The following is a 113603-nucleotide window of genomic DNA, read 5'->3' on the forward strand; positions in this document are numbered from 1 at the left end:
GCCGCCGGCGCCGACATCAAGGAGATGGCCGGCTTCTCCTACATGGACGTCTACAACTCCAACTTCATCACCGCGAAGTGGGAACGGCTGGCCAAATGCCGCAAGCCGACCATCGCCGCGGTCGCCGGCTTCGCGCTGGGCGGCGGCTGCGAACTGGCGATGATGGCCGACTTCATCCTGGCCGCCGACACCGCCAAGTTCGGCCAGCCCGAGGTCACCATCGGCACCATCCCCGGCGCCGGCGGCACCCAGCGCCTGACCCGCTTCGTCGGCAAGTCCAAGGCGATGGAGATGGTCCTGACCGGCCGCATGATCGACGCCGCCGAGGCAGAGCGCTGCGGCCTCGTTTCCCGCGTCGTGCCGGCCGCCGAGCTGGTCGAGGAGGCGGTGAAGGTCGCCACCAAGATCGCCTCGCTGTCGCAGCCGGTCATCGCCATGGCGAAGGAGGCGGTCAACGTCGCCTATGAAACGACGCTGGCCGAAGGCATCCGCTTCGAACGCCGCCTGTTCCATTCGACCTTCGCCACCGAAGACCAGAAGGAAGGCATGGCCGCCTTCGCCGAGAAGCGCCAGGCCGGCTGGAAGAATCGCTGAGTCGTCACGGTCGCTTCGACTCTGCCGCCTGAACCGTCCCCTGCATCTTGCGGGGGACGGTTCAGATCCCACCAAGATGTCGTTTAAGTACGATTAGTCAAAATCATCGGGCGTCCACGCCTTGACTCGGGGTGCGCTGCCGCGTATAAGGCGCGCTCGCATCACGACAGCCGTGTCGTTCGGAGTAGGGTTTCCATGGCCAATCATAAGTCCGCTGAAAAGCGCATTCGTCAGACCGAGCGTCGCACGGAAGTCAACCGTGCCCGCGTCAGCCGCATCCGTTCCTTCGTGAAGAAGGTCGAGGGTGCCATCGAGAGCGGCGACAAGTCCGCCGCCGCCGAGGCGTTCAAGTCCGCTCAGCCGGAGCTGATGCGCGGCGTGTCGAAGGGCGTGCTGCACAAGAACACCGTGTCGCGCAAACTGTCGCGTCTGTCGGCTGCGATCAAGGCTCTCTGATAGAGTCTTCATCCGCTCGTTTCAAAAAGCCGCGCCCGTGACTCGGGGCGCGGCTTTTTGCGTTTAAAGTAAATGTGTGGATGCTCGACAATTGTCTTAGATTGTTCTTAGGATCGCATATGAGATTCCGGATCGATCATGCGGTCAACGCGAACGTTTTTAACTTTTTAGCCCGTTCGCCATCTGTCCCATTGCCAGATTTCCGCAGTATGGTTAGACTTTTGATCCATTCGGTCGGGCAATTTGGGGTGATGCAACACTCTGTGTCCGTCTGAACACAGCAGCGAAATACTGAAGGTCTTACGCCGGATCAGGGCTTGTTGAGTCCCGGTCATTCGCACGATCTTCTTTTACTTACAAGCTGTCGCGCCCGGGGCGGGATTTACAATCCCGTCGACTCTGGCGTGTGCTTTTCGGATATAGTGTTCCGTTCGGTTTTTCCGTGTCCGGAGTCTTCCGGGCAGGACCAGACGGGCGGCCATTCCGGTTTCGGGGCCGGCCGGCGGAAGGAGCGGGAGTAAGGGAGCATGTCGGTCGGCGTGTCGTTGGATCAGCAGTGGGCGCGCATTCGCGGACGCCTGAAGGAAGAGGTCGGCGAGATCGCCTACCGGAGCTGGCTTCAGCCGCTGTCCGTCGCCAGCCTGATCGGCGGCGAGGTGTGCATCGTCGTGCCCACGCGGTTCATGCGCGACTGGGTGCTGACCCACTATGCCGACCGTATCCGCGCCCTGTGGTCCGGTGAGAATCCGGAAGTCCAGTCCATCGACGTTATCGTCGCCTCCACCAATCCGCCGGCGGCGCTCGTCGCCGACAATGACGACAGCGACGACGACCGCTCCGCTCCGGCGCCCCGTGGGTTCGACCAGCGTGGGTTCGACCAGCGTGCCGTGGACCCGCGCCCGGCTCCCCGTCCGGTTTCGCCGCCGGGTGCTTCCCCGCGACAGTTCGAGTCCGGCCTGTCCGCAGACGCCGCGCCGTCCACCGTCTACACCTCGGCCTCCTATGGCGGGGCGTCGGACGAATCGCCGACCGCGGTGCCGGCGATCCTGGAGGACCGGTCCGACCTGTCGGCCGCCCTCGACCCGCGATTCACCTTCGAGAATTTCGTCGTCGGCAAGCCGAACGAGCTGGCCCACGCCGCCGCAAGGCGCGTCGCCGACGCCACCGCCGTGACCTTCAACCCGCTGTTCCTCTATGGCGGGGTCGGGCTGGGCAAGACCCACCTGATGCACGCGCTGGCCTGGCAGATCCGCAAGAACGACCCGAACCGCAAGGTGCTCTACCTGTCGGCCGAGAAGTTCATGTACCAGTTCATCCGGGCGCTGCGCTTCAAGGACACGATGGCCTTCAAGCAGCAGTTCCGCTCGGTCGACGTGCTGATGATCGACGACGTGCAGTTCATCAGCGGCAAGGACTCCACGCAGGAGGAGTTCTTCCACACCTTCAACGCGCTGGTCGACCAGAACCGGCAGGTCATCATCTCTGCCGACAAGAGCCCGTCCGACCTGGAAGGGATGGAGGAGCGTCTGCGCTCCCGCCTCGGCTGGGGGCTGGTCGCCGACATCCACCCGACCACCTACGAGCTGCGGCTCGGCATCCTCCAGGCCAAGGCCGACGCGCTCCAGGCCAGCATCCCGCTGAAGGTGCTGGAGTTCCTCGCCCACAAGATCACGTCCAACGTGCGCGAGCTGGAAGGGGCGCTGAACCGCATCGTCGCCCATGCCGAGCTGGTCGGCCGTTCCATCTCGCTGGAGACGACGCAGGAGGTGCTGCACGACCTGCTGCGCGCCAACGACCGCCGCGTCACCATCGACGAGATCCAGAAGCGGGTGGCGGAGCATTACAACATCCGCGTCGCCGACATGCATTCCGCCCGCCGCGCCCGCGCGGTGGCCCGCCCGCGCCAGATCGCCATGTATCTGGCCAAGCAGCTTACCGCCCGCTCCCTGCCGGAGATCGGCCGCAAGTTCGGCGGCCGCGACCACACGACCGTCATGCATGCGGTCAAGAAGGTGGATGAGTTGCGCGCAACCGATCCGTCCTTCGCCGAGGATGTGGAACTGCTGCGGCGCATGCTCGAAAGCTGACGGTCCTTTGGTTTGCCAAGCAACCGCGACGTGTCGCCACGCCGCTATCCCATCGCGACGGGAAGTTTGCTAAGGTCCGCAAGCACGGAATCTTTGCGGACGGCAGGGTGTCGCGGTGGAAACGAATATCCTTGTCGCCGACGATTCCGAATACTTCCGCGACCTGATACGGACCGATCTGGAAAGCAACGGCTTCCGTGTGCTGCTGGCGGAGGATGGGGAGCAGGCGCTGTCGATCTATCGCAGCCACGACATCCACATCATCATCACCGATCTGGAAATGCCGGTGATGACCGGCCTGGAGCTGTGCTGGCATGTCCGGGCGGAGGACGACCAGCACCGCACCTTCACCATCCTGATGACCGGCGACACCGAGACAGCCCGGCGGATCGAGGCCTTCGATTCCGGTGCCGACGAATTCCTGGCCAAGCCCATCGACCTGTCGATGCTGCGCGCCCGCGTGCGGGCCGGCGAGCGCATCACCCGCATGCACCGGGTGATGGTGGAGATGCTGCACACCGATTACCTGACCGGGGTTCTGAACCGCCGCTATTTCATGGAAAAGCTGGAACGGGCCTGCCGCGCCGCGAAGGAAGCGGGGGGGCCGCTGGCGGTGGCCATGTTCGACATCGACCATTTCAAGGCGATCAACGACACCCATGGCCACAGCAACGGCGACCTTGCGCTGAAGCGATTCGCCGATCATTGCGCAGCCCAGGTGCCCGACGGCGGCTTCCTCGGCCGGCTGGGCGGGGAGGAGTTCTGCCTGTGCCTGCCCGCCGGCGATCTGGAATCGGCTCTGGCGCGGGTCGAGGCGATCCGCCGCTCCACCGCCGAACTCGTGGTGGAGACCGGCAGCGGCACCAGCTTCGGCTTCACCATCAGCATCGGCATGTGCCTGGACCGCGACACCGACTCGGTCAACGACCTGATGACTCAGGCCGATGAAGCGCTCTATTTCGCCAAGCGCAGCGGCCGCAACCGCACCGTCCTGCGCGGCGCCGAAGGCGTGACGGTGAAGGCGCGCTTCTATGTGATGTGATTCCGTGATGTAACCGGGCGATATGACGGCTCTATGAAGTTTGGCGGAGCTTCATCTTCCCCCATGGACGGACGGCTTTTGTCTCAGGCACACTTTATGCCTTAAGCGGGGGTAGCCTTTCGCATGGCCGCCGCCCGTTCAAACGCCATCCAAGAGCCACCCTTCAAGAGCCAGGGAGACAGGACGTCATGTCCAAGATCGATCAGGTCGAGATCGTTCACGCCCAGACCGAATCGCAGCGGTCCAGCGCCGAGACCCAGCGCGCCGCCAAGAGCTTCACCCGCCGCGTGCTGCTGCAAAGCGCTGCGGCGGCGGCCGGTGTCGCCTCGGTCGGTCCCTTCGTCCTGCGCGAAGGCCGGGCGGCATCGGGCACGGTGAAGATCTTCTCCTGGGCCGGCTACATCAGCCCGGACATGCTGGCCGACTTCGAGAAGAAGACCGGCGTCAAGGCGACCCTGACCGAATACGGCACCAACGACGAGCTGCTGAACCAGCTGAAGGCCACCGGCGGCGCCGGCTTCGACATCATCCACCCCACCGTCGACCGCGTGCCGAACTATGTCGAGTTCGAGCTGGTGCAGCCGATCGACGAGTCGAAGGTGAAGTGGGACGGCTGTCTGAAGTCGTCGGTCGAGGGCTCCGCCGGAATGGGCGGCGTCGTCGGCGGCAAGCGCTATTTCGCCCCGGCCGACTGGGGGACCGAAGCGCTGGCCTATGACATGAGGAAGGCGCCGCTCGCCTACGGCACCGCCAGCTATGGCGATCTGTGGGCGCCGGCCAACGCCGGCAAGGTGACGGTGCGCGGCCATTCCTCGCTGATCGGCATCGCGCTGTGGCTGGAAAGCCAGGGCAAGCTGCCGCACCCCGTCCGCGACCAGTTCAAGGACGAAGCGAAGGCGCGCGCCAACTTCGACGCCATCCTGAAGGTGGCCGCCGCCAACAAGAAGTCGGTCGCCCAGTTCTGGACCAACGAGAACGAGGCCCAGGGCGCCTTCCGCACCAACGGCTGCGTCATCGGCCAGACCTGGGACAGCAGCGCCGTGGCGCTCCGCAAGGAAGGCCTGCCGATCCGCTTCATCGCGCCGAAGGAGGGTGCGCTCGCCTGGATGGAGGGCTTCGCCATTCCGAAGAAGGCGGAGAACCTCGAGAACGCCTATGCCTGGATCAACTGGTTCTACACGCCGCAGGCCGGCGCGCTCTACACCAACCATTCCGGCATCTCCAGCACCGCGGTCGGCGCCGAAGCCCACCTGACCGACCTGAACAAGCAGTTCTTCGCCGACGCCTATCCGGGCGATGCCTTGCAGAAGCTGTGGTGGTGGCCGATCCAGGAGGCGTGGTACGTCTCCATCCGCAACGAGTACCAGGATCGCTTCCTGGCGGCGTGATCCGCACACAGCAGGGACCATGAGCCAAGACGTCCAACTCGACCATGTCACCATGCGGTTCGGCGACACCGTCGCCGTCCGCGACGTGTCGCTGACCATCGGGGCGGGGGAGTTCTTCAGCTTCCTCGGCCCGTCGGGCTGCGGCAAGACCACCATCCTGCGCATGATCTCCGGCTTCATGGAGCCGACGGACGGCGTTATCCGCATCGGCGGCCGGGACATGCGCGGGATCGGTCCGAACAAGCGGCCGACCGCGCTGATCTTCCAGAATCTGGCCCTGTTCCCGCTGATGACGGTGGCGGACAACATCGGCTTCGGGCTGGAGGTGCGCGGCGTGCCGTCGGCAGACCGCAAGCGCCGGGTGCGCGAGCTGCTGGAACTGGTGGCTCTGCCCGATACGGCGGAAAAACGGGTGACCGACCTGTCCGGCGGCCAGCGCCAGCGCATCGCCATCGCCCGCGCCCTGGCGGTGGAGCCGGCGGTGCTGCTGCTCGACGAACCGCTGTCGGCGCTCGACCTCAAGCTGCGCCAGCATATGCGCGCCGAGCTGCGCGAATTGCAGAAGCGCACCGGCGTGACCTTCATCTACATCACCCACGACCAGGGCGAGGCGCTCACCATGTCCGACCGCATCGGCGTGATGTCGCGCGGCGTGCTGGAACAGGTGGGTGACGGCAAGACCATCTACGACCACCCGCAGACCGCCTTCGTCGCCTCCTTTGTCGGCGAATCGAACCGCTTCGCCGGACAGGTGACGCAGGCGGCGGATGGCTGGGCGGTGCTCGACAGCGCCTTCGGCCCGCTGCGGGGGCGCAACCCGCGGGGATTGTCGGCGGGCGATCATGCCATCCTCTATGTTCGGCCGGAACGCCTGGCGCCGGAACGTCCTGGGGGGAACGAGAGCGACAACAGCCTGAGCGCCCGGGTCAGCCACAGCGACTTCGAGGGCGCCTTCGTCAACGCCTTCCTCGATGGCGGCCTGACCGTGCAGATGCCCCATCTGGGCCAGGAGCCGGCCTTCGTCCCCGGCGAGACCGTCCGCCTCGGCTTCCGTGCCACCGACGCCGTGGTGTTGCCGACCGCGTGATCCGGCTTGTCCGGAACGAGAGAGGGCACGAACCGCGCAAACGAAAACGCCCCGGCCGATTGGCCGGGGCGTTTCGCATTTCCAAATCCGCGGGCGTCTCCGCAAGCGTCAGTGCGTCTGCTGGATCGCCGACAGCTGCCACTGTCCGCCGCGCGGGCGGACGAAGGTCCACAGCTCCGTCGCTTCGGTCGGCTGCGAGGCGTTGCCCTCGATCACCCGGCCGCTGGCGCGGTCCACCGTGACGTCGACCAGCGAGAAGCGCATGGCGACGGTGGCGTATTCCTGCGCCCCTTCGCGCCAGCCCTCGGCCAGATCACCTTGCAGCAGCCGGATATCGCTGACCTTGTTGACCACGCCGCGGCTGCGGTTCTCCGCCAGATCCTCGCTGAAGTAGGAGAACATCTCCGGTGTCGTTACGGCGCGCAGAGTGTCGGCATCCTCCCGCCCGTAGGCGGTCTGGACGGTGCCGAGCAGCCGCTCGAACGCCTCGAAGTCGGCCGGCTGGATGCCGATCTCGTCGGCCGCCTGACGGCGCGGGGCCGGACCGGCGTTGCCGCCGCCAATACCGCCAACCGGGTTATAGCCGACATCGGCCGCATCGCGGTTCATCTGGTCGGCCTGCGGACCGCCGGCATAGGCCGGCCGGTTCCCGCCCAGCGGGCCGCCGACCGCCGCGGTGTTGGCGGTTTGCGAGCGGTTGCGGAAGAAGCGCACGGCCAGCCGGACCAGGAAGACGACCAGCAGGATCTGCAGGATGAAGCCCAGGATGCCGGCGAAGCTGCCCAGCCCCTCGAAGAAGCCGCCGCCGAACAGCATCGCACCGATGCCGGCGCCGATCAGGCCGCCCATCAGGCCGGACATGAAGCCGCCGCCGAAGAAGCCGCGCGAGGGGGCCGCCGCCGGGGCGGTGGCAGCGGCGCCGGGGCGCTGCATACCCGGCGATGCCGCCGGTGCGGTGGAGCGCTCCATCGGCGACACCGCGTTGGGCGCGGTGCTGGTGGCGGCCGGCGCCTCGGTGGTGCGGCTGCCGCGGCTGCCGGACGAGCTGCTCTTGCCGGCGCGGGCGTCGGCGGTGCCGGCGGCCAGCGCCATCACCAGCGCAACCGCCACGGCGGTCGCAGCGCGGGCGCCGCGCTTCGCTGAAGAGGGGGCGGAAAGGCTCGAAGGTCGGGTCTTCTCGCTCATGATTATGCTCGCTTGTCGCATCTGGTCGGTTATCCAGCCTTCCCAGATGGGGGTGGTGGCCGTCCTGTTTAAGAGGCGGTCTCACTTTTTTCGAGCAACAATCAGTGCCGCCGCCTAATCGGTCTCACTTTGCAGACTTCCGTCACCGTGCAGAGCGTCGATCGCCCGACGGTCGCGCTTGGTCGGTCGTCCGGCGCCCGGCTGCTGGAACGGTGCGCGATAGGGGTCCTGAAGCCGTTCCTCCGGCACCGGCGGGGCGAGATCCTCGTACAGCGCCTGGGCTTCCGGCGCCGGACCGCGCCGGCTTCCCAGCGCCACCACCTTGATGACGCGGATGTGCCGCCCCTGTGCGAAGGTCAGCACGTCGCCCGGCTTCACCGCCGCATGCGCCTTGGTCACCACCGCCCCCGACAGCCGCACGCCCCCGTCGTTGCACAGCTTGGCGGCAAGGCTGCGGGTCTTGAAGAAGCGCGCATACCAAAGCCACTTGTCGATCCGCAGCCGGCCGGGGGGTGAGTCGTCGGTGTCGGTGTTGTTCATGGGCGTTTCCGTTTGGTGCTTCAGGTTGTTCGGTCCGCTGCGTTGGCCCCGACCCCGACCCGGATGATTGGCAGAGCTGAAACCGAGGCGGCAGGTGCGGGGGCGCGCCGGTGAAGTCATGTATAATTCTGGTGCTGAGGAAGCGGTCTCACCATGGATCAAAGGAGTTCACTCCCGCCACGGCCTGTCGGCTGCTCCCTTCATCGCTCCTCCTCGGCATTCTCCCAGCCCCAGCGGGTCCAGGCGCCGTCGAGGAAGGCGGTCGGGCGGGGCGGGGCGGGGAGGCCGGTACAGGACAGCAGAGATGGCGCGACGCGGCCGGCGCCCCGGGTCCACCACAGGCTGGCATCCCCACCCAAGGGGCCGGACAGCCGGTCGAGCAGGGCGCGGGTGGAGGGGCTGACGCGCTCCGGTTCCGGACGGCCGAGGATGGCGAGGCGGGCCGGCAATCCCTCCACGTCGGCAGCGGCACGGCAGGCGTCCGCCGCCAGCGCCTCGGCACGGGACAGCCACGCGGCGCAGGAGGCGGGCGCGTCGGCGATGTCGAAGCCGACAGGAAGGCCGGCGGCGATGGTGAAGGGATAGGGACGGCCCACCCGGTCGGCGCTGGGCATCCAGACCCCGACCAGCGGGGTGGCGCCGCAAAGGCCGGGCGACAGGGCGAAGCGCCAGACCGGGGCCTGGGCGAACAGAGGCTCCCACTCCGCCCCCAGCCGGCGCCCCGCCTCGCCCAAAGCCGCCGACAGCCAGCGATCCCAGGGGCCGAGGACCGCCCCGGGCAGGCCGTGGCCGACGAAGTCGCCGCGCGCCGGCACCTTGCCGTGGAAGCCCACCACGGGATCGGCAGCGCCCCCCAAGCCGCCGCCCAAACCGCTGCCGAACCCGCCGCCAATCCCCGGCGCCCGCAACAGAACGGCACCGGCAGCGGCCAACATCCCCCGTGGTGTCGCGAAACCGGCGGTCATGGCAGGGCGGCCCGGCTGCGCTGTGTGGATGTCGATTGCGCCAGCACCTCCAACACGCGGGCGACCAGAACCTCGTCGGGCGGAACCGGGGCGAAACCGACGGTGAACAGGGCGGCCAGATGGTCGCCAAGGGCACGGCGGCGCGGTTCGTTGGCCGGGCCGGGCAGCATGCGCTGCCAGTCGAGCGCCAGCCATTCCGCCATGGCGCCGGCATCCATCGGCTCCGCCCCGCCGACCATGCGGTAAATGCGCAGGGTCTGGCGCAGCTGGTCGGGCAAGGCCCAGTCGGCGCGCAGCCGTTCCTCCAGACGCAGGGCGATGCGCGCCAGGAACTGGCTGCGCAGGGCGCGGCGGTAGGCTTCCTGCGCCGGGGCGGCGATGCGCGCGCCCTGGTACAAACCACCGGCCAGCGCCGGGGCGGCCCAATCCTGTCCTGCCCAATTCTGCGCATTGTCAAAGGCCAGCGGCAGGGCGCGCAGGGCGTCCAGCGCCGGCAGGATCGCCGCGGGATCAGCATCGTCCACCCGGGCCAGGGCGCGCGGTGGGGCGTCGAGCGGGCGCAGCGCCACCTCCACCGCCGCGGCGCCGGTGTCGGCGCGCTCCAGCAGGGCGGCGTTGCCGCGGGCGCTGACCAGCCACCAGCCCCCAACCGCCAACCCGAGCGCCAGCGCGGCGGTGGCGGACAGCAGGGCGCGGCGGCGGCGGTCGCGCTCCACCGCAAGGTCGACCCGGGCGAGGTTGGCCTCCGGAAAGACCAGATCGGGCAGCAGCCGTTCGAGGAAATAGGTCGAGGCCGGGCGGCTGTTGTCGGGGGCGAGCAGGGCGAGCGAGGCGTCGGTCTGGGTGGCGCTGGTCAGGTAGAGGCCGCGCAGGCGCGGCGTCTCCTCGCCATGTTCGGAGCCGAAGACGGTGTCGACGATGTCGGCCAGCGCCGGCTCCAGTTCCGCCACCCGCAGCGGCAGGGCGAAGGCATCGCCGCGGCGGCGGATGTCCGGTTCCTGGTGCAGCCGATCGAGCAGCCGCTCGTCCAGCCGCCGCACCAGACCGGCATAGAGGTCGCGGAAGACGGGCAGCGGACCGCCGGCACGGTCTGCGGCGGCCTCGTCGGCCGGCAGGGTCAGGCCCCAGATCTGGCTGCGCGCCTCGCGGTCCAGCGGGTCGAAGAAGGTGGCGAAGCCGTCCAGCAGGTCGGCCTTGGTCAGCAGCAGATAGACCGGCAGGCGGACGCCCAATTGCACCCGCAGCTCGTTCAGGCGTTGGCGGATCAGGATGGCGTGGTTGCGCCGATCCGCGTCGCTCCAGTTGGTCAGCTCGGGGATGCTGATGGTCAGCAGGACACCGTTGGCGGGCTGGCGTGGGCGGTGCTCCTTCAGCAGGTCGAGCAGGCCCGACCACACCCGGCCGTCCACCGCGCGCCGGCTGTCCTGGGTGGTGTAGCGGCCGGCGGTGTCGATCAGAACGGCCCGGTCGGTGAACCACCAGTCGCAATTGCGGGTGCCGCCCAGCCCCATGAACGGGCCCGCCAGCGGTTCTGTCACGCTGCCGCCGGGCGTATGGGCGGGCGTGCGGGCGGCGAGGCCGGTGTTGGCCAGCGCCGTGGTCTTGCCCGAACCGGGGGCGCCGATCACCAGATACCAGGGCAGCTGATAAAGGTAACGACCACCCCGGCGCTTGCGCAGTTGGGCCAGCACGCCGTCGAGCCGCTTGCGCACCGCGCCGATCTCTTCCAGCGAGGCCTTCAGCTCGGGATCGCTGCCGGCGGCCAGCGCCTCCAGCAGGCGGGCGTTGGCTGCGCGCTCGCGGGTGTCGATGCGGCGGTTGACGGTGATCCAGGCGACCAGCGCCAGGACCAGCGGCAGCAGGCGGATGCTCCAGTCCGGCTGGATGGTCGGCAGCAGATGCGGGGCGAAGGACGCTGCCAGACGGGGCAGCAGCAGCCAGCCGGCCAGACCCAACGCCAGCGCGCCCGGCAGCGACATCGCCCAGCGGCCGCGGGCGGAGCGGTGTGGCGAGGGGGCGGCGGGCTTGCGCCTGTTTCGGGGGCGACGTTTGACGGTCTGCTTCGCCGGAGCGGCGCCAGCCTTCTTGGGTCGGGGATCGGCCATGGCGGGCGCCCTAATGCGGATAGAGGCGGATGTCGATCCGCCGGTTGGCGTCGCGCCCGGCCGCCGTGTCGTTCAACGCGACAGGTTCCTGGTCGCCATGGCCCTCGGCCGACAGGCGGGCGGGCGGCAGCGAACGCTCCAGCAGCTTGCGCACCGCTTCGGCGCGGGCGTCGGTCAAAACCTGCGCGGTGGGAAGGCGGCCTCCGGGCGGGGGCTGGTCGTCGGTGTGGGCGACCACCAGGACGCTTCCGTGCTCCGCCGCCAGGGTCTGGCCGACCCGCTCGACGATGGCGCGGTGGCGGGCCCTCACGGCGTCGCTGCCGGTGGCGAACATCGCCGCCGCCGGGATGCGGATGACCAGCGCACCATCCTCTCCCGCCAGCACCTCGACGGCGCCGGTGCGGATTTCCGGTGCGAGCTGGCCGGTGATGCGGGCGATCAAAGCCGGGCCGGCGGTGGGCGGCGGCGGCGGGACCAGCCGGGCGATTTCGATCGTGCGGTCGGGCAGCAGGGCCGCTATGCGGGCGATCACCGGTTCCGCCTGCCGGTCGAGGGCGCCGGCGAGATGGACGTAGAGGCCGGACAGGCCGAGCACCACCACCGCCCAGACGATCCAGCCCGACCCATTGCCGATCAGGGTGCTGCCCAACGAGGTGCCGAGCGGCCGGAACGGTTCCGACACCCCTGCCCAGGCCGGCGACAGCTCCACCGCCACGTCGCCGCGGGCGCGGCGCAGGACGCGGTACAGCTCGTCGCGCAGGCGGGCGAGGTCGTGGGCGCCGCCGGGCTTGTCGCGGAAACGGCCCTCGAAGCCCAGCGACAGGCAGGCGTAGAACAGCTCCAGCGCCTGGCGGTGGCGGCGCGGATCGCCCAGCATGCCGTCGAGCAGGTCGAAGAAACGCACGCCGGCACCCGGCTCAGCCGCCGCCCCACCATGACCGGCGGCACGGGCGACATCGTCCAAGGTGGCGGAAAGCGCGATGCGGGCGGAGCGGATTTCGTCCGGGTCGAGGCCGGCGGCGGATGCGGCGTGGTCGAAGCGCTCCAATGCGGCGGTGACGGCGGCGCGCGGCTGGTCGGTCAGGCTGCGGTCGCGCAGCGCACCGGCCAGCGCCAGCACCGGGGCGGCGAGGCTGAGCAGCGGGTTGAGGGGGGACGGGCCCGGGGCGTCCGACCGGCCGGCGCCCGAAAGCGGAGCGGCGGGCAGAGCGGCGGGCTGAGCGGGATCGGCGGGGGCGTCGGTGGCCAGGGCGGCGAGAACGGCGGCGAGCGGACGCTCGTCCGTCTCCGCCATGTCCGTCTCCGCCATGTCCAATCCGTCCAGTCGCTCGTCCGCCTGCATCTGTCGTCCGCTGTGGGGAAATCCGGGGGAGGTATAGCAGGGTCGGGGCGCCGGGGGGAACTGACGCCTCCTACCGCCCCCCGCTGTGGCTGTAGTCGTACTGCACCCGCGGTGCCGTTCCGGAACCGCCGGCGATCTTTTCGATCAGCGAGCCGATGCCGCCACCGGACCGCGCATCCGCCGACGCCATCGGCACGCCGCCGGGGGGCACGACGCCCGGCTGCAGGCTTCCCGGCGGCGGGCTCCAGGCGGGGGCGCCGTCCAGGCCGGGGAGCGGGCGGGCGGGCTTGCCGGCATGGGCGTCCAGCATGAACTCGCGCCACAGCTTGGCCGGCAGCGTGCCGCCGGTGACCTTCTTCATCGCCTCGTTGTTGTCGTTGCCCAGCCAGACGCCGGCGACCAGATCGGCGGTGAAGCCGACGAACCAGGCGTCGTGATAGTCCTGGGTGGTGCCGGACTTGGCCGCCGCCGGCCGGTTCAGCTTCGCGCTGCGGCCGGTGCCGTACTCCAGCACGCCGGTCATCATCTGCGACAGCTGCACCGCATGGGAGGGATCGACCACCGCCGCACCGCCGCCGCCCTGGCGCCGGTAGAGCACGGCGCCGTCGCGCCCCTTGATCTCGGTGATGGCATAGGCCCAGACCGGGACGCCGCGGTTGGCGATGCCGGCATAGGCGCGCACCAGCTCCAGCGGTGTCACCTCGCTGGTGCCGAGGCCCAGCGACAGGTCGCGGGTCAGTGGCGACGAGATGCCGAGGTTCGACGCGATGCGCCGCACCCGGTCGGTGCCGACCTTGTCGATCAGCCGTGCCGTCGCGGTGTTGGAGGAATGGGCGAGCGCCGCGGCCAGCGTGATGCTGCCGCGATACTTACCGTCATAGTTGCCGGGGCTCCAGTTGCCAAGCTGGACCGGGGCGTCGTCGATCATGCTGTCGGGGCTCCAGCCGGCCTCGAGCGCGGCCAGATAGACGAAGGGCTTGAAGGCCGATCCGGGCTGACGCAACGCCTGGGTGGCGCGGTTGAACTCGCTGCTGTCGTAATCGCGGCCGCCGACCAGGGCGCGCACCGCCCCGTCGGGGCTCATTGCGACCAGCGCCCCCTGGCGGACATTGGCGGCGACGCCGGGGCCGGCAAGCAGGGCCTCCAGCCGTTGTTCGGCGGCGCGCTGCATCTTCAGGTCCAGCGTGGTGCGGACGATCACGTCGCCATGGTCGGGACCGGCGAAGCCCGGCACCAGATCGGTCACCCAGTCGGCGAAATAGCGGCCGTCGCCGCCGGGCTTGCGCTTGGGCGACGGCTTGGCGGTGCGGGCTGCGTCATACTGCGCCTGGGTGAGGTAGCCGGCGTCCAGCATCGCCGCCATCACCACCCGTGCCCGCTCCGCCGATTCGTCGGGGTTGGAGCTGGGGGCGTAGCGCGACGGCGCCTTCAGCAGGCCGGCCAGCACGGCCGATTCGCGGACGTCGACCTCGGTCGCCGGCTTGCCGAAATAGGTGCGCGCGGCTGCGTCCACCCCGAAGGTGCCGGCGCCGAGATAGACGCGGTTCAGATAGGCGGTGAGGATCTGGTCCTTGGTGAAGCGGCTCTCCAGCCAGAGCGCCAGCATGGCTTCCTGAATCTTGCGCTTCAGCGATTTCTCGGGCGTCAGAAACAGGTTCTTGGCGAGCTGCTGGGTGATGGTGGAGCCACCCTGCACCGCCCGGCCGGAGCGCCAGTTGACGTAGACCGCGCGGGCGAGACCCAGCGGGTCGATGCCGAAATGGCTGTAGAAGCGGCGGTCCTCGATCGCCAGCACCGCCCCCACCAGATGCGGCGGCAGGTCGCGCACGCTGAGCGTCGTGCCGTGCAGGTCGCCGAAGCGGGCGAACTCGCTGCCGTCGGCGGCAAGCACCGTGATCGAGGCGCGCCGCTCGAACTGCGCCACCTTGGAGATGTCCGGCAGGTCGAGCGCGAACCAGGCCAGCACCGCCCCGAGAGCGATGCCGCACCAGATGGCGGCGACGAGGCCCCATTGCACCAGCCGTTTCATCCAGCCACTGCCTTTGCCCCCATTGTTGCGGGGCGGCTGCGGCGCCCGGCCGGGGCGCCCGCTCGGCGGGGACGGTGGTTGCGGCGGCTGGTTACCACCGGACCGGCGGGCAGGCGGCTTCGGTTTCGGCAAGGAGATCCTTGGAAGCGAAATGGACGGCAAGCCGAAGGACGGCAGCTTGAAGGCTGGCAGACCGCGGGACCGGCGGGGCTGCTGCTTGTACGGCGTGGCCGGCGGTGCGGCAGAGGGCGGAAACTTGCGGCGCGGCTTGTTCCGGCCAAGCTTGGACAGCCGGTCGCGGGCAAGATCGGCCGCCTTGGCGGCCAGCGCGCGGGTGACCTCGCCAGCCGTCAGACGGTCGAGCGCTGACGGATCTTCGCGGGTGCGGATCGGACGGGGGCCGGCGTAGAGCTGGCTGGCCCTGCGCTGGTCCGGGCCCATGGGATGGTCCGGTCGGTCGGCGGTCACGGCGCGCTCGCTTAGCCCCGTCAGGTCTGTGTGATGAGTGCGGGAAGCGTTCCCGCTTCGATCCTCATACGCCCACTGCCGCTTCCCCGGAAGGCCGGTCGGAAGCCGGCGATTATTTGTCTCCCGACCGTGGCGAAAGGATGACGCTATCCGAAATTTCGGGGGTGGGGAATCTACAGCGGCAGCGTCACCGTCGCGCGCAACCCGCCCTCGCTGCGGTTCGACAGGGTCACGTCGCCACCATGGCCGCGGATGATGCTGCGGGCGGTCGACAGGCCCAGCCCGACGCCGCCGGTGTCGCGGGACCGGGAGCGCTCCAGCCGGTAGAAGGGGGCGAAGACCTTCTCGAACTCCGCCTCCGGGATGCCGGGGCCGTCGTCGTCGATGTGGATCAGGGCGTTGCGATGCTGGCTTGCACCATCGGCGCCGGTCTCCAGCCGCACGGTGAAGCCGCCGCCATACTTGATGGCGTTGTCCATCAGGTTGGCGAGCGCGCGGCGCAGCGCCACCGGTCGGCCCTCCGCCACCACATGGGCCGGGCCGTCGTACAGCGCGCGGTGGCCGGCATCGACGCGGTCGTCGCACAGGCTTTGCAGAAGGTCGGCGAGGTCGAAGCGGCCGCGCGGCTCGCGCTGGGCATCGTCGCGGGCGAAGGCCAGCGTGGCGGAGATCATCGCCTCCATCTCGTCGAGGTCGGCCAGCATCCGCCGCTGCATCTCGGGATCGTCGACCAGCTCGGCGCGCAGGCGAAGCCGGGTGATCGGCGTGCGCAGGTCATGGCCGATCGCCGCCAGCATCTGGGTGCGGTCGGTCACGAAGCGGGCGAGCCGCGCCTGCATCCGGTTGAAGGCGCGGATGGCGGAGCGCAGCTCGCGCGGGCCTTCCTCCCGCAGGGGATCGGCCTGCCCGTCGACGCTGAGCCGTTCGGCAGCGGCGGCGAAACCGGCGAGCGGCGCCGCCGCCTTGCGGGCGGCCAGCAGCGAAACCACCAGGATCACCGCCGCCACCCCTCCCATCCACAGCACGAAGCGGACGACGCGGAACGGTCCGGGCAGCGGATCGCCGCCGGTGAAGCTGAGCCAGGAGCCGTCGCCGAGCCGCACCGACAGCCGGACATGGGGGCCCCAGCGCCGGGCATCGTCGCCGATGAAGGGCGGGCGGGGAGCAGCACGGTCGCGCAGCTCGCTCTCGCTGGGAAGCTGCACCTCCACCACGATGTTGTGTTCGGCGGTATCCAGCGAGTCGCGCAGCCGGTGCTTCAGCCCCTCGAACCGGCCGCTGGGAAAGGCATCGGGCCCGAGAGGAGGCGGACGGTCGGGGTGCCATTCGACGCGCAGCACCGGATCGTCGATGGCGCGCACCACGCGGTCGCGGCCGGGCGGCGGCGTGCTTTCCACCAGCTGGACGATGGCGGTGACGCGCTGGACCAGAATGTTGGGGCCGTGGATCGGCGGCCCCTCGCTGCGGTCGGTCAGATAGACCAGCGCGCTGATCGCCTGCGTCAGCAGCAGCGCCAGCACCAGCGTCATGGCGATCCGCGAGGCAAGGCTGTTGGGCAGGCGCAGGCGCGGACGGCGGACCGGGCGATGAGGGGTCGGGCCGGATTGGGCTGTTTCCGGCTGGACCGTTTTGGGCTGGGCCGTCACGGCGCGAGCCCGCCGCCCGAAAGGGACGGGCCGGCGACGGCCGGGGTGAACAGATAGCCGCCGCCGCGCACCGTCTTGATCAGCGTCGGGTCGGCCGGGTCGGGTTCGATCTTGCGGCGCAGCCGGCTGACCTGCACGTCGATGGAACGGTCGAAGGGAACCGCCGAGCGGCCGCGCGCCAGATCGAGAAGCTGGTCGCGGGTCAGCACCCGCTGCGGATGCTCGACGAAGGCGACCAGCAGGTCGTACTCGCCGGCCGACAACTGGACCAGCACCCCGTCGGGCGAGCGCAGCTCGCGCTTGGTGACGTCGAGCGACCAGCCCTCGAAGCGCAGCACCGTGCCGGCCGCCGCCGGGGCGCCGGCCACCGGCGGGGCGGAGGCGCGGCGCAGCACCGCCTTGATGCGGGCCAGCAGCTCGCGCGGGCTGAAGGGCTTCGCCAGATAATCGTCGGCGCCCATCTCCAGCCCGACGATGCGGTCGGTCTCCTCGCCCATCGCGGTCAGCATGATGACGGGGGTCTGCGCCGTCTGCGGCGAGGCGCGCAGCCGTCGGCAGAGCGACAGCCCGTCCTCCCCCGGCAGCATGAGGTCGAGCACGATCAGGTCGACGCGGGCGCCGTCGAGCGTGCGCATCATCTCCGCCCCGTCCCGGACCCCGGTGACCCGGAAGCCGTGCTTGGTCAGGAACTGGGCGACGAGGGAGCGGATTTCGCGGTCGTCGTCGACGACGAGAAGGTGGGGTGTGCGGTCCATGGAACCCATGATCGGGCGAGGCGCGTCGGCCGTGAAGGGGAAATGTGTAACGCCCGGTTACGGGGGCAGCCGTGGTTACACTCTGTTACCAAATGACCGGTTTGCGGACATTCGACCGCAACGTTCGGCGCCCAATCTCTGCTCATCGGAACAACGACGGGGAACGCCCCCTTGAACGTTCCAACGGAATAAGCCCCCTCCATCCGGGGTTTAGAGAGCAGACATACACTGAGGAGTCGACACCATGAAACGCGCCCTTCTGACGTCCGCCCTGCTGGTCGCCGGTCTTGGCGTGGCCGTTCCGGTCTTCGCCCAGGGCGGGCCGCAGCCGGGCGGTCCCGGCCCGGGCATGGGTCCCGGGGGACCCGACCACCATTTCGCCCGCATGTGCGAGGACCAGGAGGCCCGTCTGGCCGGCAAGCTGGCCTATGCGGAGAAGAAGCTGAAGATCACCGAGCAGCAGCGCGCCGCCTGGACCAAGTTCGCCGACGCCGCCCGCTCCAGCCTGAAGCCGACGCAGGATCTGTGCGTCAAGTTCAAGGACACCCCGCCGCCGGCAGCATTGCCGCAGCGCCTTGAGCGGGTCGAACAGATGATGCAGGCTCACCTGCAACAGCTCCAGACCGTCCGCCCGGCCCTGACCGACCTCTATGCCCAGCTGACCCCCGACCAGCAGAAGCAGGCCGACCATATGCTGAACCCGGGTCCGGGTGGCATGGGCGGCCATCATATGGGGCCGCACCATGGCGGCCCCATGGGTGACCATGACGGCCCGCGGCACGGCATGGGGCCGGGCAAGGGCCCCGGCCCGGGGCCGGTGCCGGCACCGCAGGAGCCGCCCAAGGGCTGACGTAACAGAAAGGCAAACGCAACAGGGACAGACAGGCTCCCGGCGGCAACCCCCAAGCCCCCCAACGCTGCCGCCGTGAGACTAAGGGCCGCCGAACCCCCATTCGGCGGCCCTAGTCATCTTGATGCACGCCGTCACCCTTCATCCTCCTCGTCTCGAAATCCGGGATGATCCCCATGAGTGCGCTCGATCTTTCTCCGCTGTTCTTCAGCCTGTCGGTCATGAAGCAGGATTACCAGCTGATCCTGGGTATCGCCCGGAGCGGGCTGAAGTCGCTCAGGATCCGCCGCGCGCCGGCACCGCAACGCTGACCGGCCTCAACCGGCAACACTCCTCCGACGCGGGCTTCCGGCGCAATCGCCAGACATCGCCAAGCCGCCGCTTGCATTGCGGCTTCCCGCACCCCAAAGCTTACCTCCATGATTTCGTCGACGGCTTCGGCCTCTCACGCTTCGGCGGCCGGCGGTCTCGGGCGGGGGGGCCGTGTGGTCGCCGTGCTCGGGCCGACCAACACCGGCAAGACCTATCTGGCGATCGAGCGCATGCTCGGTCACCGGTCCGGCATGATCGGCTTTCCCCTGCGCCTGCTGGCGCGGGAGAATTACGACCGCATCGTCGGGATCAAGGGGAAGAACGCGGTCGCGCTTGTCACGGGGGAGGAGAAGATCCTGCCCCCCAACCCGTCCTACTGGGTCTGCACCGTCGAATCGATGCCGCTGGACCGCGCCGTCGATTTCCTGGCGGTGGACGAGATCCAGCTCTGCGCCGATCCCGAGCGCGGCCACATCTTCACCGACCGGCTGCTGAACGCCCGCGGCATGGTCGAGACCATGGTGCTGGGATCCGATTCGATGCAGCCGATGATCCGCCGGCTCGTGCCGAAGGCGGAGTTCATCAGCCGGCCGCGCTTCTCCCAGCTGACCTATGCCGGCTACAGGAAGCTGACGCGGCTGCCGCCGCGCTCGGCGGTCGTCGCCTTTTCCGCCACCGACGTCTATTCCATCGCCGAGATGATCCGGCGCCAGCGCGGCGGCACCGCCGTGGTGCTGGGTGCGCTCAGCCCGCGCACCCGCAACGCGCAGGTGGGTCTCTATCAGGCGGGCGAGGTCGATTATCTGGTGGCGACCGACGCCATCGGCATGGGGCTGAACATGGATGTCGACCATGTCGCCTTCGCCCGCATCGTCAAGTTCGACGGCTTCGCCCCGCGCCGCCTGCGTCCCGCCGAAGTGGCGCAGATCGCCGGCCGCGCCGGGCGCCACATGCGCGACGGCACCTTCGGCACCACCGACGAGGTGGGGGAACTGGACGCCGATCTGGTCAATCGCGTCGAAAATCACGAGTTCGAGACGGTCAAGGCGCTGTCCTGGCGCAACAGCGACCTGCGCTTCGACACGCCGGGCTTCCTGCTGAAATCGCTGGAGGAGCGGGCGCCGATCCAGGAACTGTCGCGCGTCCGCGAGGCCGACGACCATCTGGCGCTCCAGGCGCTGGTGCGCGATCCGGAGATCATGGATCTCGCCCGCGGCCGCGATGCCGTGAAGCTGCTGTGGGAGGTCTGTCAGGTCCCCGACTTCCGCAAGGTGCTGTCGGACGCCCACACCAAGCTGCTGGCCCAGGTGTTCCGCAGCCTGCGCGGGCCCCTGCGACGGCTGGACGACGACTGGGTCGCCAAGCAGATCGCCCGGCTCGACCGGACCGAGGGCGACATCGACGCGCTGGTCGCCCGCATCGCCCATATCCGCACCTGGACCTACATCTCCAACCGGCCGACCTGGCTGAAGGACCCGCTGCACTGGCAGGAGCGCACCCGCTCCATCGAGGACCGGCTGTCCGACGCCCTGCACGAGCGGCTGACCCAACGCTTCATCGACCGCCGCTCCGCCACGCTGGCGCGGACGCTGAAGGACGGGCGCTCGCTGCTGGGCGGCGTGCGCGCCGACGGCGAGGTGGTGGTGGAGGGGCATGTCGTCGGCAAGCTGGAGGGCTTCCGCTTCGTTCCCGACGCCCCCGACCGCTCCGACGAAGCGAAATCGCTGCTGACGGCGGCTCGGCGGGCGCTGCGGGATGAACTCGCCAAGCGGCTGCGCGCCTTCGAGGCGGAGCCGGACGACGCCTTCGCGCTCGGAGCCGATGGGGTGCTGAGCGCCGACAATCTGCCGGTGGCGCGGCTGGCTGCCGGGCCGTCGGTGCTGGCGCCGCTGGTGGTGCCCTTCGACGAGGGCATGCTGGATCAGGCCCAGCGCGAGCGGGTGCGGGCGCGGCTGGAGCGCTGGCTGAAAGACCACATCGCTGCCCGGTTGAAGCCGTTGTTCGCGCTGTCCGCCGCCGAAGGATTTTCCGGCGCCGGCCGCGGGCTGGCCTTCCAGCTGGTCGAGGGGCTGGGCGTGCTGCCGCGCGCGCCGGTCGCCGACATGGTCGAACGGCTGGAGCGTGAGGACCGCAAGGCCCTGACGAAGCTCGGCGTCCGGCTGGGGGTGTCGCACCTCTATCTGACGGCGTTGGCCAAACCGGCGGCGGTGACCCTGCGCGGGCTGCTGTGGGCGGTGTCGACGGGGCATCCGCTGCCGGTACCGGTCCCGCCGCCCGGCCGCGTCTCGGTCGAGACGCCACCGGTAAAGCAGGGGCCGGTGAAGGAAGGCGGAGCGCCGCCGGCCTTCTGGGAGGCCATCGGCTATCCGCTGGCGGGCGGGCGGGCGCTGCGCGTCGACATGCTCGACCGGCTGGAGACGGAACTGCTGACCGCGTCCAAGGCGAACGCGCCGATCCGCGAGGTTGCGCTCGGCCAGCGCGTCGGCCTGTCGGCGGACGAGCTGGGGGCTGTGCTGACCGGCCTCGGCTATGTCCGCGCGGTGGGCGAGGACGGAGCGGTGACCTGGAAGCGGAAACGGCCGCAGCGGAGTCAGCAGGGGAACCGCCAGCGGCGGGAGAAGCCGACGAATGAGGACCACCCGTTCGCGAAGCTGCGGCAGCTTTCGGGGATGTGAGGGGACCGCTTCTGGCAGCGTCGGCCCCCCACCTCCCGCTTCCGGCGGCTACGGGATGGTCTGTCGGCAGCTTCCCAGCACGGCGGGCCTCAGGCCCAAGCGTTACGGCGTCCCAGCCATCTCGCGGTCGAAGCGGGCCAGCGCCTCTTCCAGACCCCACTGGACGCGCGCCTTCTCGCTGCGCGCGGTCAGCGGGCGGCAGGCGTCCTCGCGCATTTTCTCGCTCGCCGCCGGGGTGCAGCCGGGGGCGGACCACAGGCTGTCGCCGGGAAGGAAGCTGTGCTCCAGGCTGGCGCGTGCCAGTCCGACGAGGTCGGCATAGCCGAAGCCGAACTCCTCCACCGCGCGTTGCAGCTCGTTGGTCAGGTCGATCCGGCTCACGCCTTCATCGTCGGTCGACAGCACCACCGGCACCCCGGCGGCGCGATAGACCGGCAGGGGATGGGCCTTCCCGCTGACGCCCAGGATCTTGTCGTTGCTGGTCAGGTTGACCTCCACCGCCACCTTGCGCTCGGCCATCATGCGCAGCAGGCCCCGGGGATCGTCCTCATACATCACGTCGACGCCATGGCCGATGCGCTTGGCCCCGGCGATCTCGACCGCCTTGCGGATGTGGTCGCGCAGCCGTTCCGGCGGGACGAGGCCCAGCGTCAGTTCGCCGGCATGCAGGGCAATATTGGTGCCGGGCTGGCGCCGCTTCGCCTCCGCCACCATCCGCATGTGGAGGTCGTAATCCTCCAGCGCCACCGGGTTGTCCTCCGGCGCCACGAAGTTCAGGCCGACGACCCGCGGCTCCTGCGCTTCCAGCAGGGCGTTGAACAGGGTGGTGGCATAGACCGGGCCGGGGCTTTGCGTGCGCGACACCTGCTGGAGGTAGCGCACCGACACCGCACAGCCCGGCCGCGCCGTCGGCGTGCCGCAGCCAAGGACGCTGCGCATCCGCGCTTCCGCCGCGTCGATCTCCTGCCGGGCCGGGGCGATCAGCGCCGGCAGGCCGGCGGCGATCAGCTTGTCCGCGGTGCCCGACAGGTCGGCCGCCGCCTGCGGGGTCCAGGCGAAGGACTTGCCGATGGCGGCGGCCGGGCCGGTGCCGAAGGACACCATCAGCTCGACATGGCGCTCGCCCTGGCGGCCGGCGCGGTCCACCACCTCGGCCAGCAGGTCGCCGGTGGAATTGGCGGCGGCGCGGAAGCGGCCGAAGGTGGCGAAGAACTGGTCATGCAGGCTGTAGCCGGAGACCGGCAGCGCATCGCGCGTCGACAGCGCGTCCAGCGCCATCGGATACAGCACGCTGTCGGCGATCACCGCCGTTGCGCTCGGCCGGGCCGACTTGGCGTCGCCGCAGGGCGCCTGCGCCGTCGGAGCCACCAGCGTCAAGGCCTTGACGTCGAAGCAGAGGCCGGCGGCGGATGCCATCCGCATGTAAGTCTCGGCATAGACCGCACCGGTCAGGTGGTTGTGCAGGTCCGCACCCTTGGGCATGCGGTAGAGGAAGGCGCGCAGCTCCGGCGGGCTGCTCCGCACCGCCTCGAAGCGCCGTGCCGCCGCCAACCCAGCGACGTCGGCACCACCTATACCGGCGCCGGTGCCGCCCATTTCCGCCGTGGCACAGCCCGCCAGCAGCAGCGTCGCCGCCAGCGCGCCGATCACGCCGCCCTTCATGCGTCCCGTCATTCGTACATCTACCATGCACCCGACTCCTTCTTCTCCTTTTGCGAGTATGAATGCCGTGATAATCGCCTGTGTGCAATGACGGTGACGGGATCGAAAGGCTGTAGCGGTGCGGCAATTCCCGGTATGGTGCGGCGATCTTTTCGTGTTCCCGCCCATCCTGGAGCCCGCCGCGATGACCGACACCGCCGCCCCGACCCTGCTCGACGCCGCCAAGCGTTTCCGCAGCAACGATCTGGCGGGGGCGGAGCAGGTCTGCCGGGCGATCCTGGCGACCGACCCGCACAACGCCGGCGCCCTGCATCTGCTGGGACTGGTCGCCGCCCATACCGACCACCCGGAAAACGCGCTGGCCCTGTTCGCCCAGGCCATCGCGGAGGACGGCAACGACCCGTCCTTCCACAACAGCCGCGGCAGTCTGCTTTTCCAGCAGGGCCGCCCGGCGGAGGCGGAGGAGGCGTTCCGCGCCGGTCTCGCCATCAACCCCCGCCTGCCCGAACTGCACGGCAACCTCGGCAACGCGCTGAAGGCGCAAAGCCGGGTGGAGGAGGCGGCGGACTGCTTCCGCGCCGCGCTCGACCTCCGGCCCGAGGCGCCGGAGATGCACCATTTCCTAGCCGCCACCCTGCGCGAGCTGGGTGAGTTGGAGACGGCGGAGGAGCATTTCCGCACCGCGCTGGCCCAGGCGCCCGACTATCTCGACGTGCATTACAGCCTGGCCGAACTGCTCTCCACCCGCGGCCGGCTGGCGGAGGCGGAGGCGGAGTTCCGCATCGTGCTGGCCGCCGCCCCGCGCTTCATCCCGGCCCAGGTCGGGCTTGCCCATGTGCTGCAAAGCCTCGACCGCGCCAACGAGGCGATCGAGGTGATCGAGGCGGCGCGCGAACAGGCGCCCGACCACCCGATGGTGAAGTTCACCCGCCGGCTGATCTACTCCAACGCGGTGCCCGGCTGGCACCTGCCGATGATCAATGATTTCGAGCGCAACGAGGCCTACAAGCAGTCGCTGGAACGGGCGGTGAAGCCCGACTCGCTGGTGCTGGAGATCGGCACCGGCTCCGGCATCGTCGCCATGATGGCGGCGCGCGCCGGTGCGAAGAAGGTGGTGACCTGCGAGGTCAACCCGATCCTCGCCCGCGTCGCCAAGGAGACGGTGGCGCGCAACGGCTATGCCGGCCGCATCGACGTGGTGCCGCGCCTGTCGACCCAGCTGACGGTGGGCGAGGGCGGCGACCTGCCGGAGAAGGCCGACGTCTTCGTCTCCGAACTCATCAACATCGGCATGCTGGCCCCGCGCATGCTGTCGGTGCTGCAACATGCCCGCACCCATCTGGTGAAGCCGGGCGGCGCCATCATCCCGCGCGCCTCCACCGTCTACGCCATGCTGGTGGAGACGCCGGAACTGGCGCGCATCAACCCGGTGGAAGCGATCGACGGCTTCGACATGGGCAGCTTCGACGTCTTCCGCTCCCCGGGCTACCAGCAGATCGACCTCGGCGCCGACGCCCATACCCCGTTGTCCAAGCCCTTCACCGCGCTCGATTTCGACTTCACCCGCAACATGCCGGAGGAGGGCGAGCGGGTGATCGACGTGACCATCGTCACCGCCGGTACCTGCCACGGCGTCGCCTTCTGGTTCGACCTCTTCATGGATGACGAGGTGGTCTACAAGTCGGAAAGCCGCGCCCGCACCAACCACTGGAAGCAGGCGATGACCTTCCTGGAAAAGCCGATCGGGCTGTCGGCCGGCGACCGCCTGCGCATCGTCGCCCGCTACGACAACAACCAGATCTCCTTCGGGGTGGATGGGCTAACCGGAGGGGCGCGCGGGTGAGCGAGAGCACCCCTTCCAGCGACAGTCCCTCCCGGCGGTCCATCGCCTCCTGGTGCCTCTACGACTGGGCGAACTCGGCCTACAACACCATCATCACCACCTTCGTCTTCTCGGTTTATTTCGCCCGCGGCGTCGTCGGCGATCCGGTCGAGGGCACAGCGCGGTGGAGTGCGGCCATGACCGTGGCCGGCGTCGCCATCGCGTTTCTCAGCCCGGTGCTGGGGGCCATCGCCGACCGCGCCGGGCGGCGCAAGCCGTGGCTTGCCCTGTTCACCCTGGTGACCGTCCTGTTCACCGCCGCCTTGTGGTGGGTCAGGCCCGATCCGGCCGACGCCGGCTTCGCGCTCGCTTGCGTCGTGGTCGCCACCGTGGCGTTCGAGCTGGCCAACGTCTTCTACAACGCCACCCTGCCGGGGCTGGTGCCGGCGCGGCTGCTCGGCCGGGTGTCGGGCTGGGGCTGGGGGATCGGCTATTTCGGCGGGCTGGCCTGCCTCGTCCTGGCACTGGTCGGTTTCGTCAAGGCACCGGCGCCGCTGTTCGGCCTGTTCGGGATGGAGTGGGCCGACTGGGGGGCACAGGCCAATGTCCGCGCCACCGCGCTGCTGGCCGCCGTCTGGTACGGGCTGTTCGCGCTGCCCTATTTCCTGTGGGTGCCGGACGAGCCCGCCACCGGCCACGGCCTGCTGCGGGCAGCGCGCGAGGGGGTGGCGACGCTGGCCGCCACGCTGCGTCAGGCCCGGCGCTACCGCGAGGTCGGTCGCTTTTTGATCGCCAGCGCCTTCTACCGCGACGGCATCAACACCATCACCGCGTTCGGCGGACTCTTCGCCGCCGGCAGCTTCGGCATGAGCTTCGAGGAGATCCTGGTCTTCGCCATCGCGCTGAACGTGGTGGCGGGGGCGGGGGCCATCGGCTTCGCCTGGATGGACGACCGGGCGGGAGCGAAGCCGGTGATCCTCATCGCGCTGGCCGGCATGACCGTCTGCTCGGTCCCGCTTCTGCTGGCGACCGAGCGGCTGTGGTTCTGGATCTTCGCGCTGGGGCTGGGGCTGTTCTTCGGGCCGGCGCAGGCGGCCGGGCGGTCGATGATGGCGCGTCTCGCGCCGCCGGGCATGGCGGGAGAAATGTTCGGGCTCTACGGCCTGACCGGCCGATTCGTCGGCTTCTTCGGGCCGCTGCTGTTCGGGCTGGCGACCCAGGCCTTCGCCAGCCAGCGTGCCGGCATGGCGACGGTTCTGGCTTTCTTCGCCATCGGCTTCGGGCTTATGCTGGCGGTTCGCGAACCGGCCCGTTAGAAAAGGGCCTGTGTCAAAGCGCCGCACACGAGACCATTCGAGGGCAGAGCTGTTACCTTCGTTTTTGCTGCGACGCACAAAAGTCGAAGCCGAGGGGTACGGACCATGCTGCACATCAAAGACATCGAAGCCTTCGCCCGGATCAACGAGGCCCTGAACGACGACCAGACGGCGGCCGATCAGGCCGGCCATGACACGTCCGCCACGGGGCCGGCCCATCCGGCACTGGTGATGGCGATGCTGGCCACCGGCCGCCTTCCCCTGTCTGCCCTGTCCAACGCCGCCGCCAACCCGCAGGACGCCACGCCGAAGGCCGCCGACCCGCTGGCACCTTGGAGCCGGATGTTCCGCCGAACCTGACTGTTCACAACAGCGACAGCTGGTCCCCCGCGGCCGGCGGCAGCCGGAAGCGGCTGCAATCGAGCTGCCAGCTCCGGGCACCCAGCCCATGCCGCTTGCAGGCCAGCTTGAAGCGATGGAGCAAAAGCTCGGCGTAAGGGCCGGTTCCCTTCATCCGCGTGCCGAAGCCGGACCGGTAGAGTTCCCCGTCGCGGCTCTGCCGCATCAGGCTCAGCACGCGGTCGGCCCGGTTGGGGACGTGGACGCGCAGCCATTCCTCGAACAGGGTGGCGATCTCCAGCGGCAGGCGCAGCAGGATATAGTTGGCGGCACTCGCCCCGGCCCCGGCGGCAGCCGCCAGGATCGCCTCCAGCTCATGATCGTTCAGGGCGGGGATCATCGGGCTGGCGAGCACGGCTACCGGCACGCCGGCCTCCGTCAGGGCGCGGATCGCCTCCAGCCGGCGCGGCGGGGTGCTGGCCCGCGGCTCCATCACGCGGGCGAGGTTGCGGTCCAGCGTGGTGACGGAGATCGCCACCGACGCCATTCCCTGTGCGGCCATCGGCGCCAGGATGTCGAGGTCGCGCAGCACCAAAGCCGATTTGGTGATGATGCTGACCGGCTGGTTGAAGTCGCGGCAGACCTCCAGCACCTGGCGGGTGATGAGCTCCGTCCGCTCGACGGGCTGGTAGGGGTCGGTGTTGGCCCCCAGCGCCAGCGGCTGGCAGACATAGGATTTCGCCCGCAGTTCCTTGGCCAGCAGCTCCGCCGCGTTGCGCTTGGCGAACAGCTTCGTCTCGAAATCCAGCCCCGGCGACAGGCCCAGATACGCATGGGTCGGCCGGGCGAAGCAGTAGATGCAGGCGTGCTCGCAGCCCTGGTACGGGTTCACCGAGCGGTCGAAGGGAATGTCCGGTGACTGGTTGCTGGTGATGATCGACTTGGCCGAGGCCGGGGAGATGGTGGTGCGGACCGGGTCGGACAGCGCCTCGTTGCCGCCGTCCCGATAACCGGTCCAGCCGTCGTCGGTCAGAACGCGGGTCTCGCGCTCAAACCGCCCGGTGGCGTTGGTGACCGCTCCGCGGCCCTTGATCGGCGGTCGCTGTATCTCGTCCATACCCGCAGCTTAGCCGCGGCAGACTGGAACGTAAAGTGAACAAGCGGGTTGTCCTGCCGTCTATCCGGCCGCCATCAACCGGGCGTGGTGTTCGCGGATCCGCCGCTCCCAGCTGGCGGTGAAGAACAGGCCGTCGCGCGCCGCGAAGGCGGCCAGTGCCCGTTCTCGGAAGGCGGGGCCGGCGCCGGACTGGCGGTGGGCGTCGACGCGCTCCGCCATTTCCGCCCAGTCGCCGAGGATCAGCGCGCCGCATTCCCGATAGAGCGGGTCGAGCAGGCTGGTCCGCACCACCGGCACCGCGCCGGCCGCCAGCGTTTCCCAGAAGCGCAGCGTGTCGACGCCGTTGCCGCGCGGGCAGATCACATAGCGCGACCGCCCCAGCAGGTGCAGATAGGCTTCGTAGCCCAGCCGCTCCTGGGAAACGAACACCCCGTCGGTGGGGATGGCGTGGCGTTCCGGGTTGGTGTCGGACATGGCGGTCAGCAGGATGTCGATCGTCCGCTGTTCCCAGGGCTGCCCGCCCACCGCAGCCAGGATCACCCTCAGATCGCCGTGCGGACGCTCCCGTTCGGTGAAGCCGATGGGCACCTGCAGGATCTTCTCCGACCAGAGCGGCAGGTTGGTGCCGCTCCACGACACCACGCGCTCGTCCCTGGCAAGGTCGGCGAAGTCGGACGGTGTGTTGTCGCTGATGCCGGTCACCAGCCCGAACGGCACCCGGATATGGGCCATCGCCTTGATGAAGGCGGACAGCCCGTTGGTCTTCACATAGATCAGGTCGCCGGCGCGGATCGAATCGACGTCCAGCCGGTCGTGGTTGTGCAGCCGGGTGACGCCGGCCCGCCGGTAATAGTCCGCCGGCAGGTCCAGCACATGCGGGAAGCAGGGCGCCAGGCTGTTGTAGCGGAGAAGGCCGATCTCGGCGTCCGTGGGCATGCTTGCGTTCTCCCGTCGCGTCGCCGGATGTCTTACCATGGGGGTACAACCGCCACAACGCGAGGCCGGCGCGTCAACGGCCCGCAGAGGATATGCGCAAGGAAAAGGCGCAGAGGAGATGCATGGCTAGCGTCGCTGAGGCCGTTTCGGCCGCTCTCGACCATCACCGGGCGGGCCGGCTGGAGCAGGCGGAGACCCTCTATGGCCGCATCCTGCGTGCCGCCCCCGGCCATGCCGACGCCAGCCATCTGCTGGGGCTGCTGCTGGCCGAGACCGGTCGGGCGGCGGATGGCCTCGTCCGCGTCGACGCCGCGCTGGCGGCCAACCCCGCGGTTGCCGCCTACCATCTCAGCCGCGCCCGCATCCTCCAGGCGCTGGGACAGGAGCAGGAGTCGGTCCGCAGCCTGATCGCCGCCGTTTCCCTGCATCCTGGCGATGCGGAGGCCGCTTTGATGCTGGCCCCGTTGCTGCGCGGTCTGGCGGAGCAGCTGTTCGACGCCGGCCGGCCAGCCGAGGCGGCACCCCTCTACCGCCGCGTTCTGGCGCTGGCTCCCGCCGACCTGACGGCGGCCTTCGATTTCGCCCTCTGTGCCGCACAGACCGGGCGTCTGCCGGACGCGGCGCGGGCGGCCCGCATGGCCGGACGGCTCAACCCGGCGATCCAGCGTGCCGCCCTGTTGGAGGCGGAATGCTGGTCCGTCCAGGGCCTGCCCGCCGATGCGGCCGATGCGGCGCGTCGCGCCGTGCTGGCAGGGCCGCTTGATCCGCCGGCCCGCATGATGCGCGCGGTTTCGCTTCAACAGGCCGGTGCTGTGGAGCGGGCATCCTTGGCCTACCGGGCCTTGCTGGCGCTCGATCCAATCAGCCCGGCGGGCTGGGGCAATCTCTGTGTCGCCGCCCAGATGCTTGGGCTTCCCGGTGATGCCGTTCTTTCCGGCAGCCGCGCGGCGGTGCTGCTGCCGGACGATGCCGGTTTGCGCACCAACCTCAGCGCTGCCCTGCTGTCGGCCGAACGGCCGCGCGATGCCGCCGCCGCCGCGCGGCACGGTTTGGCCCTCGACCCGGCGGCGGCCGACCTGCTGCTGAATCTCGGCTCCGCCCTCGACACCCGCCATGCCTGCGATGCCGCCCGCCCCGCGTTGGACCGCGCCTTGCGCCTGCGGCCAAGGGATCCGGCGATCCTTGCCCAGCTCGGCCGGGTCTGCGAGGCCGTTGGTGACGTCCCGGCGGCCGGAGCGCTGCTGCGCCGTGCACTCGCCGCCACGCCCGGCGATGCGGAAACCTTGGCGGCGCTGGGTCGCACCGCGCTGGCGGGGAAGGATGCGCGTGGGGCGGAGCGGATCGCCCGGCGTGTCCGTCGTCTGCATCCGGATCTTCCCGCCGGTCTGCTGCTGTCCGGCGCCGTGGCCGAGGTGCTGGGGCGGGAGGACGAGGCGCTGGCGGCCTACGACCGGGTGATCCTGTGCACCCCCGGCCTCGGCACCGCTTTCACCCGGCGGTCGCTCCTGCTGCTGCGCCGCGCTTTCGGGACCACCCCGCTACGGCAGGGCCGGCGGCCGGCGGCGGAGCGGGTGATGGTGGGGCGGCTTGGCCAGGATGGACGGTTCGGCAACCAGCTCCTGCAATACGGCACCCTGCGCGCCTGCGCCGACCGGCTGGGATTGGAGCTGGAGGTTCCGGACTGGATCGGCCGGGCGCTCTATGGTCTGGACGACCCGCTGCCGCAGATGCCGTTGCCGGTGCTGCTGGAGGAGGAGTTCGATCATGCGGCGGCGCTCGGCGGACGCTCCGACGCCTGTGCCGGGCGGGACGTGGTGGGGTATTTCTGCGGCGACACCACGCCGCTTTGCTCCCATCGCGCCCTGTTCCGCAGCCTGTTCACGCCCGTCGGCGCGGTGGCGGAGCGGATGGACGCGGCATTGGCCCGCCTGCGCGGCGATGGCCGGACGGTGGTGGCGATCCACCTGCGCCGCGGTGATTTCGGCGGTGACCGCTTCTGGATCGCGCCGGAGGCTTGGTATCTCGACTGGCTGGCGGCGCTGTGGCCGACTCTCGACCGTCCGGTGCTGTTCCTCGCCACCGATGCGCCGGAGCTCGCGTCGCGCTTTTCCGCCTACGCCCCCGTCAGAGCCGATGATCTGGCCGATCCGCTGCCGGGGGTGGAGTTCCTTCTCGACCACTGGATTCTGTCGCGGGCGGATGCGCTGGCCGCATCCAACAGCTCCTTCTCCATCACCGCGGCGATGTTGAATGCCGGTGCCCGGATATTCGTCCGGCCCGACCGCCGTTTGAGGCGGCTGGTTCCCTTCGATCCATGGAGCGGACCGGTGCTGTGGGAGTAGGATGCGGCATACCCAGCAAACATAAAGATATCTTTATGCTTGCATGGTTCCGATACCGCTGATACATCCTTGGCCAATTGCAGCGGCAAGGCCGGGGATCCGGCCGACCCTTAATCCCGCCGCCCGAAACACCACCGCCCACCAGGAGTCATCCCTCATGGCCGCCGAATTCACGGACTACAAGGTCAAGGACATCAGCCTCGCGAGCTGGGGCCGCAAGGAGATCACCATCGCCGAGACCGAGATGCCGGGCCTGATGGCCCTGCGGTCCGAGTTTGGCGCCTCCAAGCCGCTGGCCGGTGCCCGCATCGTCGGCTGCCTGCACATGACCATCCAGACCGCCGTGCTGATCGAGACGCTGACCGCGCTCGGCGCCACCGTGCGCTGGTCGTCCTGCAACATCTTCTCGACCCAGGACCAGGCCGCCGCCGCCATCGCCGCCGCCGGCATCCCGGTCTTCGCCTGGAAGGGCGAGACGGAGGAGGAGTTCTGGTGGTGCATCGAGCAGACCCTGCGCGGCCCGGATGGCTGGACCCCGAACATGATCCTGGACGATGGCGGCGACGTCACCCAGATCATGCACGACAAGTATCCGGAAATGCTGAAGGACGTCCGCGGCCTGTCGGAGGAGACCACCACCGGCGTTCATCGTCTCTATGAGATGATGAAGAAGGGCACGCTGAAGGTTCCGGCCATCAACGTGAACGACAGCGTCACCAAGTCGAAGTTCGACAACCTCTATGGCTGCCGTGAGTCGCTGGTCGACGGCATCAAGCGCGCCACCGACGTCATGGTCGCCGGCAAGGTCGCCGTGGTCGCCGGCTATGGCGACGTGGGCAAGGGCTCGGCCGCTTCGCTGCGCTCGCAGGGCGCCCGGGTCCTGGTGACGGAGATCGACCCGATCAACGCGCTCCAGGCCGCGATGGAAGGCTATCAGGTCGTGACGATGGAGGATGCCGCTCCGCAGGGCGACATCTTTGTCACCGCCACCGGCAACGTCGACGTCATCACGATCGACCACATGCGCGCCATGAAGGACCGTGCCATCGTCTGCAACATCGGCCACTTCGACAGCGAGATCCAGATCGACGCCCTGCGCAATCTGGTCTGGGAAGAGGTCAAGCCGCAGGTCGACGAGGTGGTGTTCCCCGACGGCAAGCGCCTGATCGTTCTGGCCCAGGGCCGTCTGGTCAATCTGGGCTGCGCCACCGGCCATCCCAGCTTCGTGATGAGCGCCAGCTTCACCAACCAGGTGCTGGCCCAGATCGAGCTGTGGACCAACGCCGCCAACTACGAGAACAAGGTCTACGTCCTGCCCAAGCACCTGGACGAGAAGGTCGCCCGCCTGCATCTGGAGAAGATCGGCGCCAAGCTGACCACCCTGACCGACAAGCAGGCCGCCTACATCAGCGTGCCGACCGCCGGCCCGTACAAGCCGGACCACTACCGCTACTAAGCGGTCGCGGGGTTGAAAAAGAAGGGCCGTCCCGATGGGGCGGCCCTTTTTCTTTGCGGCGCTTAAACTGCCCTCTCCCGCCCCAGCCACTCCACCATCCCCTTGCCCGCCGCCACACCCAGGGCGAAGCAGCCCTGCAACAGATAGCCGCCGGTCGGCGCTTCCCAGTCCAGCATTTCGCCGGCCAGGAACAGGCCGGGGCGACGGCTCAGCATCAGCCGCTCGTCCAACTCCGACAGGCGGATGCCGCCTGCCGAGGAGATCGCCCGTTCGATGGGGCGGACACCGGTCAGCACCACCGACAGCCCCTTGATCTGGCGGGCCAGCGCCACCGGATCAGTGAGGTCGGCGGCTGGGGCGAACTCGCGCAGCAGGGCGGCGCGCGGGCCGGTCAGCGACAGCGACTTCTTCAGGAAGGTGGACAGCGACTCCGCACCGCGGCGGCGCAGGCGCTTGACCAGTTCGGCCTCGGCCATGTCCGGCAGCAGGTCCAGCGTCAGGGTCGCCCAGCCCTCCGCCGCGATGGCGTCGCGCAAGGGCGCGCTCAGCGCATAGACGGCACCGCCCTCGATCCCGGTCTCGGTGATGACGAATTCACCCTTCAGGCGCCGGCCGGCGGCAGACAGGCCGACACTCTTGACGGGCTGGCCGGCGAAGCGGTCGCGCAAATGATCGGACCAGGGCACCTCGAACCCCATGTTGGCGGGAACCAGCGGTGCGACCTCCACACCCAACCCCTCCAGCAGCGGAACCCAGCCACCGTCCGACCCGGTGCGCGGCCAACTCGCCCCGCCCAGCGCCAGCAGGGTGGCGCGCGGGGCGACGGTCACGCTCTCCTCGCCATGGCGGAATGTCAGGGCGCCGGTCCCGTCCCAGCCAGTCCAGCGATGGCGGCTGTGCAGGGTGACGCCCAGCCCGTCCAACCGCCGCAGCCAAGCCCGGACCAGGGTGGAGGCCTTCATCTGCACCGGGAAGACACGGCCGCTGCTGCCGACGAAGGTCTCGATGCCCAGCCCGGCCGCCCAGCCGCGCAGGTCGTCGGGGGAGAAGCCGGCCAGCAGGCGGCGGAACAGCGGTTCGGCGGCGCCATAGCGGGGTAGAAAACGGTCGAGCGGTTCCGAATGGGTCAGGTTCAGCCCGCCACGCCCGGCCAGCAGCAGCTTGCGCGCCGGGGTGGGCGTGTGATCGAACACGGCGACCCGCAGGCCGGCGGCCGCGGCGATCTCCGCCGCCATCAACCCGGCGGGGCCGGCGCCGACGATCGCCACGTCAGGGGTGGTATGGGGCACGTGGAAACGCCTTCACAAAAGGAAGTGCCCCCGTCCGCCCCAGGGCGGCGCCGGGATGGACGGGGGCATTCGGGTCTCGACCTCGGTTCCTAGATCGGATCGCGTAAAATCGGGCTCGATTTGAAGCGTGAATCCAATCGTCAAACATAAATCCATAGCATCCTGTGTTTCATATCAAACGCGGGATGCTCTGGAAATCAGTCCTCGTAATCCTGGTCCTGGGCGACTTCCTCGGCCAGATCGGCGGCGAGATCGGCGAAATAACCGGCGTCGACGTCCAGGCCGTTCTCCTCGCAGATGCGCATGAAGATGCGGTAGGCGTGCAGGATGGCGACGTCGAGGACGACGAGGTCCCCTTCCTCGCTATGGCGGTCAGTGATGTCCCGCTCCTGAAGGGTGGCGACGATGTCGTGCGCGGCGGCCTGAAGGACCGCGTCCATAGCTTGTTTGTGTTGGGTCGACATCGTGTGAATCCTCGTTCCGGTCGTGCTTCGCGTCCCCGCCCGGCCGGACCGGCGCCGCATGGCCGGCGGGGATGGTCGAACCGTCGGACGGAGCGGGCACATCGGGGGCTCCGTTCGTCCGCGAAAGTTCGGCTTCCCCCTTGTTGTAGAATCCTTTTTCAGGGCCGAACAAGCCCCTTCACGGGGCGCTCGGGCGCGTCCTTCCGGGGAGCCTCGTACCGGCTTCGCGGAGGTGCCGGTTCAGCGCGCGACGGGCGTGAGCAGGGCGGCGCCGACATAGCCCAGCGTCTTGCCCTTCCGCCCGACCCTGTACCAGCCGCCGATGGCCTCCAGCACGGTGACACGCTCGCCGGCTTCCAGCACATCCAGCACCTTGGCGTCGCAGACCGGGGCGACCCGCAGATTGCCGGCGGCGCGCAGTTTGACCACGGTCCCGCCGGACAACTGCGGGCGCTTCATCCGCCCAGGCAGATCGCCCGGCAGGGCGCAGCCGCGGTCCTCCGGATCGGCCTTGGCGTATCGGCCGGGCTTGGGGGGCGCTTTCGGCATGGCGCTGGCGGGGTCGGCGCTGGCGGACCGGGCAGGTGCCGCTTCAGCCAGATAGGCGCTGGTCACATAGCCCTGCGGCTTGCCGGCGCGGCCGACCCGCTGCCAGCCATTGGCCGGCGCGCCGAAGGCCGTCACCTGCTCGCCCTTTTCCACCGTATCCAGGACCCGGCCCTTGGCGTCCGGCGTCGCCCGAAGATAGATGCCCGCGGTGGCGGTCATCGTCCGCCGAACGGGAGCGGCCGGGGGCTGGGGGGCGGCCACATCCTGCGCCACCGGCTCCTTGGCGCCCGGCTCCTTTGTGGCGGACTCCTTAGCGATGGGCTGCGCCACCGCTTCGTCCTGCGGCTTCGTGGGCGGTATGGGGGGGGCCTTGATGGTCGGGGAGGGGGGGAGCCCGGCGTCCGGCGGCTTGGGCGCCGCGGCCGATACTGGGGACACTGCCGGTGGCGGGATGGTGGCGGACCGCACCGGTGCGGATTGCGGGTTGGGCGGCGACAGCGGGGGCGGCGCTTCCGGCGGATGTTCCCAGACCACGCCGGGAGTCAGCGGCGGCGAAACCGCCTGGGACGGAGTCAGGCGGGGAAGGGCGACGATGGGAGCAGGGGACGGGGACAGCCGTTCGGTTGGGGCTTCCGCCAGTGCGCCGGCGGGGAAGCCGAGCAGCCCGCCCAGCAGCAGGGCCGGTGTCGTGATCCGCAGGCAGGCGACCAGCCGCGCTCCAGCCATCACCCTCTCCTCAATCGAGTGTGATGCGGGCGATCAGCGTCGGCAGCGTCTGACAGCGCAGCAGCCCGTCCAGCGTCCGGTGTTCGGCCAGCCGAAGGGTCAGCGCACAGCCGAAGGAATTCACCGCCAGTTCGGTCTGCGCCAGGGTGCCGACGATGCTGGATGGCCGCGCAATGCTGTAGCCGGGTGCGCCCAGCTTGCCGGCCAACGCGCCGTTGACCGGGCTGAAGCCGTCGATTTCCAGCGTCATCGGACCCAGATTCTGCACGACCACCTCTGAACTGGGATCCTCCTTGGTCGCATAGAGCTGGACCGGGACGGCGCGGTGACGGGCGATCCAGTCCTTCAGCGCCAGATTGGCGACCACCGGATCGCGGCTTTGCAGCGCCGCCTCCATCGCCGTCTGGCGCAGTGCCGGGTCGTTGCCGCCCAGCGCCGCCTCGAAGGCGGCCAGCCGCGCCGCCCGGTCCGTGCCGGCCAGCTTGCCGCGCAGGTCGGCAACCTGGGCGATGCGGGCCTCGACCGCCCGGCGCTCCGTCTCGGCGCGGGCCGCTTCGGCCTTGGCGGCGGCGGTCTGCTGCGCCAGTCTTTCCTCTTCGCGCCGGCGGCGCTCGGTGTCCTCGGCCAGACGTTGCGCGGCGTCCCGGTCCAGCTGCTCGCGCAGGCTTTTGGCCTCCGGTGTGCCCAGCACAACCGTGCGGCCGGGCAGTTCGGCCGCCGGCTTGCCCAGTCCGTCAAGCAGGCCGGGGGTCTGTGGTGTCAGCGCCACCGTCCAGCCGCCTGCCCCACGGCTGGCGAGCGCGGTCGCCACCCAGCTCTTGACCAGTCCGGCCTCCGCCGCCGGGCGCACAAAGGTCACCGGCCCTTCGCGGCTGTCCACCAGATAGGTCGGTCCGCCCAGCACCAGCTTTGCGGTCACCCGCGCCGCCACCTGTGGTTCCGGCGATGCCGGAGCCGGCAGCGGTTCGACGGTCAGCGCTTCGATGCGCCAGGGAGCCGGCAGCAGCGCTTCGATGCGGGGGCGCAGGACACTATCCGGGATCGTTTCGGCCGGGGCGGTCTCCGTGGCCGGGGCGCTTGCCGCCAACGCGTCGACCGCTATCCCGGTGGCCAGGAGAGCGGTCAGAAATCCCGCCGTGATGCGGGCCGCGAATCGTCCGTCCCCCGGTCGCGCCATCGCCGATCCTCCCCCATGTCCGGCGTCCTATCCCAGCCGCCCGGCACTGGTATAGCGAAGGTACCGGTCAAGGGAAGCGGCTTTTCCCGGCAACCTGCCGATCTGCGGTTGGGCACAATACCCGCCTGCGCCGGATTGTCACGTGAAGCCGCACCCATGGGTCGAATTGGACTTGGACGCCACACGCCACTTGCAATATGGTCACACAAATGGATGTATTGGCTCCGCATCGAGAGAGCGGGACGCAACGGATGGGGAACGGGGTTTCCGATGGGGGGCACGGGCAGAGGTAAGGACGGACCGGGGCTGCTCTGCCGCAACGTCAAGGTCAGCGGACGCCGGACCAGCCTGAGAATGGAGCCGTACATCTGGGACTCGCTGAAGGAAATTTGCGAGCGTGAACGGCTGACCCTCAACGAAATCTGCACACAGATCGACGAGCGGCGTGGAGAGGCCAACCTGACCGCCTCCATCCGCGTCTTCATCGTCAGCTATTACCGCACCGCCATCGGCCAGCGCGGCTTTTCGGAAGACGGCCAGTCGCCCCTGCTGCGCAAGGCGATGGACGACGCCGTTCCCCTCGACTGACACGGGATTGGGCCCGACGGCAGCATGCCAGACGGAAGCAGGGGCCCGCTCCCGTAAATCCCGGCTTCACCAGCGCAGGCTCGGCACCGCGTAGGTCGGCATGTGGCCCGATGCGTCGGCCAGGGCGCGCAGGTTGACCGGATCGACCGCAGCCCCCCAGGCAGCACCACCCAATTCTTCCTGATGGATGCCGGCGGTGACCAGCGCCACGTCGATCCCGGCGGCGTTGGCGCCGGCGACGTCGGTGCGCAGGCTGTCGCCCACCGCCAGGATGCGGCTCCTGTCGGCGATGCCCAGCAGCTTGAAGCAGCGCTCGTAGACGGGGGCATGCGGCTTGCCGTGCCAGCGCACGTCGCCGCCCATTTCCTCGTAGCGGGCGGCCAGCGTGCCGGCGCAGATCACCAGCATCGGCCCGACCATCACCACGAGATCGGGGTTGGCGCAGATCATCGGCAGCCCGGCGGCCAGGCAGGCATCCAGCTGCGGCTGATAATCCGCCACCGTTTCGCCGAAGGTGACGATGCCGGTGTTGACGACGAAATCCGCCTCTGCCGGGGTCGCGGCGATCTGGTAGCCGAGCCCGTCATAGACGTCGATGTCGCGGTCCGGCCCGATGTGGTAGAGCCGCCGGCCGAGGGCGGCGTGCCAGGGATCGTCACGGTCGCGCAGCGCCTCGTAGGTCGCCTCGCCGGAGGTCATGACATGGTGGTAGCGCTCGCGCCCCAGCCCCATGCCGTCCAGCTTCTCGATCACGCCGGGGGTGCGGCGCGGGGCGTTGGACAGCAGACATACGGTCTTGCCGGCGGCGCGCATGCGGTCCAGGCAGTCGGGCACGCCGGGATAGGGCTGTTCGCCGTCATGCAGCACGCCCCACAGGTCCAGGATGAACCCGTCATAACGGTCGATGACCTCGGCGATGCCGGAAATCTGTAGGATGTCGGCCATGGTGTCCGGTCGGTTTGATGGAGGGGGTGGGATCGGATTGCGTCGATCGGATTGCATCGACGGGCCGATCTCAGCGTGGTTGCAGCAACTCCGCATAGACCGCCAGCGTATCGGCGCACATGCGGTCCTTGGTGTAGCGGTCGGCGACGAAGGCGATGGCGCGGGCGCCGATGGCCTCACGCTGTTCCGGCGTCAGCGACAGCGCCTCGTCCAGCGCCCGGGCCAGCGCGTCGGGGTCGTCCGGCGGCACGACCCAGGCGGTCTCGCCGGGAACCACGGTCTCCTGATAGGCGCCGATGGCCGAGACGACCACCGGCTTGCCCATCGCCTGTGCCTCCACGATCACCCGCCCGAAGGCTTCCGGCTCGCGCGAGGCGGAGACGACCACCGTCGACAACAGGTAGGCGGCGGCCATGTCGCTGCAATGGTCGGTCATCCGCACCACGCCACGCAGGCCTGTGCTGGCGATGCGGTTCTCCAGCTCTTCCCGGTAGCCGGTGCGGCCCTGGTCGGACCCGACCAGCAGGGCCAGCACGTCCTTGCGCCCCAGCCTGGCCAGCGCATCGATCAGCACGATCTGACCTTTCCAGCGGGTCAGCCGGCCAGGCAGCAGGATCACCGGCCGGTCGTCCGGCAGGTTCCATTGTTTGGCGAGCGTTACCAGCCGCGTCGGGCTGACCCGGTCGGGGGCGAAGACTCCGCGGTCGATGCCGCGGTGGATGATGCGCACGCGCTGCGGATCGACCGGGTAGTTGCCCAGCACATGGTCGCGGATGAAGCCCGAGATGGCGATCACCCGCTCGCCCCGGGCCATCACGGAATTGTACCAGCGCTTCAGCCGGCCGGCGACCGGCCCCGTGCCGAAATTGTAGGGAGCGTGGAAGGTGGTCATGTAACGGGCGCCGGTCTCGCGGCAGGCAAGCCACGCGCTCCAAGCCGGCGCGCGGGAGCGGGCATGGACGATGTCCACCTTGTGCTCGCGGATGATGGCGGCCAGCCGGCGGGCGTTGCGGCGGATGGTCAGCGGGTTCTTTGATGCCAGTGGCAGCGTCAGGTGGGTGATGCGGGCACGGTCCAGTTCGCGCACCATCGGCCCGCCTTCGGACGCCACCAGCGGCGTGCCGCCGGCGGCCTGAAGGGCAAGCGCCATGTCGATGCAGCCGCGCTCCGCTCCGCCTGTGACCAGCGTCGGCACCACCTGAAGCACCGTCGGTGCCCGGCCGCCCGGCCAGTGCCCCGACCAGTCGGGGACGGAGCCGTCCTGATGGGCGTCCGCGTTGCGCGGGGAGTGGTCGGTGGTAAGGTGGGGGTCGAAATCCATGATGCCGGCTGCTCGCAAGGGGCGGCCCGGGACCGGCCGCAGGCCCCGGCATGCCGGACCGCCATCGATCCCGGTGCCCGACCGCTTGTCGGTGTCCGTTTGTCGAAGGTGACCGTATGACCGAAACCGCAGCCCATCCGGGCGGCGCGCACCATAGCCTAACGCGCGGTGCCGCGACCATAGCCTATCACCACACCCCTGCCGGCCCGTCCGGGCAGGGCAAGCCGGGCGTGACGTTCCTGGGCGGCTTCATGTCCGACATGACCGGCGGCAAGGCGACGGCGCTGGAAGCCTGGGCGGTGGCGCGTGGTCTGTCCTTCACCCGCTTCGACTATCAGGGCCACGGCGCCTCCAGCGGCCGGTTCGCCGACGGCACCATCGGTTTGTGGGCCGACGACGCGCTGGCAGTGCTCGATCAGGTGACGACGGGGCCGCAGATCCTGGTCGGCTCATCGATGGGCGGCTGGATGATGCTGCTGACCGCGCTCCGCCGGCCGGAACGGGTGGCTGGGCTGGTCGGCATCGCCCCGGCACCGGACTTCACCGAAGACCTGATGTGGGACATCTTCGACGCCGACACCCGCCGCCGTATCATGGAGGAAGGCGTCTGGAACCGCCCGTCGGAGTATGGTCCCGAACCGCAGCCGATCACCCGCGCCCTGATCGAGGACGGCCGCAACCACCTTCTGCTGCGCGGCCCCATCGCCTTCGGCGGTCCCGTCCGCCTGCTGCACGGCCAGCGCGACCCCGACGTCCCCTGGCAACTCAGCCTGCGCATCGCCGAGGCGCTGACCGGTGACGATGTCCGTGTCACGCTGGTGAAGGATGGCGACCACCGCCTGTCCCGCCCGCAGGATTTGGACCTGCTGTGCCGCACCGTCGGCGCCCTGGTGGACGAGGTTGGCGGATGAGAGTGGCGCGGTTTTGCGTGCCGCCAAAAAAACGTCGTTTGTGTGAAACGGAGGCTTGCATAGCCGTGAACCTCTGGCTATAACGCGGGCCTCTACGGAGGGGTGGCCGAGCGGTTGAAGGCGCACGCCTGGAAAGTGTGTATACGTCAAAAGCGTATCGAGGGTTCGAATCCCTCTCCCTCCGCCACGAATTTTCAGCCCAAGCAATTGATTTGCTTGGGCTTTTTCGTTTCCGGGAAATGCGTTCCCCACAGTTTGCCCTAGGTTTCTCGGTGGATTGACGCCGCTGTCAGCGGATGTTCACAGACGGAAGCCCATTTCCCACGGATCGCCGGAAGCTTCGCCAGCGCAGCACCTCATGCCCGCCGTGCTGGAACTGCCGCATGACAATGGTGCGCTTCAGCTCCTTGATCGCCAACGCCATGGTCACCCACCCTTGCCGCACCTCAACCGCCGGATAGCCGTCCTCGGTTGGCGTGTTCAGCGTCGAGCGGGCCAAGTGCGGGTCGATCCCCGCCGACACCACGTTGAAGCGGTCGCAGAGATCGCGGATGCAGTCCTTCGCAGCGCGAAAGTCCACCACGTTGCCGGGCGTCGGCTCGATCAGCCCGTCATCGGCCCAGCGGACATAAAGCAACCCCTCCCGGTCTTGCCGGCCGCGCAGGCTGTCGCCCGGGCAGAAGAAGTGCGGCAGCACCGTATAGCCGGTGCCGACACGCCAGCACACCACCACCGCCGTCAGGTCCGAGTTGCCGGATATGGCCGCCCCCAGCCAGCACGTCGAGGTCGAGCGGCGCTACGCCAGCGTCATGGACGGACATCTCAACGAACGGATCCGTCGAGTGAGCCTTTTCATTTTGCGATGTACTTCAGCCTACCGCTAGAGATTTGCCCCGATGTGCCCAAATAGAAAAGCCCGCTCCACGTCCGGCAATTGCCGGTGCGGGGCGGGCTGTCAGTCGGTGCCTGGAACGGAAGGGGCGTTGCCCCTTCTTACTTCGACCGCGACACGCGGCGCAGAAAGTCGATGAACTGCGCCTGCTCTTCCGGGGACAGATCCTTGACCATGCCCTGGTCGTGCGCCTGGACGCGCGGGATCAGGTCGTCCATCAGCGTCTGACCTTCCGGCGACAGGCGCAGCGCGTAGGAGCGGCGGTCGTTGGGCGAGGGTGCGCGGACCACGAGGCCGCGCGACTCGAGCCGGTCGATCACCGCGACCATGGTCGACCGGTCGATGCCGACTGCCGTGCCCAGATCGGACTGCGACAGGCCTTCATTCTCCCGGATCATGATCAGCACGCCGAACTGGCCGGGCGTGATGTCATGCGGAGCGACCGCATTCTGAAAACTCTGGAACACCGCAACCTGAGCCTTGCGCAGGTTGTAACCCACCAGCTCCGGAAGGGGGCCAAGGGCGAGCTTGCCGTTCTTGCCGGGCCGCAGACGCGACCGCCGGTCGGCGGGGGTGGAACGCTCGTTGTCAGTCACCGTGGATGCCATATTTTGGATGAATTATCGGATGAACGGATAAAATGCGGGCAAGGCTTTCGTTTGTCAGCAAGAACCGCACAGACGACAGGCTATGCATACCAGATATGCGTTCGGCGTATTGGTGGGCGCGCGTACAAATTCCATCTTGAAGAGTCAAGAAGTGATCGACGCCGATTCGACGCCGATCGCCCGACCCGCGGTTTCCCCTGCCGCGCGCGGGTTCCCGAATCGGAGCTTCCGACGCCCGGTCCCCCCCAGACCGGGCGTCTTCGTTTTCCGAGGCCTTCCTTTCCGCGACCCGACCGGACTTTCGGACGCCTGTGCAGGGCAGGGCGGATGGTTTGGGCGCTTGGTCCGTTGCCGGCTTTCGGGTTAGCTGTTCGACAGTGTTCCAACCAGAGAGCCGATGCCATGGCCTTCGCCATTCCCCTGTGGTCCCAGCCGGCCGTCCCCGTCGCGGGCGGCGACCCGTTCCCGGTGCGCCGCATCTATTGCGTTGGCCGCAACTATGCCGCCCATGCGCGCGAGATGGGTGCTGATCCCGACCGCGAGCCGCCCTTCTTCTTCATGAAGCCGGCCGACGCCATCGTCGCCGATGGCGCCACCGTCCCCTATCCGCCCAAGACCGCCAACCTGCATCACGAAATCGAGCTGGTGGTGGCGATTGGGGCCGGTGGGCGCGACATCCCGGCCGACCAGGCGCTGGATCACGTGTTCGGCTATGCCGTCGGCCTTGACATGACCCGGCGCGATTTGCAGAACGCCGCCAAGAAGGAAGGCAAGCCCTGGGATATGGGCAAGGGCTTCGACCAGTCGGCACCCTGCTCCACCATTCGCACCGTCGCTGACATCGGCCATCCGGACAAGGGCGCCGTCACCCTGCAGGTGAATGGTGAGCTGAGGCAGAAGGGCGACCTGTCCGACCTGATCTGGTCGGTGGCGGAGACGATCTCCTACCTCTCCGGGCTGGTCGAGCTTCAGCCGGGCGACCTGATCTACACCGGCACGCCGGAGGGCGTCGGCCCGGTGGTAGCCGGCGACGTGCTGACCGGTGCGGTCGAGGGCGTCGGCACCCTGACCCTGACCATCGCCTGAGCCGCCGCCGATGCGCATCGCGACCTGGAACATCAATTCGGTCCGCATGCGTCTGGACCTCCTCCTCCGCCTGATGGAGGAGGAGCGGCCGGACGTGATCTGCCTGCAGGAAACCAAGGTGGTGGACGCCGACTTCCCACTCGGCCCGTTGGCGGAGCGCGGCTATGTCCATGCCCACATCCACGGCATGAAGAGCTACAACGGCGTCGCCATCCTGTCCCGCCTGCCCTTCGAGTCGCACGACGTCCAGCACTGGTGCGGCAAGCAGGACTGCCGCCATGCGCTCGCCCACCTGCCGGGCGGGATCGAACTGCACTGCGTCTACATCCCCGCCGGCGGCGACATCCCCGACCCGGCGGTGAACGACAAGTTCGCCCACAAGCTCCAGTTCCTCGACGAGATGACCCATTGGCTAGGCACGGAGCGGTCGCCCGACCGGCCGATGGTTCTGGTCGGCGACCTGAACATCGCGCCCTTGGAGCAGGACGTCTGGAGCCACAAGGAACTGCTGTCGGTGGTCTCCCACACACCCATCGAGGTTTCAAGGCTGGCGGCGATGCAGGCTTCGGCCGGCTGGGTCGACGCCATGCGCCGCTTCGTTCCGCCGGAGGAGAAACTCTACACCTGGTGGAGCTACCGGGCGAAGGACTGGGCGGCCTCCAACCGCGGCCGGCGCCTGGACCATATCTGGGTGACCCCGCCGCTGGAAGGTGCGCTGACGGGCATCAAGGTGCTGCGGGATGCCCGCGGCTGGGAGCCCAAGCCGTCGGACCATGTTCCGGTGATCGTCGATCTGGATGTCTGAAGATGTAGGGGCTAGAGGGTGAGGGGGCGGTTGAGCCCTCTCACTTCTGCGAAGCCTTACTCAAGCAGGCTGATGTTCAGCCGCAGCAGTTCCGGCGTGCCGTCTTCGGCCAGCCGGAACAGGTGGGCGCAGCCGTTGCGCAGTTCCTCCGCCGGGTCATCGCGCATGTCCCAGCCGGTGGCGAGAGAATGGAGCGCGCGCAGGATGCCGTTGTGGGCGACGGCGCCCGTGGGCCGCCCTTCTGCCGCCAGATCGGCGAGCCAGGAGCGCAGGCGGACCTGAACCTCGCGCGGGCTTTCGCCGCCGGGGGCCTTGAAGTCCAGCCCCAGCCGGTCGTGACGGGCCGGCATGCGGCCGTCGGCGCGCAAATCCTCGGTGCGCTGTCCTTCCCACGCGCCCCAATCCATCTCGACGATCCGCGGTTCCGGCGTGGGGGCGAGGCCGAGCAGCAAGGCGGTTTCCCAGGCCCGGCGTTTCGGGCTGGCGACCCAGCGCAGACCGGCCGACTCGGGTGGCAGGCGATAGCGGGCAACCCTCGCGCGGCCGGCGTCGGACAGCGGCTCGTCGATGCTGCCCTGGATGCGCCCTTCGGCGTTCCAGGCGGTCGGGCCGTGGCGCAGGATCAGAAGGGGTGTCATGACCGTACCGGGGCGCGGGTGGCGGGGATACGCCCGAAGTTCAGGGCTTCCGTGCGATTCGCGCTTCAGACGATTCCGTCTGAAACGATCGCACTCTAGCGCTTCGCCGCCTTCTGCACCGGCATTTCCTTCACCTGGGCCAGGGCCAAACGGACGCGCGACAGCTCGGGCGATGTGACGGCAGCCGATTTCTCCGGGGCCGACCTCCCCGGGGCCTTGGCCGGCTTCGCCGGCGGCTTGCCCGGTTTGGAGGTGGCGTCGGCAACCTGGATGGCGCCCTTTCCGCTGCCGCTCTTCTGGGCGAGAGCCTGGGCCCTGGCGCGGGCGCGGGCCTGCGCCTCCAGGATCTGCGGCGCGCGCGGTTCGCCGATCTTCGGCGTCCAGGTGCGGAAGGGACCGGTGTCGACATGGACATGGCCGGTATGGGCATACATGGCATAGCCGCCACGCTGCATCGCCGCCGCTTCCTCCGCCAGGCGCGACGGCGGAATGCCGGCGATGGAGAAGTCGGCTGCCTGTCCGCGCATGTGATAGGAGTTCTCGGCGACGTTTGGATTCGTCCGGGCGAGGCTGGCGTTGGTGGCGCTCGACCGGTAGCCCGAGGTGATGCGGATCGGCGACTCGGGCGGAGCGCCGACACGCTGGCGCAGTTCCACCAGCATGTCGATCAGGGCCGGATCGACCGGGATAACCTCGTCGCTGCGGCGGTCCCGGAACAGAACGGCGATCTCGCGCATCGCCGCCGGATCATAGCCGCCACCGGGACCCTCACCTGGGCGCCAGTAGGTGACGGATGTCGTCTCGCCGCTGGCAGGATGGTGCAGGACCACGCTTCGCGGTCCGCCATCCATCTTAGCGCCTTCCAGCGGCGGCGTGGTGGCGCAGGCGCCAAGCTGCGTCGCGACGGCCAGAACGGCAAGCATCCCCAAGGCACGACCGGTCATGCGCATCGCTTTCCCCCGAGCTTTGCACGCTTGAACGCCCCCGCCCGCCCCAGTCATGGCGGGGTTGCGCACCGATCTAATACCAAGATTGTCACAGGAGGCCAGTGTGACAAAGCAACCTGTGGCGTATTGAACACGCACAAGCGCTTTTGTTCAGTGGTTCTGATTGTTCACGATTCAACCGATACGGATTGTGCCCAGTCTACAGGGACAGTTCCATCCCTTCGCGGGCGACCAGAGATCCGGGGCGCATCGCGTCGGCCTCCGCCGCGATGGCGTCCAGCGCATCGTCGGTGCGGGCCGGGTCGTGGTGGAAGATCACCGCGCGGCCAACTCCGGCGGCCTCGGCCAGCCGCAGGCATTCCTGCCAGGTCGAATGGCCCCAGCCGACGCGTGACGGGTATTCCGCGTCTGTGTAGGTGCTGTCATACACCATCACGTCGGCGCCGCGCAGCAACTCCAGGATCACCGGGTCGCGTCCCTCGGCCGGATGTTCGGTGTCGGTCAGGATGCACAGACTGCGGCCGCCATGTTCCACCCGGTAGCCGGTGGCGCCGTCTGGATGGTTCAGGCGGCAGGTGCGCACCACGACATCCCCCGTCGCTTCAGGAACCAGCTCCAGCGTCTGCCCGGCCTGGAAATCGCGGAACTGGCAGTCGGCGCGGAAGATCTCGACCGGCACCGGGAACAGCGGCGCGGTCATCATGTCGGCCAGCACGGTGCGGAAGGGCCTGTCCGGAGGCAGATGTCCGGCCCACAGCCGCAACCGGCTGGCGGGATCGAAGGCCGGCGCGAAGAAGGGCAGGCCACTGATGTGGTCGAGGTGACTGTGGGTCAGCAGCAGGTCGATGTCCACCGGTCCACCATCGCGCGCCAACGCTTCGCCCAGTGGGCGGATGCCGGTGCCGCAATCGAAGACGATGTGGGCGCCGCCGCAGCGTACCTCGATGCAGGCGGTGTTGCCGCCATAGCGAACCGTGGCCGGACCGGGCGATGCGATGCTGCCGCGCACGCCCCAGAAGCGCACGGTGAAGGGAGACCCGCCGGCCTTTTCTGGGGCGGTCGGTCGCATGGAATCGATGGCTGCACGGACGGTCATGACGTCGCCATCGTGGCCGCCAAGCCTGCTCGAGTCTAGTAAATCTCTCCCGCCCGTTTCCCGTCCGGATGACATCTCCCGGATATCGGGAAAGGCGTTTGAAGACGGCCTGTCGCGAGTCGGCACCCTACGAAGGGCATCTGTCCAAACCCATAAGATGTGGTAGGTTGGGGCTCGTCGCGCATTGCGCGGCATGACCTTTCCAGGGTCCCCGCGCGGGTGGGGACCGGCTCCGGCGGAACCCGACGCGGATGGATCCTGACAAGCTCGCCAAAGTCCTCGCCATGGCCGAGTCGGAGCATCAGGGCGAGGCGCTGTCCGCACTGCGCGCCGCCCGCATCATGCTGTCCCGTGCCGGCCTGTCCTTCCGCGATCTGGCGGAACGCGCCCGCACACCGGTGCCGCACGCACCCGAACCACCGCCTGCCGCCCAGCCGTCGGAGCCTGCCCATGCGCCGGCTCCGCCGCCGCCGCCGGACGAGCTTGTGCGCGGTCTGCGCCGGCAGGTGAAGGATCTGGAGCTGGAACTTGCGACCCTGCGCCGCCAGCTGGACAAGGCGGCGGGCGATGCCGACCGCCAGCGCGAAGAGGCCGACCGCTGGCGCACCCTGGCCCGCGAGACGGCGGAAAAGCTGTGGGACATGGGCAAGGCGCTGGAGCGCAAGCATTCCCGCCATGCCGATACCGACAAGCGGCGGGCCGTCCTGGAACTGTTGCAGGATCCCGGCAGCGCACTGTTGTCGGACCGCGAGATTGCGCGCCGTGTCGGCGTGTCGGCGCACGACGTCGCCCATTGGCGCCGCCGGATGGCGATCGTCGGGCGCAAGCTGCGGTTGCTTCCGGTGGTGCAGCGTGGCCGCGGCTTGTGGGGCGGTCCTTCCGCGACCGGCCTTGGAGTGGCCCGGTTGGGAAAGCCTCACGCGAAGCCCCAGTCTAAGCCTCATGCAGGCGAGCGCCACCGCTGGCTGGGCTTCGCGGGCGAGGTCACCATCGCCGAGCGGGGAAGTCGGCGGGGGGTGGCCGCCGTCGGACGGTGACCGGCGGCCTCTTGATCGGTGGCTTGGCTGATCAGCCACCCGGTTTAACGGTGGTCAGGGCACCAGACGATAGCCGCCGGGCTCCGTCACCAGGATGCGGGCGTTCGACGGGTCGGCCTCGATCTTCTGGCGCAGGCGGTAGACGTGAGTCTCCAGCGTGTGGGTGGTGACCGCGGCGTTGTAGCCCCAGACCTCCCCCAGCAGGGTTTCGCGCCCGACCACCAGATCGCCGGCGCGGTACAGGTATTTCAGGATCGCCGTCTCCTTCTCGGTCAGGCGGATTTTGCGGTTGGCGGCTTCGTCCAGCAGCAGCTTGGCGCCGGGGCGGAAGCTGTAGGGGCCGATGGCGAAGACCGCATCCTCCGTCTGCTCGAACTGGCGCAGCTGGGCGCGCAGGCGGGCGATCAGCACCCCGAGGCGGAAGGGTTTGGTCACATAGTCGCTGGCGCCGGATTCCAGCCCCAGGATGGTGTCGGCGTCGCTGGCCGATGCCGTCAGCATGATGATCGGGCAGCGCACGCCCTCGCGGCGCAGCAGCTTGCACACGTCGCGCCCGTCCATGTCCGGCAGCCCGACATCGAGCAGGATGGCGGAATAGCCGGTTCCCGCTTCGGCCGCCGTTCGAACCACCTTCAGCGCGCCGGCACCGTCGCCGGCCTCCTCAGTCTCGACCTCCTCCAGCAGTCGCAGCTGCTCCGCCAGCGACTGGCGCAGGGCGGTGTCGTCGTCGACCAGAAGGATGCGCTTTGCGTTGGTCATGGGCTGCGAGGGGGGACGGAGTCGGGAGGTGGAAGCCATCGGCGGCTGGGCCGGAGCCGCGCCTTAGTAGCATGGCCCCGGTGGATTGTCGTGATGGCTTGTGGCGACGTGCGGCCTGACCCCCTAGAGAACCGCCAGCAGCGCCGCCGCTCCGTCCGTATCCGTGGCGGCACGGATGATCCGGTCGGGCTGGACGCCCAGTTCCCGCACTGCGGCGGCGACGTCGTCGTCGCGCACCGCGACACGGCGCATCAGGGCCAGCGCCCCCTGTTCCAGATTGCGGCGTACCGTCGCTTTCTCGGCGGTAAGGCCCGGTTCCGTCCAATGCAGGCGTTCGACCAACGCAGTGAAGCGCAGGCGGCGGCTGTCGGCGGGCAGGCTGGCAGCGAGGTTGGGCAGGGCGTTGCCGTCCAGCAGGACCGGGGCGCCATCCGGCAGGCGCGCCAGCGCCACGTCGGCCGCCAGGATCGCTGACGGGTCGACCTGCGGGTGCGGGCCGGGCAGGGCGTGGAGCGTGATACCGGCCCCGGCGGCGCGCAACGCGTCGACCATGCGGCGGCCATAGGCGTCGGACGGAAGATCGGCTGGCATGATCATGTGGAGGGCGCCGGACAAATCCTGGTCCTGAGCGGTCGGGGATGGCGTCGAAGGGATGAGCACGGGGGAAAGGCTCCCGATTCAAAGGCTGCGGTTCCCATCCTAGCGCCGATGATCCCGGAGGCGGAGCGGCCCGTTGGGGGTGTCGACTCCGTTGCCGATCCGACCGGATGACTGGGTTGGCATCCGGCCCGATTTGGTGCGTCAGCGGCGCGGGTGGGGCCCTGGGCCGGACAGGCTAGCGGGATCGTTGCGCGTTGGGCAACTGTGTGGCGCGCGGGAATCGCTGGACAGGGGCGCGCCACCTGCGCTTTGCTTCGCCCGCCGAACGCACCATGTCCCCTTTTTCGCGCCGGATCCGGCGCACCCGCTACGCAAAGCCGCTGACGATGCAAGCCGAACGCCCTTCCGACGCCACCACGGTCACCCTGTCCGCGCCCGCGACCGCCGCCAAGGCGGCTCCGTCCACGGCTCCCATCGACGAGGCCGCCGTGCGCGCCGTCGACCGGGCGTTGGCCGCCCTGCGCCGGGGCGAGGTGGTGGCGATCGAGACCGCCGACGGCACCGTCGGCGCCGCCGTGTCGGTGGAATCGGTGGCGCTCGACGCGGTGGAGCGGCTGAAATCGCTGACCGGCGGTACCCCTCGGCTGGTGGTCACCCGCCGCCGCGCCGTGGTTCTGGGGCTTGCCTCGGCCGATGCGGCGCAGCCGGTGAGCGACATTGCCGACGATCAGGCGCCCGGTGCGGCGGCCGAGGCGTTCGGCGCCATGACACTCGACCGGCCCGGAGGGTTGAGCGCCGATCAGGCCCATGCGCTGGCCGATCCCGAACAGCATCCGCAGGCGCAGGACGCGCTGCCGGCCGGACTGACCGCCGGTGAGGCCTGCCCCGGCAGCCGCGAGGCCGCCGCGGTGGACCTTGCCCGCTTGGCCCGCCTGCTGCCCGCCGCGATCACTGCCGACCTGCCGTCGTCGCCCGTGGTCAGCCCCCCGGTAAGGGCTGCGGAGTGGGCGGCGGAGCATGATCTGCTGCTGGTCCGCGCGTCGGACGTTGCCGACTACCGTGTGCATGTGGTGCGCACCCTACGCCGGGTCGCCGATGCGCGGGTGCCGCTGGTCGGTTCGGAGAACACGCGCATCTACGCCTTCCGCCCGGCCGACGGCGGACCGGAGCATCTGGCCATCGTCATCGGCGATCCCGATCCGGCGCAGCCGGTGCTGGCCCGCCTGCACTCCGAATGCTTCACCGGCGATCTGCTGGGGTCGCTGCGCTGCGACTGCGGAGACCAACTGCGCGGCGCCATCGCCGAGATCGCCCGTCAGGGCAGCGGCGTGCTGCTGTATCTGGCTCAGGAGGGGCGCGGCATCGGGCTGGTCAACAAGCTGCGCGCCTACCGCATCCAGGACCGCGGTTTCGACACGGTGGATGCCAACGAGATCCTCGGCTTCGAGGCCGACGAGCGCGTCTATCTGCCGGCGGCGGAGATGCTGCGGCAGCTTGGCTTCGAGTCCGTCCGGCTGATGACCAACAATCCGGAGAAGCTGCGTCAGCTCGCCCGCTGCGGCATCGCGGTGGTGGAGCGGGTGGCCCACATCTTCCCCGCCAACGGCCACAACGAGGCCTATCTCCGTACCAAGGCGGAACGCAGCGGCCACATGTTCTGAAGCCGCCGGTCCGGCTCTGGGCAGCCGGAGGACGGCGGGGCAGGAATCACCATGCCGGCCCGGCAGTTCTTGCCGCCCCCTCGCCGTCCGTGGCGCGCTGGGAATCGGATTCCGGGTGCTGATCTTGCGGATCCTCCCGAATTGGCCGAATCCACACCGGATCCGTTCCATCGGCTTGGCACGCCGTTTGCTGTAGCTGTGGGGACCACCGAGCCGGGAGACCGCCCATGGCCATCGACGCCACCACCATCGACAGCAGTGCCGTTCAGCGTCCGGCGCCGCGCGAAAAGGCGTCGCCGGTCATCAGCGACGGTCACAATGGCGGCCCGGTGGAAATCCAGGGCGAAATGTCCTTCTGGGACTTTCTGGACATCATCAACCCGCTGCAGCACATCCCGATCGTCAGCACCATCTATCGCGAGATCACCGGCGACACCATCCAGCCGTCCATGCGGATCATGGGCGACATGCTGTACGGCGGCGTGATCGGTGGAATGGCCTCCATCGCCAACGCGGTGGTCGAACAGGCGACGGGTAAGGATGTCGGCGATACGGTCATGGCCTCGCTCGGCATTGGTGGCGGCGACCATCCCGCCGCTGCCACTGCCGTCGCGGACGCCTCGGGGGGGCCGGCGGCATCCGGCTCCCCCGCGGAGCCGCAACAGGCCCCCGCCGGCGGCCTTGCCGCAGCGCTGGCCGCGGCCAAGCCGGCCGACCTCGCCTCGGCACCGCAGCAGTCTGCCGCCACCGGGCAGCCGATCCGGCTCACGGCGGCCTCGTCGGCCGCTCCGCCCGCCGCGGCCAAACCTGCCGCCACCTCTGCGGATGCCTCGCCGGTCCTGGCCGCGCAGCTTGCGGCTGGTGCACCCCCGCACCCCAGCAAGATGCCGGCGCGCGACACCCCGCTGGCCAGCTCGGCGCTGGCGAAGCATGCCGCTCCGCGCTATGCGGCGCCGGTTCCGGGAGCGGTGACGGCCTCCGCGCGCTCCGTCGGCGCGACCGGAGCAAATGTGGGCGGCAATGCTGCGGCCAACGGCGGCCAGCCGCAGCCCGGCGCCGGGCAAGCGGCCAATGGGCAGCCGGGCGATGCCGCTCCGGCCGCGGGAGCGGCTCCGGTCACGCCGGACATGCTGTCGGAGACGATGATGCGCAACCTTGCCAAGTACGAGCAGTCGCGCAGGGCGGCGCAGACGGCCACCAGCACCACGCGGGTATCGGGATGACCATTGAAATCACCGTGATGGCGGACCAGCCGGGCTCCGACAACGTCGGACCGGCCACGACCGGCCGCCTGTGCTGGCCGGGCGGAGAAGCACCCTGTGTGCTGGGCCGCGGTGGTGTCCGTGCCGACAAGCGCGAGGGCGATGGCGCCACCCCTGTCGGCCGCTTCCCGCTGCGCCGCGTGCTGTGGCGGGCCGACCGGCTGCCGCAGCCGGAGACCGGGCTGCCGCTCCATCCCATCACCGAGCGGGACGGCTGGTGCGATGCACCGGACGATCCCGCCTATAACCGGCCGGTCACCCGTCCTTATCCCGCCAGCCATGAGGAGATGTGGCGGGCCGACCATGTCTACGACATCGTGGTGGTGATGGGGCACAATGACGACCCGGTTGTGCCGGGAATGGGCAGTGCGGTGTTCCTGCACCTCGTCCGTCCCGACCGGGCGCCCACCGCGGGCTGTGTCGCGCTGGCGACCGGCGACATGCTCCGCCTGCTGAAGGACTGCGGGCCCGGCAGCGCGCTGAGCGTCGCCGGGCCCGCAGCCTGATGCCTCCAACGACGGTCGCGCCCGCTATTCGGCGAGATGGGGACGGGCGCCGAAGATCGCCGTGCCGACCCTCACATGGGTGGCGCCGAAGCGCACGGCGGTCTCGTAATCGCCGCTCATGCCCATGCTGATCTCCGACAGCCCGAGCCGGCGCGCCATCCCGGCGAGCAGGGCGAAATGCATCGCCGCTTCCTCATCCACCGGCGGGATGCACATCAGTCCGGTAACCGGCAGTCCAAGCCGGTCGCGGCAGTCGGCCAGGAAGGCCTCGACCTCTGCCGGGGGGATGCCGGCCTTCTGCGGTTCCTCGCCGGTGTTCACCTCGATCAGGCAGCGTGGACGGCGGCCGGTCTTCGCCATCTCCTCCGCCAGCGCCTCGGCCAGTTTCGGACGGTCCAGGGTCTGGATGACGTCGAACAGCGTGACGGCGTCCTTGACCTTGTTGGTCTGCAGCGGACCGATCAGATGCAGTTCCAGGTCGGGGAAACGGTCCTTCAGCGCCGGGAACTTGGCCTTGGCCTCCTGCACGCGGTTCTCGCCGAACACGCGCTGGCCGGCGGCGAGCGCTTCCTCCACCGCTTCGGCCGGATGGGTCTTCGACACCGCGACCAGAGTCACGGCGCCGTCGCCGCGTCCGCAGGCCGATGCGGTCTCGGCAATGGCGCGCCGCACCGAGTCGAGCCGTGCCGTCACGCTGTCCGCGTTCACGGAACCGCCTGGTTCCGCCCCGGTTTGCGTATCTTTGCCAGTGCCCTGCGTCGTCGTCATGGCCGCCCCCAATCCGGTCGCTGCGGGTATACAGCGCTTCCGCGGCGTGTTAGCGGACGGTCCGCGGAAACGCAAGCGCCCCAAGCGACCGTGCCCGCTGCCTCCGGAGTTGCTGGCGGTACCGCCGGCGGATCTCCGGCGCGGGCATCGTCATCGTTCTGCATATCGAGGAGACCTCCGCATGCGGAGTCCGTTTCGTTCCCTGCTCTCCGCCCTGACGCCGGCCATCCCCGCCGGCCTGTTCGCCGCCGCGCTGGCCGTCGGCTGGTGCGCAGTCAGCCCTGCCCATGCCGAAGAGCCTTCGAGGCAGGCGCCGAAGGCTGCCGCCCAGGCCAAGCCCGGGGCCAAGCAGAAGGCGGCCAAGGTCATGCTTGGGTCGCCGATGACGAAGGTCCGCTTCAGCGAGCCGGCGTACCCGTTGACCGACGACGGCACCTACCGGACCTATATGGACAAGATCCTGGAGGAATATGGCCGCCGCTGCGTGCGGCAGGAGCAGTTCGGCTGGGAGGTCGCGAAGGACGACCAGGAGCGTCTGGACCATATCTTCCAGGGGACGATGGCCAATTACGGTCGCATGGATTATCTGCTGGGCGAGATCCATCCGAAGGCGGTCACCGATCCGGAAACCATCGTTTTCCTGGGCGACCGTGAGAAGGAACGCTATCTGCTGGTCTGGGCGCCGCTGGAGGCATCGGTGCTGTTCATGTTGTGCGATACGGCGGACAAGGACGCCAAGGCGGACCAGCCCAAGACGTCTCCAAAGAAGTAAGCCGGACCCGGATACGAAGACAGGCGACGGATGCCTCCGTCGCCTGTCTTCGTATCAGTTCCTGGACGCTTGCCGCTTAGAAGGCGAAACGGGTGTCCCACAGGACGATGTTGGCATCGTTGTTCACGCCGCCGACCTTGTTGTCCAGATAGCTGTATTCCAGGCCGGTGGTCAGGCCCGGCGCCACCGTGTAGGTCACGCCGGCCTGCCAGACATGGGCGCGCGAGTTCAGGCCGGCGAAGTTGCTGTCGATGCCCTTGGCATCGGTGTAGGTGGCGGCCAGGATCACCGAATCGATGGTGTAGTTGGCGCCGACGATCCAGATCTGCTGGTCGTCCACGCCGCGGGTTCCCTTGGCATAGCCGCTGTCGCCGCTGAAGGCATAGCTGCCGCCGACCTTGAAGCCGGCGTAGGACACATTGGCGCCGACATGGACCGAGGACAGATCCTCAAGCCCGCTGGCCGCCTTGGCGAACTGGTAGGCGGCGCTCGCCTCCAGGCCGAAGCCGCCGAACTCACCCTTATAGGTGGCCTGAACCTCGCCCATGTCGTGATAGGCGGTGCTGTTCTTGCGGCGGTTGATGTCGGTGTTGCTGCTGCCATAGACCGGGGTGTAGGCGGCACCGACCTGGAAGCCGGCGAAACTCGGCGTCAGATAGATGATCTTGCTGCTGGCGTCGCCCGACTCCAGCGTGCGCAGGCTGCCCAGCACATAGGGGGCGCCGTTGGCGTTGGCGTAGTAGTTCAGGAACTGGGCATCCGGCGAGCCTTCGATGCCTTCGACGTTCGGGCCGATGATGCCGTATTCGTCCGACAGGCCATTGATCACGCCGGCCTGGACGGTGCCGAAGCCGCCGTTAACGAACATGAACGCGCGGTCGCTGTCGGTACTGCGGTTGTTGTTGGTGCCGCCGGCGGCACGCAGGCGCAGGCGGGCGCCGTATTCCAGGCCGTTGTCGGCCTTGGCCGTCGGGGTGATGGTGAGGCGGAAGCGATTGGCGAACTCGGTCTTGCGCAGGCCGGCGTTGTTGTCCTGGTCGACATAGGCACCCTGGAAATAGGCGTCGCCGCCCAGCAGGACATCGAACTTCGACTGGGCCGAGGCGGTGCCGCAGCCAGCGGCGAGGGCAGCAGCGGCGCAGCCGATGACGAGAGAACGCTTCATGGGGTCATCCTCGGTGCATGCGTCCCGTCAGGCCGGGGCGCGAGCGGTGTCTGATGCTCCCTGACTTAGTCCCGTCACCAGTAGGCCGGCAAGTGGTCGTCCGGATGAAGGTTATCTCATTCCAAGGGCAGTGGCCGGAAAAACACGAAACCTTCGATCATATAAATTCATATACTAACTGTTGGGCCTGTTATTGGGTGGTGCTTGCTTGCTTCGATCGAAACTCTTGCGCCGAAGAGCTACCTATTTTGGGTGGGGCAGAAAGGATTTGGGGGCATTCCCGGTACCTGTCCCTCAGAAGACGGACAAAAAAAAGAGGCGGCGGATTTCTCCGCCGCCTTCACGTTTGCTGCCAGGAACCCGTCCCTTAGAAGGAGAAGCGGGTGTCCCACAGAACGATGTTGGCGTCGTTGTTGCGACCGCCCGACTTGTTGTCGACGTAGCTGTATTCCAGACCCGTGGTCAGGCCGGGGGCAACGGCATAGGTCACGCCGCCCTGGTAGACGTGGGCACGGGCGTAATCGGCGGCGGTGGCGGCACCGGTGCCGACATTGGCGCCCTTGGCGTCGGTGTAGGTGGCGGCCAGGATGACCGGGCCGATGGTGTACTGGGCACCGACCAGCCAGACCTGGTTGTCGTCGACGCCGCGATGGCTCTTGGCGTAGCCGCTGTCGCCGCTGAAGGCGTAGCTGCCGCCGATGGCGAAGGCGCCATAGGTGACGGTGGCGCCGGCGTGCACCGACGACAGGTCTTCAAAGCCGGTCGGGGCCTGGCCGAACTGGTAGGCAACGCTGGCTTCCAGGCCGACGCCGCTGAAGGCGCCCTTGTAGTAGGCCTGGACTTCGCCGATGTCGTTGTAGGTGACGTTCTTGCGGCGGTTGATGTCGGTGTTGCTGCTGCCGTAGGTCGGGGTGTAGGCGGCGGACAGCTTGAAGCCGGAGAAGCTCGGGGTGGAGTAGACGATCTTCGTGCTGGCGTCGCCCGACTCGAGGTTGCGCAGCGAACCGAGGACGTACGGCAGCGAGGTCACGCCGTAATAGTTGAACACCCAGCCGTCAGGGCTGCCCGAGATGCCATCGACGTTCGGGCCGATGACGCCCGAGTCGTCCGACGGGCCGTTGACCACACCGGCCTGGATCGAACCGAAGGAGCCGTTGACGAACATGTAGGCGCGGTCGGCGTCGGTGGTGCGGACGTTGCCGGTGCCGTTGGAGGCGCGCAGGCGCAGGCGGGCGCCGTATTCCAGGCCGTTGTCAGCCTTGGCCGTCGGGGTGACGGTCAGGCGGAAGCGGTTGGCGAACTCGGTCTTGCGCAGGCTGTTGTCGTTGTCCTGGTCGACATAGGCGCCCTGGAAGAAGGCGTCGCCGCCCATGATGACGTCGAACTTCGACTTGGACTGGGCCGAGGCGGTGCCGCAGCCGGCGGCGAGGGCAACGGCTGCGCAGCCGATGACGAGAGAGCGCTTCATGGATTGTCCATCCTTGTGCGTACGCCCCGTTTGACCCGGGAGCGCGCGGTTGTCTTATGGTTACGACTTAACCGCGCGGAGCCTTTCCGGACAAGAGACAAACTGCGTCGTCTTCACGCATTCGCAACATAGTTGCAGCAAAACCACACGGCTAAAGCATTGAAATAATTAATAAAAAGGCGATCGCCTCATTTCTGGCCGGTTTCGCGCCCGCAAATAGGGCGCACTGCCCAAACGGCAGGCGCAAAGAAAAAGGGCGGTGGCCGAAGCCACCGCCCTTCCTGTCCGTTTCCGGACGTTCGATCGGATAACCGATTAGAACGCCAGGACCGAGCGCAGGATCACGATGTTGCCCTTGTCGTCGCGGGCAGAGGCGTCGTTGTCGACCTTGAAGTAGTCGTACTGAGCCTGGACGGTCAGGCCCGGAGCGACGGTGTAGCCGACGCCGATTTCGTAGACCTGCAGCTCACGGTCACCAGCGGTGCCGAGGGCGCCGGCGTCGCGGCCGTTCTTGTAGTTGGCGCCGATCACGATCGGGCCGGTGGTGTACTGGGCGCCGACGTTCCAGTTGCGGGTCGGCTCGGTGAACACCGAACGGATCTTGTTCTGGCCCGACTTGCCGAAGTCGACATAGCCACCGCCCAGGGCGAAGCCGGCGTAGCCGACCTGCGCGCCAACCTGCCAGGCGTTCAGATCCTTGTAGTTGCTGCCGGCGACGTTATCGACAGCCTGACCCCAGAAGTAGCCGGCAGACGCCTTCAGGCTCACGCCACCGAAGGTGTTGTTGTAGTTGGCGCCAACTTCGACGATGTCGGTGAAGAGGCCCGAGGAGTTCGTGGTGACGCTCGCAGCGGTCGGCTTGGTGCGGTTGATGTCCGTGGCCGAGCTGTCGTTACGCGGGGTGTAGCTGGCGCCGAACTGGAAGCCGGCGAAACGCGGGCTGTAGTAGACGATCTTCGTGGAGTTGTTATCCACGGCGACCGACGGCGTCAGAATGTTGTTGCCGGTGACGGTGCCGGCGACGCCGCTGCTCAGGCCGATCCAGGCCGGCACGGCATCATAGATGCCCAGACCCAGATAGTCCATCGGGGCGGTGATGTAGGTGTCGTCGTTGTACGAGTCGGTCACGCCCAGACGAACCTGACCGAAGGTGCCCTGCGCGAAGATGTACGCGCGATCGGCATCGGTGGTGCGGGTGTTGCTGGTGCCGCTGTTGGCGCGGATGCGGATGCGCGCACCGTACTCCAGGCCGTTGTCGGCCTTGGCGGTCGGGATGACGTTGATGCGCATGCGGTTGCGGAATTCGGTCGAACGCAGGCCGGAGTCCAGATCCTGATCGACGTAGCCGGCTTCGAAGTAGGCGTCGCCGCCGATCTTGACTTCGAACTTGGCCTGGGCGTTGGCGGCGCCAGCGCCGAGGGCGAGAGCGGCGGCGGCAGCGCCGGCCAGCAGATAACGGGTCATGATTTTTGCCTCCATCCTGGCAGCAGATGTTTCAGCCTGGTTGACGTCCTGGCTGAGACTTTCGTACGCACCCCCGCCCTTGCCAGCAAGCGGCAAATCTCCGGAATTGCTGCATTGGGGGGACAGTGTGTCGCACGGAGCACACTGACGAGGATGGGCCTTGCCGGTCTGCAACAGTCGAACCCGACAGGCCCGGCCTGTTGTCGTCCTGTTGTGGCGGGGTGGGGCAAAGACGCTTCCGCTGTTGCGTGGTGCCGTCCACTTATGGTCTGTTCACCGGCATTCCGCGCGTGACTCGCGCGCGGCAACCCCTTTTCTGAACCGGGTTCCCGACCATGCGCCGTTCGACCGCCCTTCGCCTTGTCCCTGTACTGCTCGCGGCTTCCGTCTCGATCGCCGGCTGCGCAAGCTGGGGCGGCAAGACCGAAACCGTCGAAGAGCAGATGAAGAACAAGGATTACAAGTTCGGCAGCCTGCTCGGCACGGACGGCGGCCTGAACCTGTTCGGCAAGAACAAGCGCGGCGGCGATCAGGACGCGGCCGGCGGCATCGGCGTCAACAGCTTCCTGTGGCGCGCCTCGCTCGACACGCTGTCCTTCATGCCGATCGCCTCGGCCGATCCCTTCGGCGGCGTGATCCTGACCGACTGGTACACCCCGCCCGATTCGCCGAACGAGCGGTTCAAGGTGAACCTCTATATCATGGACCGTCAGCTGCGCGCCGACGGTGTCCGGGTGTCGGTGTTCAAGCAGCAGCGGACCGGCAACGACTGGCGCGACATCAACGTCGGGCCGGAAACCGCCGGCCAGCTGGAGGATGCGGTGCTGACCCGCGCCCGCCAGCTTCGCGTGGCGCAGAACGCCGCCGCCCGCTGACGCGGCGGCCGGTCCGGGGTGGCATCCCGGCCTTTCGAGCATCTGGTACAACGGAAAAACGGCGTCGCGCTCATGTCGCGTTACAATGTCAAGGAAACCGAGGCGAAGTGGCAGGGCGTGTGGGACGGCAAGGGCTGTTTCACCGCGCGCGAGGACGCTTCCCGGCCCAAATACTATGTGCTGGAGATGTTCCCCTACCCGTCGGGGCGCATCCACATGGGCCATGTCCGCAACTACACCATCGGCGACGTGATCGCGCGCTTCAAGCGCGCCAAGGGCTTCAACGTCCTGCACCCGATGGGCTGGGACGCCTTCGGCCTACCGGCCGAGAACGCCGCGCTTGAGAAGAAGGTCCATCCCGCCGCATGGACGCGCGAGAACATCGCGACCATGCGCGGGCAGCTGAAGACGATGGGCCTGTCCATCGACTGGGACCGCGAGATCGCCACCTGCGACGTGGAGTATTACCGCCACGAGCAGAAGATGTTCCTGGATTTCCTGAAGGTGGGCCTCGCCTACCGCAAGGAATCCTGGGTGAACTGGGACCCGGTGGACAACACCGTTCTCGCCAACGAGCAGGTGATCGACGGCCGCGGCTGGCGCACCGGTGCGCTGGTGGAAAAGCGCAAGCTGTCGCAGTGGTTCCTGAAGATCACCGCCTATGCCGAAGACCTGCTGAAGGGGCTGGAGACGCTGGACCGTTGGCCCGAGCGTGTCCGCATCATGCAGGAGAACTGGATCGGCAAGTCCACCGGCGTCCGCTTCCGCTTCAAGATCAAGGGGCGCGAGGACGAGTTGGAGGTCTTCACCACCCGTCCGGACACGCTGTTCGGCGCCTCCTTCGCCGCGATCTCCCCGAATCACCCGCTGGCCGCCGAACTGGCCGCCTCCAGCCCGGAACTGGCCGAGTTCATCGCCGAGTGCAACCGGCTGGGTACCAGCGAGGAAGCGATCGAGACGGCGGAGAAGCGCGGTTTCGACACCGGCCTGAAGGTCGTGCACCCCTTCGACCCGTCGTGGGAGCTGCCGGTCTATGTCGCCAACTTCGTGCTGATGGAATACGGCACGGGCGCGATCTTCGCCTGCCCGGCGCATGACCAGCGCGACCTGGATTTCGCCCGCAAGTACGGTCTACCGGTCCGTCCGGTGGTGATCCCGGCCGATGCCGACCCGGCGGTCTTCGAGGTCGGGAGCGAGGCCTATACCGGTCCCGGCGTGCTGCGGAACTCCGTTTTCCTCGACGGACTCGACACCGAGTCGGCGAAGGACGAGGCCGGCAAGCGGCTGGAGGCGGCTGGCCAGGGCGAGCGCACCACCCAGTACCGCCTGCGCGACTGGGGCGTGTCGCGCCAGCGCTATTGGGGCTGCCCGATCCCGGTCGTCCATTGCGAGTCGTGCGGCATCGTTCCGGTGCCGGACGACCAGCTGCCCGTCGTGCTGCCGGAGGACGTGACCTTCGACAAGCCCGGCAACCCGCTGGACCATCACCCGACCTGGAAGCACACCAGCTGCCCGACCTGCGGCAAGCCGGCGCTGCGCGAGACGGACACCTTCGACACCTTCATCGAGTCGTCCTGGTATTTCGCCCGCTTCTGCTCGCCCAAGACCGGGGATGCCGCCTTCACCCGTGAGGCGGTCGATTACTGGCTGGGTGTCGACCAATATATCGGCGGCATCGAGCATGCGGTCCTGCACCTGCTCTACAGCCGCTTCTGGACGCGCGCGCTGAAGACCTGCGGCTATCTGAACCTGGACGAGCCGTTCACCGGCCTGTTTACCCAGGGCATGGTCAACCATGAGACCTACAAGGATGCCGACACCGGTGCCTGGCTGGCTCCGACCGACCTGACGAAGAACGACAAGGGCGAGTGGGTCCGGGCCGACAGCGGTGTGCCGGTCAATGTCGGCCGCGTCGAGAAGATGTCGAAGTCGAAGAAGAACGTGGTGGACCCGGCGCACATCATCGGCACCTATGGCGCCGACGCCGCCCGCCTGTTCATGCTGTCCGACAGTCCGCCGGAACGCGATCTGGAATGGACCGAGGCCGGCATCGACGGGGCCTGGCGCTACATCAACCGCCTGTGGCGGATGGTGACGGAGGCCCCGGTGGAACTGCCCGCCGCCGGCACGCCGAAGCCCGAGTCGCTTGGCTCGAAGGCCGAGGCAGCCCGCCGTCTGGTCCATAAGACCATCGCCGGCGTGTCCGACGATCTCGACAAGTTCCGCTTCAACAAGGCGGTCGCCCGTGTCCGCGAGCTGTCCAACGCGCTGGGCGAACTGGACGGCAAGGGCGAGGGCGAGGCCTGGGTGCTGCGCGAGGGCTTCGAGTCGCTGGTCCGCCTCGTCGGTCCGATGATGCCGCATCTGGGCGAGGAGCTGTGGGCGCAGCTGGGTCACGGCACCCTGCTGGCCGACCAGCCCTGGCCGGAGGCCGACCCCGCCCTGGTGGTGGAGGACAGCGTCAAGGTCGCGGTCCAGGTCAACGGCAAGCTCCGCGCCACGCTGGAGCTGCCGCGCGACATGGACAAGGATGCGGCGGAGCAGGCGGCGCTTGCCGATTCCAACGTGCAGCGCGCCATGGACGGCAAGCCGGCGCGCAAGGTCATCGTCGTCCCGAACCGGGTGATCAATGTCGTCGTCTGATCCCAGATCGATCCGCCAGGGCTCGCTCTGCCGGAGCCCGATCCGTCGGACCATGGCGCGGGGGCTGTTCGCCCTTGCGCTCGGTCTGTCAGCCGTGTCCCTGTCGGGCTGCGGGTTCCAGCCGCTCTATGGTGGCAAGGGCATCGGGGCTGCGGCGTCGGACCGGCTGATGGAGGTCGACATCGCGTCGATCCCCAACCGGGAAGGGCAGAAGCTCCGCAACCTGCTGATTGACAACTTCTATCCGTCGGAGCGGCCGAGCAACCCGCGCTACCGGCTGGACGTGTCGCTGTCGGCGTCGGAGCAGAAGCTGGCCCTGCAGAAGGACGCCACCGCGGTGCGCGCCCAGCTGCTGGTCAACGCCCCCTACCGGCTGACCGACACCCAGACCGGGCAGGTCGTGTTCCAGTCCAGCTCGCGCTCCATGGTCAGCTACAACACGCTGGAGCAGCATTACGCGGCCATCGCGACGGTGCAGAACGCCTATGACCGGGCGCTGGACGACATTTCCAACGACATCACCACCCGCGTCGCCATGTTTCTCGGCCGCGGGTCCTGACCTGCCGGGGATGCGCGGGTGAAGCTCCAGCCCAAGGCGATCGACGGTTTTCTGCGCAGCCCGGACCGCAAGGTCCGGGCGGTGCTGCTTTATGGCCCCGACTCGGGGCTTGTCCGTGACCGTGCCCAGACGCTGGGCAAGACGGTGGTGCAGGACCTGTCCGACCCCTTCCGCATCGCCGAATTCCTCGGACGCGCCCTGGCCGACGATCCGGCGCGGCTGGCGGACGAAGCGGCGGCGATCTCCTTCACCGGCGGCCGGCGCCTGATCCGAGTCCGCGACGCGGAGGACAACGCCACCGCCGCCTTCGCCGCCTTCTTCGAGAATTTGCCGCCGGGCGACAGCCTCGTTGTCGTCGAGTCGGGCGACCTGTCGGCCCGCTCCAAGCTGCGGCTTCTGTTCGAGGGGGATGATGCCGCCGCCGCCATCCCTTGCTATGTCGAGGAGGAGGCGTCGCTCGGACGCGTCATCGCCGACATCCTGCACGGTCACGGGCTGACCGCCGACCCCGACGTGCTGAGCTTCCTGGCCGCCAACCTGGTCGGCGACCGCATGGTGGCCCGCGGCGAGGCGGAGAAGCTGGCGCTTTACATGGGCGGCGAGAAGCGCGTGCGGCTGGAGGATGCCCAGGCCTGCATCGGCGACAGCGCCGCCCTGTCGATGGACGAGCCTGTGTGGGCGGCGGCGGAGGGCGATTTCGCCACGCTCGACCGCTCGCTGGCGCGGCTGTTCGCCGAGGGCACCTCGCCGGTGCCGATCCTGCGCGGCGCCCAGCGCCATTTCCAGCGCCTGCAACTGCTCACCGCCCAGGTCGCCGCCGGCAAGTCGCCGGAGGCCGCTGTCGAGTCGCTGCGCCCGCCGGTCTTCTTCAAGCTGAAGACCCGGCTGGTCAGACAGGCCCGTCACTGGTCGCCCAACCATGTCCGTCAGGCGCTGGAACGTCTGGTCGATGCCGAGGCCGACTGCAAGCGCACCAACATGCCGGACGAGACCCTGTGCGCCCGCGTGCTCTTCCAACTGGCCTCGCTCGGGGCGCGGCGCTGAAGGAAGGCGCCGGCTTGACCATTGGGGTCTGCGTGCTATCTCGCCGGGCATGAGCGACGCCACTTACACCGCGCCACCGCCCGCCCCCTTCCGGGTGCGCTGGTGGCAACCCCTGCTGTTCTGGATCATCGTCAACGCCTGGGGCTTCGTCGAGCGTGGCGGGCAACCCTTCGCCGGCCACCATCCGTCGCCGTTGCAGCCGCCGGGCTGGGTGTTCCCGATGATGTGGTTCACGCTGAACGTCTTCCAGATCTGGGGCGACATCCGTCTGATCGACCCGGCACGGCGAATCCGCTACCGCGGCCTGCTGATCGGATTACAGGCTGTGACCTGGGTGATCTACGCCACCTTCAGCCTCGTCTATTTCACCTTCGGCAGTTCGATCCTCGCCGCCCTCTGGACGGTGTCCTTCTTCGTCATCACCTCGGCCTGCATCGCGCTGGTGGCGCGGGACGACCGCGGAATTGCGCTGATCTGGGCGCCGCTGATCCTGTGGACCGGATTCGCTTCGGTGGTCGGCATCCACAATGCGCTCATCAACCCCGATCCGCTGTTCGGCACGCCAGCACTCTGGTAATAATACCCGGATAAAAACCTTGCGCAAAATATCACCCGGGTATAACCAGCCGGAACCGATGTGTCACGCGAGGAGACTGGCCATGGCGACCCGGCTTGGGAAAGAGGATCGCAAGGCGGCGGCGGCCGCCTACAAGGAACGTAAGAGCGTGGCCGGCGTGTTCGCCGTCCGCTGCGCGTCCGCCGGTGCGGTGTGGGCGGGCGGCGCGCCGGACCTCGACAAGATCCAGAACCGGCTGTGGTTCCAGCTGAAGATGGGCACTTGCCCGCACCGCAGCCTGCAGGCGGCGTGGAACGCCCATGGCGCCGAGTCGCTGGCGTTCGAGGTCATCGAGCGGCTGGAGGAGGAGCTCGCCTTCGCCCGCGCCGCCGCCTTGAAGGCGCGGGTCGCCCATTGGGCCGCGTCGTTGGCAGCGGAGGCGATCTGACGGCCGACCGTCAGCCGCGGTAGTCGTGAACCCGGCCGGTGAAGTCGGTCACGCGATAGCGCTCCTCGCTCTCCGCTTCGATCCAGGCCGGGGCGGCCGGCGCCTTGCCGTGACCGCCGGGGATGTCGAGGACGTAGGTGGGCTGGCACAGGCCGGACAGTTTCCCGCGCAGGCCGCGCACCAGCGCCTGCCCCTCCGCCAGCGTCGGGCGGAAATGGCTGGTGCCGGCGGCAAGGTCGGGGTGGTGAAGGTAGTAGGGTTTCACCCGGTTGCGTACCATGCCGCGGAACAGAGCCTCCAGCGCGGCATGACTGTCGTTGATGCCCTTCAGCAGCACGGTCTGGCCGACCAGCGGAATGCCGGCCTCCACCAGCCGGGCAAGCGCCGCCCGCACCGGCGGGGTCAACTCGTCGGCATGGTTGATGTGGACCGCGACCCAGGTGGCGAGGTCGGAGGCGGTCAGCGCTTCCACCAGGTCAGGCGTGACACGGTCCGGGTCGGCCGCGGGGATCCGGCTGTGCAGGCGGACGACGCCGACATGCGGCATGGCCGACAGCGCCTGGACGATCCCGCGCAGCCGGCGCGGCGACAGCAGCAGCGGATCGCCGCCGGTGACGACGACCTCCCACACCTCTTCGTGATCGCGGATGTAGGCCAGGGCGGCGTCCATCTCGTCGGCTGTCAGCGCCTCGCCACCGGGGCCGACCATCTCGCGGCGGAAGCAGAAGCGGCAGTAGACGGCACAGGCGTGCAGCGGCTTCAGCAGCACCCGGTCGGGATAGCGGTGGACGATTCCCTTCACCGGGCTGCGCGCGCCATCGCCGATCGGGTCTTCCATCTCTTCCGGCGTGCTGTACGCCTCGGCGGGGGAGGGGACATACTGGGCATGGAGGGGATCCTGCGGATCCGTACGCCCGGCCAGCGTCTCGCGCAGGTAAGGGGTCAGCGCCACGGCATAGCGGTCGGCGACCGTGCGTACGGCTTCGCCGGCCTCCGGCGTCATCAGCCCGGCGGCCACCAGATCGGAAACGCTGTGCAGGGCCTTCATCGCTCTTTCCCGCTTCGACGGAATGGGTCATGTAGGAAAGCGACCGCTCTTACTCCTGCGAGACCCATGCTGTCGACTCTTCCCCGCCTGATCGGCCACCGCGGCGCCAAGGAAAGCGCTCCGGAAAACACCCTCGCCTCGATCCGCGAAGCCGCCCGCCAGGGCGCCCGCTGGGTGGAGGTGGATGTCATGCTGACCCGCGACCAGCGGCCGGTGCTGATCCATGACGACACGCTGGACCGCACCACCACCGGCAGCGGCGCCGTCCCGCTGCTCGATCTGGCGCAGTTGCAGCAGCTCGACGCCGGGCGCTGGTTCGACGCCGCCTTCGTCGGCGAACGGGTGCCGACGCTGGAGGAGGCGGTGGCGCTGGTCCATGAGCTGGGCCTGGGCCTGAACCTGGAGATCAAGCCCTATCCGGGTCAGGAGGAGATCACCGCCGAGGTGGCGCTGACTGCCCTGCGCCCGCTGTGGCCGTCAGACCGGCCGCTGCTGCTCTCGAGCTTCGAGGTGCCCTGTCTGGAGGTGGCGCAGCGGCTGTGGCCTGAGATCCCGCGCGGTTACCTGCTGTGGGACCCGCCGGCCGACTGGGCGGCCATCGCCGACCGGATCGGAGCGGCGACGCTGAACGTCCACCAGGACCGCCAGACGGCGGAGAGCGTTGCGGAATACCGCGCCACCGGCCGGCCGGTGCTGGCCTACACCGTCAACGACGCGGAGCGCGCCCGGACGCTGTTCGGCTGGGGGGTATCGGCGGTCTTCACCGACGCTCCCGGCCGGCTGGGCGCCGAATTGGGGCCCGATGCCGGAGCGGGAGCCTGATGATCGGCCGGAAGACCGGTTGATGCGCTGACGCTTCCGTTCGCGACTGCGGCAATTCGTGAACGTTTTTTGCGCGAGGGGATGAATCCGCTCGTAGGGCGCGCCAATTCCTCATATATAGAACCGCATTGACGATCCCGCCGGAACCCATGTGGATTCCGGCGGAGCTTTTCGTCGTCTGGTTGTCCGCCGCTTTGGTCCGGCGTCCCAGGGGATGCCACGTTCGGTCTTTGGAGGGTTCGTTGAAGGCGTTGAAGCCGTTGCCGATGTCCGGCCGGGAGGTTTTGCCGCTCGTCGAGGGTGGCAAGGGTATTGCCGTGTCCAACGGCGAAAGCTCCGGCGCCTGGGCGGCGGCCGGCGGGATTGGCACCTTCTCGGGTGTCAACGCCGACAGCTATGATGAGAACGGCAATCTTCTGCCGCAGATCTACAAGGGCAAGACCCGGCGCGAGCGCCATGACGAGCTGATCGCCTTCGGCATCCAGGGCGGCATTGCCCAGGCGCGCATCGCGCACGAGGCGTCGAACGGCCAGGGCCGCATCCACATGAACGTCCTGTGGGAGATGGGTGGGGCCGAGCACATCCTGCACGGCGTGCTGGAAGGCTCCCAGGGCCTGATCCACGGCGTCACCTGCGGCGCCGGCATGCCCTACAAGGTCGCCGAGATCGCCGTGAGCTACGGTGTCCACTACTATCCGATCGTCTCGTCGGCCCGCGCCTTCCGAGCGCTGTGGCTTCGCGCCTACCACAAGTTCCGGGAGCATCTCGGCGGCGTGGTGTACGAGGATCCATGGCTGGCCGGCGGCCACAACGGCCTGTCCAACTCGGAAGACCCGCAGAAGCCGGAGGATCCGTTCCCCCGCGTGCTGGCCCTGCGCCAGATGATGAACAGCTTCGGGCTGAACGACACCCCCATCGTGATGGCGGGCGGCGTCTGGTGGCTGTCGGAGTGGGAGGATTGGATCGACAACCCCGACCTCGGGCCTGTCGCCTTCCAGTTCGGCACCCGTCCGCTGCTGACCCAGGAGAGCCCGATCTCCATGGCGTGGAAGCGCAAGCTGGTGGCACTCCAGCCGGGCGACGTCTTCCTGAACCGCTTCTCCCCGACCGGCTTCTACTCCTCGGCGGTCAAGAACCCGTTCCTCCTCGACCTGATGGCCCGCTCGGAACGCCAGGTCGCCTATCTGTCCAAGCCGGTGGGCGAGCATTCGGCCGAATTCCCGGTCGGTCCGCGCGGCCGTCCGGTCTATGTGACCGAAAGCGACAAGCAGCGCGCCGAAGGATGGCTGTCCCAGGGCTTCACCACCGCGCTGAAGACCCCGGACAGCACGCTGGTCTTCGTCACGCCCGAGCAGTCCGAAAAGATCCTGCGTGATCAGGTCGATTGCATGGGCTGCCTGTCGGCCTGCGGTTTCTCCAACTGGGCGCAGAACGAGGAAGGAACGACGGGCAAGCGTGCCGACCCCCGCTCCTTCTGCATCCAGAAGACGCTCCAGGCGGTCAGCCACACCGACGACTGCGAACACCAACTGATGTTCGCAGGGCACAACGCCTACCGTTTCGCCAGCGATCCCTATTACAACGACGGCTTCATCCCCACGGTGAAGCAGTTGGTCGAACGGATCGCCACCGGTTACTGACCGGTCGCATCAGTGGACGGGCAAGGCCGCCGGCGGGAAACCTCCGGCGGCCTTTTGCCTTTCTACGGCCTGGATGCCGTCCCGCTGACGCCCCTCACCGGCGCCTCCATTGACGTCGCTGCGACAATGGCTTGCCTGACCTTTCCGAATGGTTTTACAGTTGAACGGACTGCGGCCTAGTGCCGCGGTTCTGTCGGACACCGCGTCCGATCCCGATGTCGACAGCACGGGGGGCCTCGCCCATGATGACAGCCGAACGCCCCTTCAAACGAGCCCTCGATCGGCTGAACAGCGCAGGACTGCGTCCGACCCGCCAACGGCTTGGCCTCGCCCGGATGCTGTTCGAAGGTTGCGACCGCCATGTCACGGCGGAACAACTGCATAGCGAGGCGCTGACCGCCGACCTGCCGGTATCGCTGGCGACCGTCTACAACACGCTGAACCAGTTCACCGCCGCCGGGCTTATGCGCGAGGTGGTGGTGGAGGCGGGCAAGTCCTACTTCGACACCAACACCAGCGACCACCATCATTTCTTCGTCGAATCCACCGGCCGGCTGGAGGACATTCCCGCCGAGCTGCTGACGGTGCAGAACCTGCCGGCGGCCCCCGCCGGGACCCGCATCGCCCGCGTCGACGTGATCGTCCGTCTGATCGAGGACGAGGCCTGATCCCGTCGTGAGATCGTCTTGAGATCAGGACGCAGGGTCAGGGCTCGTCGGCTGGTGCGGCCTGTGTCGGTTCAGGAGCCAGGTCGACGAAGGGCCAGCGGATGAAGGCGAAGGCCCAGACCGCCAGCACGTTGAGGTAGGGGAACAGCAGCAGCAGGATCCACAACGGACTGCGTCCGGCTTTGGCCAGAACCCAGCCGCCGGCGATCAGCATGTACATCGTGACGATCGAGCCGATCAGCAGTTCCCAAAAGCCGAGATGGATCATGGTTTCGGTCATGCCGTCCTCCGTGCCTTGACCTTGCGCGGCTGGCGGGCCGGCAGAACCGGCCAGCGGCTGTGCGCCATCACGCCGATGGGCACCACATGCCCGAGCGGCACCAACGAGAACAAGGCCCACAGTGGCGAGAAACCGGCCCGGCGCAGGATGCGCGACAACGGCCAGACGATGGCGACCTGGAACAGCATCAGCCCGAGAATCGGCCCCTGGGACAGGCCATCGATGAAATCCTGCAGCATGCCGGCCGGAACCCCCCTTCACATCGTCGCCGGGCAGAGAAGCGTGGGCGGGTGGCTTTGTCGAGCCAAACTTTTCCTCCCAATTTCCCTTCCGGTTTTCTCCACGCCCTATACGGGGGTGCTGCATTACCGATCCCGTGCGGATCAGGGGTAAGCGAACGTGAAAATGCCTGCCCCGGCATGCTACAGTTCGCCGCGTCCGGCCATGCCGGCTTGACGCCTTTCCAGAATCAAGACGCGGCGGACCATTGCCTTTGACGGATCTCTCCGAACCGGACGGCGGCGCACGCGGGAGATGGTGGCGCCTATCACCGCTGCCGCCGGTCGTCGCGCTGCGCGTCGGCTTGCTTGTGACCGTGATCGCCGGCTTCTGGCTGGTCGCCTACGCCGATCTTGAGCGGGCGCGCGACCGGGCGATCCAGGATGGTCTGCGTCAGACCGCCAACCTCTCGACCCTACTGGAGGAGGACGCCCGTCGCGTCATGGTCGTGGCGGACCATGCCCTTCGGGCGACGGCTGCCGAGGGTACGATTCCCGCCTATCTGGTGGGGGACACGGCAGGGATACCGGGAGCTACCGCCGGTCACGGGCCGGCTCTACGGAATCTGCTGATCGTCGAGCGGGATGGCCGGGTGCGGCAGGCTGCCGGTCTGAACAAACCCGCCGATATCGGCGGCTCCCCGTTGGCTGACGCGTTGACGGGCGAATCGCGCACTTTTGTAGGGCCTTATCGCGAGGCGGACGGCGGCTGGCGGGCCGCGATGATCCGTCCGCTGGCCAACGGCAGCGCCATGGCGGTGGCGGTGCTCGATCTCGACCGCTTCGCCCGGCTTTATGCGACCCAGGACATCGGTCCGCGCAGCATCATTCTGTTTTACGGTGAGAATGGTGTGGTCCTGTCCCATTCGCGCAATGGAATGCTTATTCTCGACGAGAATCGTGCTCTCTTCGCCTCCGTCCTGCCGCGTCTGTCCGCCGGGGAGTCCGTGCGGACGCTGTCCGGTCTCGATCCGACCGAAGGGCGCGAGCGGATCGGCACGGTCCGCCGGGTGGCGGGCCAGCCCCTCTACGTCTATATCCGCATCCGGACCGAAGACGTGCTGGCCGGCTGGTACGACGACCGCTGGAAACGCATTCTGGAAACCGCCGCGGTGTCGGTGGTGGTGCTTCTGCTGGCCCTGCTGGCGTTCCGGCAGCTTGGCAGGCTGGAGACGACGACGCAGGCTCTGCGCGCCAGCGAACGGCGCTCGCAGGCACTGTTCGACAGCAGCTTCCAGATCATGGGGCTGCTGTCGCCTGACGGACGCGTGCTGGCTCTGAACCGGCCGGCCTGCGCCCTGGCTGGCCTGCCGGCCGATGCGCTGGTCGGACACCGCGCCTGGGAGTTCCGCGGCTGGGCCCGCACCGCTGAACTGGCGGCAGCCTTCCGCCAGTCCATCGAGAAGGCGGCGTCGGGACGCTTCGTCCGTTATGAGACCGACGTGGTCGCCGACGGCGTCACCCGTGTGATGGACGTGACCATCAAGCCGGTCTACGACGACAAGGGCATCGTCACGGTGCTGGTGGTCGAGGCGCGCGATATCACCGAGCGGGTCGAGGCGGCCGAACGGCTCGCCGCGGCACTCGATCAGGCGGAGGCCGCCAACCGGGCCAAGAGCGCCTTCCTGGCGACCATGAGCCACGAGCTGCGCACGCCGTTGAACGCCATCATCGGCTTTTCCGACATCATGCTGCATGAGCTGTTTGGTCCGCTCGGCAGTCCGCGCTACCGCGATTACGCGCGCCATGTGCAGAACAGCGGACGCCACCTGCTCGACCTCATCAACGATGTGCTGGACATGTCGAAGCTGGAGGCCGGGCGCTACACGCTGGACGAAAGCTGGCTGGAGCCGGCCGACGCCATCGAGACCTGCCGGGCGTTGGCCGCGGTGCCGGCCGATGCCGGTGGGGTGGCGTTGGCGATCGAATGCCCCGCCGACCTGCCCAAGCTGCTGGCCGATGAGCGCGCCCTGCGTCAGGTGTTGCTGAACCTGCTGTCGAACGCGGTCAAATTCACCCCGCGCGGCGGCCATGTGACGGTGAGTGCCGTGCAGGAGGTCGATGGCGGAATCGCCATCACCGTGCGTGACACCGGCATCGGCATCCCCGCCGATGCGCTGGCCCGTATCCTGGAGCCGTTCCAGCAGGCCGACAGCAGCATTCCCGGACGTTTCGGAGGTACCGGGCTTGGCCTGTCGATCTGCCGCGACCTGATTGGCCTGCATGGCGGCACCCTGTCCATCGACAGCGAGCCGGACCGTGGAACCGCCGTCACCATCCGCTTCCCCGCTTGCCGTACCGGCCGGCCGGTTGCGGCGGACGGGGTGCCGGCGTAAGCCTGTCGGCGGTGAATCTGAGCGAAAGGCGTACGAGATGATCGGGAATGACGGGAAGCCGGTGTCCAAGGAGGCGCTGCGCCAGCACATCGCCATCTACAATGGCCAGTCGCGCGGCTCCAAGGAATTCGCGGCGATTCCGCGCGCGCTGGTCACCATCCTGGATGGGCTGAAGCCGGGCAGGACCGGCTACGTCAAATGCCTGGACGGGCAGGTGCAGCTGTCGCGCCGCAAGGACAACAGCGTCTCGGCCGGCTGACAAAAGGAAAGCGCCCCTCCCCGGCGTGGGGAGGGGCGCTTTCGGCCGGACCGTCAGGCGATCAGTGCTTGGCGGCAGCGGCGGCACCGATGCCGGTCTGGGAGCGGACGAACTGGTCCTCGAACGCCTCGCGCTCGGCACGGGCGGACGCGCTGCTGTCCAGCTTCGACACGATGATGGTGACGATGAAGGCCAGCGTCATCGAGAACAGGGCCGGCTGCTCATAGGGGAAGATGGGCGCCGGGTTGTTCAGCACCACGACCCACACGGCGTTCGACAGGATCACCAGCGTGACTGCGGAGACCAGGCCGGCGATGCCGCCCGCCAGCGCGCCGCGGGTGGTCAGGCCCTTCCAGTACATCGACAGGATCAGCACAGGGAAGTTCACCGACGCCGCGACGCCGAAGGTCAGGCCGACCAGGAAGGCGACGTTCTGCTTCTCGAAGGCGATGCCCAGCACGACAGCCAGCACGCCCAGCACCAGCGAGGCGATCTTGGACACGCGCATCTCCTCGCGCTCCGTCGCCTCGCCCTTGCGGATGACGCGGGCGTAGAGGTCGTGGGCGATGGCGGAGGCACCGGCGAGTGCCAGGCCCGACACCACCGCCAGGATGGTGGCGAAGGCGACCGCCGACAGGAAGCCCAGGAACAGGTCGCCGCCCAGCGCCTTGGCCAGATGCATCACCGGCATGTTGCCGCCGCCGATCAGCTTGCCGCCGACCTTGCCGCCCTCGAAGAACTGCGGATCGGTGCCGACGATGGTAATCGCCGCCATGCCCAGCACACAGACGATCAGGAAGAAGAAGCCGATGAAGCCCGAGGCATAGAAGACCGACTTGCGGGCCTCGCGCGCGTTGGGGACGGTGAAGAAGCGCATCATGATGTGCGGCAGGGCGGCGGTGCCGAACAGCAGGCCCAGCGACAGCGACACCGCCGACACCGGATCGGCCAGCAGCGTGCCCGGACCCATGATCTTCACGCCGTCCTTGTGCGAGGCGATGGCGCTCTTGGCAATGGCCTCCAGGCTGAAGCCGAAGCGCGACAGCGCCAGGAAGGCCAGCAGCACGCCGCCGCCGAGCAGCAGCACCGCCTTGATGATCTGCACCCAGGTGGTGGCGATCATGCCGCCGAAGGTGACGTAGACCACCATCAGCACGCCAACCACGATCACCGCGACGTTGTAGTCCAGCCCGAACAGCAGCTTGATCAGCTGGCCGGCGCCGACCATCTGGACGATCAGGTAGAAGCACACCACCGTCAGCGAGCCGATGGCGGCAAAGGTGCGGATCTTGCCCTGGTCGAGCCGGTACGACGCGATGTCGGCGAAGGTGAAGTGGCCGAGGTTGCGCAGCCGCTCGGCCAGCAGGAACAGGATGATCGGCCAGCCGACGAAGAAGCTGATGGTGTAGACGAAGCCGTCATAGCCCTTGGCGAACACCAGGCTCGACAGCCCCAGCAGAGTCGCGGCCGACATGTAGTCGCCGGCGATCGCCAGACCGTTCTGGAAACCGGTGATGCCGCCGCCGGCGGTGTAGAAGTCCGACGTGGAGCGGGTGCGGCTGGCCGCCCAGTAGGTGATGCCCAGCGTCATCAGCACGAAGGCGATGAACATGCCGATGGCCGACAGGTTGACCGGCTGCTTTTCCAACTGCCCGACATCGCCGGCGGCGAGCGCCGGCATGGTGGACAGGGTGGCGAACAGGATGGCGGCGCTGGCCGAGAGGAGGATCCGGTGGGCGGTCATTGCAGCGTCTCCCGCGTGATCTCGTCGGTCAGGTCCTGGAAGCGGCCATTGGCGAAATGGGAATAGACGCCGGTCAGCAGCCAGGACAGGATGATGATCGCCGCTCCGATCGGGAAGCCGACGCTCAGCGACGACTCGTCGGACATCGGCTTGTGCAGAATGTCCGGTGCGAAGGCGACCACCATCATGAAGGTGTAGTAGCCGACCAGCACGACGGCCGACAGGACCAGGGCCAGCCGGCTGCGCTGGCGCACCAGCTCGTGGAATTTGGGGTTCCGGCGAACCCTCTCATAGACGGGATTGTTGGCGGGGGAGTGCATGTTTCCTCCAGACGCTGGACGTCCTTGTGGTGCCCTGACCCAAACGAATGGGATTGGGCTTATGTCCTTCCGGCTAACAAAACACTGTTTCGCAAATTTCCCGGAAATATGACGAATTGTTTCAGTGCAATTCAGGTAACAATCTCATCGATTCGCGTTGAGCCGCAGCGGCGAAGCTGGAATGATGAACGCACATCCCTGATCCCCGCATCCTGCCGCCCCTGCCCGGAAAATGATCCGTTCGCCCCTGTTCCTCCGGCTGTTCTCGGCGATCCTGATCTCGCTCGGTCTGTTCTCCGCGGCGGCCTATGTCTTCTCCGTCCCCTTCATCGAGGAGAAGGCCTACGAGATCGAACGCGACGCCAGCCGCACCATCCTCGACAACGTGTTCGAACTGGTCAGCCGCATCCGCGGCGGGCTGGAGGAGCAGCGGGTCGCCACGGTCGATTCCTACAAGACCCGCCTGCGCGACGTGCTGGAACTGGCGGTCGGCTATATCGAGCATGTCTATGCCCGCGCCGACCGCGGCGAGATCACGATGGAGCAGGCGCGGCGCGAGGCGATGGAGGGGCTGCATGCCTTCCGCTATGGCAACGGCGACTATGTCTGGGCCATCGGCTACGACTCGGTGATCCTGTCGCATCCCTCGCCCGACTATCAGGGACGGAAGGCGGACGATCTGCGCGACAATATGGGCCGCCACATCCTGCCCACCATCGTCGCCACCGCCAAGCGCGAGGGGGAGGGGTTCCAGACTTATCCCTGGTGGCGGCCGAACGGTGACGAACGGGCGCCGAAGCTCAGCTTCTTCAAGGATCTGTCCAGGCGCGGCATCATCGTCGGCACCGGCGCCTATCTGGCCGACGTTGACGCCGAGGTGGAGCGGCGCAAGGCCGAGGCCATCGAGGATCTGCGCCAAGCCCTGCGCAAGCTGCGCATCGCCCGCACCGGCTATCTTTACATCTTCGATTCGGCGAACCGGATGATCATCCACCCGAATTCGAACATCGAGGGCACGGCCTTCGGCGACCGGCTGAACTCAGCCACCGGCAACCCGATCGCCGAGGATCTGAAGGTCGCGGCGGCGAAGGGGGAGCCGCTGACCTACCTGTGGGACAAGCCCGACGATCCCGGCAATTACGCCTATGAGAAGATCAGTTGGGTCCGGCATTTCGAAGGGTTCGACTGGTACATCGCCTCGTCGGTCTATGTCGACGAGTTGCGGCGGTCGTCGGTGGTGCTGGGCAACCGCATCCTCGCCATCGGCATGGCGTTGATGGCGGCGGGCAGCCTGCTGGGTTACATCGCGGTTGGGCGGTTGGTGCGGCCGTTGCGCCGGTTGGCCGACACTGCGGTGCAGGTGCGGGCCGGCGATCTCGGTGCCCAGAGCGGCATCCGCCGCGGCGACGAGATCGGGCTGCTGGCCTCCGCCTTCGACGGCATGGTCCGGCAATTGCGTGACACCGTCGCCACGCTGGACAGCCGGGTGCGCGACCGCACCGCGGCGCTGGCGGAGGCGGAGACGCGGCAACGCGTGATCCTGGACGCAATCCCCGCCTGCATCGCCGGGCTGGACCGTGACGGAAGGCTGACCTTCGCCAATCTGCGCTGGGCAGACCTGGTCGGGCGCGACAAGGCGGAGGTCATTGGCCGCGATCTGGCCTCGGTCGTCGGGCGGCGGGCGATGGCGGCCTTGCACTCCCCTCTCGACCGCTGCCTGTCGGGGGAGGTGGTGACCTTCGAATACGCCTTCCCGCGCGATGGGCGCGACGTGGTGACCAAGACCACGCTGATCCCGCACCGTGGGGAGGGGCGCGGGGAGAGCGGACCGGGCGAGGGCGCCGTCACCGGCCTGTTCGTGCTGACCCTGGACATCACCGACGAGAAGCAGACCGAACGCCAGCTGGTCGAGGCGCAGCGGCTGAAGGCGGTCGGCCAGCTGTCCGGCGGTTTGGCACACGACTTCAACAACCTGCTGTCTATCATCATCGGCAACCTGTCGGCGGCCCGCGAGCGCTATGCCGCGATCGAGGGGCTCGACGCCTATCTGGAGCCGGCCCAGCGCGCCAGCCGGCGCGGTGCCGACATCACCGCCCGCCTTCTCGCCTTCTCGCGCCAGCAGCCGTTGAAGCCAGAGCCGATCGAGCTGTGCGGCCTGCTGCGCGACATGGCGGTGCTGCTGCGACGGTCCTTCCCAAGCTCCATCGCCATCGGCGTGCCGGAGGAGGGGCGGGATTGCTGGACCATCGCCGACCAGACCCAGTTGGAGAACGCGCTGGTCAACCTCGCCATCAACGCGCGCGACGCCATGCCCGGTGGCGGGCGGCTCGACATCGCAGTCGGCATCCGCAAGCTGGAGGACGACCAGTCTTTCGACGAGCCGGTCCAGCCCGACGACTATCTGGAAATCCGCGTCACCGACACCGGCACCGGTTTCACGGCGGAGGCGCTGGCCCGCGCGGTGGAGCCCTTCTTCACCACCAAGGCCCTGGGCTCGGGGCTGGGACTGTCTATGGTCTATGGCTTCGTCAAGCAGTCGCGCGGTTACCTGCGCATCGACAGCCGGCCGGGGGAGGGGACCTGCGTCACCCTGCTGCTGCCGCGCGCCGAACCTGTTCCCCGCCTGCAGGAGGCCGATCCAGTCGCGGCCGACCCGCAGCCCGGCGGCTGGTCCGGCCAGCTTGCCCTGGTGGCGGAGGACAACGACGATGTCCGGCAGGTGATGCGCCAGCAGCTGGTCGATCTCGGCTTCTCGGTGGTGGAGGCGGCGAGCGGCGACGAAGCGGCGGAACTGGTGGAGCAGATCGACGGGCTGTCGCTGCTGGTTTCCGACATCGTCATGCCCGGCCTGTCGGGGGTGGAATTGGCGCGGCGCGCGCGTCTGCTGCGGCCGGCCATGCGGGTCGTTCTGGTCAGCGGATTCGCGGTCGAGTATGGCGACGTCCCTGCCGATGCCGTCATACTGCGCAAGCCATGGGACAAGCGGGAGCTGGTGGCGGCCATCGGCCACGCCGCCGAACCCGCGCCGGCCTGATACAGTTGGGCAAATAGAACGCACCTGAAAAAATCAGGGCGACGAGTGCCGAGGGGGGAAACGCGCGTGGGACAAAAGAAGCGCATCTATGTGATCGAGGACGAGGCCGACATCCGCCGGCTGGTGACGGAGGTGCTGGAAGGCTACGGCTATGAGGTGACCGGCTGGGCCAGCGGGCGGGAGGCGCGCGCGGCGATCCAGCGACAGGCGCCCGACCTGTGCCTCGTCGATCTCGGCCTGCCGGACATGGACGGGCTGACCCTGGTGCGCGAGCTGTGGGAGGATGTCCGCTTCGGCGTCATCATCCTGTCGGGGCGGGGCGGCACCTCCGACCGCGTGCTGGGGCTGGAACTTGGCGCCGACGACTATATCGTGAAGCCGTTCGAGCCGCGGGAATTGGTCGCCCGCGTCAACAGCGCCATCCGCCGCCGCCAACAGCTGGCCGCTGCCACCGCCGCCACGGAGACCACGCGGGCGCGGTTCGGCCCCTGGGTGTTCGATCTGGGCAACCTGACGCTGACCGCCGACGACGGCCGGCAGGAGAGCCTGACCGCGGCGGAGGCCTCGCTTCTGCTGACGCTGCTGAAGGCGCCCAAGCGTGTGCTGTCGCGTGAGCATCTGCAGGGACCCGACCAGGACCGCGACGACTTCCCCTATGACCGCAGCATCGACGTCCGCGTGTCGCGCATCCGCAAGAAGATCGAGGAGGATCCCCGCGCTCCGCGGCTGATCAAGACGGTCTATGGCGCCGGCTATCTGTTCGCCGGTGACGTGACGTGGTTGCGGTGATCGGGTGGCTGCGCTGATCGGGATTTGCGGTGAAAGGAGCGTCCCCCACGCCTGCGCCGCAACAACCTCAATAACAATTGGTCATAATCCTGAGAAAGTTGCGCAAAGCTGATCTGTTACAGGCTGTTTCCAACACCGCCGTGCCCAATGCCGGCGTGCAACAAAGAACCCCTGGGGAGAACGGTCCGATGAGTGAAACTGCCGCCGCAGTCCATCCCAGCGCCAACCCGTACGAACGCGACCTCGACCGCAACGCCGCCAATTTCGTCGCCCTGACGCCGCTGACCTTCCTGGAGCGTGCCGCCGCCGTGTGGCCCGACCGGCTGGCCGTCGTCCATGGCCCGGTCCGCCGGACCTGGGCGGAGACCTTCGTCCGCGTCCGCCGTCTGGCCGCGGCACTGGCCAATCTGGGCATCGGCGCCGGCGACACCGTCGCCATGCTGGCCGCCAACACGCCGGAGCTGTTCGAGGCACATTTCGGCGTGCCGCTGGCCGGCGCCGTGCTGAACGCCGTCAACACCCGCCTGGATGCCGAAGCCATCGCCTTCATCCTGAAGCATGGCGAGGCGAAGCTCCTGATCGTCGACCGCGAGTTTTCCGGCGTCGCGAAGAAGGCGCTGGCCCTGCTCGACGCGCCGATCCCGGTGGTCGACATCGACGACCCGACCTATACGGGCGGCGAGTTGATCGGCGATCGCGATTACGAGGCCTTCATCAGCGATGTCGGGACCGAGCACCCCTGGACGCCGCCGGCCGACGAATGGCAGGCCATCGCGCTGAACTACACTTCCGGCACCACCGGCAATCCGAAGGGCGTCGTCTATCACCATCGCGGCGCCTATCTGAACGCGGTGTCGAACGCGCTGTCCTGGAACATGGGCGACGCGCCCGTGTATCTGTGGACGCTGCCGATGTTCCACTGCAACGGCTGGTGCTTCCCCTGGACCATCGCGGTCACCGCCGGCACCGCGGTCTGCCTGCGTCAGGTCCGTCCGGACGCCGTGCTGACGCTGATCCGCGAGGAGCGGGTGACCAACTTCTGCGGTGCCCCCATCGTCCTGAACATGCTGAACAATGCCCCCGCCGAACTGAAGCAGGGCATCGACCAGAAGGTGAAGGTGATGGTCGCCGGCGCCGCGCCGCCCGCCGCCGTCATCGCCGGCATGGAGCGCATGGGCTGGGAAGTCACCCATGTCTACGGCCTGACCGAATGCTATGGTCCGACCGTCGTCTGCGTCTGGCACGACCGTTGGGACAGCCTGTCGCTGGACGAGAAGGCGGCGATCAAGGCGCGCCAGGGCGTGCGCGGCCCGATGCTGGAGGCGGTGATCGTCGCCGATCCTTTCACGCTGGAGCCGGTGCCGAAGGACGGCCGCACGATGGGCGAGATCATGATGCGCGGCAACAACGTCATGAAGGGGTATCTCAAGAACCCCAAGGCGACCGAGGAGGCCTTCGCCGGCGGCTGGTTCCACACCGGCGACCTCGCCGTCTGGCATGAGGACGGCTATGTCGAGATCAAGGACCGCTCGAAGGACATCATCATCTCCGGCGGCGAGAACATCTCGTCGATCGAGGTGGAGGACGTCCTCTACAAGCATCCCGAGGTTCTGGAGGCGGCGGTCGTCGCCCGCCATGACGAGAAGTGGGGCGAGACGCCCTGTGCCTTCGTCACCCTGAAGGACGGCGCCACCGCGACCGAGGCCGACATCATCGCCTTCTGCCGGTCGCACATGGCCCACTTCAAGTGCCCGCGGACTGTGGTGTTCGGCCCGCTGCCGAAGACCTCGACGGGCAAGATCCAGAAATACGTCCTGCGCAAGCAGACCGAAGGGCTGTAAGGGGCGGGGCGTTAGCCGTCCTCCTCTCTCCTCTCCCGCATTTCGGCGCAAGCGCCCCCTCTCCTCCCTCCGCTCAACGGGAAAGGAGAGGGGGGCAACGCTCCGCCATGCCTGCACGCCGCCCATTTTCAAAGGGACCCGCGCCATGAAGATCCTCTGCGCCGTCAAGCGCGTCGTCGACTACAACGTCAAGATCCGGGTGAAGACCGACCAGTCCGGAGTCGAGACCGCCAACGTGAAGTTCTCGATGAACCCGTTCGACGAGATCGCCGTCGAGGAAGCCGTGCGCTTGAAGGAAGCTGGTGCCGCGACCGAGATCGTCGTTGTCTCCATCGGCCCGGCGCAGGCGCAGGAGACCCTGCGCACCGCTCTCGCCATGGGTGCCGACCGCGCCATCCTGGTGCAGACCGACGTGCAGACCGAGCCGCTGGCCGTCGCCAAGGTGCTGAAGGCCCTGGTCGAGAAGGAGGCCCCCGGCCTCGTCATCCTCGGCAAGCAGGCGATCGACGACGACTGCAACCAGACCGGCCAGATGCTCGCCGCGCTGCTGGGCTGGGGCCAGGGCACCTTCGCCTCGAAGATCGCCGCCGGCGACGGCACGGTCGCCGTCACCCGCGAGATCGACGGCGGGCTGGAGACCGTTGAGCTGAAGCTGCCGGCGGTGGTCACCGCCGACCTGCGCCTGAACGAGCCGCGCTATGCCTCGCTGCCGAACATCATGAAGGCGAAGAAGAAGCCGCTGGAGACCGTGACGCCGGAGGTGCTTGGCGTCGACGTCGCCCCGCGCCTGAAGACGCTGAAGGTCGCCGAGCCGGCCAAGCGTCAGGCCGGCATCAAGGTGCCGGACGTCGCCACCCTGGTCGACAAGCTGAAGAACGAGGCGCGGGTGATCTGAGCGCCGGCCCTGTGCCCGCGCTCGCCCCCCCCGCCCGACAGAGGAAGCCCCCATGCCCATCCTGATCCTTGCCGACCACGACAACGCCAGCCTCAAGCCCGCCACCGCCAACGCGGTCACCGCCGCCGCCAAGCTCGGCGGCGACGTCCACATCCTCGTCGCTGGCCGCAACGCCGCCCCGGCCGCGGAGCAGGCCGCCAGGCTGGCCGGCGTCGCCAAGGTGCTTCTCGCCGACGATGCCGCCTACGAGCATGCCCTGGCCGAGCCGGTCGCGGCCCTGCTGGTCTCGCTCGCCCCGGCCTACAGCCACCTCCTCGCCGCCGCCACTTCTGCCGGCAAGAACGTGCTGCCGCGTGTCGCCGCCCTGCTCGACGTGGCGATGATCTCCGACATCACCGCGGTGGTCTCCGCCGACAGCTTCGAGCGGCCGATCTACGCCGGCAACGCCATCGCCACCGTGCAGTCGGCCGATGCGGTGAAGGTCATCACCGTCCGCACCACCGCCTTCGAGGCCGCCGCCGCAACCGGCAGCGCCGCGGTGGAGAGCGTCGCCGCCGTTGCCGACCCGGCCCTGTCGAGCTTCGTCTCGGCCGAGCTGTCGAAGTCGGAGCGGCCGGAGCTGACCTCGGCCCGCATCGTCATTTCCGGCGGTCGCGGCATGCAGTCCGGCGACAACTTCCACCTGCTGGAGGCGATCGCTGACAAGCTGGGGGCTGCGGTTGGCGCCAGCCGCGCCGCCGTCGATGCCGGTTTCGTGCCGAACGACTATCAGGTCGGCCAGACCGGCAAGATCGTGGCGCCGGACCTCTATGTCGCTGTCGGCATCTCGGGTGCCATCCAGCATCTGGCCGGCATGAAGGACAGCAAGATCATCGTCGCCATCAACAAGGACGAGGAGGCGCCGATCTTCCAGGTCGCCGACTACGGCCTCGTCGCCGACCTGTTCAAGGCCCTGCCGGACCTCCAGCAGGCCGTCTGATCCCCGTTCCCCCTCCGTCTTCCGAAGAGGTCCCCCCATGACCGCTGCCGTGATCCCCTACACCCCGCCGCTGAAAGAGATCCGCTTCGTCCTCGACCACCTCGCCGGTATGGCCGACGTGGCGGCTCTGCCCGGTTTCGAAGATGCCAGCCCCGACATGGTGGACAGCATCCTGGGCGAGGCGGCGAAGATTGCCGAGAACGTCCTGGCTCCGCTGAACCGCATCGGCGACATACAGGGGGCCAAGCTCGGCGCCGACGGTATCGCCCGCACAGCGGAGGGCTGGGGGACAGCGTGGCAGGCGCTGGTGGAGGGCGGCTGGAACGGGCTGCCCTTCGATCCCGCGCGCGGCGGCATGGGGTTGCCCAACCTGCTGAACACTGCGGTGCAGGAGATGTGGCATTCGGCCAACATGGCCTTCGCGCTCTGCCCGATGCTGACCCAGGGGGCGGTGAACGCGGTGCAGCTCTATGGCTCCGACGCGCTGAAGGACATCTACCTGCCCCGGATGATCTCGGGCGAATGGACCGGCACCATGAACATCACCGAGCCGCAGGCGGGCAGCGACCTCGCCGCGACGCGGTCGCGTGCGGTGCCGAACGGTGACCATTACCTCGTCACCGGCCAGAAGATCTTCATCACCTACGGCGACCATGACCTGACGGAGAACATCGTCCATCTGGTGCTGGCCCGCCTGCCCGATGCGCCTCCGGGCGTGAAGGGCATCAGCCTGTTCGTCGTGCCGAAATTCCTGGTCAACGCCGACGGCAGCCTGGGCGCCCGCAATCAGGTGAAATGCGTGTCGCTGGAGCACAAGCTGGGCATCCACGGCAGCCCGACCGCCGTGCTGTCCTTCGGCGACGAGGGCGGGGCGACCGGCTTCCTGGTGGGCGAGCCGAACCGCGGCCTGGAATACATGTTCACCATGATGAACCATGCCCGGCTGAACGTCGCCATGCAGGGCCTGTCGATCGCCGAGCGCGCCTATCAGCAGGCTTTGGCCTATGCCCGTGATCGTGTGCAGGGCAAGCCGCTGGGCTGGAGCGAGGGGCAGTCGAAGGGCATCGTCAACCATCCCGACGTCCGCCGCCTGCTGATGGGCATGAAGGCGCGGATCGAGGCGATGCGCGGCATCCTCTACACCGCCGCCGCCGCGGTCGACGTGGCGCACCATCATGCCGACGAGGGCGCGCGGGGCCGGGCCGGCCTGCTGGTCGATCTTCTGACCCCGATCGCCAAGGGCTGGTGCACCGAGACCGGCCAGCAGCTGGCGTCGGACGGCGTGCAGGTCCATGGCGGCATGGGCTTCATCGAGGAGACGGGGGCCGCCCAGCATCTGCGCGACGCCCGCATCACCACGATCTACGAGGGCACGACCGCCATCCAGGCCAACGACCTGATCAACCGCAAGATCCTGCGCGACGGAGGGGCGACGGCCAACGGGCTGCTTGACGAGATCGCGGCGCTGGGCGGCGAGCTGTCCGGCGATGCTGACGAGGCGCTGCGTGTCACCGGGTCGGAACTGGTCGGCGCCGTCCGTGAGGCCAAGCAGGCGGTGGCCTGGGTGCTGACCGCAGCGAAGGAGGATGCCCGCCTGCCGGCCGCCGCGTCGGTGACGCTGCTGGAACTGATGGGCGTGGTCGCCGGCGGCTGGCAGCTTGCCCGCGCCGCCAAGGTGGCGGTGGAGCGGCTGGCGGCGGGCGATGCCGACACCGCCTTCCTGTCGGCCAAGCCGCTGACCGCCCGCTTCTACGCCACCCATGTGCTGCCGAAAGCGGCGGCGCTGCGGGCGACCGTCGTCACCGGCTCCGCGAGCGTGATGGCGCTGAGCGAGGAGCAGCTGTTCGGCGCGGCTTGACCGGGCCGCGCTTGCCGGTTGGTGCCGGGGGCTTTGCCCCAGTCGAGGGAGTCGCGGGCGGTTGGGGGACCTCCCGCCACTGCCCCGGCGCCAGCCCGTCCAGGGTCCAGTCGCCGATCGACCAGCGGATCAGCCGCAGGGTTGGGAAGCCGACCGCCGCCGTCATGCGGCGGACCTGCCGGTTGCGCCCCTCGCGGATGGTCAGCGCGATCCAACTGGTCGGGATGGCGGCGCGGTAGCGCACCGGCGGATCGCGCGGCCACAGCGATTCCGGCTCCTCCATCCGCCGCACCTCGGCCGGCAGGGTGGGGCCGTCCTTCAGCGTCACGCCGCGGCGCAGCGCCTCCAGCGCCTCGTCGGTCGGCACGCCCTCCACCTGCACCCAATAGGTTTTCGGCATCTTGTTGGCGGGCGCGGCGATGCGGGCGATCAGCGGGCCGTCGTCGCTGAGCGCCAGCAGCCCCTCGCTGTCGCGGTCGAGCCGGCCGGCGGCATAGACGCCCTTTACCGGCACCAGTTCCGCCAGGGTCGCGCGGCCCTGGTCGTCGGTGAATTGCGGCAGCACGCCATAGGGCTTGTTCAGCAGGATCAGGCGCGGCACGGGCATGCGTCCTTGCGGATTGCGGAGTTTCGGAAAGGCGCTATCGTTCGCGCCCCAAACACTCACCTACATAGCAGGGGTTCGGCCGTGACGCTTCTGTTCTGCTCCGCCAGCGACAGCGCCGAGGATTGGCGCCGGGAAATCGCCCGTCATCTGCCCGACCTTGAGATGCGCGTCTGGCCCGAGACCGGCGATGTCGCCGACATCGAGGTGGCGGTGGTGTGGAAGCCGCCCGCCGGCATGCTGGCCACCCTGCCCAACCTGAAGCTGATCGTGTCGCTGGGTGCTGGGGTGGAGCCGATCCTGCAGGATCCGACGCTGCCGGACGTGCCGCTGGTGCGGATGGTCGCGGACGGGCTGACCGTCGATATGGCCGGCTATGTCGTCTATCAGGTGCTGTACTGGCACCGTCTGATGGACCGGTACGCCACCCTCCAGGCCGAGGCGCGGTGGGAGCAGCTGGACCATCGCCCGGCGTCCGAGGTGACGGTCGGCTTCCTGGGAATGGGTGAGCTGGGGGCGGCGTCGGCCCGCACGCTGCGGACCCTGGAGTACCGGTTGATGGGCTGGAGCCGCAGCCCCAAGAGCATCGAGGGGGTGGAGAGCTTCTCCGGTGCCGACGGGCTGGTGGCGATGCTGCCGCGTTGCGACCTGCTGGTCTGCCTGCTGCCGCTGACCGACCAGACCCGCGGCATCCTGAATGCCGATCTGTTCGCCGCCCTGCCCAAGGGGGCGGTGGTCATCAACGCGGCGCGCGGGGGCCATCAGGTCGAGTCGGACCTGCTCGACGCGCTGGAGAGCGGGCATCTGCGCGGCGCCAGCCTGGATGTCTTCGTGAAGGAGCCGCTGCCGGCCGACCATCCGCTCTGGCGCCATCCCAAGGTCCGCGTCACCCCCCATGTCGCCGGGGTTACCCACCCGTCGCGCTGCGTCGATCAGGTGGTGGCGGCGGTGACCGCCCTGCGCGAGGGCCGGCCGCTGCCCAATCTGGTGGACCGCAGCCGGGGCTATTGAGCTTAAAGGCAGCCCTTACAGCATCTGAACGGCGATCACCGCCAGCAGGGCCGCGATCACCCATAGGGCGGCGCGGTCCGAGCGGCGGCGGGTTTCCCAGCCATTCAGCATCTGGCGGACGGTCTGGGGATGCAGCCGCACGCCGCCTTCCGCCATGTCGCGGGTCACCCGTTCCGCTTCGCTGACCAGGGCGGGCAGGCGGCGGATGGTGGACAGGATGGCGCCGGCATCGTTGATGAACTGCGCCTCCGGCCCGCGATTCTCGCGCATCCACTCCTCGATCAGCGGCCGGGCCAGTTCCCACATGTTGATGTTGGGGTTCAGCAGCCGGCCGACGCCCTCCGCCGTCAGCATGCTCTTCTGCAGGAGGAGCAGCTGCGGCTGGGTTTCCATCTCGAACTGTTCGGTGACGGCGAACAGCTGGGCCAGCAGCCGGCCGACAGAGATGTCGGCCAGCGGCTTGTTCTGCAACGGCTCGCCGATGGCGCGGCAGGCCTGGGTGAAGATCTCGATCGACTGGTGGCGCGGAACGTAGCCGGCCTCGAAATGCACGATGGCGACGCGGCGGTAATCGCCGGTCAGGAAGCCGATCAGCATGTCGGCGAGGTAATAGCGCGTCTCGCGGTCCAGCCGGCCCATGATGCCGAAATCGACCGCGGTGATGGTGCCCTGTTCGTTGATGAACAGGTTGCCGGGATGCAGGTCGGCGTGGAAGAAGCCGTCGCGGAAGACCTGGTTGAAGAAGCTGGCCGAGGCCATCGCCAGGATCTCGTCGCGGTCGAAACCGGCGGCGGAGATGCGGGCGGGCTCGTCCACCTTGAAACCGCGGATGCGCTCCAGCGTCAGCACCCGGCCGCCGGTGCGCTCCCAATCGACCTTCGGCACGTTGAAGGTGTCATCGTCCTTGAAGTTCGACGCCAGCTCCGACGCGGCGGCGGCCTCCATCCGCAGATCCATCTCCAGCCGCGAGGTGCGGGCGAAGGTGTCGACCACCTCCAGCAGGCGCAGGCGCTTCAGCCGGGGCAGGACCCACTCGGCGAGACCGGCAAGCCGGTAGAACAGGTCGATATCGCGCTCGAAGGCCTGCTCGATGCCCGGACGCAGCACCTTGACCGCGACCTCCTGCCCGTCGGCGGTCACGGCGAAATGGACCTGGGCGATGGAGGCGGCGGCGACCGGCTTGTCGTCGAAGCTCTGGAACAGCGCCTGGACCGGCTGGCCGAACTCCGCCTCGATGATGGCGCGGGCCTGATGGCCGGGGAAGGGCGGCAGCTTGTCCTGCAACTCTGCCAGATCGACCGCCATCCGCTCGCCCACCAGATCGGAGCGGGTGGAGAGCAGCTGGCCCAGCTTGATGTAGGTGGGGCCGAGTTCGGCCAGCGCACGGGCCAGCCGTTCGCCCTCGCGGCCGGGCACGTCCTTGCGGGCAACCCGGCGCCACAGCCAGAGCAGGCCGGGGGCGGTGCCGAGCAGGCTGGTGGGCAGGGCGTCGTGACGGGCGACCGTCCGGCCGATGACGGCCATCCGGATCAGGTTGCGCAGGATGCGGAACACGGCAGCCTAGATCCGCCAGCCGGAATGGATGGCGGCGATCCCGCCCGACAGGTTGCGCACGCGCACGGCGCCGAAGCCGGCGGCCTCGATCCGCTTCGCCAGATCGGCCTGCGGCGGGAAGCGGCGGATGCTCTCGGCCAGATAGCGGTAGCTCGCCTCGTCCTTCGCCACCACGCGGCCCATGAAGGGCAGCACCTGGAAGGAATAGACGTCGTACAGCTCGCGCAGCACCGGCAGCACGACGTGGCTGAATTCCAGGCAGTAGAACTTGCCGCCGGGCTTCAGGACGCGGTGGGCCTCCTTGATCGCCTCGTCGATGCGGGTGACGTTGCGCAGGCCGAAGGCGATGGTGTAGGCGTCGACCGAGCGCGAGGCGATGGGCAGCCGTTCCGCATCGCCGACCGTCCATTGCACCCCGGACAGGATGTTGCGGTCGATGGCGCGGTTGCGGCCGACCCGGACCATCGCCTCGGTGATGTCGCAGACCACCGCGGCGCCGCCGCCCTTCTTCAGGAAGCGGAAGGCGATGTCGCCGGTGCCGCCCGCCACGTCCAGCAGGGTCATGTCCGGCTTGGGCGCCACCAGCTCCATCAGCGTGTCCTTCCACAGCCGATGGATGCCGCCCGACATCAGGTCGTTCATCAGGTCGTAGTTGGTCGCCACGCTGTCGAAGACGGCGCGGACCAGCCCGGACTTGGCGGACGGATCGACGGGGGTGAAGCCGAACCAGTTGCCTTCGGCACCGGACGCGGGCTTTTGCGGGTCGGGGATGCGGTCGCTCATGGCCGGGAACATAGCGCGGGCAGGGGCCATGCGCCAGCGGGGGCGTGCAGTGCGGAAGGTGCTGCGGCGAATGGCGTAGGGGGCGGTGTTCGGGGGATGGAACGGCGTGAAACAGTTTTGCGTGTCTGTTCCATGGGGTGCGGTCGGGCGGTGCGCCGGCGACACGGTGGGGATGGAACAGCATGAAACAGTTTTCGGCCGATGTTCCAACTGACTCCCCATCGCATGGATAGGTTCTAAATCCTAGCACGGCAGCGCGTTCACGGCAGGGGGATCGGTAAAACAGGTGCCGCCCGACCTTCGCGGGAATGACGGCCGAAGAGGGGCCTTGTGTCCGCCGCGTTGCAGATGGCCTTTCCGCCACATCCCCCTTGCATCCCGCCGCCCCCGCGCGTATAAGCGCATCCTTCCACGGGCGGCGAGGCTGGGCCGTAAGGCTCAGGGCATGCCCACCCGTCCGTTGGAATTTCGCCTCATTTCCATCTAGGAAACGAAAATGCCCAAGCTGAAGACGAAGAGCGGCGCCAAGAAGCGCTTCAAGGTGACCGCCACGGGTAAGGTCCGCGCTCAGGCCGCCTACAAGCGCCACTGCCTGGAACAGAAGTCCCCGAACATGAAGCGCAACGCGCGCGGCATGATGACCCTGTGCGACTCCAACGCCCGCACGGTGCTGAAGAACTGGCTGCGCAACGCCTGATCTCGGCACATCATAGAATTCGGAAGGACCTGAACCATGGCTCGTGTTAAGCGCGGCGTCACGACGCACGCCCGTCACCGCAAGATCCTGAAGCTCGCCAAGGGCTACCGGGGTCGCAATTCCAAGAATTTCCGCATTGCGATCGAGAAGGTCGAGAAGGCGCTTCGTTACGCCTACCGCGACCGCCGCAATAAGAAGCGCGATTTCCGCGGCCTGTGGATCCAGCGCATCAACGCCGGTGTCCGTCAGTACGGCCTGACCTATTCGCGCTTCATCAACGGCATCAAGCTGGCCGGCATCGAAATCGACCGCAAGGTCCTGTCCGATCTGGCCGCGCGCGAGCCGGAGGCCTTTAAGACCCTGGTGGACAAGGCCCAGGCCGCGCTCGCCTCCAAGGCCGCCGCGTAACGCGCCTCGCGTTTCCTCTAAGTCAGGGAACGCTTGCCGTCACGGCGTCAGTTGTAAGAGAAGGGAGCCGGGCCGCTGGGCCGGCTCCCTTTTTCTTTTTGCACCGTTTTCTTCCCCACGCTTGCCGGGAACCGCCATGCTCGACGCGCTGAAAGACGAACTTCTGTCGCAGGTCAACGCCGCCGCCGACCTCTCGGCGCTGGACGAGGTGCGGGTCTCCGCGCTCGGCAAGAAGGGGCGCATCACCGGCTTCATGAAGGAGCTGGGGAACCTCACCCCCGACGAGCGCAAGGAGCGCGGCCAGGCGCTGAACGCGCTGAAGGACGAGATCGCCGCCGCCATCGACGCGCGCAAGGCCGACCTCGCCGCCGCCCACCTGAAGGCGCGGCTGGAGGCCGAACGGGTCGACGTGACCCTGCCGGTGCGTCCGGAGACCGAGGGGCGCATCCACCCGATCAGCCAGACGATGGACGAGATGGTCGCCATCTTCGCCGAGATGGGCTTCTCGGTCGCCGAAGGGCCGGACATCGAGGACGATTTCCACAACTTCACCGCCCTGAACTTCCCGCCCGGCCACCCGGCGCGCGACATGCACGACACCTTCTATCTGCCCGACGCGGATGAGAAGAAGATGCTGCTGCGCACCCACACCAGCCCGGTGCAGGTCCGCACCATGCTGAACAACAAGCCGCCGATCCGCATCATCGCGCCGGGGCGGACCTACCGCTCCGACTACGACATGACCCACACCCCGATGTTCCACCAGATCGAGGGGCTGGTCATCGACGAGGCGACCAACATGGGGCACCTGAAGGGCTGCCTCGTCGAGTTCTGCCGCGCCTTCTTCGATGTGGACGACCTGCCGCTGCGCTTCCGTCCCAGCTTCTTCCCCTTCACCGAACCGTCGGCGGAGGTCGATATCGGCTGCTCGCGCAAGGGCGGCGAGCTGAAGCTGGGCAATTACGGCGACTGGCTGGAGATCCTCGGCTGCGGCATGGTCCACCCGAACGTGCTGGAAGCCTGCGGCATCGACAGCACCAAGTATCAGGGCTTCGCCTTCGGCATGGGGGTGGAGCGCGTCGCCATGCTGAAATACGGCATCCCCGACCTGCGCACCTTCTTCGAAGCCGACCTGCGCTGGCTGAAGCATTACGGCTTCGTGCCCCTCGACATTCCCAACATCGCCCACGGCCTGACGCGCTAAGGAGCCGGACCCATGAAGTTCACGCTGTCCTGGCTGAAGGACCATCTGGAGACCGACGCCTCGCTCGACCAGATCACGGAAAAGCTGACCGCCCTCGGGTTGGAGGTGGAAGGCGTCCATGACCGGTCGAAGGAGCTGGCGCCCTTCCGCGTCGCCCATGTCGTCTCCGCCGAGAAGCACCCGGATGCCGACAAGCTGCGCGTGCTGATGGTCGACACCGGCGCCGGTACCCTGCAGGTGGTCTGCGGCGCCCCCAACGCGCGCGCCGGCATGAAGGGCGTCTTCGCGCCGGAGGGGACCTATGTCCCCGGTTCCGACATCACGCTGAAGAAGGGCGTCATCCGTGGCGTCGAATCCAACGGCATGATGTGCTCCAAGCGCGAGCTGAAGCTGTCGGACGAGCATGAGGGCATCATCGAGCTGCCGGACGACGCTCCGGTCGGTGCCGCCTTCGCCGACTATGCCGGGCTGAACGACCCGGTCATCGACATCAACCTGACGCCCGACCGCGCCGATTGCGCCGGGGTGCGCGGCATCGCCCGCGACCTCGCCGCCGCCGGCATGGGAACGCTGAAGCCGCTGACCGAGGGCCGGCTGAACGCCGCCCCGGTTCCCGGCTCCTTCAAGAGCCCGATCGGGGTCGAGATCGAAGCGCCGGACGCCTGTCCCTATTATGTCGGCCGCTATTTCCGCGGCGTGAAGAACGGCCCGTCGCCGCAGTGGCTCCAGGACAAGCTGACCGCCATCGGCCTGCGTCCGATCTCCATCCTGGTCGACATCACCAACTACATCACCTTCGACGTGTCCCGCCCGCTGCACGCCTTCGATGCCGACAAGGTGACGGGCGGCATCGTGGTCCGGCTGGCGCGCGAGGGCGAAACCCTGCCGGCGCTGAACGGCAAGGAATACCCGCTCGACCCGGCGATGACGGTGATCGCCGACCATGAGCGGGCCGAGGCGCTGGGCGGCATCATCGGCGGCGAGGCGTCCGGCTGTACCGAGGAGACCACCAACGTCTTCCTCGAAGCCGCGATTTTCGACACCGTCCGCACCGCGCAGACCGGCCGCCGGCTGGGCGTGGAATCGGACGCCCGCTACCGGCTGGAGCGTGGCGTCGATCCCGCCGCGGTGGTCGAAGGGATCGAGCGGGCGACCCGTCTGATCCTCGACCTGTGCGGCGGTGAGGTTTCGGAGATCGTGACGGCGGGGGCCGAGCCGGAGTGGAAGCGCACGCTGACCCTGCGTCCGGGCCGCGTCGCCGCACTCGGCGGTGTCGATCTGCCGCGTGAGCGTCAGGAGCGGATCCTGACGGATCTCGGCTTCACCCTGGAGGGTGAGGATGCCGAGGGGCGGCTGGTCGTCGGCGTTCCGTCCTGGCGCGCCGACGTCCATGGCGAGGCCGATCTGGTCGAGGAGGTGCTGCGCGTCCATGGCTTCGACGCCATCCCGGCGACGCCGCTGCCGCGCGAGACGGTGCTGACCCGCCCGGCTCTGACTCTGAAGCAGCGTCGTGTGGCGCTGGCCAAGCGGACCCTGGCCGCCCGCGGCCTGTCGGAGGCGGTGACCTGGTCCTTCCTGTCCGGCCCGGTCGCCGAACTGTTCGGTGGCGGCGAGCCCGGCCTGCGGCTGGTCAACCCGATCAGCAGCGACCTGGACGTCATGCGTCCGTCGATCCTGCCCAACCTGATCCAGGCCGCCGGCCGTAACGCCGACCGCGGCTATGCCGACGTGCGCCTGTTCGAGGTCGGGGCGGCCTTCCGCAATCCGGCGCCGGACGGGCAGGATACGGTGGCCGCCGGCATCCGCGCCGGTGCGGCGGTGCCGCGCCACTGGGCGGAGAAGGCGCGCGGCGTCGACGTGTTCGATGCCAAGGCCGACGCGCTGGCGGTGCTGGAGGCGGTCGGCGCCCCGGCCGGCAACCTCCAGGTCACCACCGATGCGCCGGGCTGGTACCATCCCGGCCGTTCCGGCGTGCTGCGACTCGGCCCCACGGTGATGGCCCGCTTCGGCGAGATCCACCCGTCGGTGCTGGAAGCCCTGGGCGTCAAGGGCCCGGTCATCGGCTTCGAGGTGATGCTGGACGCCGTGCCGCTGCCCAAGAAGAAGGGCGGCACCGCCAAGCCGATGGTCCAGCTCTCCGCCTTCCAGCCGGTGGAGCGCGATTTCGCCTTCGTCGTCGACCGCAAGGTGGAGGCCGACAAGATCCTCCGCGCGGTGAAGGGCGCCGACAAGGCGCTGGTCAAGGACGTCGCAGTGTTCGACGTCTATGAGGGAGCGGGTGTGGGCGACGGGCGCAAGTCGGTCGCCGTGTCGGTCACCTACCAGCCGACCACCGCAACCCTGACCGATGAGGCGATCGAAGCTGTGGGTCAGAAAATCGTCGCGGCGGTGGTGAAAGCGACCGGAGGAAATCTTCGGTCCTAAGAAAAACCCTCAAAGGTTGAAAAATACGGTCGTGTATGGGAAAGGCCTCCGCTTCGGCGGGGGCCTTTTTTGTCTGACCGGAAGGAGTCACGAAGGGGGCCTTCTTGTCTGCCGATCGCGCAATCATATGATGAATCGCTGATTGATGAATCTGGAGTGCATTCGCTAAGGGAAAACTCTGCGGCTGTTTGTTGCAATTCAACGTTTGACGCCAGGACGTTGATTTGTGGGAAGATTGGGGCTCAGGATTGTTATCCCTGACAAGCCCACCATGCGTTCGATGTCACGATTACGGCACAGGCGGTGCTTGCATTGCCTTGGCAAGTCCAATGCCCATCACACGGCAAGCGATGGAACGGGGGGAGTCTATGGTTGATGCGGCGAACGGTCAGGCAACCAAACAGGAGTCCGTCAGGCCACTGATCCTGGTGGTGGACGACGACCGTTCGATCGTCGAGGGGTTGGCAATTCTGCTGGACGGCTGGGGGTACGAGGTGGTGAAGGCGCTCAGCGCCGCCGCCCTGGAGGCGCAGCTCGGCGGGTTGGACCGGGTGCCCAACCTGATCATCGCCGACCATTACCTGCCGGCCGGCCGCACCGGGCGGGAGGTGGTTGAGCGTGTCCGTACGGAAACCGGGCAGCAGATCCCCGCCATCATCCTGACCGGCGACAGCACTTCCGAACGCCGGGACGAGGCCGAACTGATGGGCTGCCAGCTTCTGCTGAAGCCGGTGCAGGTCGGACCGCTGCGCGAGGCGGTCGATGCGCTGTGCAGGCGATAAGGGATGCGGCCGGTAGGGTAACGGAAAGGTCGGTGAGGGCCGGGTTGCGGCAACCTCGCCGTCAGGACGAGGAGCCTGCCGCCGCCCCGGGCGGATCGATGTCCGGCAGCACGGCGAGGAAGGCATCGACCACCGCCGGATCGAAACGCAGGCCGGCCAGCCGGCGGATTTCCTCCACCGCGGCATCCCGGCCCAGCGCCGGGCGATAGGGCCGGTCGCGTGTCATCGCGTCATAGGCGTCGGCAACGGCGACAATGCGGGCGCACAGCGGAATCGCAGCCCCGATGCGGCCGTCGGGATAGCCGGTGCCGTCCCAATTCTCGTGATGCCAGCGCGCCACCGCCGCGCCCAGATGCAGGTGGGTCGGGCCATCCGCCAGATGGCTCGCCTGGCTCAGCAGGTTGGCACCGGCCACCGTGTGGGCCTGCATGGCGCTGCGTTCCGCCTCATCGAGCGGACCGGGTTTCGACAGGATCGCCGGGTTGACCGCGGCGTTGCCGATGTCGTGCAGGATGGCCGCCAGCCCGATGATCTCCAAGGTCGACTCGTCCAGCGACTCAGGCACGACGCCGTCGGCATGCAGGCGGCGGGCGATCCGTTCGGTGATCGCGGCGATGCGCAGCGACCGGCTGAACCGGCTGGCTTCCGGTTCGGCTCCCCCGCCATCGGTGGCCAGCCCGCCGCGGCCGCGTTCGGCCAGATCGGCCAGTGCCGCCAGCGTGCCCTGCTGGGCGCGGTAAAGCTGTTCGTAATGGTGCAGGTTGTCGAACCCGACGGAGATCTTGCCGCAGAACACCTCGATCAGCTTGCGGTCCAACTCCGACAGCGGCCGGTTGGAGCGCAGATAGACCACCGTCTCGCGGTCGTTCGGCGTGCGGATGTAGAGCGTGCAATGATCGCCGGCATAGACATGCGCCCGCTTTTCCAGGCAGGTGGTCACAGCGGTCAGCACGGCCGGATCGACATGGCCGGCAGCGGGCTCGTTGATCAGCGCCTCGAACCGGCCCGATCCGGCCAGCACATACAGGCTGTTGCCGGGACCGGCCTCGACCGCCGGGTTGCAGCAACCCGTGGTGCCGGTACCGCCGCGCTGCACGCACAGGATGGCGTCCGGCCCCACCCCCAGCAGGCCCGACAGCTGGGTCAGCACGCCGGCGGCGAACAGCTTCATCGAGCGGGCGCGGAACAGCGACGACGACGCCTCGATGATCTTCTCCAGGCCGCGGCGGTTGGCGTCGATCGCCACGATGTCCTCGTAGGAGCGCAACGCCGCGACGGTGGTGGTGAAGAGCTGCTGGGCGGTCAGCTGGGTCTTCGCCTTGTAGTCGTTGATGTCGTAATCGAGGATCACCGCCCGTTCCGGCGCCTGCCCCGGCTGTCCGGTGCGCAGGATGATGCGGACGTTGCGGTTCTGAAGCTCTTCGCGGATGTGGTGGACCAGCCGCAGGCCGGCATCCTCCGTCTCCATCACCACGTCCAGCAGGATCAGCGCGATGTCGCTTTCCCGTGCCAGGATCCGGCGCGCCTCCGCCGCCGAGTGGGCGGACAGGAAGCGGGCCTTGCGGCCCTTGTAGGCGAAATCGGAGAGGACGAGCTTGGTGATCGAATGGACTTCCGGCTCGTCATCGACGATCAGCATGGTCCATCGGCTGCCGGGCGGCTCCTCCGCGGTGGCGCCATCCGGCGTGTCAGCCGGGGCGGCATCGTCGAGGAACACCAGATCCTCGTCAGTGCCGCCCGGGTTGCTTCGGGTCTGCTCCTCCGGTCCGGTCGGGTCGGCGTCGGTCATGGCTCTTCAATCCCGAAAGGGTCATGAGGACGGGCGCGGCCGGCCCGGATGCTGGTCACCCATCAAAACGTATCCAGCTCGATCACCGTACAATCGAGTCCGCGTTGCGCCAACGTGCCGCAGGCGGTGTCGACCTGCAAGCGCGTGAAAGGAGCCACCCCGACCTCGTACAGCAGCCGGCCCTTGCGGAAAACCGGCCAGACCATCGGCGGCATGTCGCGATAGGCGCTGCCCGGTCCGGCGGTGAACTCCTTCCAGGCGCGCAGGCCTTCGGCGTAGCTGACATATTCGCCGAGCCGGATGCCGTAGAGCATGCCCGGCTCCACCGGCGGCATGCCGGGCAGGGGATAGGGGGCGGCCACCCCGACCAACCCCTGGACGGGCGCCAGGGCGCGGGTGCCGGCGGGCAGGGCCAGCGTCGCCTCGCCATCGGCGGCACCGATCAGCGCCACCACGTCGCCCTTGCGCAGGGTGAAGCTACGCCGCTTGCGGTTGGCCAGGATCTCGGTCGCGGAGATCGGGGCGGCGACGACGACATAGCCTTCCGCCGGAGTCTGGGCCGCCTTGTCCCACGCGGCGCGCGGCACCACGGCGGCGCTGCGGTGCGGCGGCGGGGCGTCCGCCGGCTGGTTGGCGGCGGGCTTGGGCGGCCGCGGTCCCTCGCCGCCCAGTGCGCCGCCCACCGCCGGCCGGCCGGTGACCATCAGGGCCGGGTCCAGCGAATCGGCGGGGACATAGCCGATGGGCTGGCCGCCGATGGCGATCTCCGTCCAATAGGTGCCGCGCGGCGTGCCCAGCGCGTTCAGCGCCTTGCCCTGCTTGAGGGTCATGACGATGCGGGCATCCTCGCTGGGGCCGATCCGCACCTCGATGTCGCGGTTCAGCACCACCTCGCCGGTCAGCGGGGCGCCGATGGCGACCGGGCTCTGCGCCCGCGCCGGCGGCGTTGCCGCAACGCCGCCGATACAGGCGAGGAGCAGGGCGAGCGCCATAAGACGGAGGCGGGGCGGCAGGGCGATCATGGTATGGCACTCATGGCGCGGCACTCATGGCACGGCAGTCATTGGGCGGCTCCCCTGGCGGCCGGGCAATTGGCCGCCGACGAGATCGTGGATGGCGTCGGCCAGCAGCCGCACCGGCTTGGGTGCCGTGCCGCGGGCGCGGTGCAGTGCGATGTCGACGTCCGGCAGGTCGGGAAACCCCTCCGCCGCACCGATGCGGCGCAGGCTGGACGGCACGGTGCAGGCCTCCATCGCCGTCACCCCCAGCCCCCCCATCACCGCGCCATGGACGGCGACGACACTCTTGCTGGTGAAGGCGACGCGCCAGTCGCGTCCCATCCCGTCAAGGGCGGCGACCGCGATGTCGCGCACGACGCAGCCCTTGGGGAACAGCGCCAGCGGCAGCGGATCGAGGCTTTCGACCGGCCGGTGGCCCGCCGGCGGCACCGGATCCTGCGGCGGGGCGACCCAGGACACCGGCTCCTGCCGCACCAGCTCGCCGCCGGTCTCGCCAGCCTTGCGGGTGATCAGCGCCAGGTCGTAGCGGCCCTTGTCGATCTCCGCCACCAGATCGGGGCTGTTGTCGCAGACGACCTCCACCATCACGTCGGGATAGGCGGCGTTGAAGCGGGCCAGGATCTCCGGCAGCAGCATGGTGGCGTAATCGTCGGGCGTGCCGATGCGCACGCTCGCCACCGTCGGGCTGCGGTGCATCAGGGCCAGCACCTCGTCGTTCAGGGTCAGCATGCGGCGGGCGTAGGCCAGCAGCACCTCGCCGTCGCGGGTCATGCGCACGCCGTGGGTGTCGCGCTCGAACACGCGCTTGCCCACCGTGTCTTCCAGCCGGCGCACCTGCTGGCTGACCGCCGCCTGGGTGCGGCCCAGCCGTTCGCCGGCGCGGGTGAAGCTGGCGCTGTCGGCCACGGCGACGAAGGCACGCAGCAGATCGGTATCGAGATTGGCGGGCATGACGGGAACCGGAAGTTGCCTCCCATTCAAGCAGAGCACCGCCCCGTCCGCAACGCCGCGGTCATCACGGATCGTGATGACGGCATAATGCCTATTCGTTTCCAAGGGATTGGCGCGCGCCCCATTGTCGGTCTCCAATCCTTATGGAGTGTCCGATCATGTCGCTGTTCGCCGCCTGGACCAGCGTGGTTCTCGGGGCCGCCCGCATCGACCTGCCCGCGGTTCTGACCCCGACGGTGCCGGAACCGCGGGGCTTCCGCCTTGCCTACAACCCGGTGCCGCCGGCCGCGCCGGCCCCCGCCCCCGCTCCTGCCCGCCGCCTCGTGGCGGAACCGGCTCCGGTCTCGACCCGCACACCGTTGCCCATAGCCGCGGGGCGGCTGTGTCTTGAGAAGTAGGCGGGCGTCCGCCTATCCTGCCGCCGATGAAATGCCGGGAGGAGCGGGCGATGGCGCGGGTCTATGTTCTGTACACCGGGGGCACCATCGGGTGCGTGACCAATCCCGAGGGCGCGCTGGCGCCGGTTCCGGGTGCCGAGTTCGAGCGGCTCGTCCTGTCGGTGCCGGGCCTGTCCGGCCATGGCGTGCAGGGCTATGACGGGCTGGGCTGGACCATGGGCTGGTTCGACCGCACGCTCGACAGTTCCAACATGAAGCCGGCCGACTGGATCGCCATCGCCCGGCGGCTGTTGTCGGTCTATGACCAGTATGACGGCTTCGTCGTGCTGCATGGCACCGACAGCATGGCCTACAGCGCGTCGGCCCTGTCCTTCCTGCTGCCCGGCCTGTCGAAGCCGGTGGTGTTCAGCGGATCGCAGGTGCCGCTGTCCTTCACGCTGAGCGACGCCCCGGCCAATCTGGTCGGCGCCATCGTGGCGGCCGGAACCCTGCCGGTGCCGGAGGTCTGCGTCTATTTCGACACCAAGCTGCTGCGCGGCAACCGATCGTCCAAGGTCGACGCCAACCGCTTCGCCGGCTTCGATTCGCCGAACTTCCCGCCGCTCGCCACCGTCGGCAGCGTCGTTGCCCGCAACGAGCCCTATTGGCTGCCGATGCCGGACAGGGGCGTTTCGCTGGCCGAGCCGGACAACCGGACCAAGCGGCTGGCGGCACTCGACGCCCTGCCGGTGGCGCTGGAGACTTTTTCCGTCGTCATGCTGTGGCTCTATCCCGGCATCCGGGCGAGCACGGTGTCGGCGATGCTGACCCAGACCAGCCCGGCGGCGAAGGGGGCGGTGCTGCTGGCCTTCGGCGAGGGCAATGGGCCGACCGATGCCGACTTCCTCGGCGCGCTGTCGGCGGCGGTGAAGGCCGGCATCGTGCTGATGGACAACACCCAGGTGCAGCGGGGGGCGGTGCTGCCCGGCGCCTATGCCACCGGGCTGGGCGCCATCGGGGCCGTCGGCGCCTATGACATGACGCCGGAGGCCAGCTACGCCAAGCTGGTCTGCCTGCTGGCCGGCGGGCTGGACGCCGCGGCGGTCAAGGCGGCGATGCCGGTGCCGCAGGCGGGCGAACTGACGGTGATCGCGGGCTGACGCGCCTGCCCGGAGGCGGGGGCCGCTGGGCCGTCCGCCTCCGGCATGGCTTGCCGCCCCGGCTTACTGTCCCATGCCGGGCTGGGCCGGCGCCATGGTGCCGCGGTTCATCGTTCCGCTGCCCATCGTACCGGCGCCCATGGAGCCGTTGCCCATCGTGCCCTGGTTCATGGTGCCGGAGCCCATGCTCCCCATCGAACCACTTCCCATCTGGCCGCCCATGGCGCCGCCGGTCGAGCTGCCGTAGCCGGTGTTGGCCTGGCTGCTGTATTGGGCGAGCTGCTGAAGCTCCATCTGGTCCTGCATGACGACCACTTGGCGGCCGCGCCGCTCGAAGGAGGCCGGGGGCAGCATGACGGTCTGGCCGGACTTGGCGAGCTTCAGCTCGACCATCGTCTGGCCGTCGGCGCCGGTGGTGACGTTCTGGATGGTGCCGGCGACCGGGCCGCCGTGGCGGTGGACCACCCGCTTGCCGATCATGTCGCGGCTGGCCTGGACGTCGCGGGCGCCGGTGTCCATCGTGCCGTTGGCGACCGCGTTGGACTTGGCCGATCCACTGGTCTGGGCGTGCCCCGGAGCGGCGGCGGCCATCAGCAGCAGGGCCGGAACCGCGGCGGCGAGAAACTTGCGCATGTCATCCTCCCGGATTGAACCATAACGGGGGAGGCGCCGCGCGGGCGCGGCACCGTCCTCTGCCGTGATGACACCCGGGCGGCCGGTTTGTTTCGCAGGTTGTACGGAATTGCCACGTTGTACAAAAGGCGGGCAGCCGTCCGCGGTGAAGGCCAGTGCGACGTGCGGGCGGACCGATGGTGATCGAAAGAAGGTTCAGGCCGTCATCGGTTGGCGGAGAAGGCCGTTGCGCGAGGCGTAGATGAATTCCGCGTCCTCCGGCGGTTTCGGGCCATGGCCGCCTTTCCAGCAGACCGCGAAGCCGTGTCGGCGCAACTCGTCGATGATGGTGGCCGGATTTCCCGCATCCCGGTGCACCTCCATGGCGATGTTGTCAACGCGCTGGAGCCAGTCGTTGCGGACCATCAGGATGCCGAACTCCGCCCCTTCCACGTCGAGCTTCATGAAGTCGGCGCGTCCCCCGTCGAAGCGTTGGAGCAGGGCGTCCATTTCGACGACCTCCGCCCCGTCCGCGGTCCAGCCTGTGGGAAGCGGGCCGATGTAGGCCCTGCGGAACTCGATCGGGTGTTCGCCGGCGATCTGCCTGCGCATGGCCATCTGCGAGAAGTCGTCGCAATCCACCGCGACCACATGATTGCGCCGACCGCCGAGGATGCTCAGGACGCGCGCCACTTCGCCCTGGTTGCAGCCGATATCGAGACAGCGGTCGTAGCGGAACCCCTTTTCCAGGAAGGGGCCCAGATAGCAGTCCCGCACATAGAATTCCCTCAGCCAGGCGAAGTAGGGGGCGTTGCCGGGAGCGGGGGGCGGCACGTCGATCGCCACGCGATGGCCGCGGTAAAGGAACTCCACCGGCCCGGACATCGCATTGTCGGCCGGGTAGAATTTCCTCTGCCGCATCACGGTGGGCGCATTCAGCAGAACATGGCCGTACCAGCGCAAAGCCTGTCCGGCCGGCATGGCGCGAAGAATTCCTGTCAGATCCCTGAAGGCTTGCGACAGCATGCGCCTGCGTCCAATGGAATCGCCCGCCCGTTCCTCACTCGTCGCCCATCTTGAGCGCGGCGATGAAGGCGCTCTGCGGGATTTCGACCTGGCCGAACTGGCGCATGCGCTTCTTGCCTTCCTTCTGCTTGTCCAGCAGCTTGCGCTTGCGGCTGATGTCGCCGCCGTAGCACTTGGCGGTCACATCCTTGCGCATGGCGCTGATGCTCTCGCGGGCGATGATCTTGCCGCCGATGGCGGCCTGCACCGCGATCTTGAACAGCTGGCGCGGGATCAGCTCCTTCAGACGTTCGCAGAGCTGGCGGCCGCGGCGTTCGGACTGGCTGCGGTGGACGATCATCGACAGGGCGTCGACCGGCTCGGCATTCACCAGGATCGACAGCTTCACGAGGTCGCCTTCCTCGTAACTGTCCATCTGGTAGTCGAAGCTGGCATAGCCGCGGCTGATCGACTTCAGCCGGTCGTAGAAGTCGAACACCACCTCGTTCAGCGGCAGGCGGTAGACCAGCATGGCGCGGGCGCCGGCATAGGTCAGCTCGATCTGCTGGCCGCGCCGCTCGGTGCACAGCTGGAGGACGCCGCCGAGATACTCGTCGGGCAGCATGATGGTGGCCTTGATCCACGGCTCGTCGATGTGGTCGATCCGCATCACGTCGGGCATGTCGGCCGGGTTGTGCAGGTCGCGCACCGTCCCGTCGGTCATCGTCAGCTTGTAGACCACCGACGGCGCGGTGGTGATGAGGTCGAGGTTGAACTCGCGCTCCAGCCGCTCCTGGATGATCTCCAGATGCAGCAGGCCGAGGAAGCCGCAGCGGAAGCCGAAGCCCAGCGCCGCCGACGTCTCCGCCTCGTAATGGAAGCTGGCGTCGTTCAGCTTCAGCTTGCCCAAGCTGTCGCGCAGCCGCTCGAAATCGGCGGCGTCGACCGGGAACAGGCCGCACCACACCACGGGGATGGACGGCTTGAAGCCGGCCAGGGCCTCGGAGGCCGGCTTGCGCTCGTCGGTGATGGTGTCACCGACCTTGGTCTGGGTGATGTCCTTGATCGCGGCGGTGATGAAGCCCATCTCGCCCGGCCGCAGCTCGCCGGTCAGCAGCGCCTTCGGCGTGAAGACGCCGACGCGGTCGACGTCATGGGCCGAGCCGGCGGCCATGAAGCGCACCTTCTGCCCGACCTTCAGCACGCCGTCGACGATGCGCACCAGGATGACGACGCCGAGATAGGGGTCGTACCAGCTGTCGACCAGCAGCGCCTTCAGCGGCGCGTCGGCATCGCCCTTGGGCGGCGGCAGCCGCTTGACCACCGCCTCCAGCACCGCGCCGATGTTGAGGCCGGACTTGGCCGAGATCTCCACCGCGTCCGAAGCGTCGAGCCCGATCACGTCCTCGATCTGCTGCTTGATCCGCTCCGGCTCGGCGGCGGGCAGGTCGATCTTGTTGAGGACCGGGATGATCTCGTGGTTGTTGTCGATCGCCTGATAGACGTTGGCGAGCGTCTGCGCCTCGACCCCCTGGGAGGCGTCGACCACCAGGATCGAGCCCTCGCAGGCGGCCAGGGAGCGGCTGACCTCATAGGCGAAGTCGACGTGGCCGGGGGTGTCCATCAGGTTCAGCGTGTACTGCTTGCCGTCTTCCGCCTTGTAGAGCAGGCGGACGGTCTGGGCCTTGATGGTGATGCCGCGCTCGCGCTCGATGTCCATGCTGTCGAGCACCTGCTCGCGCATCTCGCGCGCGTCGAGGCCGCCGCACTGCTGGATCAACCGGTCGGCAAGGGTCGACTTGCCATGGTCGATGTGGGCGATGATCGAGAAATTGCGGATGTGCGAGAGGTCAGTCATCGGGGCCCAAACAAGCGAGAGTTTGCCGGGAACATAGGGCGGACGGGGGATGGGCGCAATGATGGTGTGTCGGCGGGCGCGGCGGAGGGCGTAGGGGCGGTTGCGGAGGGGCGCGGGCGTGGGGCGGGTGGAACGGGATGGAACGTTTTTCGGCGGGTTTGTGGATCGCTGGACTGCCCCGAAGCGCAGTGCGGTCCCCCCGCTGCCGGCACTCGCTCCTGCCAATGCCGACAAAAGCCAGCCCTGCTCACGCCGGCCAATTGGCACATCCGGTCCACCAAAAGTTTGCCTTGCCGCTGCATCAGCGCCTGGATGGTAGCGTAGGCGCTGTATTGCCAGCCTCGCTCTTCGGTCGGCCCGAGTCCTTCCGGCTCTTCCATCGCTACTCTCCATCAGAGAGCCGCAACGCTTTAACAGTGTCTCAGATGCGGATGCATTCCAGCCGTCTTAGCTTCAAGGGCGTTCCAAGCTGGTTGTGTTCTCATCGGGTGCAAGCGGTTTGAGAGGCGAACTTACGAAGGAGTTGCGAGTCGTAGGACGGCTTCTACAAAATATGCGGAGGTGATTGGTCGTGATTTCTGCGAAATGCTGAGCCCGCCTTGATTGTCAGCAGGGCTCAGCATGGCCTATTATTTTAATTGCATGTGGTATCGGCTAAGTTTACGTGTCAGTCATTTTAATAAAGTCTTGCTGTCTTATGTTTTCCTGCTGAGGATGTCGTTTATATCGGCATATTTAAATTTTCTTGCCCCAAGCACGTTGTTTATGCACATAGATTTGAAGTTGTGCGATATTGATATTGGGATGCTATTGCTCTTCAATATCTCTTTGTTGGTCGAGTTCATTATTTCTATATTTGCTGACGCTCCTATAATATTCCTGTTGCTTTCTACAATATCCCACGTTTGTTTCATTTCTTCTTTCTTTGGGCTGGTAAATATTACTTCTTTTGTTATGGACGGCGGTATAACGATAACATCTCCCTCTTCAATGCACTCCAAAGGAATAAGGACATCGCTATTATCTATGGTAAATAGAGCATGCTTGGTGATGGACACAGGGATTTGCCCCGTGTTTGTTATCATTACGGGAATTTCGTAACATACTCCCATGGATTTTCGTCTCTCGGCTTCTGATATTTTTGATCTAAATATGGTTAATATTTTGCTGTACTCATCCATAATAGGGGAAGAGTTTGATCCATAAAAATGATTGACAAAATTCTCTATATGATCTTTCGGAACCTCGAACATGTGCTCTCCAAATATATGGAAAGCTTCCCCGACGCTGTGATCGATTTCTTTGATTGCGTCCACAATTTCTTTGTAACCTTGCTTATTCTTAATAGCATCCATTATGGCTGCGTGTTTCTTTGCTCGTTCAGCTTGGTCCTGTCCAGATCTGTGAGCCGCAAAATCTTTAGAAGGAGAATCTTGGATAAGTCTAAGAGTTTCTAATGCGTCTTCCAAAGATATACGATATAAATCGCTTTTGTCATCATCTAGATGCAAAGCAAGCTTTATGCTTTTTGAGAAATCCCTTGATCCAGAAAATCTGGTTTGTTTTTCAGCAAATTTTCTTCTTATTGAGGCGGATGTCTTTTTTAATTCTTCAGGAAGATTTTCTCTGGTCATATTATCAAGGCAAATTATCTCGTTCTCTTCTAATAAAATGGAAGTGTCAGGAACTGAGCAGCGTAATCCGGTTGCCGACACAATAATACTAGGTACCCTTCTAAAGCGACTTCCCCACCATGCTGAACCAAAGCCACTAAATGCTCCCGCTACAATAGAAGTAATCAAAGGAATTGGATCCATATTAGAAGTTCCCTCTAGATTGTTTTGTGATGGGTTCTAACCAAGTGGCAAAACATGTTAATACAATCCAGTCTTTCTGGAATTTCACTGGAAGAAAAATAATTTTATTGGAGTCATCATGAAAAATTACTCCGATTGCTGATATTTAATATAAATAGAATTTCGCAGAGATCTTCATTTCAATCGGCATATTCCGTCATGGCATTTCTCTTTTTACGCTTGTATTAACGCTATAATGCTCTTATATGGATTGTAAAACAGGTATAAGCATAATTTCAATTGTCTTCGCTGGGATGAGCCAGATTTTTTTAGCATTGTATCGCTCTCACCGCCCCCTCGGCTTTGCCCTTGCGGTCGGTTCGGCCTCCAGCGGGTTGTCGGGCCAGTAGTGTTTCGGGTACTGGCCCTTCAAATCCGCCTTAACCGCCTTGTAGGCGTTGGCCCAGAAGCTCGCGAGGTCGCGGGTGACCTGGACCGGGCGGCGGGCAGGGGACAGCAGGTGCAGCAGCACGGGCACCCGGCCGCCGGCGATGCGCGGGGTCTCGGCCAGGCCGAACATCTCCTGCAACCGCACCGCCAGCACCGGCTCCTCGCCGTCATAGTCGATGGGGATGCGGGAGCCGCTCGGCACCTCGACATGGGTCGGGGCCTCGGCGTCCAGGCGGGTCTTCAATTCCCAGGGCAGCAGGGCGCGGAGCGCGCTCGACAGGTCGATGCGCTCCAGATGGGCGCGGCGCGACACGCCGTCGAGGAAGGGGGCCAGCCACTCCTCCAAACCGTCCATCAGGGCGGCGTCGGACAGGTCGGGCCAGCCGTGGACGTCGCCCTCGCGGGCGCGCAGGAACATCACGCGGGTGCGCCATTTGCGCAGCTCGTCGGTCCAGGGCAGGCAGGCGGGGCCGAGCGCGCGGATGCCCTCGATCATCGCGGCAACCATCGCGTCGGCCGGCGGCTTGGCCAGCTTCTCGTCCTTCAGGATCAGGGCGAACAGCATGCGCCGCCGCCGCGCCAGCACCATCTGCTCGCGCGCGTCCCAGGCGACAATGGTCTCCGTGCGGATGTCGTCGGCGAAGCTCTCCTCCAGATCGGCCAGCGTCACCGGGGCGGCCAGGAAGATGCGCGATTCGCGGGCGGCGCCGTCGAGGTCGGCGATGGCGAGCCACTCCTCGGCCGACAGCGGCTCGGCCTGCTGGAAATAGGCGCCGCGCCCGCCCGACAGGCGGTACTGCGCCGCGACTCCGCCCGGTTGGCCGCCGGGACGGCGCTGGCCGATGCGGTCGGGATAGGCCAGCGCCAGCAGGATGCCGACGGCGTTGGAGTCCATCGCGTCGTCGTCGCGCACGCCGAGCTGGCGGCGCCACTGCCGGGCCTGCTTCACCGCCTGCTGTGCCCCGCCGCGGTCGACGCTGAGGCCGCGCGCGGCACCCTGGCCGCCACGCTCCTCGCCGCGCAGCAGGTCGACGCGCAGGCGCAGGTCGGCGTCGCGGAAGCCGGGCTGGCTGCGGACGATGTCGCGTTCGCCTAGGAGGGCGGCGACCAGACAGGCGAGCGCGCCCTGGCCCATCGCCTTGCCGGCCAGCATCATGTGGGCCAGACGCGGATGCACGCCGAAGCCGGCCATGCGTCGGCCGTGCGGGGTGATCGCGCCTTTGCGGTCGAGAGCGCCGAGGCCGGTCAGCAGCTCGCGCGCCTGGGCTATCGCCGCAGGCGGCGGCTGGTCGAGCCAGGACAGGCCGGCGGGGTCGGAGACACCCCACACCGCAAGCTCCAGCGCCAGCGGGGCTAGGTCGGCGTCGGCGATCTCCGGCGTGGTGAAGGGGGCCAGCGCCTTGTGCGTCGCCTCCGGCCACAGGCGGTAGCAGACGCCGGGCTCCAGACGGCCGGCGCGGCCGCGGCGCTGCTCGGCAGAGGCCTGGCTGACCTTCACCGTCGCCAGACGGGTCATGCCGCCGCGCGGGTCGAAACGCGGAACCCGCATCAGGCCGCTGTCGACCACGATGCGGATGCCCTCGATGGTCAGGCTGGTCTCGGCGATCGAGGTGGCCAGCACGATCTTGCGCTGGCCGGGCGGGGTGGGGGCGATGGCCCGGTCCTGCGCCTCGGCCGACAGGTCGCCATAGAGCGGGGCGATGACGGTGTTCGGCCCCAGGTCGGACTGGTCGAGCAGCGACTGGACGCGGCGGATCTCGCCGACGCCGGGCAGGAAGACCAGGGCGTTGCCGGGCTCCTCGCGCAGCGCGCGGCGGACGGCGGCGGCAACGGCGTCCTCGATGCGGGTGCCGTCCATTCTTCCTGTGGGCGCCGGGGCGTCGAGGTGGCGGGTCTCGACCGGGTAGGCGCGGCCCTCGCTGGTCACCATTGCGGCGGGGCCTTGCGTGTCCGCGAGAAGGGTGGCGACCGGGGCGGCGTCCAGCGTCGCCGACATCACGACGAGGCGCAGGTCGTCGCGCAGCGCCCCGCGCGCCTCCTGCACCAGGGCAAGGGCGAGGTCGCTGTCGATGCCGCGCTCGTGGAACTCGTCGAACAGGACGGCACCGACGGCGGGAAGCTCCGGATCCTCCTGAAGCTGGCGCAGGAACAGGCCGTCGGTCACCACCTCGATCCGGGTCTTCGGGCCGATCTTGGTGTCGAGGCGGACGCGGTAGCCGACGGTCTCGCCCACCGCCTCCCCCAGCATCGACGCCATCCGGCGGGCGGCGGCGCGGGCGGCGAGGCGCCGTGGCTCCAGAACCAGGATCTTGCGGCCCTTCAGCCAACCGGCCTCCAGCAGGGCCAGCGGCACGCGGGTTGTCTTGCCGGCACCGGGCGGGGCCTGGAGTACGGCGGTGCCGCGGCTGTCCAGCGCCTCCAAGAGGGCGGGCAGGACGGGATCTATTGGAAGGGGGGGCAGGGCGGGGAAGGCGGGCTTGCTCATGAGGGGGAGTCTGCTGCCGCGAACCGGCGGGAAAGGCAATGGTTTTCGGGAGGCGGGCAGGACGGCGCGCGCCAAAAGGTCGCAGGGGCGGGGCGGGGGGAGAGCGGCCGCGACCGATGACCGCAAAAACTGTATGGTTTTGGGGTCGTCGGGCTTCTTCGCACTTCACAGGGATCCATGACCGATATCCACGATGCCGCCCTGTTCCTCGCCCATGCCTGCGCGCTGGAGGAGGACGCCGCCACCCGCTTCTCCGACCTGTCGGAGGCGATGAAGACCTATGGCAACCAGGAGGTCGCGGCCTTCTTCGGCCAGATGGCGAAATTCTCGCGTCTGCATCTGGCCGAGGCGCGGGAACGGTCGGGCTTCCGCAAGATCCCCGATCTGGCGCCGGAAGACTTCCAGTGGCCGGACGGCGACAGCCCGGAAGCGGCCTCGATGGAGGGGTCGCACTATCTGATGACGGTGGAATACGCGCTGGAGCTGGCGCTCGACAGCGAACGGCGCGGGCAGGCCTTCTACGCCGAGGTGGCGAAGACCACCACCGACGCCGAGGTCCGCATGATGGCCGAGGAGTTCGCCGCCGAAGAGGCCGAGCATGTCGCCCAGCTGGAGGTGTGGGCCAAGCGCTATCCGGCGCTGCAGCAGTAAGCGGGCATGTGAGGAAGGGGGCGTTGGCGGCCCCCTTCCCTGGTTACTTTGACAGGGCGGACCAGTCGATCTCGTACACCTTGTCGGCCGGCTGGTAGGTCTTGAAGGCGGCGATCACGTCGTCGACGCTGACGCCGCCCGGCACGTTCTGGATTTCGTAAACGACCGAGCTGCCGCTGGTCGGGCCGACGTCGGCGTTGCGGTGGGCCTGCGAGACCAGCCCTTCGCCGGCCTTCTTGATCATGATGGAAGCCATGCATCCGTCTCCTGTTGCGACTCGCCCGACCACAAAACCATAAACAAAAAGTGGTTTAACCGGAAGGCGGAAAGAACGGGAGATGGTTGCAGTGCGGCATTACGGCAGCGATGCGGCCTCCGTCACCACGGCGCGGCCGGGCATGCGATCCGGCTGGGCGCCGGCCACAGCGCCGGCGATGCCGCCGCTCAGCCAGGCGGAGAAGGCGTTGCGGCCGTTGGCGCTGGCCTGATCGCAGGCGGCGGTGGGAGCGGCGTCCTCATAATCGTCCGGCTCCGCGGCGGCGCTGCCGTAGTTCCACAGCGGCAGGCTGGCGGTCGAGGGCTGGGCGGCCGGTTCGGCGGCCGACGCGGTGGCGATCAGGCTGGGGGCCTGCCGGGCCGGGCGGCTGGAGACTTCGATCAGGGCGACGCGGATGCCGGCGGCCCAGGCGCGGTCGATGAAGGCGCGCACCTGCCGCTCGGTGGCGGTCGAGCCGGTGACGGCGCCCGGCGACCCGCCGGTCAGCCAGGCCGACGGGGTCGGGCCGCAGCCGCGCCGGTATTGCAGCGCCACCTGATCCTGGACGTAGGTCTGGCCGCGATAGAGCCGCAGCAGGCCGTTGCCGTAGCGTTGCAGCTCGTCCACCGGGTTGCGGCTGGCGGTCAGCAGGTTGCGGTCGAGCAGGATCAGCGTCGGCTTCACCGCGATCAGCCGGTCGAGCAGCGGCTCGAAGTCGGCGAACTGGGCCTGCCGGTGGACGATGCGCAGGAACTCCAGTCTGGGCACCCCGCGCTCGGCGGCGATCTTCGCCATGCCGGGCTCGTCCAGCGTGGCGTCGCGCAGGGCAGTGTCGCCCAGCGCCACCACCAGCACCGAATCGGGGGTGCGCGCCGCCCGCTCGGCAACCGCATTGATGCGGTTCAGGTTGTACCAGGCGAAGGGCTGGTCGTAGAGCAGGGAGCCGGTCCACAGCACTCCGAGCGCCGCCAGCCCGGCCAGAGCCAGCGGCACCAGCAGCACTCCGGTTGCCGCCATCCACCAGCGCCGCCGGCCCTGTCGCGGTGTCGCGGCGGTGGCGGTATCCGCGGCATGGGCAGGGAGGGAGTGCGGTTCCGGCTGGGGCTGTGGCTGGGGCTGTGGCTCCTGCGGGGCGAGATCGGACATCGGGCGTCTCCGGGCGTGCTGCGGCTACTCCCACAACGCGCGGGGGAGGCGAATCGACACACGGTAATTGGGGGTATCCCCAAGGTCCCGGAGCACCTCCGTCGCAGGGTCCCGGTTTGCCGAACGCGCCATTTCTGTGTAGGCTCCGACCACGGAGGACGGCCTTACAGCAGGGTTGGCCCCTTACAAAAGGGTTGGGCGATGAGCACCGAGATCCGCACCTTCACCATTCCCGATGCCGCCGCCGACGAGGCGCAGGCGCAGCTGTCCGCCTTCCTGCGGACGGTCGAGGTCCAGCGCATCGAAACCGCCTATGCCGACGGGGCGTGGCGCGTGCTGGTGCTGTTCACCGATCTCCGCCGCAAGGAGGAGTCGCAGCAGATCGAGGCGGCCATCGCCGCCGCGCTGAACGGCTGGCGCGACAAGGCCGCCACCCAGGCCGGGGTGACCCGCGACGCCATCCTGGCTGACGATCTGGTGCAGGAGATCGCCCGCTTCGCCCCGACGACGGAGCATGAGCTGTCGATCATCGTCAACGCCCGTGGCCAGACGACATCCTCCTTCGGCGGCGAGATCGTGCAGGTGGTGCGCTCGACGCTGGACCTGCTGATCGACTGACCCTGCTGATCGACTGGCGGGACTTCCACCGGGAGGCGGCCTATCCGATTCGGCAAGGCCGGCCACAGCCAAAGGCTGTGCTGTTGCTGCCGTAAGCGTTGGTTGGTTCGGGCGGACTGGTATGCCAGGATGCACCCTTCACTGGCACCGGTGGGTGGGGTGGTTGTGGCTTCCAAGGATCATCCGAAACGACGTGGCGCAGGGCCGGTCATTGCCGGGGCGGATGCGGCCGAGCCGGACATCACTTGGACCACGGTCCCGGATTATCGGAAGATGGCGCACGAACTCGCCCAGCTGGGGGCGGAGGCCGCGCAGCGTGCCCGCATGACCGGCGACGGCCATTACGACCGGCTGGCGCGGACGCTGACCAACCGGGCGGGCGAGATCCTGAACGATCTGGAGCGCAGCGGGAAGATTTGATGGCCGGGGCATCGGCCGGGGTGGCGGATGCGGAAATGGAAACGGCGCCCTTGTGGGGCGCCGTTTCGTGCTTTCGGGGGGGGCTGATTGCCCCCACCCCACCCTCCTCCGCTGGGCAAAGGAGGGTCAGGATGGGACGGGGATCAGACCACCTTGGCGTCGTGCATGGCGGCGATCTGGTCCTTGTTGTAGCCGAGCTGGGCCAGAACCTCGTCGGTGTGCTCGCCGAGCAGCGGGGAGCCGGTGACCTCGACCGTCATGTCGGAGAACTTGATCGGGCTGCCCACCGTCAGGTACTTGCCGCGCACCTTGTGGTCGACCTCCACCACCGTGCCGCTGGCGCGCAGCGACGGGTCGTTGGCGATCTCCTTCATCGACAGCACCGGCGAGCACGGGATGTCGTACTTGCGCAGGATGTCGACGGCCTCGAACTTGGTCTTGTCCTTCAGCCAATCCTCGATGATCGCGAAGATGTCGAAGATCTTGTCCTGACGCGCCTCGGCGGTGTTGTAGGCCGGGTCGTCGATCCACTCCTCGCGGCCCAGCGCCTTGCAGATCGGCGCCCAGGCGTGGCCCTGGATGGTGAAGTAGATGTAGGCGTTGGGATCGGTCTCCCAGCCCTTGCACTTCAGCACCCAACCCGGCTGGCCGCCGCCGCCGGCATTGCCGCCGCGCGGAACCACGTCGGTGAACTTGCCGTGCGGGTACTGCGGGTATTCCTCCAGGTAGCCGACGCGGTCCAGGCGCTGCTGGTCGCGCAGCTTGACGCGGCAGAGGTTCAGGACGCTGTCCTGCATCGACACGGCGACCTTCTGGCCCTTGCCGGTCTTGGTGCGGGCCATCAGCGCGGTCAGGATGCCGATGGCGAGGTGCATGCCGGTGTTGCTGTCGCCGAGGGCGGCGGCGGACACGGTCGGCGGGCCGTCCCAGAAGCCGGTGGTCGAGGCGGCACCGCCGGCGCACTGGGCGACGTTCTCATAGACCTTCAGGTCCTGGTAATGGTGGCCGTCGCTGAAGCCCTTGACCGAGGCGACGATCATGCCGGGGTTCAGCTCGCGGATCTTGTCCCAGCTGAAGCCCATGCGGTCGAGCGCGCCGGGGCCGAAATTCTCGACCAGAACGTCGGATTCCTTGATCAGACGGGTCAGGACCTCCTTGCCCTCGGCCGTCTTGGTGTCCAGCGTCAGGGAGCGCTTGTTGCTGTTCAGCATGGTGAAATAGAGCGCGTCGGCGCCCGGGATGTCACGCAGCTGGCTGCGGGTGACGTCGCCGGCACCCGGACGTTCGACCTTGATCACGTCCGCGCCGTACCAGGCCAGAAGCTGGGTGCAGGCGGGGCCGGCCTGCACATGGGTGAAGTCGATGATCTTGATGCCTTCGAGCGGCTTGGTCATGACTGCAACACTCCCTTATTTCGCGTTGTTTCAGTTCGTCTCTTGGATTTGCTCAAAAGTCCGCGCGGCACTCAGCCGGCCGCCGCCACGCCTGCTTGGGTGGCGGCTTGGGCGGCGGCTTCCAGTTCGCTGAGGCGGCGGCGCAATGTCCGTTCTTCGGTCCAGCGGGCGGTTTCGTCCCGCACCACGGCGACGATCCCGGTCACCGCACCGTCGGTCCCGCGCAAAAGCGCGACGGTGAAGGCGATCGACAGGCTGTGCCCATCCTTGTGGACCGCCGGAACCCGAAGCAGGTCATGGCCGTAGCGGGTCTCGCCGGTGGCCATGGTCTTTTCATACCCATCCCAATGACGCTGGCGCTGGCGTTCCGGAATGATGATGTCGAGCGACTTGCCCATCGCCTCGTCGGCGGTGAAGCCGAACATCCGCTCCGCCGCCGCGTTCCACAGGGTGATGGCCCCGGCCGCATCGGACACGATGACGGCATCGCCGATCACCGCCACCAGCTGCCCGCAATCCACAACCGCGGGCGAACCCGCTGCTGCTTTCTCGTCCATGTCGATCTCCTTGGCGTCCGCCCCCTCTTGGATTGGGCGCCGGGGGAGCCGGTGCGGCGATGGCCCGTAAACCGCCGTCGCACTGACATTATCGATACGGTATACCAGATACCGTATCTCTGGCAAGAGGATTTGAGCGGGCTGCGGACTGTTGTTTGCGCGAACCTTTTGGGGGCAGGTATCCCCTCTCCCGGGGGGAGAGGGAGATTCTTCGGGGGAGTGCGTGCCAAAAGAAAAAGGGCGCCTTGCGGCGCCCCTTCAGGGTTCCAAGGGCAGTGCCCTTGGCGGCCGGGTCAAGGGAGGGGCGGAGCCCTCCCTTGCCTCGTTAAGCCCGTTATCTCGGATCAGACGTCCAGCAGCAGGCGGCGCGGATCCTCGATCAGCTCCTTGATGCGGACGAGGAAGGTGACCGCCTCCTTGCCGTCGATGATGCGGTGGTCGTAGGACAGCGCCAGATACATCATCGGGCGGACCTCGATCTTGCCGCCGACAACGACCGCGCGGTCCATCGTCTTGTGCATGCCAAGGATGGCCGACTGCGGCGGGTTGATGATCGGGGTCGACATCAGCGAGCCGTAGACACCACCGTTGGAGATGGTGAAGGTGCCACCGGTCAGTTCGTCCATCGACAGCTTGCCGTCGCGGCCCTTCTTGCCGAGGGCGGCGATGGTGCCCTCGACGCCGGCGAAGTCCAGCTTGTCGGCGTCGCGCACCACCGGAACCACCAGACCCTGCGGCGTGCCGACGGCGACGCCGATGTCATAGTAGTTCTTGTAAACGATGTCGGTCCCGTCGATCTCGGCGTTGACGGCCGGGATCTCCTTGAGGGCCTGGACGGCGGCCTTGACGAAGAAGGACATGAAGCCGAGCCGCACCTTGTGGCGCTTCTCGAAATAGTCCTTGTACTCGGCGCGCAGAGCGATCGCGGCCGACATGTCCACCTCGTTGAAGGTGGTCAGCATGGCGGCGCTGTTCTGGGCCTCCTTCAGGCGCTCGGCGATGCGCTGGCGCAGGCGGGTCATGCGGACGCGCTCTTCCTGGGCGGCGCGGGGACGGTCGCCCTGGGTGCCGGCGGCCCACACCATCTTCGGCGCCGGGGCCGGAGCGGCCGGCTTGGCGGCCGGGGCGGGGGCGGCCAGAACGTCGCCCTTGGTCACGCGGCCATCCTTGCCCGAACCGGCGATGGACGAGCCGTCGATGCCCTTCTCATCGGCCAGCTTGCGGGCGGCCGGGCCGGAAGCGGCCAGGTTGCCCGGGGTGGCGGCAGCCGGGGCAGCGGCCGGGGCCGGTGCGGCTGCCGGAGCCGGAGCGGCGGCGGGCGCCGGAGCAGCCGCCGGGGCGGCGCCGGCGCTGGCACCCTCGTTGATGACGCCCAGCAGGGCGCCGACCTCGACGTTCGCCCCTTCCGGAGCGACGATCTCGGCCAGCACGCCGGCGGCCGACGCATTCACCTCAAGCGTGACCTTGTCGGTCTCCAGCTCGACCAGCGCCTCGTCCATGGCGACGGCCTCGCCGGCCTTCTTCAGCCAGCGGGCGACCGTCGCTTCGGAGACGGACTCACCCAGCGTGGGGACCTTGATTTCGGTAGCCATTTCTTATCCTCGTTCGTCTTCTTGTTCGCTTGGGTGAGGGTCAGCGGACCGTCAGGGCTTCGTCCAGGAGCTTGGCCTGCTCCTTGTTGTGGCGCTTCAGCAGGCCGGTCGCCGGCGAGGCGGTGGCCGGACGGCCGACGTAGGAGGGACGGCCGGCCTTGTGGCCGAGATCCTTCAGCACGGCTTCCAGACGGCGGTCGGCGAAGAACCAGCCACCCTGGTTTTCCGGCTCTTCCTGGCACCAGACCAGTTCGGCGTTCGGATACTTGGCGAACTCGGCCGCCAGGGCATCCGCCGGGAACGGGTAGAGCTGCTCCAGGCGGATCAGCACCACGTCCTTGATGCCGCGGCTCATGCGCTCCTGCAGCAGGTCGTAATAGACCTTGCCGGAGCTGACGACGATGCGACGGATCTTGTCGTTGGCGGCCAGATCGTTGGCGGTCTCGCCCAGCACGCGGTGGAAGCTGGTGCCCGGGCCCATCTCCGACAGGTCGGAGATGCAGAGCTTGTGGCGCAGCAGCGACTTCGGCGTGAACAGGACCAGCGGCTTGCGGAAGCTGCGGCGGATCTGGCGGCGGAAGACGTGGAACAGGTTGGCCGGCGTCGTCACATTGCAGATCTGCCAGTTGTCCTCGGCGCACATCTGCAGGAAGCGTTCCGGACGGGCCGACGAGTGTTCCGGACCCTGGCCCTCGTAGCCGTGCGGCAGCAGCATCACCAGGCCGGACATGCGCAGCCACTTGGACTCGCCCGACGAGATGAACTGGTCGATGATGGTCTGCGCGGTGTTGGCGAAATCGCCGAACTGCGCTTCCCACAGGACCAGATTGTGCGGCTCGGCCAGCGAATAGCCGTACTCGTAGCCGACGACCGCGGCCTCCGACAGCGGGCTGTCATGGACCTCGAAGGTCGCCTGATCCTTGCTGACGTGGCAGAGCGGGATGTACTTCTCTTCGGTGTTCTGGTCGTACATCACCGCGTGGCGATGCGAGAAGGTGCCGCGGCCGGAATCCTGGCCCGACAGGCGGACACCGGTGCCCTCGGCGACCAGCGTGCCGTAGGCC

General features: G+C 68.0%; 101 protein-coding genes and 1 tRNA gene (2 of these 102 cut by a window edge). 52 read left to right on the top strand and 50 right to left on the bottom strand.

The genetic code is table 11. The features are described from left to right. The 6 genes from E6C72_RS05295 to E6C72_RS05320 form a co-directional block, all read left to right on the top strand. A protein-coding gene (locus tag E6C72_RS05295; RefSeq protein WP_109864886.1) for an enoyl-CoA hydratase crosses the window boundary here: on the top strand, window positions 1–594 show its 3' portion. 183 nt of this gene lie to the left of the window's left edge; only the last 594 of its 777 coding nucleotides appear in the window; the start codon falls outside the window, past its left edge; its stop codon occupies window positions 592–594. A 195-nt stretch (window positions 595–789) separates the two neighbouring features. After that, complete coding sequence (gene rpsT, locus E6C72_RS05300) at window positions 790–1050, top strand: 30S ribosomal protein S20 (protein WP_098740746.1); 261 nt, start codon at window positions 790–792, stop codon at window positions 1048–1050. Between the two features lie 527 nt (window positions 1051–1577). Further along, complete coding sequence (dnaA, locus tag E6C72_RS05305; protein WP_109864885.1) at window positions 1578–3137, top strand: chromosomal replication initiator protein DnaA; 1560 nt, start codon at window positions 1578–1580, stop codon at window positions 3135–3137. Window positions 3138–3252: 115 nt separating this feature from the next. Next, window positions 3253–4179 (top strand): diguanylate cyclase domain-containing protein, encoded by a 927-nt coding sequence (locus tag E6C72_RS05310; RefSeq protein WP_109864884.1) that lies wholly within the window; start codon window positions 3253–3255, stop codon window positions 4177–4179. Between the two features lie 188 nt (window positions 4180–4367). Then, on the top strand, window positions 4368–5567 hold the full coding sequence (locus E6C72_RS05315) for an extracellular solute-binding protein (protein ID WP_199228953.1): 1200 nt from the start codon (window positions 4368–4370) through the stop codon (window positions 5565–5567). 19 nt (window positions 5568–5586) lie between these two features. After that, a complete protein-coding gene (locus E6C72_RS05320) occupies window positions 5587–6654 on the top strand; it encodes an ABC transporter ATP-binding protein (protein WP_109444273.1) in 1068 nt (355 codons plus the stop codon). Window positions 6655–6762: 108 nt separating this feature from the next. Here E6C72_RS05320 and E6C72_RS05325 read toward each other — a convergent pair whose 3' ends face one another. The 8 genes from E6C72_RS05325 to E6C72_RS05360 all read right to left on the bottom strand — a co-directional run bounded on the left by E6C72_RS05325 (window position 6763) and on the right by E6C72_RS05360 (window position 17689). Beyond that, window positions 6763–7839 carry a Tim44 domain-containing protein gene (locus E6C72_RS05325; protein WP_109444272.1) on the bottom strand — a complete coding sequence of 359 codons (1077 nt, stop codon included), beginning with the start codon at window positions 7837–7839 and terminating at the stop codon, window positions 6763–6765. Between the two features lie 114 nt (window positions 7840–7953). Beyond that, entirely contained in the window at window positions 7954–8379 is a 426-nt protein-coding gene (locus E6C72_RS05330; protein WP_109444271.1) for an RNA-binding S4 domain-containing protein, read from the bottom strand. A 200-nt stretch (window positions 8380–8579) separates the two neighbouring features. Continuing rightward, the gene (gene tagF, locus E6C72_RS05335) at window positions 8580–9344 is read right to left on the bottom strand and encodes a type VI secretion system-associated protein TagF (protein WP_247876102.1); all 765 of its coding nucleotides are present in this window, start codon (window positions 9342–9344) and stop codon (window positions 8580–8582) included. After that, window positions 9341–11449 (bottom strand): type VI secretion system membrane subunit TssM, encoded by a 2109-nt coding sequence (gene tssM / locus E6C72_RS05340; protein ID WP_109444270.1) that lies wholly within the window; start codon window positions 11447–11449, stop codon window positions 9341–9343. Before tssM ends, tagF begins: the two co-directional genes overlap by 4 nt. A 10-nt stretch (window positions 11450–11459) precedes the next feature. Beyond that, window positions 11460–12791, bottom strand: coding sequence for a type IVB secretion system protein IcmH/DotU (icmH, locus tag E6C72_RS05345; RefSeq protein ID WP_247882083.1), 1332 nt, complete (start codon window positions 12789–12791; stop codon window positions 11460–11462). A 70-nt stretch (window positions 12792–12861) separates the two neighbouring features. After that, the gene (locus E6C72_RS05350) at window positions 12862–15288 is read right to left on the bottom strand and encodes a transglycosylase domain-containing protein (RefSeq protein ID WP_109444269.1); all 2427 of its coding nucleotides are present in this window, start codon (window positions 15286–15288) and stop codon (window positions 12862–12864) included. A gap of 173 nt (window positions 15289–15461) precedes the next feature. Then, on the bottom strand, window positions 15462–16934 hold the full coding sequence (locus E6C72_RS05355) for an ATP-binding protein (protein WP_247876100.1): 1473 nt from the start codon (window positions 16932–16934) through the stop codon (window positions 15462–15464). Beyond that, the gene (locus E6C72_RS05360) at window positions 16931–17689 is read right to left on the bottom strand and encodes a response regulator (protein ID WP_109444267.1); all 759 of its coding nucleotides are present in this window, start codon (window positions 17687–17689) and stop codon (window positions 16931–16933) included. Before E6C72_RS05360 ends, E6C72_RS05355 begins: the two co-directional genes overlap by 4 nt. Window positions 17690–17933: 244 nt before the next feature. Between E6C72_RS05360 and E6C72_RS05365 the strand changes: the two genes are divergently transcribed. The 3 genes from E6C72_RS05365 (at window position 17934) to E6C72_RS05370 (ending at window position 21526) form a co-directional block, all read left to right on the top strand. Then, on the top strand, window positions 17934–18539 hold the full coding sequence (locus E6C72_RS05365) for a Spy/CpxP family protein refolding chaperone (protein ID WP_109444266.1): 606 nt from the start codon (window positions 17934–17936) through the stop codon (window positions 18537–18539). A gap of 176 nt (window positions 18540–18715) precedes the next feature. Beyond that, a complete protein-coding gene (locus E6C72_RS32530; protein ID WP_256379115.1) occupies window positions 18716–18850 on the top strand; it encodes a hypothetical protein in 135 nt (44 codons plus the stop codon). Between the two features lie 174 nt (window positions 18851–19024). Continuing rightward, window positions 19025–21526 carry a helicase-related protein gene (locus E6C72_RS05370; RefSeq protein ID WP_109444265.1) on the top strand — a complete coding sequence of 834 codons (2502 nt, stop codon included), beginning with the start codon at window positions 19025–19027 and terminating at the stop codon, window positions 21524–21526. A 102-nt stretch (window positions 21527–21628) separates the two neighbouring features. Here the strand turns inward: E6C72_RS05370 and E6C72_RS05375 are convergent, their stop codons facing one another. After that, window positions 21629–23215 (bottom strand): adenosine deaminase, encoded by a 1587-nt coding sequence (locus E6C72_RS05375; RefSeq protein WP_136700663.1) that lies wholly within the window; start codon window positions 23213–23215, stop codon window positions 21629–21631. 157 nt (window positions 23216–23372) lie between these two features. Between E6C72_RS05375 and E6C72_RS05380 the strand changes: the two genes are divergently transcribed. The 3 genes from E6C72_RS05380 (at window position 23373) to E6C72_RS05390 (ending at window position 26686) form a co-directional block, all read left to right on the top strand. Continuing rightward, window positions 23373–25031 carry a tetratricopeptide repeat protein gene (locus E6C72_RS05380; protein ID WP_109864893.1) on the top strand — a complete coding sequence of 553 codons (1659 nt, stop codon included), beginning with the start codon at window positions 23373–23375 and terminating at the stop codon, window positions 25029–25031. Next, complete coding sequence (locus E6C72_RS05385; RefSeq protein ID WP_109444263.1) at window positions 25028–26326, top strand: MFS transporter; 1299 nt, start codon at window positions 25028–25030, stop codon at window positions 26324–26326. The genes E6C72_RS05380 and E6C72_RS05385 overlap by 4 nt, the downstream gene beginning before the upstream one ends. Window positions 26327–26431: 105 nt before the next feature. Continuing rightward, window positions 26432–26686 (top strand): hypothetical protein, encoded by a 255-nt coding sequence (locus E6C72_RS05390; RefSeq protein WP_109444262.1) that lies wholly within the window; start codon window positions 26432–26434, stop codon window positions 26684–26686. Window positions 26687–26690: 4 nt separating this feature from the next. Here the strand turns inward: E6C72_RS05390 and E6C72_RS05395 are convergent, their stop codons facing one another. Together E6C72_RS05395 and E6C72_RS05400 are read right to left on the bottom strand one after the other, a co-directional pair. Beyond that, window positions 26691–27782 (bottom strand): PA0069 family radical SAM protein, encoded by a 1092-nt coding sequence (locus E6C72_RS05395; protein WP_109444261.1) that lies wholly within the window; start codon window positions 27780–27782, stop codon window positions 26691–26693. Window positions 27783–27842: 60 nt separating this feature from the next. Beyond that, window positions 27843–28718 carry a hypothetical protein gene (locus tag E6C72_RS05400; protein ID WP_109444260.1) on the bottom strand — a complete coding sequence of 292 codons (876 nt, stop codon included), beginning with the start codon at window positions 28716–28718 and terminating at the stop codon, window positions 27843–27845. 122 nt (window positions 28719–28840) lie between these two features. On the opposite strand from E6C72_RS05400, the gene E6C72_RS05405 reads away from it, so the two are divergent. Beyond that, window positions 28841–31060, top strand: a complete 2220-nt coding sequence (locus E6C72_RS05405; protein WP_109444259.1) for a tetratricopeptide repeat protein — start codon at window positions 28841–28843, stop codon at window positions 31058–31060. 157 nt (window positions 31061–31217) lie between these two features. Then, on the top strand, window positions 31218–32516 hold the full coding sequence (gene ahcY, locus E6C72_RS05410) for an adenosylhomocysteinase (RefSeq protein WP_109444258.1): 1299 nt from the start codon (window positions 31218–31220) through the stop codon (window positions 32514–32516). Between the two features lie 62 nt (window positions 32517–32578). On the opposite strand, the gene E6C72_RS05415 is transcribed toward ahcY, so the two are convergent. The 4 genes from E6C72_RS05415 to E6C72_RS05430 form a co-directional block, all read right to left on the bottom strand. Further along, window positions 32579–33751: a TIGR03862 family flavoprotein gene (locus E6C72_RS05415; RefSeq protein WP_247876105.1), complete on the bottom strand. Its 1173-nt coding sequence runs from the start codon at window positions 33749–33751 to the stop codon at window positions 32579–32581. Window positions 33752–34002: 251 nt separating this feature from the next. Next, window positions 34003–34269, bottom strand: coding sequence for a hypothetical protein (locus tag E6C72_RS05420; RefSeq protein ID WP_063633438.1), 267 nt, complete (start codon window positions 34267–34269; stop codon window positions 34003–34005). A 240-nt stretch (window positions 34270–34509) separates the two neighbouring features. Beyond that, window positions 34510–35544 (bottom strand): SH3 domain-containing protein, encoded by a 1035-nt coding sequence (locus tag E6C72_RS05425; RefSeq protein ID WP_109444256.1) that lies wholly within the window; start codon window positions 35542–35544, stop codon window positions 34510–34512. Between the two features lie 10 nt (window positions 35545–35554). After that, window positions 35555–36721 carry a hypothetical protein gene (locus tag E6C72_RS05430; protein ID WP_109444255.1) on the bottom strand — a complete coding sequence of 389 codons (1167 nt, stop codon included), beginning with the start codon at window positions 36719–36721 and terminating at the stop codon, window positions 35555–35557. Window positions 36722–37075: 354 nt separating this feature from the next. On the opposite strand from E6C72_RS05430, the gene E6C72_RS05435 reads away from it, so the two are divergent. Continuing rightward, window positions 37076–37309, top strand: a complete 234-nt coding sequence (locus tag E6C72_RS05435; protein WP_247876099.1) for a ribbon-helix-helix domain-containing protein — start codon at window positions 37076–37078, stop codon at window positions 37307–37309. A 66-nt stretch (window positions 37310–37375) separates the two neighbouring features. Here E6C72_RS05435 and E6C72_RS05440 read toward each other — a convergent pair whose 3' ends face one another. Then, entirely contained in the window at window positions 37376–38254 is an 879-nt protein-coding gene (locus E6C72_RS05440; protein WP_109444253.1) for a TIGR01459 family HAD-type hydrolase, read from the bottom strand. 70 nt (window positions 38255–38324) lie between these two features. After that, window positions 38325–39575, bottom strand: coding sequence for a glycosyltransferase family 4 protein (locus E6C72_RS05445; RefSeq protein ID WP_109444252.1), 1251 nt, complete (start codon window positions 39573–39575; stop codon window positions 38325–38327). A gap of 116 nt (window positions 39576–39691) precedes the next feature. Between E6C72_RS05445 and E6C72_RS05450 the strand changes: the two genes are divergently transcribed. After that, complete coding sequence (locus E6C72_RS05450) at window positions 39692–40486, top strand: alpha/beta fold hydrolase (RefSeq protein ID WP_136700665.1); 795 nt, start codon at window positions 39692–39694, stop codon at window positions 40484–40486. Window positions 40487–40582: 96 nt separating this feature from the next. After that, a tRNA-Ser gene (locus E6C72_RS05455) sits at window positions 40583–40673 on the top strand. A gap of 102 nt (window positions 40674–40775) precedes the next feature. Here the strand turns inward: E6C72_RS05455 and E6C72_RS05460 are convergent. Together E6C72_RS05460 and E6C72_RS05465 are read right to left on the bottom strand one after the other, a co-directional pair. Then, window positions 40776–41219, bottom strand: a complete 444-nt coding sequence (locus E6C72_RS05460; RefSeq protein WP_247876098.1) for a terminase TerL endonuclease subunit — start codon at window positions 41217–41219, stop codon at window positions 40776–40778. 260 nt (window positions 41220–41479) lie between these two features. Continuing rightward, complete coding sequence (locus E6C72_RS05465) at window positions 41480–41974, bottom strand: MarR family winged helix-turn-helix transcriptional regulator (protein WP_244560711.1); 495 nt, start codon at window positions 41972–41974, stop codon at window positions 41480–41482. Between the two features lie 414 nt (window positions 41975–42388). Here E6C72_RS05465 and E6C72_RS05470 point away from each other — a divergent pair, with 414 nt between their 5' ends. Both E6C72_RS05470 and xth read left to right on the top strand, forming a co-directional pair. Continuing rightward, window positions 42389–43072, top strand: coding sequence for a fumarylacetoacetate hydrolase family protein (locus E6C72_RS05470; RefSeq protein WP_109444250.1), 684 nt, complete (start codon window positions 42389–42391; stop codon window positions 43070–43072). Between the two features lie 10 nt (window positions 43073–43082). Further along, on the top strand, window positions 43083–43877 hold the full coding sequence (gene xth, locus E6C72_RS05475; RefSeq protein WP_109444249.1) for an exodeoxyribonuclease III: 795 nt from the start codon (window positions 43083–43085) through the stop codon (window positions 43875–43877). A gap of 56 nt (window positions 43878–43933) precedes the next feature. On the opposite strand, the gene E6C72_RS05480 is transcribed toward xth, so the two are convergent. The 3 genes from E6C72_RS05480 to E6C72_RS05490 all read right to left on the bottom strand — a co-directional run bounded on the left by E6C72_RS05480 (window position 43934) and on the right by E6C72_RS05490 (window position 46558). Then, complete coding sequence (locus E6C72_RS05480) at window positions 43934–44515, bottom strand: histidine phosphatase family protein (RefSeq protein ID WP_109444248.1); 582 nt, start codon at window positions 44513–44515, stop codon at window positions 43934–43936. 95 nt (window positions 44516–44610) lie between these two features. Continuing rightward, complete coding sequence (locus tag E6C72_RS05485) at window positions 44611–45459, bottom strand: DUF882 domain-containing protein (RefSeq protein ID WP_247876097.1); 849 nt, start codon at window positions 45457–45459, stop codon at window positions 44611–44613. 202 nt (window positions 45460–45661) lie between these two features. Next, window positions 45662–46558, bottom strand: coding sequence for an MBL fold metallo-hydrolase (locus tag E6C72_RS05490; RefSeq protein WP_109444246.1), 897 nt, complete (start codon window positions 46556–46558; stop codon window positions 45662–45664). 251 nt (window positions 46559–46809) lie between these two features. Here E6C72_RS05490 and E6C72_RS05495 point away from each other — a divergent pair, with 251 nt between their 5' ends. Next, entirely contained in the window at window positions 46810–47595 is a 786-nt protein-coding gene (locus E6C72_RS05495; RefSeq protein WP_109444245.1) for a hypothetical protein, read from the top strand. A gap of 54 nt (window positions 47596–47649) precedes the next feature. Here E6C72_RS05495 and E6C72_RS05500 read toward each other — a convergent pair whose 3' ends face one another. Continuing rightward, on the bottom strand, window positions 47650–48354 hold the full coding sequence (locus E6C72_RS05500) for a response regulator transcription factor (RefSeq protein WP_109444244.1): 705 nt from the start codon (window positions 48352–48354) through the stop codon (window positions 47650–47652). A gap of 123 nt (window positions 48355–48477) precedes the next feature. After that, a complete protein-coding gene (locus tag E6C72_RS05505) occupies window positions 48478–48951 on the bottom strand; it encodes a glycosyl transferase (RefSeq protein WP_109444243.1) in 474 nt (157 codons plus the stop codon). 389 nt (window positions 48952–49340) lie between these two features. On the opposite strand from E6C72_RS05505, the gene ribA reads away from it, so the two are divergent. The 3 genes from ribA to E6C72_RS05520 all read left to right on the top strand — a co-directional run bounded on the left by ribA (window position 49341) and on the right by E6C72_RS05520 (window position 52383). After that, window positions 49341–50615, top strand: coding sequence for a GTP cyclohydrolase II (gene ribA, locus E6C72_RS05510; RefSeq protein ID WP_247876104.1), 1275 nt, complete (start codon window positions 49341–49343; stop codon window positions 50613–50615). Between the two features lie 227 nt (window positions 50616–50842). Beyond that, window positions 50843–51838: a hypothetical protein gene (locus tag E6C72_RS05515; protein WP_109444242.1), complete on the top strand. Its 996-nt coding sequence runs from the start codon at window positions 50843–50845 to the stop codon at window positions 51836–51838. Beyond that, the gene (locus E6C72_RS05520; RefSeq protein WP_109444241.1) at window positions 51835–52383 is read left to right on the top strand and encodes a L,D-transpeptidase; all 549 of its coding nucleotides are present in this window, start codon (window positions 51835–51837) and stop codon (window positions 52381–52383) included. Before E6C72_RS05515 ends, E6C72_RS05520 begins: the two co-directional genes overlap by 4 nt. A gap of 24 nt (window positions 52384–52407) precedes the next feature. Here the strand turns inward: E6C72_RS05520 and E6C72_RS05525 are convergent, their stop codons facing one another. Continuing rightward, entirely contained in the window at window positions 52408–53151 is a 744-nt protein-coding gene (locus tag E6C72_RS05525; RefSeq protein WP_247876096.1) for a YggS family pyridoxal phosphate-dependent enzyme, read from the bottom strand. 181 nt (window positions 53152–53332) lie between these two features. On the opposite strand from E6C72_RS05525, the gene E6C72_RS05530 reads away from it, so the two are divergent. After that, a complete protein-coding gene (locus tag E6C72_RS05530; RefSeq protein ID WP_109444240.1) occupies window positions 53333–53923 on the top strand; it encodes a hypothetical protein in 591 nt (196 codons plus the stop codon). Between the two features lie 76 nt (window positions 53924–53999). Here E6C72_RS05530 and E6C72_RS05535 read toward each other — a convergent pair whose 3' ends face one another. The 3 genes from E6C72_RS05535 to E6C72_RS05545 all read right to left on the bottom strand — a co-directional run bounded on the left by E6C72_RS05535 (window position 54000) and on the right by E6C72_RS05545 (window position 58020). Beyond that, window positions 54000–55088 carry a porin gene (locus E6C72_RS05535; RefSeq protein ID WP_109444239.1) on the bottom strand — a complete coding sequence of 363 codons (1089 nt, stop codon included), beginning with the start codon at window positions 55086–55088 and terminating at the stop codon, window positions 54000–54002. 367 nt (window positions 55089–55455) lie between these two features. Next, window positions 55456–56556, bottom strand: coding sequence for a porin (locus E6C72_RS05540; protein ID WP_109444238.1), 1101 nt, complete (start codon window positions 56554–56556; stop codon window positions 55456–55458). A gap of 315 nt (window positions 56557–56871) precedes the next feature. Continuing rightward, window positions 56872–58020, bottom strand: coding sequence for a porin (locus E6C72_RS05545; RefSeq protein ID WP_109864890.1), 1149 nt, complete (start codon window positions 58018–58020; stop codon window positions 56872–56874). A gap of 335 nt (window positions 58021–58355) precedes the next feature. Here E6C72_RS05545 and E6C72_RS05550 point away from each other — a divergent pair, with 335 nt between their 5' ends. The 6 genes from E6C72_RS05550 (at window position 58356) to E6C72_RS05575 (ending at window position 64145) form a co-directional block, all read left to right on the top strand. After that, window positions 58356–58895 (top strand): DUF3576 domain-containing protein, encoded by a 540-nt coding sequence (locus E6C72_RS05550; protein WP_109444237.1) that lies wholly within the window; start codon window positions 58356–58358, stop codon window positions 58893–58895. Between the two features lie 72 nt (window positions 58896–58967). Next, window positions 58968–61538 carry a leucine--tRNA ligase gene (gene leuS / locus E6C72_RS05555; RefSeq protein WP_109444236.1) on the top strand — a complete coding sequence of 857 codons (2571 nt, stop codon included), beginning with the start codon at window positions 58968–58970 and terminating at the stop codon, window positions 61536–61538. Window positions 61539–61590: 52 nt separating this feature from the next. Then, on the top strand, window positions 61591–62097 hold the full coding sequence (gene lptE / locus E6C72_RS05560; protein WP_109444235.1) for an LPS assembly lipoprotein LptE: 507 nt from the start codon (window positions 61591–61593) through the stop codon (window positions 62095–62097). 18 nt (window positions 62098–62115) lie between these two features. Continuing rightward, window positions 62116–63141: a DNA polymerase III subunit delta gene (gene holA / locus E6C72_RS05565; protein ID WP_109444234.1), complete on the top strand. Its 1026-nt coding sequence runs from the start codon at window positions 62116–62118 to the stop codon at window positions 63139–63141. Between the two features lie 49 nt (window positions 63142–63190). After that, window positions 63191–63718, top strand: a complete 528-nt coding sequence (locus tag E6C72_RS05570) for a tryptophan-rich sensory protein (protein ID WP_109444233.1) — start codon at window positions 63191–63193, stop codon at window positions 63716–63718. 82 nt (window positions 63719–63800) lie between these two features. Further along, window positions 63801–64145, top strand: a complete 345-nt coding sequence (locus E6C72_RS05575; RefSeq protein WP_109444232.1) for a GIY-YIG nuclease family protein — start codon at window positions 63801–63803, stop codon at window positions 64143–64145. 10 nt (window positions 64146–64155) lie between these two features. Here E6C72_RS05575 and E6C72_RS05580 read toward each other — a convergent pair whose 3' ends face one another. Further along, window positions 64156–65193: a lysine-2,3-aminomutase-like protein gene (locus E6C72_RS05580; protein WP_109444231.1), complete on the bottom strand. Its 1038-nt coding sequence runs from the start codon at window positions 65191–65193 to the stop codon at window positions 64156–64158. A gap of 66 nt (window positions 65194–65259) precedes the next feature. Between E6C72_RS05580 and E6C72_RS05585 the strand changes: the two genes are divergently transcribed. The 3 genes from E6C72_RS05585 to irrA all read left to right on the top strand — a co-directional run bounded on the left by E6C72_RS05585 (window position 65260) and on the right by irrA (window position 68323). Further along, on the top strand, window positions 65260–66015 hold the full coding sequence (locus E6C72_RS05585) for a glycerophosphoryl diester phosphodiesterase (RefSeq protein WP_109444230.1): 756 nt from the start codon (window positions 65260–65262) through the stop codon (window positions 66013–66015). Between the two features lie 266 nt (window positions 66016–66281). Continuing rightward, a complete protein-coding gene (locus E6C72_RS05590; protein ID WP_109444229.1) occupies window positions 66282–67655 on the top strand; it encodes a nitronate monooxygenase family protein in 1374 nt (457 codons plus the stop codon). Window positions 67656–67900: 245 nt separating this feature from the next. Then, window positions 67901–68323: an iron response transcriptional regulator IrrA gene (gene irrA, locus E6C72_RS05595; RefSeq protein WP_371298435.1), complete on the top strand. Its 423-nt coding sequence runs from the start codon at window positions 67901–67903 to the stop codon at window positions 68321–68323. Window positions 68324–68360: 37 nt separating this feature from the next. Here the strand turns inward: irrA and E6C72_RS05600 are convergent, their stop codons facing one another. After that, window positions 68361–68603, bottom strand: a complete 243-nt coding sequence (locus E6C72_RS05600; protein WP_109444227.1) for a hypothetical protein — start codon at window positions 68601–68603, stop codon at window positions 68361–68363. Next, window positions 68600–68842: a hypothetical protein gene (locus E6C72_RS05605; RefSeq protein WP_109444226.1), complete on the bottom strand. Its 243-nt coding sequence runs from the start codon at window positions 68840–68842 to the stop codon at window positions 68600–68602. The genes E6C72_RS05600 and E6C72_RS05605 overlap by 4 nt, the downstream gene beginning before the upstream one ends. Before the next feature lie 254 nt (window positions 68843–69096). Between E6C72_RS05605 and E6C72_RS05610 the strand changes: the two genes are divergently transcribed. Next, entirely contained in the window at window positions 69097–71217 is a 2121-nt protein-coding gene (locus tag E6C72_RS05610; protein WP_247876095.1) for an ATP-binding protein, read from the top strand. Between the two features lie 37 nt (window positions 71218–71254). Next, on the top strand, window positions 71255–71476 hold the full coding sequence (locus E6C72_RS05615) for a hypothetical protein (protein WP_109444225.1): 222 nt from the start codon (window positions 71255–71257) through the stop codon (window positions 71474–71476). Window positions 71477–71537: 61 nt separating this feature from the next. On the opposite strand, the gene E6C72_RS05620 is transcribed toward E6C72_RS05615, so the two are convergent. Further along, entirely contained in the window at window positions 71538–73220 is a 1683-nt protein-coding gene (locus tag E6C72_RS05620; RefSeq protein WP_109444224.1) for a cation acetate symporter, read from the bottom strand. Next, entirely contained in the window at window positions 73217–73540 is a 324-nt protein-coding gene (locus tag E6C72_RS05625) for a DUF485 domain-containing protein (RefSeq protein WP_109444223.1), read from the bottom strand. Before E6C72_RS05625 ends, E6C72_RS05620 begins: the two co-directional genes overlap by 4 nt. A gap of 232 nt (window positions 73541–73772) precedes the next feature. Between E6C72_RS05625 and E6C72_RS05630 the strand changes: the two genes are divergently transcribed. From E6C72_RS05630 to E6C72_RS05655, 6 genes are all read left to right on the top strand, one after another. Further along, the gene (locus E6C72_RS05630) at window positions 73773–76574 is read left to right on the top strand and encodes a cache domain-containing protein (RefSeq protein ID WP_109444222.1); all 2802 of its coding nucleotides are present in this window, start codon (window positions 73773–73775) and stop codon (window positions 76572–76574) included. 66 nt (window positions 76575–76640) lie between these two features. Then, complete coding sequence (locus tag E6C72_RS05635) at window positions 76641–77363, top strand: response regulator transcription factor (RefSeq protein ID WP_109444221.1); 723 nt, start codon at window positions 76641–76643, stop codon at window positions 77361–77363. Between the two features lie 188 nt (window positions 77364–77551). Then, a complete protein-coding gene (locus E6C72_RS05640; protein WP_109444220.1) occupies window positions 77552–79204 on the top strand; it encodes an acyl-CoA synthetase in 1653 nt (550 codons plus the stop codon). A gap of 145 nt (window positions 79205–79349) precedes the next feature. After that, window positions 79350–80099: an electron transfer flavoprotein subunit beta/FixA family protein gene (locus E6C72_RS05645; protein ID WP_136700667.1), complete on the top strand. Its 750-nt coding sequence runs from the start codon at window positions 79350–79352 to the stop codon at window positions 80097–80099. A 52-nt stretch (window positions 80100–80151) separates the two neighbouring features. Then, entirely contained in the window at window positions 80152–81078 is a 927-nt protein-coding gene (locus E6C72_RS05650; protein ID WP_136700669.1) for an electron transfer flavoprotein subunit alpha/FixB family protein, read from the top strand. 37 nt (window positions 81079–81115) lie between these two features. Continuing rightward, window positions 81116–82936, top strand: a complete 1821-nt coding sequence (locus tag E6C72_RS05655; RefSeq protein ID WP_109865259.1) for an acyl-CoA dehydrogenase family protein — start codon at window positions 81116–81118, stop codon at window positions 82934–82936. Here E6C72_RS05655 and E6C72_RS05660 read toward each other — a convergent pair. Then, entirely contained in the window at window positions 82878–83537 is a 660-nt protein-coding gene (locus E6C72_RS05660) for a pseudouridine synthase (RefSeq protein ID WP_136700671.1), read from the bottom strand. The two genes, E6C72_RS05655 and E6C72_RS05660, sit on opposite strands and share 59 nt — an antisense overlap. A gap of 87 nt (window positions 83538–83624) precedes the next feature. On the opposite strand from E6C72_RS05660, the gene E6C72_RS05665 reads away from it, so the two are divergent. After that, window positions 83625–84551 (top strand): glyoxylate/hydroxypyruvate reductase A, encoded by a 927-nt coding sequence (locus E6C72_RS05665; protein WP_109865260.1) that lies wholly within the window; start codon window positions 83625–83627, stop codon window positions 84549–84551. A gap of 15 nt (window positions 84552–84566) precedes the next feature. Here the strand turns inward: E6C72_RS05665 and ubiB are convergent, their stop codons facing one another. Next, window positions 84567–86105, bottom strand: coding sequence for a 2-polyprenylphenol 6-hydroxylase (gene ubiB, locus E6C72_RS05670; protein WP_109865261.1), 1539 nt, complete (start codon window positions 86103–86105; stop codon window positions 84567–84569). A 6-nt stretch (window positions 86106–86111) separates the two neighbouring features. Beyond that, window positions 86112–86888 (bottom strand): class I SAM-dependent methyltransferase, encoded by a 777-nt coding sequence (locus E6C72_RS05675; RefSeq protein WP_169055128.1) that lies wholly within the window; start codon window positions 86886–86888, stop codon window positions 86112–86114. 496 nt (window positions 86889–87384) lie between these two features. Between E6C72_RS05675 and rpmI the strand changes: the two genes are divergently transcribed. The 5 genes from rpmI to E6C72_RS05700 all read left to right on the top strand — a co-directional run bounded on the left by rpmI (window position 87385) and on the right by E6C72_RS05700 (window position 92403). After that, complete coding sequence (gene rpmI / locus E6C72_RS05680) at window positions 87385–87585, top strand: 50S ribosomal protein L35 (protein ID WP_012975158.1); 201 nt, start codon at window positions 87385–87387, stop codon at window positions 87583–87585. Window positions 87586–87621: 36 nt separating this feature from the next. Beyond that, a complete protein-coding gene (gene rplT / locus E6C72_RS05685; RefSeq protein ID WP_012975157.1) occupies window positions 87622–87993 on the top strand; it encodes a 50S ribosomal protein L20 in 372 nt (123 codons plus the stop codon). 136 nt (window positions 87994–88129) lie between these two features. After that, window positions 88130–89197, top strand: a complete 1068-nt coding sequence (pheS, locus tag E6C72_RS05690; protein ID WP_109865263.1) for a phenylalanine--tRNA ligase subunit alpha — start codon at window positions 88130–88132, stop codon at window positions 89195–89197. 12 nt (window positions 89198–89209) lie between these two features. Continuing rightward, complete coding sequence (pheT, locus tag E6C72_RS05695; protein WP_109865264.1) at window positions 89210–91621, top strand: phenylalanine--tRNA ligase subunit beta; 2412 nt, start codon at window positions 89210–89212, stop codon at window positions 91619–91621. Window positions 91622–91989: 368 nt separating this feature from the next. After that, a complete protein-coding gene (locus E6C72_RS05700) occupies window positions 91990–92403 on the top strand; it encodes a response regulator (RefSeq protein WP_247876141.1) in 414 nt (137 codons plus the stop codon). A gap of 61 nt (window positions 92404–92464) precedes the next feature. On the opposite strand, the gene E6C72_RS05705 is transcribed toward E6C72_RS05700, so the two are convergent. The 3 genes from E6C72_RS05705 to E6C72_RS05715 all read right to left on the bottom strand — a co-directional run bounded on the left by E6C72_RS05705 (window position 92465) and on the right by E6C72_RS05715 (window position 96162). Continuing rightward, window positions 92465–94192, bottom strand: a complete 1728-nt coding sequence (locus E6C72_RS05705) for a DUF3369 domain-containing protein (protein ID WP_109865265.1) — start codon at window positions 94190–94192, stop codon at window positions 92465–92467. 62 nt (window positions 94193–94254) lie between these two features. Continuing rightward, window positions 94255–95214 (bottom strand): SH3 domain-containing protein, encoded by a 960-nt coding sequence (locus E6C72_RS05710; protein WP_136700673.1) that lies wholly within the window; start codon window positions 95212–95214, stop codon window positions 94255–94257. A 24-nt stretch (window positions 95215–95238) separates the two neighbouring features. Beyond that, on the bottom strand, window positions 95239–96162 hold the full coding sequence (locus E6C72_RS05715; protein ID WP_109865376.1) for a LysR substrate-binding domain-containing protein: 924 nt from the start codon (window positions 96160–96162) through the stop codon (window positions 95239–95241). A 158-nt stretch (window positions 96163–96320) separates the two neighbouring features. On the opposite strand from E6C72_RS05715, the gene E6C72_RS05720 reads away from it, so the two are divergent. Together E6C72_RS05720 and E6C72_RS05725 are read left to right on the top strand one after the other, a co-directional pair. After that, window positions 96321–96560, top strand: coding sequence for a hypothetical protein (locus E6C72_RS05720; protein ID WP_136700674.1), 240 nt, complete (start codon window positions 96321–96323; stop codon window positions 96558–96560). Window positions 96561–96610: 50 nt separating this feature from the next. After that, entirely contained in the window at window positions 96611–97699 is a 1089-nt protein-coding gene (locus E6C72_RS05725; protein ID WP_109865373.1) for an asparaginase, read from the top strand. Window positions 97700–97762: 63 nt separating this feature from the next. Here E6C72_RS05725 and E6C72_RS05730 read toward each other — a convergent pair whose 3' ends face one another. The 5 genes from E6C72_RS05730 to hrpB form a co-directional block, all read right to left on the bottom strand. Continuing rightward, the gene (locus tag E6C72_RS05730; protein ID WP_109865372.1) at window positions 97763–98332 is read right to left on the bottom strand and encodes a hypothetical protein; all 570 of its coding nucleotides are present in this window, start codon (window positions 98330–98332) and stop codon (window positions 97763–97765) included. Between the two features lie 195 nt (window positions 98333–98527). Continuing rightward, window positions 98528–99337, bottom strand: coding sequence for an FkbM family methyltransferase (locus tag E6C72_RS05735; RefSeq protein ID WP_109865371.1), 810 nt, complete (start codon window positions 99335–99337; stop codon window positions 98528–98530). A gap of 34 nt (window positions 99338–99371) precedes the next feature. Next, a complete protein-coding gene (gene lepA, locus E6C72_RS05740; RefSeq protein WP_109865370.1) occupies window positions 99372–101174 on the bottom strand; it encodes a translation elongation factor 4 in 1803 nt (600 codons plus the stop codon). Window positions 101175–101869: 695 nt separating this feature from the next. Then, window positions 101870–102991: a hypothetical protein gene (locus E6C72_RS05745; RefSeq protein WP_136700675.1), complete on the bottom strand. Its 1122-nt coding sequence runs from the start codon at window positions 102989–102991 to the stop codon at window positions 101870–101872. 325 nt (window positions 102992–103316) lie between these two features. After that, entirely contained in the window at window positions 103317–105905 is a 2589-nt protein-coding gene (hrpB, locus tag E6C72_RS05750) for an ATP-dependent helicase HrpB (RefSeq protein ID WP_109865368.1), read from the bottom strand. 177 nt (window positions 105906–106082) lie between these two features. Between hrpB and E6C72_RS05755 the strand changes: the two genes are divergently transcribed. Next, window positions 106083–106556, top strand: coding sequence for a ferritin family protein (locus tag E6C72_RS05755; protein ID WP_109865367.1), 474 nt, complete (start codon window positions 106083–106085; stop codon window positions 106554–106556). A 43-nt stretch (window positions 106557–106599) separates the two neighbouring features. Here the strand turns inward: E6C72_RS05755 and E6C72_RS05760 are convergent, their stop codons facing one another. Next, complete coding sequence (locus tag E6C72_RS05760; protein WP_098740667.1) at window positions 106600–106812, bottom strand: hypothetical protein; 213 nt, start codon at window positions 106810–106812, stop codon at window positions 106600–106602. Window positions 106813–106911: 99 nt separating this feature from the next. Further along, entirely contained in the window at window positions 106912–107958 is a 1047-nt protein-coding gene (locus tag E6C72_RS05765; protein WP_136700677.1) for a hypothetical protein, read from the bottom strand. 201 nt (window positions 107959–108159) lie between these two features. Between E6C72_RS05765 and E6C72_RS05770 the strand changes: the two genes are divergently transcribed. Further along, the gene (locus E6C72_RS05770) at window positions 108160–108576 is read left to right on the top strand and encodes an HRDC domain-containing protein (RefSeq protein ID WP_109865365.1); all 417 of its coding nucleotides are present in this window, start codon (window positions 108160–108162) and stop codon (window positions 108574–108576) included. A gap of 273 nt (window positions 108577–108849) precedes the next feature. Then, complete coding sequence (locus E6C72_RS05775) at window positions 108850–108996, top strand: hypothetical protein (RefSeq protein ID WP_247876153.1); 147 nt, start codon at window positions 108850–108852, stop codon at window positions 108994–108996. A gap of 143 nt (window positions 108997–109139) precedes the next feature. Here E6C72_RS05775 and frc read toward each other — a convergent pair whose 3' ends face one another. The 4 genes from frc to E6C72_RS05795 form a co-directional block, all read right to left on the bottom strand. Next, window positions 109140–110390, bottom strand: coding sequence for a formyl-CoA transferase (gene frc / locus E6C72_RS05780; RefSeq protein ID WP_042699748.1), 1251 nt, complete (start codon window positions 110388–110390; stop codon window positions 109140–109142). Window positions 110391–110461: 71 nt separating this feature from the next. Next, the gene (locus E6C72_RS05785) at window positions 110462–110947 is read right to left on the bottom strand and encodes a PAS domain-containing protein (RefSeq protein ID WP_109865364.1); all 486 of its coding nucleotides are present in this window, start codon (window positions 110945–110947) and stop codon (window positions 110462–110464) included. Window positions 110948–111291: 344 nt separating this feature from the next. Next, window positions 111292–112539, bottom strand: a complete 1248-nt coding sequence (gene odhB, locus E6C72_RS05790) for a 2-oxoglutarate dehydrogenase complex dihydrolipoyllysine-residue succinyltransferase (protein ID WP_109865363.1) — start codon at window positions 112537–112539, stop codon at window positions 111292–111294. Between the two features lie 40 nt (window positions 112540–112579). Next, window positions 112580–113603, bottom strand: partial view of a 2-oxoglutarate dehydrogenase E1 component gene (locus tag E6C72_RS05795; RefSeq protein ID WP_109865362.1) — the end only. The gene runs 1928 nt beyond the window's last position; the window shows 1024 of its 2952 coding nt (coding positions 1929–2952); its start codon lies beyond the right edge, outside the window; the stop codon is at window positions 112580–112582.

This window comes from Azospirillum sp. TSH100, assembly GCF_004923295.1.
Lineage (GTDB): Bacteria > Pseudomonadota > Alphaproteobacteria > Azospirillales > Azospirillaceae > Azospirillum.

Excerpts from the sequence above, each read along its gene's own strand:
- rpsT (WP_098740746.1), top strand. The coding sequence starts at position 790 with ATGGCCAATCATAAGTCCGCTGAAAAGCGCATTCGTCAGACCGAGCGT.
- dnaA (WP_109864885.1), top strand. The coding sequence starts at position 1,578 with ATGTCGGTCGGCGTGTCGTTGGATCAGCAGTGGGCGCGCATTCGCGGA.
- E6C72_RS05315 (WP_199228953.1), top strand. The coding sequence starts at position 4,368 with ATGTCCAAGATCGATCAGGTCGAGATCGTTCACGCCCAGACCGAATCG.
- E6C72_RS05320 (WP_109444273.1), top strand. The coding sequence starts at position 5,587 with ATGAGCCAAGACGTCCAACTCGACCATGTCACCATGCGGTTCGGCGAC.
- E6C72_RS05325 (WP_109444272.1), bottom strand. The coding sequence starts at position 7,839 with ATGAGCGAGAAGACCCGACCTTCGAGCCTTTCCGCCCCCTCTTCAGCG.
- E6C72_RS05330 (WP_109444271.1), bottom strand. The coding sequence starts at position 8,379 with ATGAACAACACCGACACCGACGACTCACCCCCCGGCCGGCTGCGGATC.
- tagF (WP_247876102.1), bottom strand. The coding sequence starts at position 9,344 with ATGACCGCCGGTTTCGCGACACCACGGGGGATGTTGGCCGCTGCCGGT.
- tssM (WP_109444270.1), bottom strand. The coding sequence starts at position 11,449 with ATGGCCGATCCCCGACCCAAGAAGGCTGGCGCCGCTCCGGCGAAGCAG.
- icmH (WP_247882083.1), bottom strand. The coding sequence starts at position 12,791 with ATGCAGGCGGACGAGCGACTGGACGGATTGGACATGGCGGAGACGGAC.
- E6C72_RS05360 (WP_109444267.1), bottom strand. The coding sequence starts at position 17,689 with ATGGACCGCACACCCCACCTTCTCGTCGTCGACGACGACCGCGAAATC.
- E6C72_RS05365 (WP_109444266.1), top strand. The coding sequence starts at position 17,934 with ATGAAACGCGCCCTTCTGACGTCCGCCCTGCTGGTCGCCGGTCTTGGC.
- E6C72_RS32530 (WP_256379115.1), top strand. The coding sequence starts at position 18,716 with ATGAGTGCGCTCGATCTTTCTCCGCTGTTCTTCAGCCTGTCGGTCATG.
- E6C72_RS05375 (WP_136700663.1), bottom strand. The coding sequence starts at position 23,215 with ATGGTAGATGTACGAATGACGGGACGCATGAAGGGCGGCGTGATCGGC.
- E6C72_RS05380 (WP_109864893.1), top strand. The coding sequence starts at position 23,373 with ATGACCGACACCGCCGCCCCGACCCTGCTCGACGCCGCCAAGCGTTTC.
- E6C72_RS05390 (WP_109444262.1), top strand. The coding sequence starts at position 26,432 with ATGCTGCACATCAAAGACATCGAAGCCTTCGCCCGGATCAACGAGGCC.
- E6C72_RS05395 (WP_109444261.1), bottom strand. The coding sequence starts at position 27,782 with ATGGACGAGATACAGCGACCGCCGATCAAGGGCCGCGGAGCGGTCACC.
- E6C72_RS05400 (WP_109444260.1), bottom strand. The coding sequence starts at position 28,718 with ATGCCCACGGACGCCGAGATCGGCCTTCTCCGCTACAACAGCCTGGCG.
- E6C72_RS05405 (WP_109444259.1), top strand. The coding sequence starts at position 28,841 with ATGGCTAGCGTCGCTGAGGCCGTTTCGGCCGCTCTCGACCATCACCGG.
- ahcY (WP_109444258.1), top strand. The coding sequence starts at position 31,218 with ATGGCCGCCGAATTCACGGACTACAAGGTCAAGGACATCAGCCTCGCG.
- E6C72_RS05415 (WP_247876105.1), bottom strand. The coding sequence starts at position 33,751 with ATGGCGGCGGAGATCGCCGCGGCCGCCGGCCTGCGGGTCGCCGTGTTC.
- E6C72_RS05420 (WP_063633438.1), bottom strand. The coding sequence starts at position 34,269 with ATGTCGACCCAACACAAACAAGCTATGGACGCGGTCCTTCAGGCCGCC.
- E6C72_RS05425 (WP_109444256.1), bottom strand. The coding sequence starts at position 35,544 with ATGGCTGGAGCGCGGCTGGTCGCCTGCCTGCGGATCACGACACCGGCC.
- E6C72_RS05430 (WP_109444255.1), bottom strand. The coding sequence starts at position 36,721 with ATGGCGCGACCGGGGGACGGACGATTCGCGGCCCGCATCACGGCGGGA.
- E6C72_RS05435 (WP_247876099.1), top strand. The coding sequence starts at position 37,076 with ATGGAGCCGTACATCTGGGACTCGCTGAAGGAAATTTGCGAGCGTGAA.
- E6C72_RS05440 (WP_109444253.1), bottom strand. The coding sequence starts at position 38,254 with ATGGCCGACATCCTACAGATTTCCGGCATCGCCGAGGTCATCGACCGT.
- E6C72_RS05445 (WP_109444252.1), bottom strand. The coding sequence starts at position 39,575 with ATGGATTTCGACCCCCACCTTACCACCGACCACTCCCCGCGCAACGCG.
- E6C72_RS05450 (WP_136700665.1), top strand. The coding sequence starts at position 39,692 with ATGACCGAAACCGCAGCCCATCCGGGCGGCGCGCACCATAGCCTAACG.
- E6C72_RS05470 (WP_109444250.1), top strand. The coding sequence starts at position 42,389 with ATGGCCTTCGCCATTCCCCTGTGGTCCCAGCCGGCCGTCCCCGTCGCG.
- xth (WP_109444249.1), top strand. The coding sequence starts at position 43,083 with ATGCGCATCGCGACCTGGAACATCAATTCGGTCCGCATGCGTCTGGAC.
- E6C72_RS05480 (WP_109444248.1), bottom strand. The coding sequence starts at position 44,515 with ATGACACCCCTTCTGATCCTGCGCCACGGCCCGACCGCCTGGAACGCC.
- E6C72_RS05485 (WP_247876097.1), bottom strand. The coding sequence starts at position 45,459 with ATGACCGGTCGTGCCTTGGGGATGCTTGCCGTTCTGGCCGTCGCGACG.
- E6C72_RS05490 (WP_109444246.1), bottom strand. The coding sequence starts at position 46,558 with ATGACCGTCCGTGCAGCCATCGATTCCATGCGACCGACCGCCCCAGAA.
- E6C72_RS05495 (WP_109444245.1), top strand. The coding sequence starts at position 46,810 with ATGGATCCTGACAAGCTCGCCAAAGTCCTCGCCATGGCCGAGTCGGAG.
- E6C72_RS05500 (WP_109444244.1), bottom strand. The coding sequence starts at position 48,354 with ATGACCAACGCAAAGCGCATCCTTCTGGTCGACGACGACACCGCCCTG.
- E6C72_RS05505 (WP_109444243.1), bottom strand. The coding sequence starts at position 48,951 with ATGATCATGCCAGCCGATCTTCCGTCCGACGCCTATGGCCGCCGCATG.
- ribA (WP_247876104.1), top strand. The coding sequence starts at position 49,341 with ATGCAAGCCGAACGCCCTTCCGACGCCACCACGGTCACCCTGTCCGCG.
- E6C72_RS05515 (WP_109444242.1), top strand. The coding sequence starts at position 50,843 with ATGGCCATCGACGCCACCACCATCGACAGCAGTGCCGTTCAGCGTCCG.
- E6C72_RS05520 (WP_109444241.1), top strand. The coding sequence starts at position 51,835 with ATGACCATTGAAATCACCGTGATGGCGGACCAGCCGGGCTCCGACAAC.
- E6C72_RS05525 (WP_247876096.1), bottom strand. The coding sequence starts at position 53,151 with ATGACGACGACGCAGGGCACTGGCAAAGATACGCAAACCGGGGCGGAA.
- E6C72_RS05530 (WP_109444240.1), top strand. The coding sequence starts at position 53,333 with ATGCGGAGTCCGTTTCGTTCCCTGCTCTCCGCCCTGACGCCGGCCATC.
- E6C72_RS05535 (WP_109444239.1), bottom strand. The coding sequence starts at position 55,088 with ATGAAGCGTTCTCTCGTCATCGGCTGCGCCGCTGCTGCCCTCGCCGCT.
- E6C72_RS05540 (WP_109444238.1), bottom strand. The coding sequence starts at position 56,556 with ATGAAGCGCTCTCTCGTCATCGGCTGCGCAGCCGTTGCCCTCGCCGCC.
- E6C72_RS05545 (WP_109864890.1), bottom strand. The coding sequence starts at position 58,020 with ATGACCCGTTATCTGCTGGCCGGCGCTGCCGCCGCCGCTCTCGCCCTC.
- E6C72_RS05550 (WP_109444237.1), top strand. The coding sequence starts at position 58,356 with ATGCGCCGTTCGACCGCCCTTCGCCTTGTCCCTGTACTGCTCGCGGCT.
- leuS (WP_109444236.1), top strand. The coding sequence starts at position 58,968 with ATGTCGCGTTACAATGTCAAGGAAACCGAGGCGAAGTGGCAGGGCGTG.
- lptE (WP_109444235.1), top strand. The coding sequence starts at position 61,591 with ATGGCGCGGGGGCTGTTCGCCCTTGCGCTCGGTCTGTCAGCCGTGTCC.
- E6C72_RS05570 (WP_109444233.1), top strand. The coding sequence starts at position 63,191 with ATGAGCGACGCCACTTACACCGCGCCACCGCCCGCCCCCTTCCGGGTG.
- E6C72_RS05575 (WP_109444232.1), top strand. The coding sequence starts at position 63,801 with ATGGCGACCCGGCTTGGGAAAGAGGATCGCAAGGCGGCGGCGGCCGCC.
- E6C72_RS05580 (WP_109444231.1), bottom strand. The coding sequence starts at position 65,193 with ATGAAGGCCCTGCACAGCGTTTCCGATCTGGTGGCCGCCGGGCTGATG.
- E6C72_RS05585 (WP_109444230.1), top strand. The coding sequence starts at position 65,260 with ATGCTGTCGACTCTTCCCCGCCTGATCGGCCACCGCGGCGCCAAGGAA.
- E6C72_RS05590 (WP_109444229.1), top strand. The coding sequence starts at position 66,282 with ATGTCCGGCCGGGAGGTTTTGCCGCTCGTCGAGGGTGGCAAGGGTATT.
- irrA (WP_371298435.1), top strand. The coding sequence starts at position 67,901 with ATGACAGCCGAACGCCCCTTCAAACGAGCCCTCGATCGGCTGAACAGC.
- E6C72_RS05600 (WP_109444227.1), bottom strand. The coding sequence starts at position 68,603 with ATGACCGAAACCATGATCCATCTCGGCTTTTGGGAACTGCTGATCGGC.
- E6C72_RS05605 (WP_109444226.1), bottom strand. The coding sequence starts at position 68,842 with ATGCTGCAGGATTTCATCGATGGCCTGTCCCAGGGGCCGATTCTCGGG.
- E6C72_RS05615 (WP_109444225.1), top strand. The coding sequence starts at position 71,255 with ATGATCGGGAATGACGGGAAGCCGGTGTCCAAGGAGGCGCTGCGCCAG.
- E6C72_RS05620 (WP_109444224.1), bottom strand. The coding sequence starts at position 73,220 with ATGACCGCCCACCGGATCCTCCTCTCGGCCAGCGCCGCCATCCTGTTC.
- E6C72_RS05625 (WP_109444223.1), bottom strand. The coding sequence starts at position 73,540 with ATGCACTCCCCCGCCAACAATCCCGTCTATGAGAGGGTTCGCCGGAAC.
- E6C72_RS05630 (WP_109444222.1), top strand. The coding sequence starts at position 73,773 with ATGATCCGTTCGCCCCTGTTCCTCCGGCTGTTCTCGGCGATCCTGATC.
- E6C72_RS05640 (WP_109444220.1), top strand. The coding sequence starts at position 77,552 with ATGAGTGAAACTGCCGCCGCAGTCCATCCCAGCGCCAACCCGTACGAA.
- E6C72_RS05645 (WP_136700667.1), top strand. The coding sequence starts at position 79,350 with ATGAAGATCCTCTGCGCCGTCAAGCGCGTCGTCGACTACAACGTCAAG.
- E6C72_RS05650 (WP_136700669.1), top strand. The coding sequence starts at position 80,152 with ATGCCCATCCTGATCCTTGCCGACCACGACAACGCCAGCCTCAAGCCC.
- E6C72_RS05655 (WP_109865259.1), top strand. The coding sequence starts at position 81,116 with ATGACCGCTGCCGTGATCCCCTACACCCCGCCGCTGAAAGAGATCCGC.
- E6C72_RS05675 (WP_169055128.1), bottom strand. The coding sequence starts at position 86,888 with ATGAGCGACCGCATCCCCGACCCGCAAAAGCCCGCGTCCGGTGCCGAA.
- rpmI (WP_012975158.1), top strand. The coding sequence starts at position 87,385 with ATGCCCAAGCTGAAGACGAAGAGCGGCGCCAAGAAGCGCTTCAAGGTG.
- rplT (WP_012975157.1), top strand. The coding sequence starts at position 87,622 with ATGGCTCGTGTTAAGCGCGGCGTCACGACGCACGCCCGTCACCGCAAG.
- pheS (WP_109865263.1), top strand. The coding sequence starts at position 88,130 with ATGCTCGACGCGCTGAAAGACGAACTTCTGTCGCAGGTCAACGCCGCC.
- pheT (WP_109865264.1), top strand. The coding sequence starts at position 89,210 with ATGAAGTTCACGCTGTCCTGGCTGAAGGACCATCTGGAGACCGACGCC.
- E6C72_RS05700 (WP_247876141.1), top strand. The coding sequence starts at position 91,990 with ATGGTTGATGCGGCGAACGGTCAGGCAACCAAACAGGAGTCCGTCAGG.
- E6C72_RS05705 (WP_109865265.1), bottom strand. The coding sequence starts at position 94,192 with ATGACCGACGCCGACCCGACCGGACCGGAGGAGCAGACCCGAAGCAAC.
- E6C72_RS05710 (WP_136700673.1), bottom strand. The coding sequence starts at position 95,214 with ATGATCGCCCTGCCGCCCCGCCTCCGTCTTATGGCGCTCGCCCTGCTC.
- E6C72_RS05715 (WP_109865376.1), bottom strand. The coding sequence starts at position 96,162 with ATGCCCGCCAATCTCGATACCGATCTGCTGCGTGCCTTCGTCGCCGTG.
- E6C72_RS05720 (WP_136700674.1), top strand. The coding sequence starts at position 96,321 with ATGTCGCTGTTCGCCGCCTGGACCAGCGTGGTTCTCGGGGCCGCCCGC.
- E6C72_RS05725 (WP_109865373.1), top strand. The coding sequence starts at position 96,611 with ATGGCGCGGGTCTATGTTCTGTACACCGGGGGCACCATCGGGTGCGTG.
- E6C72_RS05730 (WP_109865372.1), bottom strand. The coding sequence starts at position 98,332 with ATGCGCAAGTTTCTCGCCGCCGCGGTTCCGGCCCTGCTGCTGATGGCC.
- E6C72_RS05735 (WP_109865371.1), bottom strand. The coding sequence starts at position 99,337 with ATGCTGTCGCAAGCCTTCAGGGATCTGACAGGAATTCTTCGCGCCATG.
- lepA (WP_109865370.1), bottom strand. The coding sequence starts at position 101,174 with ATGACTGACCTCTCGCACATCCGCAATTTCTCGATCATCGCCCACATC.
- E6C72_RS05745 (WP_136700675.1), bottom strand. The coding sequence starts at position 102,991 with ATGGATCCAATTCCTTTGATTACTTCTATTGTAGCGGGAGCATTTAGT.
- hrpB (WP_109865368.1), bottom strand. The coding sequence starts at position 105,905 with ATGAGCAAGCCCGCCTTCCCCGCCCTGCCCCCCCTTCCAATAGATCCC.
- E6C72_RS05755 (WP_109865367.1), top strand. The coding sequence starts at position 106,083 with ATGACCGATATCCACGATGCCGCCCTGTTCCTCGCCCATGCCTGCGCG.
- E6C72_RS05760 (WP_098740667.1), bottom strand. The coding sequence starts at position 106,812 with ATGGCTTCCATCATGATCAAGAAGGCCGGCGAAGGGCTGGTCTCGCAG.
- E6C72_RS05765 (WP_136700677.1), bottom strand. The coding sequence starts at position 107,958 with ATGTCCGATCTCGCCCCGCAGGAGCCACAGCCCCAGCCACAGCCCCAG.
- E6C72_RS05770 (WP_109865365.1), top strand. The coding sequence starts at position 108,160 with ATGAGCACCGAGATCCGCACCTTCACCATTCCCGATGCCGCCGCCGAC.
- E6C72_RS05775 (WP_247876153.1), top strand. The coding sequence starts at position 108,850 with ATGGCGCACGAACTCGCCCAGCTGGGGGCGGAGGCCGCGCAGCGTGCC.
- frc (WP_042699748.1), bottom strand. The coding sequence starts at position 110,390 with ATGACCAAGCCGCTCGAAGGCATCAAGATCATCGACTTCACCCATGTG.
- E6C72_RS05785 (WP_109865364.1), bottom strand. The coding sequence starts at position 110,947 with ATGGACGAGAAAGCAGCAGCGGGTTCGCCCGCGGTTGTGGATTGCGGG.
- odhB (WP_109865363.1), bottom strand. The coding sequence starts at position 112,539 with ATGGCTACCGAAATCAAGGTCCCCACGCTGGGTGAGTCCGTCTCCGAA.